Genomic DNA, 114,757 nt, shown 5'->3' on the forward strand with positions numbered 1-114,757 from the left:
ACTGGTCGCGCCTGCTGCCGGACGGTGACGGCCCGGCGCTGCTCGGACGCCGCTCGGAAGCGGTGGTCACCGTGGTCGGCCTGGACCACGTGGGCCTGCGGATCGCGTCGCACCTGGCGGAGGCCGGCATCGGCACGGTGCTGCTGGAGGACGACGGGCCGGTCGACCCGTTCGACGTCGGTCCCTACCATCCCGCCGATGTCGGCGACCGGCGAAGGGTCCGGGCCGAGGCGAGGCTGCGGTCGACGTTCGACCGGCTGAGGACCGAGGCCCCGCCGGGACGGCGGCCGGACATGGTGGTGGTGGTCTGCTCCCGGGTCGCCGATCCGGTGCTGCTGCTGCCGCTCGTGCGGGACGACGTGGCGCACGTTCCCGTGGTGGTCGGCGAGGTCGACGTCGTGGTGGGCCCGCTCATCATCCCGGGCGACGGGCCGTGCACGCGCTGCATGGACCTGCACCGGACCGATGCCGACCCGGCCTGGCCGGCCGTCGCCACCCAGCTGCGGTGCTCACCGGCGGCGGTCGCGACCAGCCAGCTGGGCCAGATGGGCGCGGCGTTGACGGCGCACCAGGTGCTCGCCGCGATCGACGGGCGAGAGCTCGTGGCGGACCGTGCCAGCCTCGAGGTGAGCGCTCTCAGCCCGTTGCCGGTGCTGCGACCGTGGGCCGTGCACCCCGACTGCGGGTGCGCAGGAGTGTCCCTGGATGAACCGACGCCGGAGAAGCCGGTGGCCGGGCGGGCACAAGAACCCGCCTGACCACCGGCCGCTGCCGACGTTCTCCGCGTCCGCTGATTCGCCGCCGCACCCGACGGCGTATCAGGCCGCCTCGTCCTTGCGCGGGCGGCCACGTCCACGCTTGCGCGGGACGACGACGCCGTTGGCGAAGACCTCGCCGCCCCAGACTCCCCACGGTTCCCCGCGCTCGAGCGCGCCTGCCAGGCAGGCCTCACGCACGGGGCACTCGCGGCACAACGCCTTCGCCAGCTCGACGTCGGCGGTACGCTCCGCGAACCACAGGTCGCTGTTCTCGGCGGACTGGCACGGGATCGCCGCGCCGCCGGCCGAGGACGCGGGCAGGACTCCCCAGCCGGCCTCGCCGTCGCGGTTCGTCGCGGGCGGGGTCGCGGGCCAGGAGACGGATGATCCCTGGCTGATCTGGTCGAGTAGAGCCGTGAGCTGCACTGCTGCTCCTTGGTCGTTCTCAGTGTCAGTGTCCTGGTCGTGGGGACTCCGGACGCCTCTGACAACGACGGCCGCGGTCCCGGTGGGATCGCGGCCGGAGCAAACAGCTCGATGAGCTAGGTCCGGACAGCGATCCCCTTCTCGCCAATGCGGTTGCGCACGACGGCGCCATCCGTGGCGAGGGCGTACTTGCCCCCGGGGGTGGCGAAAACCGGCGCGATCAGATCGACGCGAATGTGGCAAAGCTTCATCGTTTTCGACACCTCCCTCGGGATCGGGAACCCTCTGTGCTGGCTAGGCAGGGTCCGGCGGACTCAAGACACGTTGAGCCTAGACCCGCCGTTCCATGGAGGGCAATGTCTTTTTCTCGGAACTTTTTCCTCGGTGCGTTCCGCCCTCCTACGGCTCCTCGCGCGCCGTCGACCTGGCTCATCGCGTCAACCACGCGTCCACGTCCACGGCGTCGCCCCGGACGACCGCGAGCACCTGACCGCCGTACGCGTCGAGCTTGGTCGCGCCGATCCCCCGCAGGACCGCAAGCTGGCGCAGATCCTTGGGCTTCGCCGTCGCGATGGCCTGGAGCGTCGTGTCGTGCAACACCGTGTACGCCGGTTTGCTGATGGCCTTGGCGACCTCACCTCGCCAGCTGCGCAATCGTTCGTAGAGCTCGACGTCGGCCGGATTCTCCTCCAGGAACGTCTCCGCGCGCTGCCGAGCTGCCCCGCGACGGGACATGCCGCCGCGCCGACCGGCAGCACCGTCGTCGGGCCAGATGCCGTCGAGGAACCGGGACCGCTTCCGGGAGGCTCGGCCGCCGACCGTGCGGGCGCGCGCGTAGGAGAGCTGGAGGTGTTCGCGGGCGCGGGTGATCCCGACGTAGAGCAGCCGCCGTTCCTCGGCGATCGCCTGGTCGCCGTCGGCCAAGGAGATCGGGAGCAGCCCCTCGGAGACCCCGACGAGGAAGACCGCATCCCACTCCAGGCCCTTCGCGGCGTGGAGGGTCGCCAGCGTCACGCCGTCGACCGTGGGGGCGTGCTGAGCGGTCGCGCGCTCATTCAGCTCCGCGACGAGCTCGGCCATGCCGGCGTCCCTGGTGACGTGGAGGTCGTCGGCGAGGTTGACCAGCGAGTTCAGCGACTCCCAGCGTTCGCGCGCCGCCCCCCGCGCCGCAGGCGGGGTCACCGACCACCCGACCGAGGCAAGCACGTCGCGCACCGCCTCGGTCACCGGCTGCCCGGCGCTGGAGCGCACGGCGGCCCGCAGCATGGCGATCGCCTCCTTGACCTCCCGTCGGGAGAAGAACCGTTCGCCACCGCGGACGAGGTAGCCGACACCGGCGTCCGCCAGGGCCTGCTCGAGGGCCTCCGACTGCCCGTTCGTGCGGTAGAGGACGGCGATCTCGCTCAGCGGGACGCCGTCCTTCTCCAGGGCCGCGATGCGTTCTGCGACGCCGCGCGCCTCGGCCAGGTCGTCGTCGTAGGTCTCGTACCGGACCGCGGCCGACGACGGACGCTGCGCCACCAGCTCGACCGCGCCGGAGTCGCGGAACCGTCCCGCCCGGGTCAGGACGTTGTTCGCGAGGTCGACCACCTGGGGGGTCGACCGGTAGTCGCGTACGAGCCGCACCACGGGCGCGTCGTTGTACCGGCGCGGGAAGTCGGTGAGGAATCGCGGTGTGGCGCCGGTGAACGAGTAGATCGTCTGGGACACGTCGCCGACCACGCACAGCTCGCGGCGGTCGCCGAGCCACAGCTCGAGGAGCCGCTGCTGGAGCGGCGACACGTCCTGGTACTCGTCGACGACGAAGTGCCGGTACTGGCCACGGACCTGGGCAGCGACGTCGTCGCGCTCGAGCAGGATGCCGATGAGGAGCAGCAGCACGTCCTCGAAGTCGATCACTCCGCGCTCGTTCTTCACGTCCTCGTAGACGCTCAGCAGGCGCGCGATGGTCGCGTGGTCGTGACCGCCGACCGCCTCGCGTCCCGCGCGGGCGGCCCTGGAGACGTAGTCCTCGGCGGTGATCAGGGACACCTTTGCCCACTCGACCTCGCTGGAGAGGTCGCGGATGGCGGTCCGGTCCGCGCCCAGGCCGAGGCGACCCGACGCCTCGCCGACGAGGGAGGCCTTGTGCTCAGCGATGCGCGGGACGCCGCCGCCGATGACCGAGGGCCAGAAGTAGGAGAGCTGGCGCAGCGCCGCGGCGTGGAACGTGCGTGCCTGGACGCCGCCGACACCGAGATCACGCAGGCGCGAACGCATCTCGCCGGCGGCCCGCGCGGTGAACGTCACGGCGAGGACGGTCTGGGGGTTGTAGGTTCCGGAACGCACTCCGTTGGCGATGCGGTAGGTGATCGCTCGAGTCTTGCCGGTACCGGCGCCGGCCAGCACGCACAGCGGTCCGGTCAGCCGCTCGGCGACCGCGCGCTGGTCCTCGTCGAGGGCGTCCAGGAGCTCGTCGGTGCTCGTCGCGAGCTGGTCCATGCTCATCCCGCCCAGTGTCTCAGGACGCACCGACATGGTCGGTACGCGCCGTGGGCCCTGTGGACGTCGGCGGGCCAGAAGGTGATGGTCCCACAGGGAAGAATGTGGCGGTCGGCGGCGTTGGCGCCGACGACGGAAGGAGACTCCATGACCACAGAGGTCCCCGAGAACGACACGATCACGATGTACTCCACCAGCTGGTGCGGCTACTGCCGCCAGCTGAAGTCGCAGCTCGATCGCGAGGGCATCGCCTACAACGAGGTGAACATCGAGGAGAGTGCGGAGTCGGCGTCGTACGTCGAGTCGGTCAACGGCGGGAACCAGACGGTCCCGACCGTCGTCTTCCCGGACGGCAGTGCGGCGACGAACCCGTCGTTGAAGGAGGTCGTGCAGCGTCTCGGCGCCTGAAGGCGTCAGGTCCCGGAGATCTCGAGCGGTCCGCCGTACCACTCCTCGATGAGCGAGCGGGCGATCGACGAGCGCATCGGTAGCAGCACCTCGCCCGCCCGGACGGCGTGTGCCAGCTCCGCGCGGGTGAAGAACCTTGCATCGGTGATCTCGACGCCGTCGACGCGTACGTCGTCGCTCGCTCCCTCGGCGAGGGCGGCGCGGAAGCCGAGCATGAGCGAGGCGGGGAACGGCCACGGCTGGGAGGCGACGTACTCCACGTCCCCGACCTCGAGGCCGACCTCCTCCATGACCTCGCGAGCCACCGCCACCTCGATGGACTCGCCCGGCTCGACATAGCCGGCCAGCGTCGAGAACCGCCGTTCCGGCCAATGGGCGGCATGCCCGAGCAGGATGCGGTCGCCGTGGTCGGTCACGGCCATGATGACGGCGGGATCCGTGCGCGGGTAGTGCAGGGAGCCGTCAGTGTTGCAGCGTCTCACCCAGCCGGCGTCGATCACCTCCGTGGGCTCGCCGCACCTCGGGCACCGCGGGTGCCGCTCGTGCCAGGCGCTGACGGCCACGGCCGTGGTGGCGAGGCCGGCGTCGCGGTCGTCGAGCACGTCGCCGACATCACGCAGGTGGGTCAGACGCAGCCCCGACACGAGATCGGCGAGGCGTGCGTCCTCGACGGCCGGCCCGCCGTCGGGATCGCGCTGCGCGCCCAGCTGCGCGGGCAGCGTCACCGCGAGGTACGCATGGTCGGCGTCGCGGCCGAGGTAGACGACCTCGCCGGTCCACGCGTCGCCCGGCACATCGGCGGGCTCGCGCAGGTCGAGCGCGTCACCGTCGCAGGCGACGAGGCCCCGCTGGAGCAGCAGCACCCGCGTCGTGGGGTCGGCGACCAGCCGGCGCACCAGCGTGTCGTCGGTGCGGGAGACGGCGTCGGGGTCGACCGCGGTCCGTGCGAGCGGAAGAAGATCGTGCACGCTGGCAACCGTAGGCCCACGGGACCGAGGGCGCAGGCGGCGCTCAGCCGGCGGCACCGGCCGACGTGCGCGACCGGGGGCGAAAAGACCCGCGGGCACGCCGCGTGGGGTGACCGGGTGCCGATCTCAGCAGCCGTCGCGACCTCAGGCGTGCACGGGAGCACCGCGGCGGGCCGATGTGATCGTCGACTGTCCCAGCACCCGGGGGCCGGCGTAGACGACGAGCGACTGGCCCGGTGCGATCCCGCGCAGGGGCGTCACCAGCCGTGCCAAGACACTGCCGGCGTCCCGTTCGTCCCGGCGCACGCGCGCCGGCACGGGCTCGCCGTGGGCGCGGATCTGCACCTCGGCGTCGGTCCATTCGCCCGCGGGCACGTCCTCGGCGAGCCACACGGTCTGGTCCGCTCGTAGCTCGTCGACGCTGAGCAGCTCGTTCGGTCCGACCACGACCTGGTTCCTCTCCGGCCGCACCTCGAGGACGTAGCGCGGGTCGCCGTCGGGCGCGGGCCGAGTCAGGCCGAGGCCCTTGCGCTGCCCGACCGTGAACGCGTAGGCGCCGTCGTGCTCGCCGAGGACCTCCCCGTCGACGTCGACCACCTCGCCGGGCCGGCTCCCCAGGCGGGACTGGAGGAACCCGCGAGTGTCGCCGTCGGCGACGAAGCAGATGTCGTAGGAGTCGGGCTTGGCGGACACGCTGAGTCCCCGGGCGGCGGCCTCGGCGCGGACGTCCTCCTTGGACACCACGTCCCCGAGCGGGAACAGCGAGCGCTCCAGGCGCTCCTGCCCCATGACTGCGAGCACGTAGGACTGGTCCTTGGCCGAGTCGGCGGCGCGGTGCAGCTCGCGCCGAGCGGTGCCACCACCGTCGTCGGGCACGTCCACGATGCGGGCGTAGTGCCCGGTCGCCACCGCGTCGAACCCGAGCGCGACGCCGCGGTCGAGCAGGGCCGAGAACTTGATGTGCTCGTTGCAGCGCACGCACGGGTTCGGGGTGCGGCCTGCCTCGTACTCAGAGAGGAAGTCGGCGACGACGGTCTCCTCGAACTCCTCGGACAGGTCCCACACGTAGAACGGGATGCCCAGGACGTCCGCGGCCCGTCGGGCGTCGGAGGAGTCCTCGATGGAGCAGCAGCCGCGTGAGCCGTTGCGGTGCTGGGCACGTGAGCGCGACAGAGCCATGTGCACACCGACGACGTCGTGCCCGGCGTCGACGGCTCGTGCCGCGGCGACCGCGGAGTCGACGCCGCCGGAAAGAGCGGCCAGCACGCGCATCAGGCCACGCTCCCCGAGGTCGCGGCGGGTCGTGGCCGCCGGGTGGCGTACGCCTTCCGGGCATTCTCGATGACGGAGGGAAGGGCGGCCAGGACGGCGTCGACGTCGTCCCGGGTCGACGTCCGGCCCAGCGAGAACCGCAGCGCGGACCGGGCCTCCTGCGGGTCGCGGCCCATCGCGACGAGGACGTGCGAGGCCTGCTGGACGCCCGCCTGGCAGGCGGACCCGGACGACGCCGCGACACCGGCCATGTCGAGGCCGAGCAGCATCGCGTCGACGTCAGCGTCGGCCACGGTCAGGTGCGCGTGGCCGGGCAGCCTCGTCTCGGCATCGGCCGGTCCGGTGAGCCGCAGCCCGTCGACGGCGGAGACCGCCCCGGCGACCAGCCGGTCCCGCAGCCCGCGCAGGCGGTCGGCCTCGGCCTCCTGGTCGGCGACGGCCAGCTCGACGGCGAGCGCCAGCGCACGTGCGCCTGCGACCGCGAGGGTCCCGGAGCGCACCCCGCGCTCCTGTCCGCCGCCGTGCTCGACCGGGGTCAGGGTGAGATCGCGCCTCGCCACCAGGGCGCCGGTGCCGACGGGTGCGCCGAGCTTGTGGCCGGTCAGGGTCATGGCGTCGAGCCCGGAGCGCGCGAAGTGCACGGGGACCTTGCCGACCGCCTGGACGGCGTCGGAGTGGACGGGCACGCCGGCGGCGTGGGCTCGGGCGGCGACCTCGGGAACGGGCAGCAGCACGCCGGTCTCGTTGTTGGCCCACATCGTCGAGACGACGGCGACCGTCCCGGGGGCGAGCACCTCGTCGAGGTGGTCGAGGTCGAGCGTGCCGTCGGAGTCGACCCGGAGCTGGGTGACGTCGGCGCCCTCGTGCTCGCCGAGCCACTCGGCGGCCTCCAGCACGGCGTGGTGCTCGACGGCGGAGATGGCCACGGCGCGCAGCGCCGGGTCGGTGGCTCGGCGGCCCCAGTAGGCGCCCTTGACCGCGAGGTTGTCGGCCTCGGTGCCGCCGGAGGTCAAGACGACCTCGGCCGGCTCGGCGCCGATCGCTGCGGCGAGCTGCTCGCGTGCCTCCTCGAGGCGGCGCCGTGCTTCCCGGCCGGCGCCGTGCAGGGAGGACGGGTTGCCGAGGCGGCCGAGCTCCTCGGTGTAGGCAGCGGCCACCTCGGGGCGCACCGGCGTGGTGGCGGCGTGGTCGAGGTACGTGGTCACCGAGCCAGTGTAGGGACGCGCGACGAGTCGGGCGGGGCCGCCGGTCACCTCGGGGCGGCCGCCAGCCGGCGACCGTGTGTCGGCCCGCGTGGGCCTACTGCTGCGCCTTGCGGCGGCGGAGCTCTGTGAGGGCCTGCGGGATGATGTCGTTCAGGTCCCCGACGACGCCGAGGTCGGCCATCTCGAAGATCGGGGCGTCGGTGTCGTTGTTCACCGCGACGATCGTCTGGGCGCTCTGCATGCCGGCGGTGTGGTGGATGGCGCCGGAGACGCCGACGCCGATGTACAGCCGCGGGGAGATCGTCACGCCGGTCTGACCCACCTGGGCGGCGTGGTCGATCCAGCCCTCGTCGGTGGCGACGCGCGTGGCGCCCACGGTCGCGCCGATCTCGTCGGCGAGCTCGGTGACCAGCGAGAAGTCGCCCTCGACGCCCCGCCCGCCCACGACGACGGTCCGCGCCTCCGTCAACGGTGCGCGCCCGCGCGGGTGCTCCGTGCGGGAGAGGACCTGGACGGCCCGTGCGGTGGCGGAGAAGGTGACGGGCACGTCGACGACTTCCGGCACGTCCGCCGTCTCGTCCTGCTCGGCGGGCTCGGCGTCGACGACCGTGGGCTTGACGGCGATGACCGGGACGCCGCTGGTGACCCGGCACGTCGTGGACCAGGTGCCCTGCAGGACGACCTTGGAGGCGACGAGGCCATCGTCCGACGCCTCGACGCCGGTGGCGTCGACGATGGCGCCGGAGCCCAGCGACACGGCAAGGCGGGCCGCCAGCTCCTTCCCGGCGAAGGTGGAGACGAGCAGCACGGCGGCCGGCTCGACGCCGTGCACGGCCGCGAGGACCGCCTCCGCGGCGACGGCGGAGACCGACGGCGCCAGGCCGTCGAGCTGCGGGACGTGCACCGCGCGGGCGCCGTACCTGCCCAGCGCGGCCAGGTCCGGCGTCGTGAGCGCCACGGCGTCGACCGGGCCGGTGGTCAGCGTGCGCGCCAGGGTGAGGACCTCGGCGGACGGTGTCGTGAGGGCGCCGTCGACGTGATCGACGACGACGAGGACCGGATCAGTGCGCATGTCTTCCCGTCAGACCAGCTTGTTCTCGACCAGGTACGTGGCCAGCTTCGTGCCGGCGTCCCCGGTGTCGGTGATGATGCGGCCCGCCTCGCGCGGCGGCAAGGGTTCGGCGGTCACGACGGTCGTCGCGGCCAGTGCGCCGTCGCCGCCGGGTTCCGCGTCTCCGGCCAGCTCCGCGCCGCCCGCGAGGTCGTCGAGGGACCAGGTCGCGACCGGCTTCTTCCGCGCGGACATCAGGGACTTCGCTCCCGGCAGCCGCGGCTCGTTCAGCTGGTCGGTCACCGACAGGACCACGGGCAGCTCCGCGGCCTGCTCCTCGTCCGCCTCGCCGATGCTCCGCGTCATGGTCAGGGTCCTGCCCTCGAGCGACACGCGACTGGCCAGCGTCAGCGCCGGGCGGTCGAGCTCCGCGGCGAGCGCGGCGGGGACCATCGAGGACAGTCCGTCCATGGTCGCCATGCCGGTGACGACCACGTCCACCGGACCGTCCTGCTCGATGGTGCGGACGGCGGCAGCGAGCACCCGCGCCGTACCCATGACGTCGGCGCCGGCGACCCGGTCGTCGAGGACGTGCACGCCTGAGGCGGCGCCCATCTGCAGGGCTCTGCGCACGGCGTCCACGGCGTCGTCGGGGCCGACCGCGAGGGCGACGACCTCGGCGGCCGTGTCCTCGCCGGCGGCCTCGGCGAGGCCGAGGGCGGCCTCGACGGCGTTCTCGTCCAGCTCGTTGATGCCGTCGTCGAGGCCTCGCACGAGGTGCCCGTCGGCGTCGAGCGACCGCTCCGCCTGCAGGTCCGGGACGTACTTCACGCACACGACGATCCGCATGGCACCAGGGTGCCACCTGGGCGCCGTCGGCGCGGAATCGGGAGACGGACGTCCGAGGCGCGGCCATCCACGCGAGGTGAGATGTCGCGCAACGTGTCCAAGACGGCCCGGCTGCGCAGCGTCGTGGAGTTGAATGGGCAAAATGACCTACACCGCCGTCGAAGGCAGGACGTACGCCGACGTCCCCGCCGAGCCCGCCCGGTCACCCGCCGCGAACCCGCGGCGTCTCGGTGCGCACCTGGTGGGTGACGGCATCGACGTGGCCGTGCATGCCTCGCAGGCCGAGCGGGTGGACCTGTGCCTCCTCGACGAAGGCGGCGACGGGACCCCCACGGAGCGGCGGTTCTCCCTCTGCGGTCCGGTCGACGGGATCTGGCACGGGCACGTCCCGGGAGTCGGCGCGGGCCAGCGCTACGGGTTCCGCGTGCACGGGCGGTGGGACCCGGACGCCGGGCTGCTGCACAACCCGGCCAAGCTGCTCCTCGACCCGTACGCCCGCGCCCTGGCCGGCGCCGTGGAGCCGGCACCGGCGATCTACTCGCACGTGGTCGGCGACGACCTCGCGCCCCTGGACGGCCCCTGGCAGGCCGACGGCCGGGACTCGGCTCCGCACGTCCCTCACGGCGTCGTCGTCGACGACCGTTTCGACGCCGCCGTGCCCGGCCCGGGCACCCCGTGGGCGGACACGGTCCTCTACGAGGCCCACGTGCGCGGCCTGACGATGCGGCTGCCGGAGGTGCCGCCCGAGCTGCGCGGCACCTACGCCGGGCTCGCCCACCCGGCGACGGTGGCGCACCTGAAGGAGCTCGGCGTGACCGCCGTCGAGCTCCTCCCCGTCCACGCGAAGTTCCCGGAGCCGTTCCTCACCCAGAAGGGCCTGACGAACTACTGGGGCTACAACACGCTCGGCTACTTCGCGCCGGAGCCCAGCTACGCGACCAAGGCCGCGCAGCAGGCCGGGCCCGAGGCGGTGCTCGCCGAGGTCAAGGGCATGGTCGCGCTGCTGCACGCGGCCGGCCTCGAGGTGATCCTGGACGTCGTCTACAACCACACCTGCGAGGGCGGTGGTGACGGACCCACCCTCAGCTTCCGCGGCCTCGACAACACCGGCTATTACCTGCACGACGGCGCCGCCCCCGCCCGGCTCGTCGACGTCACCGGGTGCGGCAACTCGCTCGACTTCCGCCGCACCCGGGTGGTCCAGCTCACCCTGGACTCGCTGCGCTACTGGGCGAGCGAGGTCGGTGTGGACGGGTTCCGTTTCGACCTCGCCGTCACCCTCGGCCGCGACGCCGCCGACTTCAGCCCTCGCCACCCGTTCCTGGTGGCCATGGCCACCGACCCCGTGGTCGGCGCGACGAAGCTCATCACGGAGCCGTGGGACCTGGGACCCGCCGGTTGGCGCACCGGCCAGTTCCCCGCCCCGGCCGCCGACTGGAACGACAGATTCCGCAACACCGTCCGCCGCTACTGGCTCGCCGACCCGGCCACGGCGGCCAAGGGCGGCACCGGCAAGGACCTGCGCGAGCTCGCCACCCGGCTCGCCGGCAGTGCGGACCTGTTCTCGCACGGCGAGGTGCCCGGCGGTCGCGGTCCGCTGGCGTCGGTCAACTTCGTCACCGCGCACGACGGCTTCACGCTGGCCGACCTCGTCACGTACGACCACAAGCACAACGCCGCGAACCTCGAGGACAACCACGACGGCACGGACGACAACCGGTCCTGGAACCACGGCGTCGAAGGATCCGTCCCGCGTGACTCCCCCGCCGCGGAGATCGTGCCCGTGCGGCGCCGATCGATGCGCAACATGCTCGGCACGATGCTGGTCGCGGCCGGCACACCGATGCTCACCGCCGGCGACGAGATGGGGCGCACTCAGGGCGGCAACAACAACGCGTACTGCCAGGACAACGACATCTCCTGGCTGGACTGGAACCGGGACGGCTGGCACGCGGACCTGCTCGCCACCTCGACGTGCCTGCTGCGGCTGCGGCGCGAGCACCCGGTGCTGCGGCCCGAGGGGTTCTGCACCGGGCGTCCGGCCGGCGACGACACCGTCCCGGACCTGTCCTGGTACGACGAGACCGGCACGCCGATGACCCCGGAGGCATGGGCCGACCCGCACCGCCGGGTCCTGCAGATGCACCGTTCGGGCCGTCCGCTGGGCGACGTCGACGCCCTCGTGGTGCTCAACGGCTCGCTCGACGAGCAGACCGTGGTGCCGCCCATCGGTCGCGGCACGGGCTACGACCTCGTCTGGGACTCGGCCTGGGAGACGCCCGGCGACGGCCACGGCGCGAGCCTCGAGAACCCCGACGACTGGCCCGAGCAGTCCGACGGTGAGGACGGGAACGGCCAGCACGTCCCGCCGGAGCCGGGCTACGCCGTCGAGATGGAGTCCCTCAGCATGCGGATCTACCTGGCGCGGCCCTCCCGTTAGAGTTGTCCCCATGCAGCGCCCCCGCGTTCCCCGGTCCCGGCGGTGGCCGTCCTGACGACGGCCACACCGAGCGACCCGACGCCCCGGCCGTCCTTGCGCGGCGGCCGTCCGCCCGCGGGACGGCCCCGACCACCGAGGACCACATGACCGAGCAGCAGAACGCCGTGACCGACCTCGCGGAGTCCACCTCCGATGCCTCCCTCGAGCGCACCCGACGCCGGAGCGAGGAGATCGAGGACCAGATCGCCACGGACCCGGGCCGCTTCCGCGTCCTCACCGGCGACCGTCCCACCGGGAGCCTCCACGTCGGGCACTACTTCGGGTCGCTGCGCAACCGGGTGCGGCTCCAGCGCGCGGGCGTGGAGACGTTCGTGCTCGTCGCCGACTACCAGGTCATCACCGACCGGGACGGCGTCGGACCGATCCGCGAACGCGTGCTGTCCCTCATCGCCGACTACCTCGCCGTCGGTATCGACGCGGAGAGCGCCGGCACGATCTTCACCCACTCCGCCGTACCGGCGCTGAACCAGCTGATGCTGCCGTTCCTGTCGCTGGTCACCGACGCCGAGCTGCGCCGCAATCCCACCGTCAAGGCCGAGCTCGAGGCCACCGGCGACCGTCCGATGTCCGCGCTGCTCCTCACGTACCCCGTGCACCAGGCCGCGGACATCCTGTTCTGCAAGGCCAACCTCGTCCCGGTGGGCAAGGACCAGCTGCCGCACCTGGAGCAGTCCCGCGTGGTCGCCCGGCGGTTCGACGAGCGTTACGGCCGCGCCGGCGACGGATCGGTGCCGGTCTTCCCGCGACCGGACGCGCTGCTCTCGGAGGCGGCCAGCGTGCTCGGCACCGACGGGCAGAAGATGAGCAAGTCCCGCGGCAACACCATCGACATCGGCATGGACGCCGACACGACGGCGAAGCTGCTCAAGCGGGCCGTCACCGACAACGACCGGCACATCACCTACGACCCGGTGAACCGGCCCGAGGTCTCCAACCTCGTCCTGCTCGCCGCCCTGGCGAGCGACCGCCGGCCCGAGGACGTCGCCGCGGAGATCGGCGACGGCGGGGGCGGCACGCTCAAGAAGGTCGCCACCGAGGCCGTCAACGAGATGTTCGCGCCCATCCGTGCGCGGCGCGCCGAGCTGGCCGCCGACCCGGGCTACCTGCTCCAGGTGCTCCGGACCGGCAACGAGCGCGCCAACGCGATCGCGGAGTCCACGCTCGCCGAGGTTCGCGAGGCCATGCAGATGGTGTACTGAGCGCTCTCGACCGAACATCTGCCGGGACGACGTCGGGCGGCGCCAGGCGTCCACTCCGCCGCCGAGCGAGCGGCATGTCACTGGTTCCGTGAGATGTCACCCGCGCGGCCAGACGTCACCCGCTCGGCCAGATGTCACCTTCGGCGGGGCTACGAGGTGGAGGTGGCCAGGCCCAGCTCGGCGGGGGCCGCCAGCAGGGGGTGGCTCGGCACGACGCGGACCGTGTAGCCGAACGGGCCGGTGCCCTCGAGCACGCGGGACACGGAGAACGCGTACCGGCCGCCCTCGTAGGACTCCTTCAGGCGCAGCGGGAAGACGCGCACCTCGGTGAGGTTGTCCTGATCGTCGACACGGCCGCCGACGACCTGGACCTCGACGTCGTCGGGACACAGGTCGTGCAGCGAGACGTACGCCGTCACCTCCACCTGGTCCCCGACGTTGACGACGTCTCCGATGCCCTCGGACTCTACGTGGTCGACGTGCACGGACGGCCAGGCGGCGCGCACCCTGGCCTTCCACGTGGCCAGCTCCTGCGCGGCACCGTGGCTCGTGCCGTCGAGAGCGCGCGAGCTCGCCGCGACCGGGGTGTACAGCTCGGTGACGTACTCCTTGACCATGCGGGTCGCCTGCACCTTGGGGCCGAGGGTGCCCAGGGTGTGCCGGACCATCTCCATCCAGTGCCGCGGGACGCCGGCCTCGTCGCGCTCGTAGAAGCGCGGGACCACGGTGTTCTCGAGCAGGTCGTACAGCGCTGCCGCCTCGAGCCGGTCACGCTCGGTCTGGTCGTGGACGCCGTCGGCGGTGGGGATGGCCCAGCCGTTGCGCCCGTCGTACCACTCGTCCCACCAGCCGTCGAGGATCGAGAGGTTGAGGCCGCCGTTGAGCGCACACTTCATCCCCGACGTCCCCGACGCCTCCAGCGGACGCAACGGGTTGTTGAGCCAGACGTCACAGCCCGGCATGAGGCTCTGCGCCATCGCGATGTCGTAGTTCGGCAGGAAGACGATCCGGTCGCGCACGCGAGCGTCGTCGGCGAACTGCACGAGCCGCTGGATGAGCCCCGTGCCCTGCTCGTCGTCGGGGTGGGACTTGCCCGCGACCACGATCTGGATGGGCCGTTCCGGGTCCGTGAGGAGCCTCGTGAGCCGCTCGGGCTCGGAGAGCATGAGGGTCAGCCGCTTGTATGTCGGGACGCGGCGGGCGAAGCCGATGGTCAGGGCGTCCGGGTCGAGGACGTCGTCGGTCCAGCCGACCTCGGCCGGCGAGGCACCTCGGTCCAGCCAGGACCTGCGCACCCGGGCTCGGGCCTCGACGACGAGCTTCTCCCGGAGCCTGGCGCGCATGGCCCACAGCTCCTCGTCGGAGATCCCACCCTCCTCCGGCTGCAGCAGGAAGCCCTCGCCGGAGGTGATCTGCTCGGGACTCAGGCGCTCGCTGACCAGATCCGAGAACGACGGGTCGGTCCAGGTGGCGCCGTGGACACCGTTGGTGATCGAGGTGATCGGCACCTCGCTGACGTCGAAACCGGGCCAGAGCTGGTGGAACATCCCGCGGGAGACCTTGCCGTGCAGCTGTGCCACGCCGTTGGCCCGGCGGGCGGCCCGCAGGCCCATGATCGCCATGTTGAACACGGCCGGGTTGCCGCCCTCGAACTCCTCGGAGCCGAGCGCCAGCACCCGCTCCAGCGGAACGCCGTCGATCTCGGCGCCGCCGCCGAAGTACTCGGAGACCAGGTCGGTGCCGTAGCGACTGATGCCCGCGGGCACCGGCGTGTGCGTGGTGAAGACCGTGCCGGCCTTGACCGCCTCGAGCGCGGCCTCGAACGTCAGGCCCGCGTCCTGGACGAGCTCGCGGATCCGTTCGACCGACAGGAACCCCGCGTGCCCCTCGTTGCAGTGGTAGACCTGCGGCGCCGGGGTGGCGGTGATGCGGCAGTACTCCCGCACTGCCTTGACGCCGCCCATGCCGAGGAGGAGCTCCTGCCGGAGCCGGTGGTCGGCGCTGCCGCCGTAGAGCCGGTCGGTGACCCGCCGTGAGACGTCGTCGTTCTCGGCGATGTTGGAGTCCAGGAGCAGCAGCGGCACGCGGCCGACCTGCGCCACCCAGATCTGGGCGTGCAGCGTGCGCCCGGCGGGCAGCGCGAGGGAGACCCGTGCCGGGGTGGCGTCCTGTTCCCGCAGCAGGGTCAGCGGCAGGTTGTCGGGGTCGAGCAGCGGGTAGGTCTCGTGCTGCCAACCGTCCCGGGTCAGCGACTGCTTGAAGTAGCCGGCGCCGTACAGCAGCCCGACGCCGACGATGGGGACCCCGAGGTCGGAGGCCGACTTGAGGTGGTCGCCGGCGAGGATGCCGAGGCCGCCGGAGTACTGGGGCAGGACCGCGGTGACGCCGTACTCGGCCGAGAAGTAGGCGATGGTGTCCGGCTTGTCGGCGTGCTGCCCGTCCCCGTCCAGCTGCTGGTACCAGCGCGGCTCCGTCAGGTAGGTCCGCAGGTCGGCGTCGAGGCGCTCGACCTCACCCACCAGGCCCGGGTCCTGCGCCAGCTGCTCGAGCCGCTGCGGGCTCAGCGAACCGAGCAGCTCGACCGGGTCGCCGTGCACCCGCTCCCACAGCTCGGGGTCGAGCGAGGCGAACAGGTCCCGCGTCGGGGTGTGCCACGACCAGCGCAGGTTCAGCGCCAGCGTGTCGAGCGGGGCCAGCCTCTCGGGCAGAACGTTGCGGACGGTGAATCGGCGGATGGCTCTCACTCGAGCGAGTCTAGAGGCGCGCCCGGCGTGCCTCTTCCTCGTCCACGGATGCCTGGCGAGCCGGTCCCGCGACCCTCGAGAGACTGCAGCTCCCGCCCCGACCTGGTTAGGTTCTTCGTGTGACCTTCAGACGCGACCCCGCCCCCGCGCACGAGACCGTGTCACCGACACCGCGCCCGGCGCCGTTCGCACCCGTCGGACGGATCCCCGTGGTCGAGGTGTCACCCGTCGTCGAGGACGGCCGCTGGCCGGCCAAGGGAACCGTCGGCGAGGCGTTCCCCGTCCGCGCCACGGTCTTCCGGGAGGGGCACGACGCCGTCGCCGCCACCGCCGTCCTCGTGGCCCCGGACGGCACCGACCACTCCTCGGCCCCGATGGCGGACATCGCCCCGGGGCTGGACCGGTACGAGGCCTGGCTGTGCCCGGACGCGCCCGGCGCGTGGGCGTTCCGCGTGGAGGGCTGGTCCGACCCTTACGGCACCTGGTCCCACGACGCGGCCATCAAGGTGGCCGCCGAGGTGGACACCGAGCTCATGCTCGCCGAGGGCGCGATCGTCATCGAACGAGCGCTGCGCGGGCCGTCCGCTCCCCCCATGCCCGAGGAGGCGGCACAGATCCTGGCCGACGCCGTGCAGGCGCTGCGGGACACCAACCGGCCCGCACCGGCCCGGCTCGCCGCGGCCACCAGCACCGAGGTCCGCGGCGTGCTCGCCGCCCACCCGTTGCGTGAGCACGTCTCGCCGTCGGCCACCTACCCGCTCGCGGTGGACCGCGAACGCGCGCTGTACGGCTCCTGGTACGAGATCTTCCCGCGCTCCGAGGGCGCCCACCGCGACCCGGAGACGGGCGAGTGGAGCACCGGGACGCTGCGCACGGCCGCCGAGCGGCTCCCGGCCATCGCGGACATGGGCTTCGACGTCGTCTACCTCACGCCGGTCCACCCGATCGGTACGACGAACCGTAAGGGCCGCAACAACACGCTCGAGGCGGGCCCGGACGACCCGGGCTCGCCGTACGGCATCGGCGGGCCCGAGGGCGGGCACGACGCCATCCATCCCGAGCTGGGTACGTTCGAGGACTTCGACGCGTTCGTGGCCAGGGCTCGCGAGCTGGGGATGGAGGTGGCCCTGGACGTCGCGCTGCAGACCTCCCCCGACCACCCGTGGGTGAGCGAGCACCCGGAGTGGTTCACCACCCGGGCGGACGGTTCGATCGCGTACGCCGAGAACCCGCCGAAGAAGTACCAGGACATCTACCCGTTGAACTTCGACAACGACCCGGAGGGCATCTACGTCGCCGTCCGCGACGTCCTCCAGGTGTGGGTCGACCACGGCGTGACGGCCTTCCGCGTCGACAACCCGCACACCAAGCCCCTGAACTTCTGGCAGCGCCTGCTCACCGATTTCCGCGAGCGCCACCCGGACGTGCTCTTCCTCTCCGAGGCCTTCACCCGGCCGGCGATGATGCGCACCCTGGGCGCGATCGGCTTCCACCAGTCGTACACGTACTTCACGTGGCGCACGACCAAGGAGGAGGTCGGCGAGTACCTCACCGAGCTCGCCACCGAGACCGACGCGCACCTGCGCCCGAGCTTCTGGCCGACGACGCACGACATCCTGACGCCCTACATGCAGCAGGGCGGCCGGGCGGCCTTCGCGATCCGCGCCGTCCTGGCCGCCACCGGCTCACCCTCCTGGGGCGTCTACGCCGGGTACGAGCTCGTCGAGAACGTCGCCCGCCCCGGTGCCGAGGAGCAGATCGACAACGAGAAGTACGAGTACAAGGAGCGCGACTGGTCGCGTGCGGCTCAGCTCGGCATCGCGGACCTGCTGCGCACCCTCAACCGGGTGCGCCGCGAGCACCCGGCGCTGCAACGGCTGCGGAACGTCCACGTCCACCCGACCACCGACGACGCCATCCTCTGCTTCTCGAAACGCGTCCTGCCCGAGCACTGCCCGAACGGCGTCGAGGACACAGTCATCGTCGTGGTCAACCTCGACCCGTACACCACCCGGGACGGGCTGGTGCACCTCGACCTGAGCGCGCTCGGCCTGACGGAGGGCGGCGCGGACGTGCCGGTCATGGAGGTCCACGACGAACTGAGCGGCGAGACGTACTACTGGGGTGGCCATCCCTACGTCCGGCTCGACCCGCACGGCGTCTGTGCGCACGTGCTGTCCGTGAGGGCCCTGTGAGTACCGTGCACCCGCCGTCGGGGGCGGCACCGGAGCCACCGGCGGGCGCCCTGCCGCCGCGCGTCGAGCCGGTCAGACACCTCGGCGCGGACCACCCGGGCATCGGTGAGGACCCCGACTGGTACCGCACCGCGGTGTTCTACGAGGTGCTGCTGCGCGCCTTCCACGACTCCGACGGCTCCGGCATCGGCGACCTGCGCGGGCTGATCGACCGGCTCGACTACCTGCAGTGGCTGGGCATCGACTGCCTCTGGGTGCCGCCCTTCTACCCCTCCCCGCTCCGCGACGGCGGCTACGACGTCTCCGACTACACCTCGGTGGACGAGAAGTACGGCACGCTCGAGGACTTCACCGAGCTGATGGAGGAGGCGCACGCCCGGGGCATCCGGATCATCGTCGATCTGGTGATGAACCACACCTCGGACCAGCACCCCTGGTTCCAGGCGTCCCGGTTCAACCCGGACGGCCCGTACGGCGACTTCTACGTCTGGTCCGACACCACGGAGCTCTACCAGGACGCCCGCATCATCTTCGTCGACACCGAGACGTCCAACTGGGCCTTCGACCCGGTGCGGCGGCAGTACTACTGGCACCGGTTCTTCTCGCACCAGCCCGACCTGAACTTCGAGAACCCAGACGTGCGCGAGGCGATGTATGAGGTCGTCCGGTTCTGGTGCCGCGCGGGGGTGGACGGCTTCCGGCTCGACGCCGTGCCGTACCTCTTCGAGGAGGAGGGCACCAACTGCGAGAACCTGCCGCGCACCCACGCCTTCCTCGCGGACCTCCGCGCGATGATGGAGCGGGAGTTCCCCGGCACGATCATGCTGGCCGAGGCCAACCAGTGGCCCGAGGAGGTCGTGGAGTACTACGGCACCGAGGACCGTCCCGAGTGCCACATGTGCTTCCACTTCCCCGTCATGCCGCGGCTCTACTACGCGTTGCGCGAGCAGCGGGCCAGCGCCGTGCGCGAGATCCTCGCCGACACTCCCGACATCCCGGCCGGGGCGCAGTGGGGCACGTTCCTGCGCAACCACGACGAGCTGACGCTGGAGATGGTCTCCACCGAGGAGCGCGCCGCCATGTACGGCTGGTACGCCGAGGACCCGCGCATGCGCGCCAACGTCGGCATCCGCCGTCGTCTCGCGCCGCTGCTGGGCAACTCGCGGGCGGAGATCGAGCTCGCCCACGCCATGCTGCTGTCCCTGCCGGGCACGCCGACCCTGTACTACGGGGACGAGATCGGCATGGGCGACAACATCTGGCTGCCCGACCGCGACGCCGTGCGTACGCCCATGCAGTGGACGCCGGACCGCAACTCCGGCTTCTCCACCTCCGACCCGGGGAAGCTGTACCTGCCCGTCGTGCAGTCGCTGGTCAACCACTACGCGGCGATCAACGTCGAGGCCCAGCTGGCCCAGCCGACGTCGCTGCTGCACTGGGTGCGCGGCATCCTCGACGTCCGGCGCCGTCACCCGGTCTTCGGCGACGGCGACTTCGTGCCCGTGGAGGCCGACAACGACGCCGTGCTCGCCTTCACCCGCAGCAACGACACCGAGACGATGCTGTGCCTGATGAACCTGGCGAACACCCCACGTGCGGCAACGATCCGGATACCGCGGCACGCCCGCCGCAACCTCACCGACGTCTTCGGCGGCGCCCGCTTCCCCTCGGTCGGCCGTGACGGCACGGTGTCGGTCACGCTGGGCTCGCGCGACTTCTTCTGGTTGCTCGTCTCCAGCCCCGAGGGGACCGAGGAGGCACCGCTGAGCGGCATCCCGGCGGAGGTGCTGCCCGAGGAGGAGCCGGAGGCGGCGCCGACGGGCGAGGTGCACGCGGTGAGCCCGGCACACCCGGCGCCGGACAGCCACGCCCGGCCGAGCACCTACGTCGTCCCGACGTCGTCCTCGGCGCCACGCGCACCCTCGTTCCCGACGACGTACGCCGACCCGGCCCCCGAGGTGCCGGCCGCGCCGTGGGGCCCGGACGCCGACCGGTCCGGGCCCACCCCGGAGGAGACGGAGGACTGATGGCGGCACTCGACCCACCGTTGGCGGAGCTCCTCCCCCGTTGGCTGGCGCGGCAGCGCTGGTACACCGGCAAGGGCAGCGAGCCCCGGCTGCGACAGGTCGGCGTGCTCCGGGTGCCCGGCCCCTCGGAGGGCGACCTCCCTGTCGACGGTGCTGTCGACCCCGCCGTCGACAGCGCTGCGGGCGGCCTCGTCGGCATCGAGGACCTCCTCGTCCTCGACGAGTCGCCGCGCACGCCGGTGCTGTACCAGGTGCCGCTGGCCTACCGCGACGCGCCGCTCGAGGGCGCCGCTCCGGAAGCGCTGGTGGCCACGGCCGAGCACAGCGACCTCGGCACGCTCTGGATCTACGACGCATGCCACGACCCGGCGGGCGCCGCGGCGCTGCTGCGCGCCCTCACCGAGGAGCTCGAGCTGACCGGCGAAGGCCTGCACGACGGCGGCCCGCAAGACAGCAGCCGGGCCCACGGTCACCGCACCGGCCTGCTGCCGGCCCTGCGGGTGCTCCGTGCCCGCGTGCTCGGCGGCGAGCAGTCCAACACCTCCGTCGTCATCGACACGGTCGACGCGACCACGACGGCCGAGGGCGCCGTCCGCCCCGTCATCCTCAAGGTCTTCCGCGTCCTGCACGCCGGAGACAACCCAGACGTCGAGGTCCAGCAGGCCCTGGCGCTCGCCGGGGCGGACCGTGTGCCCCAGCCGGTCGGCGACCTCCTGGGCCAGTGGCCCGGCCCCGACGGACAGCAGGTCAACGGTCACCTCGCGCTCGCCCAGGAGTTCCTGCCCGGCTCCCCGGACGCCTGGCGCGTCACCCGCGGGGCGCTGGAGCGTGGGGAGGATCCGGCGGACAGGGCACGCGCCCTCGGTGAGGCGACGGCGGAGGTCCACACCACCCTGGCCGTCGTCCTGCCGACGGCGGAACCCGACGTCGACGCCCGCGGACGGCTCATGACGTCCTGGGGCGCCCGGCAGGCCGAGGCCCTCCTCCGCGTCCCCGCCCTGCGGCAGCGTGACGACGAGATCAGGGCGGTCTTCACGGCCGCCGTGGACGCCGACTGGCCCCGGCTGCAGCGCATCCACGGCGACTACCACCTCGGCCAGGTCCTGGACGTCCCGGGCCGCGGCTGGGTGCTGCTGGATTTCGAGGGCGAGCCGCTGCGCCCGCTCGCCGAGCGGATCCTGCCGGACCTGCCCGAGCGCGACGTCGCCGGGATGCTGCGGTCCTACGACTACGCCGCCGCGTCGGTGGCCCTTGCCGGCGGCCTCGACGCCGAGACCGCGAACGCCTGGGCCACCCGTGCCCGTGAGGCGTTCCTCGACGGGTACACCCACCTGGCGCGCAGCGACCCGCGCGAGCAGCCCGCCCTGCTGCGCGCCCTCGAGCTCGACAAGGCCCTGTACGAGGTGGCCTACGAGGCGAGCAACCGGCCCGACTGGCTGCCGGTGCCGCTGCGCGGCATCGAACGGATCCTCGCGTGAGACCCGCCGCTCCTTCGGACGGGCACGCCGCCTCGCGGTCGGACATCCTCTCCACGTGCGTCGACGGCCCGCGTGGGGCAAGGATGGGAGAGTGAGCAGCATGGACGAAACTCCGGCCCCGGTCGACCCTGGCCTGCTGCACGAGGTCGCCCTCGGCCGCCACCACGACCCGCACGCCGTGCTCGGCGCGCATCCCGGCCCGGCCGGCGTCACGATCCGGACGGCACGGCACCTGGCCGACGCGGTCACCGTCGTCACGGCGGACGGCACCCACGACGCGGTGCACGAGCAGGACGGCGTATGGGTCGCCGTCGTGCCGGGTACCGAGGTGCCCGACTACCGGCTGCGCGTGACCTACGGCGAGCGCACCGTCGACACCGACGACCCGTACCGGTTCCTGCCGACCGTGGGCGAGATGGACCAGTACCTCATCGGCGAGGGCCGCCACGAGGAGCTGTGGAAGGCGCTCGGCGCCCACGTGCACCGCTACCCCAGCGCCCTCGGTGAGGTCGAGGGCGTCGGCTTCGCCGTGTGGGCGCCCGACGCACGGGCCGTTCGGGTCGTCGGCGACTTCAACTCCTGGGACGGCAGCGGCACGTCGATGCGGGTGCTGGGGTCCACCGGCGTGTGGGAGCTCTTCGTCCCTGGCATCGGCGCCGGCGAGCGCTACAAGTTCGAGATCGGGTACCGCGACGGCAGCTGGCACCAGAAGGCCGACCCGATGGCCCGGCGCACCGAGGTGCCGCCGTCGACCGCCTCCGTGGTGGACGAGTCCACGTACACGTGGGGTGACGACGCGTGGCTGTCACAGCGCGCCGCCAACGACCCGCACACCGGCCCGATGAGCCTCTACGAGGTGCACCTCGGCTCCTGGCGGCCAGGGCTGAGCTACCTCGAGCTCGCCGACGAGCTCATCGAGCACGTCCGCTCGCACAACTTCACCCACGTCGAGCTCATGCCGGTGGCCGAGCACCCGTTCGGCGGGTCCTGGGGCTACCAGGTCACCTCGTACTACGCGCCGACGAGCCGCTTCGGCACCCCCGACGAGTTCCGCCACCTGGTCGACCGGCTGCACCAGGAAGGCATCGGGGTGCTCGTCGACTGGGTGCCCGCCCACTTCCCGAAGGACGCCTGGGCGCTGGCCCGGTTCGACGGCACCGCCCTGTACGAGGACCCCGACCCGCTGCGCGGTGAGCACGAGGAGTGGGGCACGTACGTCTTCAACTTCGGTCGGCACGAGGTCCGCAACTTCCTCGTCGCCAACGCCCTGTACTGGCTCGAGGAGTTCCACATCGACGGGCTGCGCGTGGACGCGGTCGCCTCGATGCTCTATCTGGACTACTCGCGCAAGGCCGGCGAGTGGCGGCCCAACGCCCGCGGCGGCCGGGAGAACCTCGAGGCCATCAGCCTCCTGCAGGAGACCAACGCGACGGCGTACCGCAAGGTGCCGGGCATCGTCATGGTCGCCGAGGAGTCGACGGCGTTCCCGGGGGTGACGGCCCCGACGTCGGTGGGCGGCCTGGGCTTCGGCCTGAAGTGGAACATGGGGTGGATGAACGACACCCTCCGCTACCTCGCGGAGGAGCCGATCAACCGCCGCTACCACCATGGCGAGCTGACGTTCTCGCTGGTGTACGCGTTCTCGGAGCAGTTCGTGCTGCCGTTGAGCCACGACGAGGTGGTGCACGGCAAGGGTTCGCTGCTGCGGAAGCTGCCGGGCGACCGGTGGCAGCAGCTGGCCGGCGTGCGGGCGCTCCTGGCGTACCAGTGGTCGCACCCGGGCAAGCAGCTGCTGTTCATGGGTCAGGAGTTCGCTCAGGAGGCCGAGTGGAGCGAGGCCCGCGGGCTGGACTGGTGGCACCTGGACGACGCCGGGCACGCGGGCGTCTCCCGGCTCGTGGCGCGGCTCAACGAGATCTACCGCGCCCGGCCGGCGCTCTGGTCCGACGACTTCTCGCACGACGGGTTCGCCTGGATCGAGGCGGGCGACGGCGACCACAACATGCTCAGCTACCTGAGGCGGCAGAAGCCCGTCGACGACGGAGGTAGCGGCAGTGGCAGCGCGCCGGACGTGGTCGCCTGCGCCGTCAACTTCGCCGGCTCCCCGCACGAGGACTACCGGATCGGCCTGCCGCAGAGCGGGACCTGGCTGGAGGCCCTCAACACCGACGCCGAGGAGTACGGCGGTTCCGGCGTCGGGAATCTCGGCCGGGTCGTGGCCGAGGACTCACCGTGGCACGGTTATCCCGCGTCGGCGACCCTGCGGGTGCCGCCCATGGGGGCCGTCTGGCTGGTCCCCGAGCACCCGTAACCCGCCCGAGTACCCCGTAACCCGCCGAGGACATCGCCGGGACGGCTTGGTACAGCGCGCTGGTCAGTACAGCGCGCTGGCGAGCGCCCGGCGGGCCGGGCCGACCTCGGGATTCGTCGGTCCGGCGATCTCGAAGAGCTCGACCAGCCGCACGCGGGCCCTGTCCCGGTCCTCCCCGGCTGTGGCACCCACGACCGCGAGCAGCCGCTCGAAGGCCGCGCCGAACTGGCCGGTGGTCGCCTCGACGTCGGCGGCCGAGAGCTGGACCTCGAGGTCGCTCGGTGCCGCCTCGGCGGCGGAGGCCAGCACCTCGTCGGGGTCACGGGCCTCGACCCGGCGGATGAGCTGGACCTGCAGGAGCGCGGCGTGCGCCTCGCCGTCGGCGGGGTTCTGCTTGAGGGCCTTGGTGTAGGCCTCCTCGGCGGCGGCGAGGTCGCCGCTCTCGATGGCGGCCATCGCCTCGGCGTGCAGCGGCGGCAGCGGTGGCTCCTCGGGCTCCTGCTCGGCTCCCTCGGCAGGCTCGCCGGAGGGCTGCAGCACACCGGTCACGCCGGACTGCGCCGCGAGCTTCAGGACCTCGTCGAGGACCTGGCGGAGCTGGTCCTCGGGGTAGGCGCCCTGGAACAGCGGGACGGGACGGCCACCGACGACGGCGACCACGGTCGGCAGGGACTCCACCTGGAAGGCCCCGGCGACCTGTGCGTTGTTGTCCGCGTCGATGTTGGCGAGCTGGAACCTTCCGCCGTACTCGCGGGCCAGCTTCTCCAGCACGGGGGTGAGCTCGGCGGAGGCGGCCGAGCGCGCGGAGGTGAGATTGACCAGCACCGGCACCTGGGAGGAGCGCTGGACGAGGTCCCCGAACGTGGCCTCGGTGACGTCGATGACGAGCTCACCGGGCACGCTGGCGCCGGCGGGGGCCCCGGGCCCCGCGCCGGGCGCACCGCCGTTCCCGGCCTGGCCGGGGCGGCTCTGGGCGAGCGCCGAGAGGTCGACGGCGCCATGGAGGTTCATACCGGACGTGGGCTGGCTCATCCCTGGTGGTCCCTGATCTCGGTTTCGGTTGGTCGGTCCGGGGGAAACCCTACGCCGCTCGCGGCGCGAGGGGCGCGACGTAGGGGTGCCGGCGGTGCTCGGGAGCGGCCCCAGCCTCAGAGCTCTGCTACTCCGGCGCGGCCTCGTCGTCGCGGTTGACCTCTGTGAGGACGCTCGTCGCGCCGATGGGCCTGATCGTCTCGTCCTCGGCTCCGGCCGGCGGCACGTAGAACGCCACCGTGACGTCGGAGACGCCGGAGACCGTCCCGACCACCTCGTCGTCGTCCAGGAGCGCCGCGATGTTGCCACCTGCGGTGAGCTCGCTCTCCGGGACGGTGCGGCTCATCGTCAGCGTAGAGCGCAGCTCGCCGAGGACGATGGCGCCGCCGTCGGCCGTGGCGAGCGACAGCGGGCCGTCGTCGGCGACCTCGGCCTCGACCGACGCCGAGCCGGCGGCCTCGATGGCGTCGTCCAGCTCCTGGGTGGTCGATCGCGAGGTGTCCTTGTACGGGTCGTCCGCGAAGGCGTCGGCGTGCTCGCTGTCGTTGTCGTTCAGGGTCTGGGCGTACCGGGCGACGACCTCTTCCGGCGTGGCCACGAGTCCCTCCGCATCCGGCGGCACGGCGGCGGAGCCCGTCTCCGGCCGTGCCATGGGTGGCACCTCGATGCCCGGAAAGAGGGTGACCCAGCCCCAGAGCGAGTAGGGATCGCGCGGGTTCTGCTGAGTCAGACCGAGCAGCAGCGGCAGGTTCTCACCCTCCGGGATCTCGGTGACCACCATCGCCGGTCGTGGCCAGCCCTCGGCAGCGGCGACCGCAGCGACCTGCGGGGCCGTGACGATGGGCTGCGGGGAGAAGTCACCGTCGGTGGCCCGGGCGAGCCGGTACTCGGCGGCGCGCATGTCCTGCGCGGGGCTGATGATCCGGGGGCCGAGAAGCTCGGCGTCCCTGGCCTCGTCCGCCTCGGCCAGGGTGGCGTCGATCTCGGACAGGATGTCCTCGAGCCGCGCGCTGTCCAGGGCGGGCGGCGGGGTCTCGGGGGCCGCCTCGGGCTGCGGCTGCGGCAGCTCGGTGGTGCAGCCGGCGAGGAGCCCGGCGGAGATCGCGAGGGTCAGCCCGGCGAGGGCGCGGCGTGCACTCATCGCTGCTCCTTCCCTTCGTCGTCGGCCGGGCCTTCGTCGGTGCTCGTCTCGCTGGAGGTGCCGAAGCCCCACATGGCGCGCCAGCCGGAGGCCGGTGCCGTCGGCGTGGCGTCGTCGGCGCGGGCTCCTTCGTCGGCGCCCGCAGTGCCTTCGTGAGCGGCAGTGCCTTCATGGTCGGTACTACCTTGGTGATCGAGCTCGGCCTGGCATCGCGCGTCGTCGGAGGCATCGCCGTCCGACCGTTGGTCGGGGTCCCGTGCGGTCCGGAGCTCGGCGGCACGCGGAGACGCCGGCAGGATGCCGGCGCCTCGAGCGGTGCCGGCCTCGTCGACCGCCCGGGTCGTCGTGTCCGTCGTCGAGGTGTCGTCCAGCGCCGCGGCGGCCGTCGCCTCGGGTGAGGCGTCACGGCGGCTACGGCGGCTGCGGCGGCCGTGCTCGCGCCGGGTGTCTTCGGAGCCGACGGCGGTGATCACGGCGGTCTCGTCGGCGCGGGCGTCCACGGTCGCGGCCCTGCGGCTGACCCGTCGGTCGGCGCGGATCTGGAGGATGAGCAGCCCGATGCCCAAGAGCATCAGTACAGCACCCGCGATGATGCCCGGCACGAGCCACGGCGTGCGTACCTCGACCGGCCAGGTGAGGGAGACCTCGGGGGCGGGGCCCGCGCCGTCGGTTGCGGCGAGCAGGCTCCAACGGCCCTCCTGGTCGGTCCACTGCATCTCGGCGGATCCCGTGCCGGTCTGCTCGGCGACCCAGAGGTCGGAGCCGGCGGGGTTCGGGACGGTCGTCTCCCCTTCGGAAGACTCCCCTTCGCCGTCGTTCCCGGTTGACTCCTCGGTGGACCCCTCCGTCGGCGAGGTTGCCTCCGTAGCCTGTTCGGTGCCCTCGCCGGTCGGGCTGGCCTCGTCCGTGGCTTCGGGGCTCTCGGCGCCCGAAGTGCCCACCTCGAGCTGTTCCCAAGAGGCCAGGCCGGTGATGCGCTGGTGCGCGGCCTCGCCGACCCAGGCGTCGACGTCGGCGCTCCGGCCGATGGCCAGGGTCACGGGCTGGTCGTCACCCGCCGTCGCGCGGATGGTGACCTCGGGCGCCACGGCGTCGAGCACGCCCGGGTCGGAGACGACCACGGGAGCGTCCGGACGGGAGGGCAGCGAGAGCGTTGCAGTGTCCGTCGGGCGCCAGATGGTCGCGGAGGCGATCGCCGCCAGGACGGCGACGAGCCCCAGGACGATCAGCGCGACGGAGATGATCCGTCGTGTCACGTGAGTGGGTGTCCTCCCGTCGGGATGCCCGAAACGGCATCGTCAGCACGTCACAATACGTATCTCGATCAAGCGGTGTGCCCCGTCGTGCGCCATTTCACTCCGGTGCTGGGGCGCCTCACAAGGGTAGCCGGACCAGCGTCGACGCTGTCTGGACGGCACCTGGACGCCGTCTGGGACGTGTCACCGTTTCTGCTGGCACCGCGGGCCGACTACGGTTTGTCGAGGTAACACGAGCGTCAGGAGCCCCGGAGATGAACCAGCCCGCCGACCACGACGACCGCCCGGCCTTCCCGGTGGTCATCCGCGGGTACGACCGCGCCCAGGTGGACCAGCGACTGCACGCCCTCGAGACAGCCCTTGCGGACGCCCGGAACAAGGTGGGTGCGCTCGACGCGCGCCTCCTGAAGGTCTCGGGCGAGCTCTCGGAGGCGCAGCTGCACCTGAAGGAGAACGAGCGGCCCAGCTACGCGGGTCTCGGTTCGCGCGTCGAGCGGTTGCTGCGCTCGGCCGAGGAGCAGGCCTTCGACGTCGTCTCGCGTGCGAACGCCGACGCCGAGCGGATCGTGACACGAGCGGAGCAGGCCGCCCGTTCGCTGACGCAGCAGGCGGAGCAGGAGGCCGGGACGCTGCTCGCCGACGCGCGCCGCGAGGCCGAGCAGGTCACCCGGACCGCCAACGAGACAGCACAGACCAGCGAGGACAACGCACGGCGCCGCGCGGAGGAACTTGTCGGTTCGGCGGAGCGAGAGGCCGAGCGCCTGCGCATCGGGATCGAGACCGAGGTGTCGGAGAAGCGGGCCGGGGTCGAGCGGGAGGTCGGGCTCGCCCGGGCGCTGGCCGAGAAGGAGGTCGCCGAGCTGCGGCTGCGCACGGAGAACGAGGTCGTCCAGCTGCGCGCCGAGGCGGAGCAGGCGGCCAAGGAGGCTCACGACGAGGCGGTCGCGAAGACGGCCGCGGTCGTCCAGGACACCGAGCGTCGGGCCGGGGAGGCCGAACGGCGCCTCGCCGAGGCCGTCGAGCGCACCGAGAAGATGGTGCTCGAGGCGGACCGGGCGGCCCGGACCCGGCGCGAGGAGGCGGAGTCCGAGGCCGCGCGCACCCTCAATGACGCCCGCGGCGAGGCCGCACGTCTGCGGACCGAGGCCGAGTCGGCCGCCGACTCGGCCCGGGCCACCGCGGCCCGGCAGGTGGAGGAGCTGACCAAGCAGCGCGAGTCGATCTCGTCCTACCTGGACGACATGCGGACCCTGCTCGCGAACCGGGAGGGCGAGACGCCGCCGCCCGCGCCACCGGCCGATGACCTTCCGGTCTCGTCCGGGGCCGGGGTGGACGGGCCGGTCAACACTGCGACCGCTGCGGAGGACGAGTCGACCGCACCCGGCCCGGTCTCAGCCGAGGTGGCCTCGGCCGAACCGACCTCACCAGCGCCGAAGGGTCAGGCGACCCCCGCGGAGCCCGAGCGCGCAGGCTCCGCCGAGCCGACGTCGAAGCCTGCGGGCGACGACGGCGAGCACCAGAGGTCCGACGCCGGCGAGGGCACCGCACCCACGGACGAGGCCCCGCGACCCAAGCGCTGAGGCCGAGCCGTCACCGGAGCATGCGGACCTCGGTGAGGTGACCGTCGACGGCCGGGCGCCGGGCGCCATCGAGCTCGAATCCGTGCTGCCGATAGAAGCCGATCGCTTCCTCGCTGTCCTCGACCACCCACAGCAGGCAGGGCGCGTCCCCGACTGCGAGCTCGAGCAGGTGGGTGCCTGTACGCCTGCCGTGCTCGGCGGCGAGCACGAAGAGGTACTTCAGCTCGAGCGAGCGGATCTTGCCGGCGCCGGTAGCCACCGCCTGGGCGACCCCCACCGCCTCGCCGTCACGCTCGGCGAGCCACGTGGCGGGGCCGTCCGGGTCGGCCAGCGTGGCCTCCCACTCCCCCGGCCAACGCACCGCCCGATCCGTGTAGACCTCCTCCGGAACACGGTCACCGAAGGTCTCGCGCCAGGCCTGGAGGTGCACCGCGGCCACCGCGGCGGTGTCGAGCACGGTGGCAGGGCGGATCGGGGCGTTCCTGGTCGGCATACGCCCAGCCTAGATCGGCCATCACGGGGCACTCGACCGTGGTGGGCTGCCTGACCGGCTGCCACGTTTCCCGACGCAGCGGTTCAGGGTCGGCCGGACGGCCGTAGGCTGGCAGCGTGAACGGTACGCAGTCCTGGGCGGAGCGGCGCCGGGAGGACGCCGCGGCAAAGGCCGAGCTGCTGGATCGCCGGCGCCGGGCCGAGAACGAGCGTGCGCGCGCCATGCTGACCGCCTTCGTCGCCGCCGCGGAACGGTCCGGGCCCGAACCGGAACCCCTGCGGCTGCAGGACTACAACGGTCGTGGCACGGCCCGGACCGACGTCAGCGGCTGGTACCTGCGCCGCGACCGCACCGTGGCGGTCGGTACCGACGGTCAGTTCTACATCCTCACCGGCAAGCTGAGCCTGGCGGACCGGCTCCGCGGCGCCGAGGTCGCACCGTCGGATCCCCCGCTGGTGATCGGTGCCTCCGGCAAGGACGGCGACTCGATCGCGCTCGACGTCGCGCTCGATCGGGTGCAGCCGGCCTGGCGCAGCTCCACGGGCTGAGGGCCCGCAGTACGCAGGCGCGCTGCCCGAGATCCGCACGTCCACGAATCCAAAGACCGCACGCCCACCTACCTCCGGACGGAACCGGTCGCGGCTGTGGACGGCTCAGCTCTGTCGGTGTAGGAAGGACAGGTCGAGCAAGGGCCCCGGCCGGATGCTCGACGGCCGCTCGTCCGTCAGCTGACGAACACGAACGGCCCTATCCCGAGGAGGTGGCGAGCTCGATGTTCGCACTGAACGCGACCGAGGTCATGGTGGTCGTCCTCTGGATTCTCGGAGTCGCCGCCGCTCTTGCTGCGTGGCCCATGACGTCGAACCTTCTGCAGCGCATCGCCCTGATATTCGTGGCGATCGCCGTGCCCGTCGTCGGGTCCGCCGCGGTGATGGCCATCGTCCTCGTCATGGGCCTGCGCGGTCGTGGGCGGCGCCATCCTGCCGGTCCGCGAACGTCGGTGTCGCCCTGAGTCTCAGCCGTTCAGCGGCAGCGCATGTACAGCGACCGCAGCGCCGTCGCCACCTCGCGGGGCTCCTCCACCGCGCTGAGATGACCGGCGCGCGGGACGACGACGAGCTCGCCGTCGTGCAGGGCGTGCTCCATCGCCTCGGCGTCGTCCATGCTGCTGCTGGCATCGTCGGTTCCGCGTAGCACCAGGCCGGGCACCTCGAGACGCTCGAGAACCGCCAGCCGATCGGGTCGGGCCGCCATGGCCCGCTGCGCCCACGAGACGCCGTTCGGAGGGGCCGTGGCCAACCAGTCCCTGACCGTCGCGACGACGTCCGGACGCTCGCGGTGCGTTCTCGGGCTGAGCACCGCGTCGACCATGGGTGCCACGGCGCGAGAACCCATCGCTCCCACGGCCTGATCGGCGACGCGGATGCGGTTCGCCCGCGCCTCCGGCCCGTCCGTACCCGCCTTGGTGTCGAGTAGCCCGATCCCGGCGAGCAGGCCGGGGTGGCGTTCCGCCACCTCGAGGGCGGCGTACCCGCCCATGGACAGGCCGGCCACCACGGCGCGGTCGACGCCGGCGTCGGTGAGCGTCAGGGCGATCGCCTCGGCGTAGGTCTTCAGCGACGGCGCCACGGGACAGCCCAGCTCGTCGGCGAGCTCGCGGGGCGACGGCGAGTCACCGAAGCCGGGCGCGTCGAGCGTCACGACGCGGATGTCGTCGAGCTCGCTGATGACGTCCTGCCACATGCGGGAGTCGAGCGGGAAGGCGTGCAGCAGGACCAGTGGAAGCCCGTCGGAGGGTCCAAATGTCTCCAGCGACAACCGCACACTCATGCGACGAGGATGGCACGGCCTGCAGCAGTATGCACGGGGCTGCGGCGTGCTCAGGGCGAGACCGCGAGGATCTCGCCACCCGGCGACTCGAGGCGGAACGGGCCGGTGCCGGCACGTTCGGCGGGCAGGACCACCCGGTCGCCGTGGAGCAGGCGACGCCGACCCTCCATGTCGCCCAGGACGGTGCCCGCGGCCGCGAGCGCCACCAGGTCGTCGCCGATGCGCACGAGGGCCGGCGCGTCCGGGCTCGGGAGCCTGGTGATGGCCGTGCGGCCGGCGTGCAGCCCGTCGAGGAGCGCGTCCGGGCTGCGGTCCTCCGCCGCGACCCAGGTGACGGGCGTCCCCGGCAGGTACCCGTGCCGCGGGTGATGGTAGTCGCTGCCCCCGAGCAGGATCGCGTCGTCCCGCCAGCGCGAGAGGAGGGTCCACGGCGCGGTCGCGGTGGACTCGCGTAGCCAGGTCACGTGCCACAGCTCGATCGCCCGGGGAAGCGTTGCGAGGGGGTGCTGCCACGCCCACTCCTCCTGGAGGGGATGGCAGACGCTCAGCACGCCGCCGCGGTCCGCCACCTCCGAGACGAAGCGGTCGGGATGCTCACGGAAGTCGATCCAGCCGATGTCGCCGAACGCGTTCGCGTGCCCCCGCGACGTCGTGACCTCCTGCCCGGGCAGGAGGGTGATGTCGTGCGCTGCCCCGACGTCGGCGAGCAGCGGGTGGTGGGAGACGGTGTTGTGTTCGGTGACGGCGAGGAAATCGAGGCCGTTGCGGACTGCGAGCGCGGCGAGCTCGCCGAGCGACTGCTCGCCGTCGGAGTGGGTCGAGTGGGCGTGGAAGTCGCCCGCGAACCAGGTGAGCCCGTCGGGCGCAGGCAGGGCCCGTGCACTCGCTCGTGGAGTGGCCGGCTGGCGCCGGCCGGCCGGCTCGGGCGGCACCTGTGAGGTCGCCGGCGTCTCGATCGTGACCCGCACCTCGATCGGCTCGACCGGCAGCCGGTACAGCCCGAGCTGGACGTGCCACTCCCCCGGCTCGAGCGGCCCGGGCACGTATCCCGGGGTGGCGGCGGCGGGGCGGATGACGAAGCCCTCGCGGGCCCCGCCGGACCAGCCGCGCCAGCCGTCCGGGCCGGCGCAACCGAGGTCGACGACGGCGCGCTCGCGGTCGTACTCCAGCGTCACCTCGACGCTCTGCTCGCCGTCGACCTCGAACGGCACCGTGCGCAGGTCCTCGGCGAGGAGATCGTCGAGGCCGAACCGCAGGGCGCGGACCAGCCGGGTCACGACCACCACCCACCCACGAGCTCGATGCCGGAGCGGTCCAGGGTCTCGCGCCACACGGGGTCACGCAGCAGTCGCGCTTCCCAGGCGCGTAGCCGGTCAGGCGTGCCTTCGTCGCGACCGTCGGCGGCCGTGCGGCGGTCGTCGGCAGGGTGCAGGAACAGCTCGCTGACTCCTTCCGGGAGGGTCTCGAGGCGGGCGAGCAGGTCGGTGCAGAGGGTCTCGTAGGAACCCAGGTCCTGCGCCGCGCGCCGGTTCGTGAGGATGACGTCGGGAAGGCGCACGCCGAGGTCGTCAGCGAGGGCCACGGCCGCGGCATGCCGCTCGGCGAGCTCGGGCGGAAGGCGGCCCATGTAGGGCTCGGCATCGCGGGGCAGCCGGAACGCGAGCTGGTTCCGTGCACACCAGGCGAGGGTCTCGGCCAGCCAAGAGCCGTCGGAGCGTCCGTGCAACCCGTAGAGGGTGCCGGCGTGCGAGTCCGCGGCGGCCGGCCGAAGGTCGTGCGCGTGCATCCAGCCCAGTTGCGCCTCCAGCTCGGCGACGACGTCGGCCGTCTGCGCCCGCTCGGCGAGGACGTGCGGGTCGTCGGTGAGGGCGCCGTCCGGGCCCGTGAGGCTCGAGACGCCGCTGAGCGCTCGCCAGGGCGGGCGCCCGCGCTCGCTCGTCAGGGTCAGGTGCAGCCGCGGCTGGACGTCCAGCTCCCGTGCGCGACGTGCCGCGACGCCCGCGTGCGGCGAGACGGGGATGAGTGTGGTCGCCGTGACGCTGGAGTCGCCGAGGAGGTCGAGGACGACGACGTCGCTAGCCGGGTCCCGCGCGAGGTCGTCGGCCGTGATGACCAGCTGGCGCGTCATCGACCCGTCTTCTCGACGGCGGCCGCCGCGGTGCCGCCCAAGGCTTGGTCCGCCGTCGGCTCGGGTACGGAGACGAGCCGGGAGGCGACGGCACCGATCGTGGTGAGGACGAACGGATAGACGCACAGGTACATGCGGAACGCGAGACCTGGGTCCTGGCCGGGGTCGTCGCCCGAGTTGTAGCCGAAGAAGACTCCGAGCGAGGTCAGGGCCAGGCCGGTGATGACGCCGTTCAGACGTCCGAAGAAGCCGAACGCCGAGAGGAACAGCCCCTCGCGGTGCTCACCGTGCGTCGAGGCATCGGCGTCGAGAACACGCGCGACGATGAGGTCGTTGGTGGCCAGCATTCCTGACCAACCGATGCCGACGAGAGCGCCGGCCAGCATCGCGGGGACCAGTCCGGTGGCGAGGAAGAGCCCGGCGAAGCTGACGGCGAGGATCGCGTACGCCACGCGCCAGGTCCACAGCGCGCCGCGCCGAGCGACGATGCGGGTCCACACGGCGAGCCCGCCGGCCGCGACGAGGATGACGACGGCCTGCAGGAACAGTGCGTCGGCGACCGGCAGGCCGAGCGAGTAGCGCACGTACAGCTGGACGCCGGACAGGACCAGGGCCATCGCGACGCCGTAGCAGGCCCCGACCAGGCCGACCTTCCAGAACAGCGGGTTGCGCACGATGGCTGCGACGCCGGACAGGAGCGCAGGACGACGGTCGGCCGCATAGCGCGGGTTCTCGCGGACACCGACCGCCATGTAGACGATGACGATGCAGGCCACGGCGGCGTAGAGGATTGCCGTCGTCGCGAAGCCGCCCGTCGTCTCCTCGGTGCCGAACACCTGGGTGGTGAGCAGCGGGGTCACGGCCAGAGAGATGACGAGCGCGACCAGCTGGAAGCCCTGCCGCAGGCCGTTGGCGACGGCACGCTGCCGCTCGCGCGGGAACAGCTCGGGCAGCAGGGCGCCGTAGTTCGCGTTGAGGACGGAGTCGAACGCCTCGGTCAGAATCGCGAACACGGCGAACCAGAGCACGAGCGCGACGCCGTCCAGGCCGGCGGGCGCGGAGAAGAGCGCGATCATGCTCGCCGCGAGCAGGGGTGCACCGACGACGAGCCACGGCCGGCGCCGGCCGAACCGGGTCCGGGTGCGGTCGGAGAGATAGCCGAGGATCGGGTTGTCGATCGCGTCGATGATCGCGTAGATCGTCATGACGACGCCGTACGCGCGCACGTCGAGGCCGAGGATGTCGACGTAGTAGAGAATCACCGATCCCTTGACCATGTTGATCGGGATCGAGGTGCCGAACATGCCGATCGCGTACCGCCACGGTGGCGTGCGGGCGGCGGTGCCGTCGGAAGCGTGACCGGGACCATCGTCGGAAGCAGCTGTGGGTGCGGCGTGGCTGCTCACCGTCCGCTCCTCTCCGACGATCGCCGCGCGCACGTCGGACTGCGTCCGCGGGACGCGGCCGACCGCGCCGACCGCCCGACGACCGCCGTGGCCGTCACGCTCACACTAGGCGGGAACCGCCTGTTACGGAGCGGGAATCGCCTGTTACGCAGCGGGACCCGCGGTTGGATCGGGCGCGGTCGGCCACAGGTGCCGACACCTGGCGGTGGCCCTGCCTCAACGCGTGGGGCGACGCTTCGCCGTCCAGCAGGAGCTGTGCCAGTGCCGGCGCTCGTCCAGGCCGGCCTGGGCGCCAAGGATGTGCTCGGTGGACCAGGCGACCACATGCGCGACGCCGGGTGGGATCAGCTGGTCGCATCCCGGGCAGCGGTAGGACTTGTCTGACCCGGAGACCCGCCGAACGGCGTACTCCTCGCCGCCCGGACCGTGCTCCGTGCGCGTCATCCCCCGCAGCCGGCCCTCGTCCAGCGGCACGTGGCCCTGGCCGTAGGGCCGGCGGCTCGAGCGGCGGGACGAGGGCATCAGACGCCCTCCGTGGCTCCCACGTTCGCGGTGGCGGGAACGTTCACGATGCCGGTGCGGATGACGTCGGCGTACCAGCGTGCCGAGTCCTTGGGGGTGCGGACCTGGGTGTCGTAGTCGACGCGGACGATGCCGAAGCGACGGGTGTAGCCCCAGGCCCACTCGAAGTTGTCCAGCAACGACCACACGAAGTACCCACGCACGTCGGCGCCGTCCTCGATGGCCTGCGCGACGGCGTCCAGGTGTCGCGCGACGTAGTTGATGCGGTTCGTGTCGTGGATCTTCCCGTCGTCGGAGACCTCGTCGTCGAACGCTGCCCCGTTCTCGGTGACCATGAGCGGAAGGCCGTCGTAGGCGTTGTCCAGGGCGGTGAGCAACTCGTACAGGCCGTCGGGCTCGATGTTCCAGCCCATCGCGGTCAGGGGGCCCGTCGGGGCGAGGAACTCGACGTCGTCGAGCGACACCCACGGGCTGCCGGCCCCGGACCCGTGCCCGCCGGAGCCGCCGCCCGGTGCCTCACCGGGGGCGAGCTGGCGTACGTAGTTGGTCGAGTAGTAGTTCACGCCCAGCACGTCGACCCGCTGGCGGATCAGGTTCAGGTCCCCCTCGCGGACGAACGACCAGTCGGTGACGTGTCTCGTCAGCTCGGTCAGCTCCATCGGGTAGGAGCCGTCCAGGATCGGGCCGAGGAAGATGTGGTTGCCGACGAGGTCGACGCGGTGGGCGGCGTCCAGGTCTGCTGCGCTCTCCGGGTCGGCCGGCCGGGTGACGTGCAGGTTGAGCGTGATGGACACCTGCGCGTCCTGCCCGAGAACCTCGCGGACCGCGGTGGTGGCCAGGCCGTGGGCGAGGTTGAGGTGATGCGCTGCCGTGAGAGCCTCGGCAGGATCGGTGTGGCCCGGGGCGTGCACGCCGGACGCGTAGCCGAGGTAGGCCGTGCACCATGGCTCGTTCAGGGTGGTCCAGACCTTCACCCGGTCCCCCAGCTCGCGGGCCATCGCCCGGGCGTACTCGGCGAACGCGTACGCGGTCTCCCGGTTCGCCCACCCGCCGGCGTCCTGCAGCTCCTGCGGCAGGTCCCAGTGGTACAGCGTCACGACGGGGTCGATCCCTGCCTCGATCAGCCCGTCCAGGAGGTCGCGGTAGAACGTGACGCCCTCCGCGTTGAGCACGCCGGTGCCGCCCGGCTGGACCCGAGGCCACGCGATCGAGAGCCGGTAGGACTGCAGCCCCAGCTCCTGCATCAGGGAGATGTCCTCGCGCCACCGGTGGTAGTGGTCGTCCGCCACGTCGCCGGTGTCGCCGTTCAGCGTCTTGCCGGGTGTGTGGGAGAACGTGTCCCAGATCGACCGTCCACGGCCGCCCTCGTTCGCCGCGCCCTCGATCTGGTACGACGCGGTCGCCGAACCCCAGACGAAGGAGTCGGGGAACCGACGCTCGATGATGGGCTGAGTCATGTGATCTCCCTGCCTTGACGGATGACGCGAACGGGATGGAGCCCGTCGTCGGTGATGACGACGTCGGCACGGCGGCCGGCCTCGAGCGCTCCGATGCCGGGGTCACCGAGGACGGCGGCCGGGCCGGTCGAGGCCATGTAGACGGCGTCGACGAGCGGCACGCCGGCGTCGACGGACGTGCGGACGATGTCGAGCAGATGGGCGGTGCCGCCGGCGATGCTGCCGCCCGGGTTCAGCCGGGCGACGCCGTCGGCGACGGTGACCGTCCTGCTGCCCAGCTCGTAGTCGCCGTCGGCCATACCTGTCGCGGCCATGGCGTCGGTGACCAGGACAGCGCTGTCGCGGCCCACCATCCCGTGGACCTCACGGACGATCGCCGGGTGCAGGTGCGTGCCGTCGCCGATCAGTTCGACGACAACCTGGCCACGGGCAGCGGCCGCGAGAAGCTCACCGATCGGGCCCGGGTCCCTGTGGTGCAGGGGCCGCATGCCGTTGAAGAGGTGGGTGACGGTCGCGCGCGCGGACCGTCCCGTCCCTGCGGCGAGATTGTCGGCCGAGGCAGCGACCGCGCTGCGGGTCGAGTCGGGATCGGAGTCGGTGTGCCCCCATGACGGGAGGGCGCCGCCCGCAACGAGGGCCGCGGCGACGTCCTGGACGCCGTCACCCTCGGGAGCGAGCGTCATGGTCACGACGTGTCCGCGGCCGAGCCGCAGGAGCTCCTCGGTGAGGCGGGCGTCGGGCGCGATGATCAGCTCCGGGTTCTGAGCGCCGCAGCGGGCCGCTGACAGGAAAGGCCCCTCGATGTGAATGCCGGCAATCTCGCCGGAGTCCGCGATGTCGGCGAGCAACGTGACACGGTCACGCAGGTCGTCGGGTGCCGCCGTGACGAGCGAGACGACGACGGAGGTTGTGCCGTGGCGGCGATGCTCTGCGACGCCCCGGAGGACGTCCTCCGGGGTCGTCGCGTCAGGGAACGACGTTCCCCCGCCACCATGGTTGTGCAGGTCAACCAGCCCCGGCAGCACGTAGCCGTCATGAGTCGGCATCTCGCTGAGCGCACCACCCCAGCCGGCCGCGGCGGCGTGGGAGGCGGGGCCCACCCAGGCGAGCTTCTCCCCGTCCACGACGACAACGCCGTCGTCGATCACCGAGTCCTTGGTGACCACTCGCCCACGCACGACAGTCTCATTCATGGGGACCATCCAACACCCCTGGGCGGTGCTGGCCCGAATCCGTCCGTCCAGCGTCGTGAGGCGCCTGCTCGACGCGGCGCTCGCTGGGTCTTCTCCTCGCCTGTGCCGCGGAGGGCGACACCTGCCCCCGTTGTCCACGACCACGACTTGGCTGGCGCCCGATGCGGGTGGGCTCGTCTCGCGTTGCATTCATGGTCGAACCGGTGGAGTCGGGGCGAGGGCCCGGAGCAGCCTGGGCTAGAGCTCAGAACAGCCGCGAATCCACATCATCGATGCCCCGCATCGCGTCGTAGTCGAGCACCACGCAACGGATGCCCCGGTCGCCGGCCAGCACGCGAGCCTGCGGCTTGATCTCCTGAGCCGCGAACACTCCCCGCACCGGCGCGAGCAGCGGGTCCCGGTTGAGCAGCTCGAGATAACGCGTGAGCTGCTCGACGCCGTCGATCTCGCCACGGCGCTTGATCTCGACGGCGACGGCGGTGCCGTCCTCGTCCCTGGCCAAGATGTCGACGGGGCCGATCGCCGTCGGGTACTCGCGCCGCATCAGCTGGTGTCCCGGGCCGAGGATGTCGATCTGCTCGGCGAGAAGCTTCTGCAGGTGCGCCTCGACCCCGTCCTTGACGAGGCCTGGATCGACGCCAAGGTCCACGCTGTGGTCAGCGAGGACCTCGTGGATGCGGACGACAAGCCTGTCGTCGTTCTTGGTGTGCTGCACGGTCCACACCGCGTCCACCCCGGTGGCCGCCTCTTCCTCGGAGGGCTCGGCGACGTCCAGCCGGCACGGCGGACTCATCCAGTTGAGCGGTTTGTAGGAACCGCCGTCCGAGTGGACGAGTACCGACCCGTCCGCCTTGACCATGAGCAGCCTCGTGGCGAGCGGCAGATGGGCGTTCAATCTGCCCGAGTAGTCCACCGAGCAGCTCGCGATCACCACGCGCACCTAGAGACCTCCTGGACGAGCAGCGGACTACAGACGGGACGAGCACTTGCGGGTGGTCGAGGGCGTAGACGCAGCAGCGGGCTGGACGGCTGTGCCTCTGGTGTGAGTACTAGACGAGCGGCTCCCCACGCGGCGGCGCTGCTTCCAGCCAGCTCACCAGCCCGGCGAGGCACTCCCGGCGCATCGCGAGGCTCACCTCTTCGCCGTCGTAACGACAGCGCACCTCGACGAACTCGTCGGGCGCTCCACCACGCCGCTCGACGAGGTCGAGGCTCTCACGGGTGAATGTCCTCGTCGGCAGCAGGGAGAGTGAGACGAGCCGGTACCACTGCACCCGACCGACCCCGTAAACGGCGATACCGCCACGCCAGTCACGCCCACCGGAACGTACGGCGCACTCGAAGGAACCGACCCTGCGATCCAGGCGTCGCACACGCACGGCGAAGACGACGAGACCGGTGAGGATGACGACGGCGACCGCGGCCACTACGGCCCATGCGATCCCCGCCGACGTCAATGAGGCCTACTTCGCGTCCGCGGGCGTGCCGCTCTCGACCACGACGGTGACCGCGTTGTTGTCCACCGACACGAAGCCCTCGCTCACCTCTACCTCGACCTGGCTCCCGGACGTAGGTGTGATCCGCACGGTGCCGGGCTGCAGCAGGGACAGCACCGGCTCGTGGCCGGTGAGGATACCCATGGAGCCGTTCGCGGCAGGCACCACCACGCTGGACGCCTCACCGGTCCACAGCGCGGCCGTCGTCGAGACGACGTCGACATTCATCGCCACGGTGGCGACCTCCTCGCGTTAGTTCTGGATCCTCAGCGCATCTCGGACTGGAGCTTCGACCACGCCTGCTCGAGGTCCTCGAGGCCGCCGATGTTGTAGAAGGCCTGCTCCGGTACGTGGTCGTACTCGCCGTCGGCGATCTTCTTGAACGCCTCGACGGTCTCCGACAGCGGCACGGTGGAGCCCGACACGCCGGTGAACTTCTCGGCCATGTAGGTGTTCTGCGAGAGGAACTGCTCGATCCGGCGCGCACGGGCGACCGTGACCTTGTCCTCCTCCGAGAGCTCGTCGACACCGAGGATGGCGATGATGTCCTGCAGCTCCTTGTTCTTCTGCAAGATCGACTTCACCCGGTTCGCGACGTCGTAGTGCTCCCGGCCCACGTACTGCGGGTCCAGGATGCGTGACGTCGACGTCAGCGGGTCCACGGCCGGGTACAGACCACGCGAGGCGATCTCGCGGGAAAGCTCCGTCGTGGCGTCCAGGTGCGCGAACGTCGTGGCGGGCGCCGGGTCGGTGTAGTCATCCGCCGGCACGTAGATCGCCTGGAGCGAGGTGATCGAGTGACCACGCACCGAGGTGATGCGCTCCTGCAGCTGGCCCATCTCGTCCGCCAGGTTCGGCTGGTAGCCCACCGCGGACGGCATGCGGCCCAGCAGCGTGGAGACCTCCATACCGGCCTGGGTGAAACGGAAGATGTTGTCGATGAAGAGCAGCACGTCCTGCTTCTCGACGTCGCGGAAGTACTCCGCCATCGTCAGCGCGGACAGTGCGACGCGCAGACGCACGCCGGGCGGCTCGTCCATCTGGCCGAAGACGAGCGCGGTCTTGTCGAAGACGCCCGCCTCCTCCATCTCCACGATGAGGTCGTTGCCCTCACGCGTGCGCTCGCCGACGCCGGCGAACACCGACACGCCGCCGTGGTTCTGGGCCACGCGCTGGATCATCTCCTGGATGAGGACCGTCTTGCCGACGCCCGCACCACCGAAGAGGCCGATCTTTCCGCCCTGCACGTACGGGGTCAGCAGGTCGATGACCTTGATGCCCGTCTCGAACATCTGGGTCTTCGACTCCAGCTGATCGAACTCCGGGGGCTCACGGTGGATGGGCCAGCGCTCGGTGATGTCGAGCTGCTCGCCCTCCTGGAGGTTGAGGACCTCGCCGGTGACGTTGAAGACGTGACCCTTGGTGACCTCGCCGACGGGGACGGTGATCGGCGACCCGGTGTCCGTGACCTCGGACCCGCGCACAAGGCCGTCGCTCGGCTTCAGGGCGATGGCACGCACGATGTTGTCACCGAGGTGCTGAGCGACCTCGAGCGTCATCGTGGTGGTCTCGTCCCCGAGGGTCACCTCAGTGGTGAGGGCGTGGTACATCTCCGGGATGGCGTCCGGCGGGAACTCGACGTCCACGACGGGGCCCGTGACGCGGGCGATACGCCCCACGCCGGGCGCACCGGTCTGCTGCGTCGAGTCGGTGGCAGTGGCGGTCATTGGTCCTGTCCTTCTTCTCGCTTCATCGGCTGGACGCGCTGAGCGCGTCGGCACCGGAGACGATCTCGGTGATCTCGGTGGTGATGTCGGCCTGTCGTGCGGTGTTCGCGAGTCGCGTGTACTCGTTGATGAGGTCCTCGGCGTTGTCCGTGGCGGTCCGCATCGCCTGTTGGCGAGCAGCCAGCTCGGACGCGGCCGCCATGAGGAGCTGGGCGTGGATCCGGCGCCGCACATACATGGGCAGCAGCGCGTCGAGAACCTCCTCGGCGCTCGGCTCGAACTCGTACAGCGGCATCGGCTCCGCGCCGGGCTCCGCGACGCCCTCCACGATCTCCAGCGGCAGCATGCGCCGAACCTCCGGCACCTGACTGACCATGGAGACGAACCGTGTGTAGACCACGTGCACGCCGCTGACGCCGCCCTCCTCGACCGGGGCGAGGAAGGCACCCAGCAGGGCCTCGGCGATCTCGTGCGCGCGCTCGACGGTCGGTGCGTCGGAGCCGCCGGTCCAGGACTGGGCGATCTCACGACCGCGGAACCGGAAGTAGCTCTCGCCGCGCCGACCGCTGACGAAGAGCACGGGCTCCTTGCCGTCCTCCACCAGCTCGGCGAGGAGGCGCTCCGTGGCGCGCAGCACCGTCGCGGAGTACGCACCGGCCTGGCCACGGTCCGCCGTCACCACGAGCACCGCGACCCGCTTGGTGTCGTTGCGGCCCTCGATGAGCGGGTGAGCCAGATCCGCGTGCGCGGAGACCGCCGACACCGCTCGGATGAGCGCCTGCGTGTACGGGTCGGCGGCCTTGGCCGCGTCGCGTGCCTTACCGATGCGCGAGGCCGCGATGAGCTCCATGGCCCGGAACATCTTCTTCAGGGTCTGCGTCGTCCTGATCTTCTGCTTGTAGACCCTCTGCTCACCGGCCATGGCTCAGCTCCGCTTCGCGCTGACGATCTGCTCCTGCTCGCGCTCCGCCTCGACCTCGTCCGCACCCGGCTCGGCATTCAGCGCCTGGCCCGAGGAGTCGAGGAAGCCCTTGCGGAACTCCTCGACACCGGCGCGCAGCGCGTCCTCGGTCTCGCCACCGAGCTTGCCCGTCTCGAGGATCTCGGGCAGCACGTTGGTGTGCCGCTTGAGGTGGTCGAGCATCTCCGACTCGAAACGCGCGACGTCACTGACCTCGACGTCATCCAGGAAGCCGTTGGTGCCGGCCCAGATCGAGGCGACCTGCTCCTCGACGGGGTACGGGGTGTACTGCGGCTGCTTGAGCAGCTCCATGAGCCGCTCACCACGAGTCAGCTGCTGGCGCGTCGTCGGGTCCAGGTCGGACGCGAACATCGCGAAGGCAGCCATGGCGCGGTACTGCGCCAGGGTGATCTTCAGCGTGCCGGAAACCGACTTCATCGCCTTGACCTGAGCGTCACCGCCCACACGCGAGACGGAGATACCGACGTCGATCGCGGGGCGCTGGTTGGCGTTGAACAGGTCCGACTGCAGGAAGATCTGGCCGTCGGTGATGGAGATGACGTTCGTCGGGATGTACGCCGAGACGTCGTTCGCCTTGGTCTCGACGATCGGCAGACCGGTGATCGAACCGGCGCCCAGCTCGTCCGAGAGCTTCGCGCACCGCTCGAGCAGACGGGAGTGCAGGTAGAACACGTCGCCCGGGTAGGCCTCACGGCCCGGCGGACGCCGCAGGAGGAGCGAGACCGCGCGGTAGGCCTCGGCCTGCTTCGAAAGGTCGTCGAAGATGATCAGCACGTGCTTGCCGGAGTACATCCAGTGCTGCGCGATGGCGGAGCCGGTGTACGGAGACAAGTACTTGAAGCCGGCCGGGTCGGACGCGGGGGCGGCCACGATCGTCGTGTACTCGAGCGCTCCGGCCTCCTCGAGGGCGGCACGCACACCGGCGATGGTCGAGCCCTTCTGGCCGACCGCCACGTAGATGCAGCGGACCTGCTTGGCCGGGTCGCCAGACTCCCAGTTCGCCTTCTGATTCAGGATCGTGTCGAGCCCGACGGCGGTCTTGCCGGTCTGTCGGTCGCCGATGATGAGCTGGCGCTGTCCGCGACCGATCGGGGTCATCGAGTCGATGGCCTTCAGGCCGGTCTGCAGCGGCTCGTGCACGGACTTGCGGTCCATGACGCCGGGTGCGCGCAGCTCCAGCGCACGCCGGCCCTCGATGCCGGTGATCTCACCGAGACCGTCCAGCGGCTCACCCAGCGGGTCGACGACCCGGCCCAGGTAGCCCTCGCCGACGGGCACCGAGAGCACCTCACCGGTCCGGCGGACCTCCTGGCCCTCCTCGATGCCGGTGAAGTCACCGAGGACGACGATGCCGATCTCGCGCTCCTCGAGGTTCATCGCCAGTCCCAGCGTGCCGTCCTCGAACCGCAGCAGCTCGTTCGTCATGGCACCGGGAAGCCCCGAGACGCGTGCGACGCCGTCGGCCGCGAGCGTGACGTGCCCGACCTCTTCGCTCGCTGCCTTGGTGGGTTCGTAGGAACTCACGAAGCTGTCCAGCGCAGCCCGGATCTCCTCCGGCCGGATCGTCAGCTCAGCCATTGATCTTCCTTCGTTCTGTTGCTCCCCGCCTGGTGCGGCGGTCGGTCAGGTCTGTGTAGTTCGATGAGGATCAGCCGGCCAGCCTGCGCCTTGCGTCGGCGATCCGCGAGGCGAGGGTAGCGTCGACAACATTGTCGCCGACCTGCACGCGCAGGCCGCCGACGACCTCTGGGTCGATGCCGACGTGGATCTGGACCTCGCTGCCGTGCTGACGCTGCAGGATGTCGGTCAGCCGGTCGATCTGCGCGTCGGTCAGCGGGACCGCCGACGTCACGGAGGCGACCAGTCGTTGACGGCGCGCGGCGGCCTGCTCAGCGATACCGCGCAAGAGGCTGTGCACGCTCCTGCCACGGGGCGCGGAGGCGGCCCGCACAGCGAGCAGCTCGCTCTCCGGAGTGACCTTCCCGCCCAGGACCGACGACATCAGGCGGCCGCGGTCCTCGTCCGAGCGTTCGTGCGCCGACAGCGCCCGACGCAGCTCGCGCTGGTCGATGAGGATCCGGTCCAGCCGGTAGACCTCGTCCTCGACCTCTTCCAGCCGGCCGGCCTGCTGGGCCGACGCCAAGACCGACGAGGCCGCGAGGGCCTCGACGGCGTCGGTCAGATCGGCAGCCTCGGACCAGCGCTCACGGACCAGCCCGGCCACCAGGTCGAGCACCTCCGGCTCGACCTTGCCGCCGAGCACCGCCTGGGCGAGCTTGGCCCGGTCCGCCCCGTCCCGGGACGGATCGGTGAGGGCTCGTCGCAGGGCGACGGCGGAGTCGAGCAGGTCGACGACGCCGAACAGCTGCTCGCCGTAGCCTCGTGCGGACTCGCCCGAATCGCGCAGGACCGGCTCCCACCGCTCCTCCGCCCGGGCAAGCGCGGACGTGCTGGTCGCTCGCATCACGCCTCCTGGCCAGCGCGTGTCTGGCTCCCGGTGGCACCGACGCTCTCGGTGTTGTCGAGCTCGTCGAGGAACCGGTCGATGACGCGCGACTGCAGCGCCTGGTCGTTCACGGACTCACCGACGATCCGGGACGCGAGCTCGGAAGCGAGCATCCCGACGTCGGCCCGCAGAGAGATCTGCGCGGCCTGGCGGTCCGCCTCGATCTGGCGCGTGGCATTCTCGGTCACCCGGTCGGCCTCGGCCTGTGCCTTGTCCCGCGCCTCGGCGACGATCTGCTTGCCCTCTTCCTGGGCCCGCTCGCGAACCTCGGCGGCCTCGCGGCGCGCCTCGTTCAGCTCGGCGGCGATGCGCTTCTCCGCCTCGGCGGCAGCCTTCTCCGCGCGATCGGCCTGGGTCAGGCCGTGCTCGATCTTCTCAGCACGCTCGTCGAGGACCTGCGTCAGTCGCGGCACCGCGTACTTGACCATGAAGAACGCGATGATGGCGACGGCGACCAGGGACCAGATGATGTCGTAGTCGGCCGGGAGCAGCGGATTCTGCTCCGTCTCCGCCAGCAGCACGGAAGTCATCACGGGAACACGAAGCCAGCCGCGAGGCCCAGCAGACCGAGCGCCTCGACCAGGGCGATACCGATGAACATGTTGGTGCGCAGCGGGCCGGCCAGCTCGGGCTGACGGGCGATCGACTCCTGGGTCTTACCGATGAGGACACCGACACCGATACCGGGGCCGATGGTGGCGAGACCGTAGCCGACGGCATTGAGGTTGCCGGCGAGTTCGAGCGTTCCCTCCATGGGGAGTACTTCCTTCCTGTGTGGCGTGATCGTGCGATCACGTCGGTGGGTCGAGCCGCAGCGAGAGCCACGGAGTCTCTGGGTCGTTGTTGCGGTCAGTGAGCCTCGACGGACAGCTGGATGTACACGGCCGTGAGCAGCGCGAAGATGTACGCCTGCAGCGTCGCGATGAAGATCTCGAGGAGGGTGAACGCCAGGCCGCCGATCCCGGTCACCACACCGAACAGCGCCAGCGGGCCACCGGCCTCGAAGAACAGGTAGTGCGTCGCCGAGAAGCAGAGCACCAGGAGCAGGTGGCCCGCGATCATGTTGGCGAGGAGTCGGACCGTCAGGGTGACCGGCCGCAGGATGAACGTCGAGAAGAACTCCAGCGGGGTCAGCAGGATGTAGATCACCTTCGGGACACCGGGCGGGAAGAGCTGGTCCCTGAAGAAGTGCCCGGTGCCGCGCTCCTTGATGCCGGCGCGGATGAAGGCCACGTAGGCGATGGCCGCGAAGACGATCGGCACGCCGACCACGGAGGATCCCGCCAGGTTGAGGAACGGGACGACGCCGGTGATGTTCATTGCCAGTACACCGAAGAAGATGACGGCCAGCAGCGGCGTGTACCGGCGGCCGCGCTCCCTGCCGAGCGTCTCTTCCGCGATGCCCGTGCGGACGAAGTCGACGGCCATCTCGCCGAGCGACTGGACCCTCGACGGGACGAGCCGGGCCCGGCGGGCGGCGAGCCAGAAGAAGAGAACCAGCCCGGCGACCGCGATGAGGCGGACGAGCATGACCCGGTTGAACTCGAAAAGCGTGCCCTCGGCAAAGAGTGCAGGGGGGAAAAAGTCCGCGAGGCTCGGCGCGTGGAACCCGCCGCCCTCCTCGGCGGCGGTCACGTAGCTATGGAGCGTCAAAGACGATGCGGCAGACAGGGCGTCCCCCTGGGTGGGCTCGAGTCGGTCACAGTCGGGGTCCGGGCACGTCCGACGACGGACGAATCCCCGGGAACATAGAGAGCCTAACGCATGTGCCGGCCTGCTCCGAACCGCGGCGGCCCACCGGAGACGCACCGTGCACCGGTTACCAGAACGCCGCGTCGGTCGCCATAGCGAGCTGCGCCGGTCGCGAGCGATCCGTCGAGTGACGGGCGGTTCATCCTCGTCGTCACCGGCGCTCGTCCGGTTCCGTATCGGTCGCCTGGTCGGGACCGCCGCCGCGTGGGCCGTCGTCTCCGGTGGACGTCGCCGGTGAGGCCGTGGTGGAGGTCGAGGCGGAGGCTGCCGACGGCGCCGACGATGAGGGCTCGACGGTCGGGACCCGGGAACGCAGCACACCGAGCGACTCGATGAGCAGCGAGCCGAGGACCGCGACGACGAGGACGGCGAAGAAGACCCCCGGCGAGTAGAAGTCCCTCCCGCTGACGAGGAGGAGCACCACGAACACCAGTGCCATCTTGACGATCCAGCCACCCACCGCGGCGCCGGTGACGACGGTGAGCGATTTCTCCGCGGTGACAAGCATGGTCACGACGGTGGCGAGCATGAACAGCGCCGCGATGCCTGCGCCGAGCAGCGCACCCCACATGCCGGGGCTCCCGGCGACCAGGTGGCCGACGACGCCGCCGCCGACCGCGAGGACCGCGACGAGGACGCCCATGCGGCGCAGCATGGTGGTGTACATCTGCCGCAGTGCGGTCGAGGTGCCGTTGGATCGGCTCGGGGTGGTCATCTCGGGTGCTCTTTCTCATGGTCGGTCACACGGTCGGTCCGGGATGCTGCTGCCTCGTGCCGGCGACGCGCCGGGATCCTATTCCGCCCCCTGCAGGTCGCCCGCCCCACGCCGGCCCGACAGCTGCGACCACGTGATGATGATGGCGACGACGACGGCGACTCCCCCGCCGATCGCCACCTGGGTCGGGGTGAAGAGGGCGAGGGCCACGGCGCTGAAGGACACCACCGCGGTCCACAGATACAGGATCAGGGTCGCACGGCGCTGGCTGTGCCCCAGGTCGAGGAGCCGGTGGTGCAGATGTAGCCGGTCGGGGTGGAACGGTGACTTCCCCGCACGCACCCGCCGCATGACGGCGAGCGTCATGTCGAGCAGCGGGAGCAGGAGCACGGCGACCGGCAGGAGGATCGGCACGTACGCCGGCAGGACCTGCGAGGTGCTCACCCGGCCGGGGTCGATCTGCCCGGTGACCACGATCGCCGCGGCCGCGACCGTCAGGCCGAGCAGGTAGGCGCCGGAGTCCCCCATGAATATTCGCGCGGGATGGAAGTTGTGGGGCAGGAAGCCCAGACACGCACCGACCAGTGCCGCGATGACCGCGGTGGCGATGTTCGAGTAGTCGCCCGGTGAGGCGGCACGGGTCAGGAGATAGGAGTACACGAAGAACGCCGCGCCCCCGATCGCGATCATGCCGGCTGCCAGGCCGTCGAGGCCGTCGACGAAGTTCACGGCGTTGATGGCGACGACGACCACGAGGATCGTCGCGACCAGCGATAGCCGCGAGGACCCGATGGTGAGGCCGAAGACGGGGAAGGTGATGAGCTGGACGCCGTACAAGGCCATGAAGCCGGCAGCGAGGACCTGGCCGACGAGCTTGGTCATCCAGTCGAGGTCCCAGATGTCGTCGGCGACCCCGAGCAGGCAGATGATGGCCGCGCCGGCGAGGATCGCCCACACCGTCGAGGTCTCGGAGAAGGCGCCCTCGAGGAACGGGACGCGTGAGCCCACCAGCAGCGAGACAGCCAGTCCGGCGAGCATCGCGACTCCTCCAAGACGCGGGATCGGAGTGACGTGCACGTCGCGGTCGCGCACCGCCGTGATGGCGCCGGTGGCGAGAGCGATTCGACGCACGACCGGCGTCGACAGGAAGGTGACCGCCGCGGCCGTCAGCATGACAAGCAGGTAGACCCTCACGCCGGGCCCGAACCCTCGTCTCGCGGCTGCTCCGTGTCGGTTCGCTTGCTCTGCGCGGCCTGCTCGTCCCGCGCGGTCTGCTCGTCCTGCTCGGGCACGTCAGGAAGCAGCTCGGGCGCGATCTCTGCCAGCTCCTCCACCGCCAGGGCACCCCGGCGCAGCACGACGAGCCGCTCCGCCGTCGCATCCACGATGGTGGAGGCGACGGCACCACCGGACTCGCCGGCGTCGAGATAGACCGGCACGGTGTCGTCGAAGTAGCCGACCGCCTCGGCGGCCGTGGTCGCCGCCGGCTGACCCGAGCGGTTGGCGCTCGAGACGGCGAGCGGCCCGGTGCGGCGCAGCAGCTCGAGCGCGGTCTCGTCGTCGGGCATGCGCAACGCGACGCTGCCGTCGGTCTCTCCCAGATCCCAGGCGAGCGACGGCTGGGCGAGGCAGACGATCGTCAGCGGTCCGGGCCAGAACCGTGCGACGAGGTCGCGGACGACCTTCGGCACCTCGGTGGCGAGCCCGTCGAGCGCCGTCGCGGCGCCGACGAGCACCGGCGGCGGCATCTGCCTGCCGCGGCCCTTCGCGGCCAGGAGGGCGGCGACGGCCGCCGGGTCGAATGCGTCCGAGGCGATGCCGTAGACGGTGTCCGTGGGGATGACGGCTAGCCCGCCGCGACCGAGGACGTCGACGGCCTCGTCGAGTCCGGCGCGACGCTGCTCGGGGTCCTGACAGTCGTACACGCTCACGCGGGTGAGTCTGTCATGGGCCGGGGCGCCGCCGTGACATCCTGGCCGTGACATGAGCCCTATCCCCCGGCGCCGACTCGCCCGGTCCGCCGTGGTGGCGGTCTCCCTGGTGGTTCAGCTGCTCGTGCTCTACATGCCCGACGCGCCGGACGCACCGGGCGGCGTCGAGATCCCAGGCGCCGACAAGGCGGCCCACCTCCTCGTGTTCGCCGCCGTGAGCTACGCCGCTCTGCGGGCCGGCGTACCGCGGACCCTCGTGGTGGGCTACGGCCTCGGTCAGGCCCTTCTCAGCGAGCTCGTCCAGCACCTGTGGCTGCCGCTGCGCACCGGTGACCCGCTCGATCTCCTTGCCGACCTCGCCGGCGTGGCGCTCGCGCTCACCCTCACCCGCGCGCTCGCGCGCCGGTATCCGCGCACCGGCCGCAGGGCCGGGGCCGGAACAGCGAGCTCGCTCACCGGACGGCGGTCACGTACCGGTCGCGACCCGTCAGATCCGAACCGGTGACCACCCGCGAGAACCCCGCCGCGGTCACCATCTCGCGCACGGCGGCGGCCTGGACCTCCGCGTGCTCCATGACGAACCGGGCTCCCGGGCGCAGCAGCCGCGCTGCGGACGCGACGACGGCGCGGGGCACGTCGAGCCCGTCCGTCCCGCCCCCGTAGAGGGCAGCGTCCGGGTCGTGCTCGCGCACCTCGATCTCCAGCGGCACCTGGTCCGGCGGGATGTACGGCGGGTTTCCCACGACGACGTCCACCTCGCCGTCCAGCGCGGGCAGCGCCGTCGCCGCGTCACCGGCGACGAGGTCGACCTGCGGTGCCAGGGCATCGATGTTCCGGCTTGCGATGGCGAGCGCCTCGGCGGACAGCTCGACGGCGTGGACCTCGGCGCCGGCCACCTCCGTGGCGACGGCGAGCGCGATGGCGCCCGAGCCCGTGCACAGGTCGACCACGACGGGTGTGCGCCCGGCGGCGAGAACGTCCTTCGCAGCGTCGATCGCGACGCCGGCGACGACCTCCGTCTCCGGCCGCACGACGAACGCACCCGGACCCGCGACGAGCGTGAGATACCGGAACGCCATTGTGCCGGTGAGGTGCTGGAGCGGCTCGCGGCGGCGGCGCCGCTCCACGAGCGTGGCGTAGCGAGCGAGGGCGTCGGCCTCGGCCATGGGGGGCGCGAGCACGAGCGAGGTGCCGAGCAGATGTTCGGCGAGCAGCCGGGCGTCGACCTCCGGGGACGGGACGCCGGCCTCGGCGAGCACCTGGGCGGCACCACGGATCGCCTCGCGCCACGTCGGCACGGTGGTCTCGGACTCGCCGGCCGGTCGCTCGGGCGCCGGGCCAGGCACGTCGGTACCCGTCTCAGTACCCGTCGGCGAGCCGGGCCGCCTCGTCCATCTCCACGGCGGAGGCGATGACCGGCCCGAGGTCGCCGTCGAGGACCTGGTCGAGGTTGTAGGACTTGTAGCCGGTCCGGTGGTCGGCGATCCGGTTCTCCGGGAAGTTGTAGGTCCGGATGCGCTCGGACCGGTCGACCGTGCGGACCTGGGACCGTCGCTGCTCGGAGGCGGCGGCGTCGGCCTCCTCCTGCTGGGCGGCGAGCAGCCGGGCACGCAGCACACGCATGGCCTGCTCGCGGTTCTGCAGCTGCGACTTCTCGTTCTGCATCGACACGACGATGCCGGTGGGCACGTGCGTGATGCGGACGGCGGAGTCCGTGGTGTTCACCGACTGCCCGCCCGGCCCGGAGGACCGGTAGACGTCGATCCGCAGGTCGTTGTCATGGATCTCGACCTCGCCCGGGTCGTCGACCTCCGGGAACACGAGCACCCCGGCGGCTGACGTGTGCACCCGGCCCTGGGACTCGGTGACGGGCACCCGCTGGACGCGGTGCACGCCGCCCTCGTACTTCAGGCGTGCCCACACGCCTTCGGAAGGCTCAGTGGGGGCGGTCCGGGTCTTGATCGCGACGGAGACGTCCTTGTAGCCGCCCAGGTCGGACTCGGTGGCGCCGAGGATCTGCGCCGACCAGCCCATGCGTTCGGCGTAGCGCAGGTACATGCGCAGCAGGTCGCCGGCAAAGAGCGCCGACTCCTCTCCTCCCTCGCCGGCCTTGACCTCGAGGATGACGTCGCGACCGTCGTCGGGGTCGGTCGGCAGCAGCACCCGGCGCAGCTCCTCCGCGGCCTCGGCCGCGGCGGCCTCCAGCGCCGGCAGCTCCTCGGCGAAGGCGGGGTCGCTCTCGGCGAGGTCCCGGCCTGCGGCCAGGTCCCCGGCGGCGGCGCGCTCGGCGCGGTAGGCGCGCACCACGCGGCCGAGCTCGGCGTAGCGGCGGCCGAGCGAGCGCGCGCGACCGGGGTCGGCGTGCACGGCCGGATCGGCCATGGCCTCCTCGATCTGGGCGTGCTCGTCGAGCATCGCCTCGACGACGCGATCGGAGGACTCGGACGCCGTCTCGGTCTTGTTCATCGGCTCACAGGGGCTCGGGAGATGTACGGGCTGGAAGCGTGCAGATACAACAGCGCCGGCGGGAGCCGCGGACAAGTCCGCGGCGTCACCGCCGGCGCTGGTGGGTCGCTACTTCTTCTTGCCGTAGCGGGCCTCGAAGCGGGCCACGCGGCCACCGGTGTCGAGGATCTTCTGCTTACCGGTGTAGAAGGGGTGGCAGGCGCTGCACACGTCGGCGCGGATCTCGCCGGACGTCGCGGTGCTGCGGGTCGTGAACGTGTTGCCGCACGTGCACGTCACCGTGGTGGTGGTGTACTCGGGGTGGATGCCCTGCTTCATGCTGTCTCCTAGATCGTGTGTGCCACCGGGTCGCACGCGGATGCGCACGTGAACCGGAGGCCGACTGGACATTTTGCCAGAGTCTGACCCTGGCCGGTAGTTCGGACGTCACCGCCCCGGCTGGAGGAACGTCACACCCGGGTCGGATGTTCCCCCGGGCGCGGCGTGTCCTCGGCCCCGCGGCGATCAGCGGATCGCCAGCTCCGGCTCGCCCGACGGCGCGGGCGTGTTCTTCTGCACCGTCATGAGGAACTCGGCGTTCGAGCTCGTCTCGCGAAGCTTGCCCAGCAGGAGGTCGCTGGCCTGCTGCTGGTCCAGCGCGCCCATGACGCGGCGGAGCTTCCAGACGACCTTGATCTCCTCGGCGCCCATGAGCAGCTCCTCGCGGCGGGTGCCGGAGGCGTTGACGTCCACGGCCGGGAAGATCCGCTTGTCGGCGAGCTGGCGCGACAGGCGCAGCTCCATGTTGCCGGTGCCCTTGAACTCCTCGAAGATCACCTCGTCCATCTTCGAGCCGGTCTCGACCAGCGCGGTGGCGAGGATGGTCAGCGACCCGCCGTTCTCGATGTTGCGGGCGGCGCCGAAGAACTTCTTCGGCGGGTAGAGCGCCGAGGCGTCCACACCACCGGAGAGGATCCGGCCCGACGCCGGAGCGGACAGGTTGTAGGCGCGGCCCAGTCGGGTGATGCCGTCCAGCAGCACCACCACGTCCTGCCCGAGCTCGACGAGCCGCTTGGCCCGCTCGATCGCCAGCTCGGAGACCGTCGTGTGGTCCGACGCCGGCCGGTCGAAGGTGGAGGAGATCACCTCGCCCTTGACCATCCGTTCGAAGTCGGTGACCTCCTCAGGACGCTCGTCGACGAGCACCACCATGAGGTGGACCTGCGGGTTGTTCACGGTGATCGCGTTGGCGATCTGTTGCATGATGATCGTCTTGCCCGCCTTGGGCGGGGAGACGATGAGCCCGCGCTGGCCCTTGCCGATCGGCGCGACCAGGTCGATGACCCGCGGCGTGATCGCCTTCGACGACGTCTCCAGCCGCAGCTGCTCCTCCGGGTACAGCGGGGTGAGCTTGGTGAAGTCCGGGCGCTTGCGCGACTGCTCGACGCTCATGCCGTTGATCGTGTCGAGACGCACGAGGGCGTTGTACTTCTGGCGGTTGCCCTGCTGCTGATCGCCGTCGTGGGGCTGGCGGACCGCACCGGTGATCGCGTCACCGCGGCGCAGGCCATTCTTCTTGACCTGACCCATCGTCACGTAGACGTCGTTCGCCCCGGCGAGGTAGCCGGAGGTGCGCACGAAGCCGTAGTTGTCGAGGATGTCGAGGATGCCGGCGACGGGCAGCAGGACGTCGTCCTCGCTGACCTCCGCGGGTTCCTCGACGGCGAAGTCGTTGCCTCCACGGCCACGGCGCTTGCGGTCCCTGTTGCGGTCCCGGTTCCGACGGCGGGAGCGGCCGGGTCCGCCGGGGCCGCCACGGTCGTCGTCGTCGCGACGGTTCCGGCCGTTGCCCTGGTTGTTCTGGCCGGCGTCGCCGTCACCGTCCTGGCGGCTGCGGCGGCGGGCCGCCGCTTCGCCGAGGGCGTCCAGGGACAGGGGCGAGTCGTCGGCGGAGCCGGCGTCACCCTCGCCCACGGAACGGTCGGCGAGCTCACGCTTGAGCGCTTCCTTCGAGTCGGCGGCGCCGGCCTCGCTCGCGTCGCGGTCCTGGCCGGCGGCGAACTCGTTCCGGCCGCCGCGGCGCCGGTTCGCGCCCGCCTTCTGGTTCGCTGGCGCCTGCTGGCTCTCGGGCGCCTGCTGGTTCGCGGCCTCCGGGGCGTTCGCCGGCGCCTGCTCGTTCTCGGCAGTCTGCTGGTTCTGGCCGTTCACGGGTTCCTGCTGGTTCACGGTCGCCTGCCCGTTCGCGGGCGCGACCGGTTCCGGCTGTGTCGGCGTCGCTGCGGGCGCCGTCGCTGCCGGCGCGGTGGCTGCCGGCGCGGTGGCTGCCGGCGCGGTGGCTGCCGGCGCGGTGGCTCGGCGGGAACGACGGCGCTGGGGCGGGCCGGCGGGCGCTTCGGTGCGCTGCTCGCTCTCGGCCGGCTGACTCGCGGGCTCGGACGCGCCGTCCCGGCTGCCGGCCGGTGCGGTCGGGGCATCCTGACCCGGCGACTGCGCGTCGCGGATCGCAGCGATGAGGTCACTCTTGCGCATGCGCTTCGTGCCCTTCAGGCCCAGCCGTCCGGCCAGCTCCTGCAGCTCGGGAAGACGCATGGTGGTCAACGAGCCCCCGTTGCCTGCGGACGTGCCGGACTGGGGGGCGTCGACGGTTTCTGTCACGAGGTTCCTTCCCTCGGTGTACGTCCCTTGCTTGAGATGTGGGACGCGGGGTTCGGGTCGCCCGACCCGGAGGCTGGGCGGTGGTGACGGCCCCGGGCACGCAACGTACAGCGTGACTGGCGGGGCAGATCTGCACAGTCTGTCCGGAGTGGTCGTCGCAAGACTGGGACGACGGCCGGAGGGATTCGGTGCGCTTCCGATGGTAGCAGTCCCGATGCAGCACGTATGCCGTTCTGCGGACGGTGTTGCCCCCGTCACGGTGAGACGTTGCCCATCATGGTGAGACGAGGTGTGCACCCTCCGCGGCCACTCCGGGATCGAGGACGCGCCATCCGTGCCTGGACAGCGTCTCGGCGGTGGGGCGGTCGAGCCTCTCGAGGACGAGGACGCTCGGTCCGGCGCCGGAGACGACCGCCGGCCAGCCGGCCTCCCGCAGCGCCCTGACCGCCTCCGCCGTCGGCCGCATGACGTCGGAACGATAGCCCTGGTGGAGCCGGTCCTCGGTGCCGGCGAGCAGCAGGTCCATGCGCCCCCCGAGGGCGAGGACCAGCAGCGCCGCACGGGCCACGTTGTGGGCCGCGTCGGCGTGCGGGACCTGCGCCGGCAGCACCCGGCGGGCGGATGACGTGGTGAGCCTGGCGTCGGGGACCAGGACCGTGGGCCGCAGACCCGGCGCCAGCGGAACCTCGACAGCGTGCGGGCCCTCGTCGTCCACCCACGCCGTCGTCGCTCCGCCGAGGAGCGCCGGCGCAGCATTGTCGGGATGGCCCTCGAGCTCGGTGGCCAGCGCGAGCACGGTCGCGTCGTCGAGCGCCGCCGGGTCCGAGATCAGGCCGCGCGCGGCGATCAGGCCGGCGACGACGGCGGCCGCCGACGACCCCATGCCTCGCCCGTGCGGAATCGCGTTGCGGCAGAGGAGCTCGAGGCCCGCCTGCGGAGCTCCGGCCATCTCCAGCCCGCTGCGGACGGCCTTGACGACGAGGTGGCCCTCGCCGTCGGGCAGGTTGCCGTTGCCCTCGCCCTCGACGACCACCCGGGTCGGTCCCGCCACGGCACGGACGGTGAGGTCGTCCCACACGCCAAGCGCCAGGCCGAACGCGTCGAAGCCGGGGCCGAGGTTCGCCGACGTCGCCGGGACCCGGACCCGGACGTGCTCGTGCGCGATCTGCATACGGTTACAGGCCGAGCGTCTCGACGACGGCGGCCAGGGTGGGCGCGACGACGGTCGGCGCCACCTCGGCACGGCCGAGGGCGGTCGCGGTGTCCTTGAGCCCGTTGCCCGTCACCGTGCACACGATGCGCGCGTCCTTGGGCACCTCGCCGAGCTCGGCGAGGGCGAGGAGGCCGGCCACGGATGCGGCGGAGGCCGGTTCGACGAAGACGCCCACCTCGGAGGCGATGAGAGACTGCGCGTCGAGGATCTGCGCGTCCCCGACGGCGTCGATGCGCCCCTCCGAGTCGTCCCGGGCGGCCTGGGCCAAGGACCAGGATGCCGGGTTGCCGATGCGGATCGCGGTGGCGACGGTCTCGGGGTGCTCGACCGCCGCACCCTTGACGAAGGGGGCCGCACCTTCGGCCTGCACTCCCCACATGCGCGGGACGCGCGTCGCCACGGGCTCCAACCGGGTGGCCACGTCGTCTACCGAGGCGGCCGTGGTGCGGCCCGCGTACTCGTTGTAACCGAGCCAGTAGGCCGAGATGTTCCCCGCGTTGCCCACCGGCAGGACATGGATGTCCGGCGCGTCACCGAGGGCGTCGACGACCTCGAAGGCGGCGGTCTTCTGCCCCTGCAGGCGATACGGGTTGACGGAGTTCACCAGCTCGACGGGATACTCCTCGGCGAGGCCGCGCGCGATGTTCAGGCAGTCGTCGAAGTTGCCGTCGACGGCGACGAGGGTCGAGCCGTGCACGATCGCCTGGGCGAGCTTGCCGGCGGCGATCTTCCCGTCCGGCAGGATGACCACGCAGCCCAGCCCGGCGCGGACCGCGTAGGCCGCCGCCGAGGCCGAGGTGTTGCCGGTGGAGGCGCACACCACCATGCGGGCGTCGCCGGCGGCCACCTTGGACATCGCCATCGTCATCCCGCGGTCCTTGAAGGATCCGGTGGGGTTGGCGCCCTCGACCTTGAGCCACACCCGCGCGCCGACACGCTCCGTGAGCGCGGGTGCCTCGACCAGCGGCGTGCCCCCCTCGCCGAGGGTGACCACCGGGTCGTCGGGCCCGATCGGGAGCCGGTCCCGGTACTCCTCGACGACGCCTCGCCACTGCCGTGCCATCAGCTCACTCCCCCTCGACCCTGCTCACCGAGACCACGTCCTCCACGCTCCGTTCGGCGACGAGTCGAGCGACGGTGCGCTCCAGCGCCGCCTCGGTGGCGACGTGGCTGGTGATGGTGATGCGCGCGACTCCCTCGTCGGACCGCTGCTGGTGGACGCTCTCGATGGAGACGTTCTCCTCGCCGTAGATCCCGGCGACCGCCGCGAGCGTGCCCGGCTGGTCGGCGAGGCTGATCTGGACCCGGGTGCGCGCCGGCGTCGCCTCCGGACCGAGCAGCGGCAGCTGCGCGTAGGTGGACTCCCGGGGCGCGTGCCCGCCACGGATGGCGTGACCGGCGGCGGCGACGATGTCGCTGAGCACCGCCGACGCGGTCGGGACTCCGCCGGCGCCCTGCCCGTAGAACATCAGCCGGCCCGCGGACTCCGCCTCGACGACGACCGCGTTGAACGGCCCGTGGACGGCCGCGAGGGGATGGGTCTCGGGCACGAGCGCGGGATGGACCCGCACCGCGATGCCGGCCGGACGGCCTCGCCGGGGGGTTCGCCGCGCCACTGCGAGCAGCTTCATGACGTAGCCGTTCTCGCGCGCCTGGGTGACGTCCTCGACCGTGACGTCGCGGATCCCGGTGACCGGGACGTCGTCGATGCCCACGCGGGTGTGGAACGCGAGCGAGGCGAGGATCGCGGCCTTCGCCGCGGCATCGTGGCCGTCGATGTCGGAGCTCGGGTCGGCCTCGGCGTACCCGAGCTGCTGGGCCTGGGCGAGCGCGTCGTCGAACGAGAGGCCCCGCATCGTCATCTCGTCGAGGATGTAGTTGGTGGTGCCGTTCACGATACCGGCGACCGTGACGACGTTGTCGCCGGCGAGGGACTCGCGCAACCCGTAGACCACCGGTATCGCGCCCGCGACGGCGGCCTCGTAGTACAGGTCGGCGTCGCCCGACTCGACCGCGGCGTGCACCTCGGGCCCGTGCGCGGCGAGCAGCGCCTTGTTGCCGGTCACCACGGTCCGTCCGCCCCGCAACGCCTCGAGCACGAGGGTACGGGCGGGCTCGATGCCGCCGATGAGCTCGACGACGACGTCGGTCCGCTCGATCAGTCCGGACACGTCCTCGGTCAGCAGCTCGCGCGGGACCCACGGGTCGCGTTCCGCTGCGGCGTCCCGTACCGCGATACCCACGAGCTCGAGCTGCGCGCCGGAGCGTGCGGCCCAGTCCTCGCCGTGCTCGGTCAGCAGTCGCACCACCTGGCTGCCCACCGTCCCGCAGCCGATCAGCGCGATCCTCACGACGCCGTCCGCACGGGCTGTGTCACTGGTGCTCACGCGCGTCCTCTCGATGGTGTGTCGGTGCTGGTACCGGGGCGCCCGGAGCATGGAGGGCTCGGGCGCCCCAAGGATAAGGGCCCAGCCGCCGAGCAGGGGCAGGTGTCCGGCCAGCGATCCCGACCGCCGCCCGGGAGTCGTAGGACGGTTCGGTCACGCCAGCCCGTGTCACCGCCGAAGCTTCCGTTGATGGCCCTGCCGAAGGTCCCGCTGAAGGTCCCGTCGAACAAGCCCGAAGTGCCCGTCTCGGCGTGGGGAAAGGCAGTTAGCGCTTGTTCGGCGGCCGGCGGCGGCGCCCCGCGAGGATGGCTCGGCAGACCCGGGTGAGCGGGCGCCGTCGGGTCGGCGGGTACTCAGCCGACGTCGAGGCCGAGCACGTCCTCGAGCGTCTCGCGGCGCACGATCACCCTGACGGAGCCGTCGGAGGCGGCGAGCACCGGCGGACGCGGTACGAGGTTGTAGGTGCTGGCCATCGAGCGGCCGTAGGCGCCGGTGGCGGGCACGGCGAGCAGGTCGCCGGCGTGGACGTCGCCGGGGAGCGCGACGTCGTGGACGACGATGTCGCCGGACTCGCAGTGCTTGCCCACCACGCGCGCCGTGACGTCCGGCGCCGCGGAACGACGGTTCGCCAGGGCAGCGGTGTAGGCGGCGCCGTAGAGGGCTGGGCGGATGTTGTCGCTCATGCCGCCGTCGACGCTGACGTAGGCCCGGGTGGCGCCGCCGTCGAGGGCGACGTCCTTGACCGTGCCGACCGTGTACAGGGTCAGGCCCGCCGGTCCGACGACGGAGCGTCCGGGCTCGATGCTGATGCGCGGCGGCCGCGGGCCCAGCTCGGCGCAGGCGGCCCTGACCACGGTCGCCAGCCGCTCCGCGATCTGGTCCGGCGTCGGGGGCAGCGCGTCCTCGTCGGTGTAGCGGATGCCGTACCCGCCGCCGAGGTCCACCTCGGGCATGAGGTGCCCGGTGGCGTCCGCGATCTCGGCGCGCAGACGCAGCACCGCGCGGGCGGCGGCCTCGAAACCGGCAAGGTCGAGGATCTGGCTGCCGATGTGCGAGTGCAGACCGACCAGCTCCAGGCTGTCGGCCGCGAGGATCTCGTCGACGGCCTTCCGTGCGGTGCCGGCAGCGAGCGACAGGCCGAACTTCTGGTCCTCGTGGGCCGTGGCGATGAACTCGTGGCCGCCGGCGTGCACGCCGGTGGTCACGCGGACCATGACCTGCGCCACCGACCCTGCCTCGGCCGCGATGGCGGCCACCCGCTCGACCTCGGGCAGCGAGTCCACCACGATCCGCCCGACGCCGTGGTCGACGGCGGTGCGTAGCTCGTCGTCGGACTTGTTGTTGCCGTGCAGGCCGATCGCCTCTCCCGGCACTCCCGCCCGCAGTGCGACGGCAAGCTCACCGGCGGTCGAGGCGTCGATGCCCAGCCCCTCCTCGTGCACCCAGCGCGCGACCGCGACGGAGAGGAACGCCTTGCCGGCGTAGTACACGTCCGCCCCGGCCAGGCCCGCCTCGGTCGTGAAGGCCTCGCCGAACGCCGTGGCGAACGCTCGTGAGCGGGCACGCACGTCCTGCTCGTCGACGACGTAGGCGGGCGTGCCGTGCTCGGCCGCCACGGCGCGCAGGTCCGCCCCTGCCACGGCGAGTGCGCCGTCGTCCGTGCGGGTGGCACCGGTGGACCACACCCCGGTGAAGGCGCCGTCCGGCTCGGGGGCGCGAGCGGCGGCTCGCCCGGAGGTGCTGGGCGCCTCCCCCGTGCTTCCGGCCGCCGTCGGGGCGTTGTCGCTACTCACATGCGCTCCGGTGCGGAGACGCCGAGCAGGTCCAGGCCGTTGGCGATCACCTGGGTGGTCGCGTCGTTGAGCCACAGGCGCGAGTGGTGGACGGCCTCGATCGGGTCGTCGCCGCGCGGGGTGACCCGGCACTGCTGGTACCAGGTGTGGTACGCCGCGGCGAGGGACTCGAGGTAGCGGGCGACGCGGTGCGGCTCGCGCAGCCGGGCGGCGTGCGCGACGACGCCGGGGAACTGCCCGAGCGCCGCCGACAGGGTGGCCTCGGCCTCGTGGTCGAGCATCGAGGGGTCGAACTCGTCCCGCGTGACGCCGTGCTGGGCGGCGTTGCGGGCGACGTTGCGGGTTCGGGCGTGCGCGTACTGCACGTAGTAGACCGGGTTGTCGAGGTTCTGCTCCCGCAGCTTCTCGCCCTCCAGGGACAGCGGGGAGTCCGCCGGGTAGCGGGCGAGGGAGTAGCGGATCGCGTCGGTGCCGAGCCAGTCGATCAGCTCGTCCATGTCGATCGCGTTCCCGCGGCGCTTGCCCATGCGCTCGCCGGCGATGTTGACGAGCTGTCCGATGAGCACCTCGATGCTGACCGACGGGTCGTCGCCGGCGCAGGCCGCGATGGCCTTGAGCCGGCCGACGTAGCCGTGGTGATCGGCACCGAGCAGGTAGATCTTCTCGGGAAAGCCGCGGTCCTTCTTCGACAGGTAGTAGGCGGCGTCGGCGGCGAAGTAGGTGGGCTCGCCGTTCGCGCGGATGAGGACGCGGTCCTTGTCGTCACCGAAGTCGGTGGTGCGCAGCCAGACGGCGCCGTTGTCGTCGAAGACGTGACCCTGCTCGCGCAGGCGCGCGACGGCCTGGTCGACCGCGCCGCCGTCGTGCAGGCTCTTCTCGGAGAACCAGACGTCGAAGTGGACGCCGAAGTGGTCCAGGGTCCGGCGGATCGCCGCCAGCTGGGCCCGGTATCCGAGGTCACGTGCGACGGCGAGCGCCTCGTCGTCGGGCAGCTCGAGCAAGTCCGGCCGCTGCTCGAGGACCTCGCCGGCACGCTCGGCGACATACTCGCCGGGGTAGCCGCCTTCCGGGACGTCCTCGCCCTTGGCGCGCGCGAGGACCGAGGCCCCGAACTTGTCCATCTGGCTGCCGGCGTCGTTGATGTAGTACTCGGTCGAGATGTCGGCGCCGGACGCCCGCAGCAGGCGGGCGAGCGCGTCACCGAGCGCCGCCCACCGGGTGTGCCCGATGTGCAGCGGACCGGTCGGGTTTCCCGAGATGAACTCGAGGTTGACGGTGTGTCCCGCCTCGGAGGTGTTTTGCCCGTACGCGGGTCCCGCCTCGACGACGGTGCGGGCGATCTCGGCGGCGGTGGAGGCGGCGAGGCGGATGTTGAGGAACCCCGGGCCGGCGATCTCGGCGGTGACGCCCTCGGCGGCGTCGAGACGGGCGGCGAGCAGATCGGCGAGCACGCGCGGGTTCGTCCCGGCCTTCTTCGCCAGCTGCATCGCGATGTTGGTCGACCAGTCGCCGTGCTCGCGCTGACGCGGCCGCTCGACCCTGGGCAGCGGGACGTCGTCGGCGGCGAGGTCGACCTCGCCCGCAGCGACGGCGTCGAGCAGGACGGAGCGGATCAGGGTGGCGAGCTCGGCAGGTGTCACCGGAACAGAGTAGTAGCCGAGAGGCACCGCCTCGACGGGTCCCGGGACGTGATGCGGGCCGCACCCCGAGGCGTACGGCCCTCCCGGCGCGCCGCGGTCCGTCAGATCGACATGGCCGAGTAGACGGTGTTGACCTCTCCGGCCGGGCCGGACAGCGTGAGGACGATGCCGGTGCCGGTGCGCCACACGACGGCGCGGGTCCCGTCCCCGTTGTCGAACGCCCAGAAGTGGCCGGTGTCGTCCTCGTAGTGGGTGCCTTCCCCGATGAGCTCCGCACCGCTCGACTCGTACTCGGCGACGAGCTCTTCGGCGTAGGCCTCGTGCTCCGACATGCTGTCGAACGCGGCGGCGGTGATCGGTAGCTCGTTCGTGCCGTCGGTGTAGACGCCCTCGATGGCCTGCCTCGCACCGGCCTCCATCCCGGCCGAGTTCTCGCTCCAGCCGGCGTCCGTGAGGGCATAACCCGTGCCAGCCACCTCGTCGTCGACGTGGCCCCGGAGCTCGCCCGCGAAGACGTCGCCGCCGGACTCGCCGGTCGGCTCCTCCGCCGTCGGCTCCTCGGTGGTCGGCTCCTCGGCCGTGGGCTCCTCGGCCGTCGGCTCCTCGGTGGTCGGCTCCTCGGTGGTGGATGCCGCCGTCGGGTCGTCGTCCTGCTGATTCGTCACGTAGAACACCGCGGCCACCGCGAGGACGATGATGACGACGACCCCGATGATCGTCCGGACGAGCCAGTTCTTCTCGGGCTGCGGGTCCTGGCCGTTCGGCCCTCCGCCGTACGGCGTCCGGTCCCCGTTCTGCTGGTCCCCGTTCTGCGGCCGGCCGGGGTGCGGCTGACCGGGCGGATTCTCTGGCGGGGTAGACATAACCCTGTTCCTCCCTGCCGCCCGGGGGTGCCGGAGCGCTGGATGGTGTCGGTGGTGCGGACAGGTTAGGCGAAAGGCCGAGCGACATGGCGCCCCGCGGACGAGTCCCGCCATGGCGAGATCCGTTCCGCCCATGCCGTCCAGCGGCATCACCGCGGCACGTGGTCGGCGTCTCGAAGCGCACGCCGCCGAGCCGCCGACATGTGAACCGAGCCCCGCCCGGCTGGTAGCATCACGTGGCGCTGTCCAAGCTGCCGCGCCCCTTTAGCTCAGTGGATAGAGCGTCTGCCTCCGGAGCAGAAGGTCGTGGGTTCGAATCCCGCAGGGGGCACCGTGTGATGTCTCAGGACATCGGAAATGGCCCGGACCCACGTTCTGTGGGGCCGGGCCGTTGTCACGTCCGCAGCGTGGTTCTCGTGAGGGATGAATCACTCGATCGTCAGTGCCACGGCCCGCGCGACGACAGCACGTCGCGCAGCACGCTCGGCCGGTCGGTGACGAGCCCGTCGACGCCGAGGTCGAGCAGCCGCGTCATCTCCTCCGGTTCGTCGATCGTCCACACGTGCACGGCGAGCTCCCGACGATGAGCCGTCTCGACGAACCGCCGGGTCACCACCGGCACGTTCCGGTGCTGGGTCGGAACCTGGACGCACACCGCACCCTGTGCGGGATCCGGCAGGCCACGCAGCGCCCCGGGCTGCACGGCCGCGGGCAGCCGTGAGGCGACCACGAGCCGCCGGATGCCGTTGCTCCCGAGGCTCGTCGCCACGGCCGGGCCGAGAGCGGCTCGCAAGACGCGCAGCCGGGCGTCGGAGAACGACGCGACGCACACGCGATCGAGCGCGCCGGCCTGGTGGAGAGCCTTGACGAGCGGGGCGACGGCAGCGTCGTCCTTCGCGTCGATGTTGACGCGCAGCTCCGGGTAGTCGGCAAGGAGCTCGTCCAGGCGCAGGGGCGGCTCGCCGGAGGAGTCGCGGAGGCGGGCGACCTGGTCCCACGTGAGATCCGCCACACGGCCGATGCCGTTGGTGACGCGGTCGAGCGTCGGGTCGTGGACGAGGACCGGTACGCCATCACTGGTGGACCGGACGTCGGTCTCGAAGTACTGCAGGCCCAGGCCGATGGTGTGCTCGACGGCCGCGCGGGAGTTCTCCGGAGCCTCGAGGCTGCCGCCGCGGTGGGCGATCGCGACCGGACCGGGTCCGGCGAGGTAGGAGGTCACGGGTTCATCCTGCCCGGTCCTGACCGCCCAGGAGCGGTGCGCCAGCCCGGAAGCGGTACCTCAGCAGAGCTCCGTCACATCGACGGCGCCGTGCTCCTCCAACCACGCCAGCGGCTCGGTGGTGGTGCCCTCGGCGTCGGTGTGGATCTCGAAGTGCAGGTGGGGTCCCGTCGAGTTGCCGTTGTTGCCCACCTCGGCGATGACGTCACCGACGGAGACCTGCTGACCCTCCGTGACGAAGATGCCGTACGAGTACATGTGGACGTACCAGCTGTAGTACGTCTCGCCGTCGATCTCGTGCCGCAGGATCACCAGCATGCTGGAGCGGCCGTCCTTGCCGTAGCCCACATAGTCCACGGTGCCGTCGGCGACCGCGTGGATGGGCGTGCCCGACGGCGCAGCGAAGTCGGTCCCGGTGTGGAAACCGTAGCCACCGAACGGGTGGTAGCGGTCGCCATAGCCGGAGGAGTGACGGTACGTGCCCGCGGCGACCGGCTGGACCACGTCTTGCTCGGGCTGCTCGGTGACCGCCGCCCGGGTGCCGGACGCGCCCTCGACGGGACGGCAGGTGACGTTCTCGCGCGCAGCCGCCCGAGAGCTCTGCAGGAGCGTGGCTCGCGTGGAGGCCGCCGGGTCGGCCAGCAGGCTCGCTGGGACCGTCGAGGTCATCGGGGTGGCGCCGTCGAGCACCTCGAGCACGGTGACGTCGCTGGTGCGGACCGCCGCGCTCTCGGCGGCGGCGACGTGCGCCGCCGCGGCCTCGACGCTGGCCACCTGACCGTCGGCCGCGGCGAAGCCGGTCAGCGGCGCGACGATGGTCAGCGATCCCAGGGCGCCGAGGAGCGCGACCCGCGGGGCCCAGCTGTGGGTACGCGTCGGTCGCTCGCCGTTCCTGCGCTGCGCGCGGAGCGAGCGACGGCTGGGGAACGACTCCCGCGCTGTGAGCACCTCGGTGGCGATCTTGTCCCGCTGCTGCGCCCGGACCGCCCTTCTCGTGACGGACGGCCGGTCGGACTCGGCAGCGACCGCCGCGTCGATCGTGGCGACCGCATCGGCGGTGGCGCGGTACTGCTGCGTCACGGGCCGGCGGTTCTCCGTCGTCAGCCGGCTCTCGGTGGTCTGCCGCGGCTCTTCGGCACCCCGGGCCTCGGTAGCCTTCTCGGCCTCGGCGGCCTTCCGAGCCTCGGCGGCCTTCCGAGCCTCCGCGGCCTCCCGTGCACGCTCGGCTTCCCGGATCTGCCGTCGCGTCAATGCCGGCTTGTCGGGCACAGCACGATCCGACATTGGCGGGCGAACCTCCGGAGGGTGGAGCTGCGGCGACTCGTCCCCGAGCGCCGCGGGATTGATCCCGGTCAACGATGTGTCACGGAACCATAACGACGTTGTGGTGCGTGCGTCCAATATCGTCCGATCCGGAGTGTGGACGAGTGGTGTCCGGGAGCCGGTCCGTGGATACCGGTACGGGGCCCGCGGAACAAGCCCTTCGGCGTCGCGCGTCACGCCCGCCGTGCCCGCTGCATCGAGTCACGAACCTCACCGACGAGCTCCTCGAGGATGTCCTCCAGGAAGACCACACCGATCGGCGTCCGCTCACCGGGCGGGACCACGAGCGCGAGGTGCGCGCCCGTGCTCTGCATCACGGCCAGCACGTCCTCGACCTCGTCCTCGGGGGCCACCGAGGCCAGAGCACGCATTCGCCAGCTAGGCACGGGGCGTCCGCGGTCCTCGGCCTTGGCGTAGAGGACGTCCTTGAGGTGGAGATAGCCCACGAGTGCGCCGTGCTCGGCGTGCAACGGCAGCCGGGAGAAACCGGTCCGCGCCACCTCTCGCTCGACGTCGTCCGGGGTGCACGCCACCGAGAGCGTCACCAGTCGCTCCGGCGGCACCATGACCTCCTGCGCCGTCTCCTCGGAGAACTCGATGGCGCCCGTGAGCAGCCCGAGCTCGTCCCGCAGGACGCCTTCGGCCTGTGACCGCTCGACGATCGCGGCCACCTCTTGGGCGGTAAACGCCGAGGTCACCTCGTCCTTCGGGTCCACGCGCATCGCACGCAGGACGCTGTTCGCGACCCAGTTCAGCACGGCGATCACCGGGTGCAGCAGCTTCGACAGGGCGACGAGCGGCGGGGCGAAGAAGCGGGCAGCCCGCTCCGGCGACGTCACCGCCAGGTTCTTCGGCACCATCTCGCCGAGCACGACGTGCAGGTAGACCACCAGCGCGATCGCGACGATGAAGCCGACGACGTGGCTCGCCTCTTCGGGTAGCCCGAACGCCACCATGGGCCCCTCCACGGCGTGCGCGATAGCCGGTTCGGCGACCACACCGAGGCCGGTCGAGCAGATGGTCACGCCGAGCTGGGCGCAGGCCAGCATCAGCGAGACGTTCTCCATCGCGTAGAGCACGGTCTTCGCCGACCGGGAACCGGCATCGGCCAGCGGCTCCACACGGGAGCGTCGCGCGGACATGACCGCGAACTCGGCGCCGACGAAGAACGCGTTCAGGGCCAGCAGCACGATCGCGACAAGGAGGGCGGCGCCGGTGCTCATCACTCCTCCTCCGTCGCGTCGGGGTCCCGCCAGACCCGCAGGCGGTCCACCCGGCGGCCGTCCATCTGCTCCACGTGGAGGACGACGTCGGCGGCCACCACCTCGTCGCCGACCGTGGGGACACGGCCGAGGCGGTCCATGACGAGTCCGCCGAGGGTCTCGTACGGGCCGTCGTCCGGGACCACCAGAGCGGCCCGGTCGGCGAGCTCGTCCGGTCGCATGACGCCCGGCACCACCCAGCTGCCGCCCGGACCGGCGTGCGCGCCCGAACGGCGGCGGTCGTGCTCGTCGGCCACGTCTCCGACGAGCTCCTCGACCACGTCTTCGAGGGTCACCACCCCGGACGTCCCGCCGTACTCGTCCACGACGACTGCCATCTGGAGGCCCTCGTCCCGCAGCTGCACGAGCAGCGGCGCCAGGGCGAGGGTCTCCGGGACGCGGGGCGCGTCGACCATCAACGACCCGGACGCCACGGGGACCTCGGACCGGCGCTCGTAAGGCACGGCGATCGCGCGGCGCAGGTGGACGAGGCCGACGATGTCGTCGCTGTCGTCACCGATGACGGGGAAGCGTGAGTGTCCCGTCGCGCGGGCGAGCTCGACCACGTCCGCCGCCGACTGGTCACGCGTGAGCGTGTGGAGACGCCCGCGGTCCGTCATGACGTCGACCGCGGTCAGCGCCCCGAGCCCGATCGAGCGGGTCAGCAGCGTGGCCGTGGACACGTCGAGCGTGCCGTGCTCGGCCGAGCGGCGAACCAGGGCGGCCAGCTCGGACGCCGAGCGTCCGCCCGAGAGCTCGTCCGCGACCTCGACGCCGAACCTGCCGAGAAGCCAGTTCGCGGACTCGTTGAGGGCGGCGATAACCGGCCGGAGCACCCGCGTGAAGCCGGCCTGGACCGGCGAGACGTACCCGGCGGTGCTCAACGGCTCGGCCAGCGCCAGGTTCTTCGGCACCAGCTCGCCGAAGACCATCGAGAAGACGTTCACGAGCACGAGCGAGAGCACGACGGCGGTCGCCGTCGCCGCGGCGTCGGCGAGACCGGCCGACCCGAGCGGGCCAGAGAGCAGGCTCGCGATCGCCGGTTGCGCGGTATAACCCAGCAGGACCGTCGTCGCGGTGATGCCGACCTGGGCGCCGGAGAGCTCGAGGGAAAGGTTCCGCAGTGCCCGCTGGACCCCGGAGGCGCGCTTGTCACCGGCGGCGACGCGACGGTCGACCGTGCCCGGGTCGAGGGCGACGAGCGAGAACTCCGCGGCGACGAAGACAGCCGTACCTGCGGTGAGAACGATCCCGAGGAGGATCATCAACCAGTCGATCAGCACTCTTCGTCCAGCGAGGCTGGGTCGGGCTCGTCAGGATGGGGCTCGTCAAGGTCGGTATGTCGACCGCGGCGGGAACGTCGCATGGTGGGTAGATCGTAGCCGCGGCTCAGCGGCGTGCCTAGCCGGTCGCTGACGCCGCCTTGACCCGTTGTTGATCCCACCGGCGAGGGGCCCGCCCGAGGGTGTTATTCCGGACTCACTTTGGCGAGCCAGGGCGGCGGCGGACCCGGGCAACACATAGGGTTGAAGGGATCTACGTCACACCCCGGAAGAGGGCGATCTCCGAGTGTCCACGCAGGAACACCACGATCCGATGGCCGCCTTCGGCGCCAACGAATGGCTCATCGAGGAGCTGTACGAGAAGTACCAGCAGGACAAGAACTCAGTAGACCCGGCCTGGTGGGACTTCTTCGAGGGTTACGACAGCAACGGACGCAACGGACGCGACACCGGCGGCGGCGAGAACGCAGAGACAGAGCGGCAGAGCGAGCCGCAGTCGAAGCAGCGGACCGAGACGCAGGCGCGGCCGCGCGCCGAGCGCTCGGCCCCGGTCGAGCGCCCCGACGCGGCCGTCACACGCGAGCGCGAGCAGCCGCAGGAGTCCGGCAAGCCCGTGGACCGCAAGGAGCGCACGCACCGCAAGGAGGCCGGCAAGTCGCCGGTCACCCGTGTCGACCCACGCTCCGAGCAGCCCGCCACCGAGAGCCTGCGTGGGGACCTGCCTCCCGCTCCTCCGGTGGCCGCCCAGCCGGCGGTGCAGTCCTACGACGAGCCGGCTGCGAAGCTCAGTGACGGCACGCCGGCCGGTGAGGACGAGACCGTCAAGCTGCGCGGGGTGGCCGCCCGGACCGTGACCAACATGGAGGCCTCGATCGAGGTCCCGGTCGCGACGAGCGTGCGCGCCGTGCCGGCGAAGGTGATGGTCGACAACAGGATCGTCATCAACAACCACCTCACACGGGCCCGCGGCGGGAAGATCTCCTTCACCCACCTCATCGGTTTCGCGATGGTCGAGGCGCTCACGGACACGCCGGACATGAACAACGGGTACACCCAGACGGAGGACGGCAAGCCGGCCGTGTTCAAGCCGGCCAACGTGAACTTCGGCCTCGCCATCGACCTGCCCAAGCCGGACGGCACCCGCACGCTCGTGGTGCCCTCGGTGAAGAAGGCCGAGGAGATGGACTTCGCGCAGTTCTGGGCCGCGTACGAGGACCTCGTGCGCAAGGCCCGCAACAACAAGCTGACCCTCGAGGACTACGCGGGCACCACCATCACGCTGACCAACCCGGGCGGCCTCGGCACCGTGCACTCGATCCCGCGCCTGATGAAGGGCCAGGGCACGATCGTCGGCGTCGGGGCGATGGACTACCCCGCCGAGTTCGCCGGCTCCTCCGTGGAGACGCTCGCCCGGTTGGGCGTCTCGAAGGTCCTCACCCTGACCTCGACCTACGACCACCGGATCATCCAGGGTGCCGCGTCCGGCGAGTTCCTGCGCAGCATCCATCGAAAGCTGCTCGGTGAGGACGGCTTCTACGACCGCGTCTTCGCGGCCCTGCGCGTGCCGTACGAGCCGGTGCGCTGGTTGCAGGACGTCGAGTACGACACGGCGATCGAGATGGGCAAGCCGGCCCGCATCGCCGAGCTGATCCATGCCTACCGGTCGCGCGGCCACCTCATGGCCGACACCGACCCGCTCGCCTACCGACAGCGCCGCCACCCGGACCTCGACGTCGCCAGCTACGGGCTGACCCTGTGGGACCTCGACCGCACGTTCCCGACCGGCGGGTTCGGCGGGGCCCCGCGGCTGAAGCTGCGCGACATCCTCGGTCAGCTGCGCGACGCGTACTGCCGCACGGTCGGCGTCGAGTACATGCACATCGCCGACCGGGCGCAGCGCAACTGGTTCCAGGAGCAGCTCGAGCAGCCGTACGCCAAGCCGACGACCGAGCAGCAGCGGCGCATCCTCAGCCGGCTCAACGCGGCCGAGGCGTTCGAGACCTTCCTGCAGACCAAGTACGTCGGGCAGAAGCGGTTCTCCCTCGAGGGCGGCGAGTCGCTCATCCCGCTGCTCGACACGCTGCTGACCGACGCCGCCCAGGAGGGCCTGGACGAGGTCGGCATCGCGATGGCGCACCGTGGGCGCCTCAACGTGCTGGCGAACATCGCCGGCAAGTCCTACCGACAGATCTTCTCCGAGTTCGAGGGCAACCAGGACCCGCGGACGGTGCAGGGCACCGGTGACGTGAAGTACCACCTGGGCACCGTCGGTGAGTACAACGCGCCGGACGGCTCGAGCACCCGCGTCTACATGTCCGCGAACCCGTCCCACCTCGAGGCCGGGGACGGAGCCCTCGAAGGCGTCGTGCGCGCCAAGCAAGACCGCATCGATCTCGGTGCGGAGGGCTTCTCGGTGCTGCCGGTGCTCATCCACGGTGACGCCGCGTTCGCCGGCCAGGGTGTCGTCGTCGAGACGCTCAACCTGTCCCAGCTGCGCGGGTACCGCACCGGCGGCACGGTGCACATCATCGTGAACAACCAGATCGGGTTCACCACCGGGCCGTCGAGCGCACGCTCGTCCTACTACGCCACCGACGTCGCCAAGGGCCTGCAGATCCCGGTCCTGCACGTCAACGCCGACGACCCCGAGGCGGTCGCCCGGGTGTCCGAGCTGGCGTTCGCCTACCGGCAGGAGTTCCACAAGGACGTCATCATCGACATGGTGTGCTACCGCCGTCGGGGGCACAACGAGGGCGACGACCCGTCGATGACGCAGCCGGTCATGTACTCCCTCATCGAGAACAAGCGCTCGGTGCGCAAGCTGTACACCGAGTCGCTGATCGGGCGCGGGGACCTTACGGAGGAGGAGGCGGAGCAGGCGCTCAAGGAGTTCCAGCGCGAGCTCGAGCGCGCCTTCACCGAGACCCGTGAGGGTGGTTGGCGGCCGGAGCGTGACCAAGTCGCCGGTCTCGAGCTGCCCGAGTCCCAGCAGGAGGACGCCGGCACGGTCGTGGGCTGGCAGACCGCCGTCAGCCCCGAGGTGCTCGAGCGGGTCGGCCAGGCCCACGTCCGCCCGCCCGAAGGCTTCGAGGTCCACCCCAAGCTGTCGCAGCTGCTGCAGAAGCGCGAGGCCATGTCCCGCGAGGGCGGCATCGACTGGGCGTACGGCGAGCTCCTGGCCTTCGGCTCCCTCCTCATGGAAGGAACCCCGGTGCGCCTCGCCGGGCAGGACTCTCGCCGCGGCACGTTCGTCCAGCGCCACTCGGTCCTGCACGACAACAGCACCGGCGCCGAGTGGACGCCCCTGCTGTACCTCACCCCCGACCAGGCCAAGTTCTGGGCCTACGACTCCTCGCTGAGCGAGTTCGCCGCCATGGCGTTCGAGTACGGCTACTCGGTGGAGCGCCCCGACGCCCTCGTGCTGTGGGAGGCCCAGTTCGGCGACTTCGCGAACGGCGCACAGGTCGTCATCGACGAGTTCATCTCCTCGTCCGAGCAGAAGTGGGGCCAGACGTCCTCGCTCGTGCTGCTGCTGCCGCACGGCTACGAGGGCCAGGGCCCGGACCACTCCTCCTCCCGCATCGAGCGGTTCCTGCAGCTGTGCGCCGAGGACAACATGGTCGTGGCACAGCCGTCGACGGCGGCGAGCCACTTCCACATGCTGCGCCGGCAGGCGTACTCACGCCCGCGCAAGCCGCTGATCGTGATCTCCCCGAAGCAGCTGCTCAGGCTCAAGGCCGCCGCGTCCGAGGTCGAGGACTTCACCTCGGGCACCTTCCGACCGGTCCTCGGAGAGGTCGACGCCGATGTGCGCAACGCCGCCGGCGACGTCGATCGGGTGCTGCTCTGCTCCGGTCGGGTGTACTACGACCTCGCCGCCCGGCGCGCCAAGTCCGAGGACAGCAAGACAGCGATCGTGCGGCTCGAGCAGCTGTACCCGCTGGCGATCGAGGACCTCAAGGCCGAGCTGGACGTCTTCTCCGGCGCCGAGCTGGTCTGGGTCCAGGACGAGCCGGAGAACCAGGGCCCGTGGACGTTCATGTCCGACCACCTGGGCGAGGCCCTCGGCGGTCGCGACCTGCGGGTCGTGTCGCGTCCGGCGGCCGCATCGCCGTCGACGGGGTCGATGAAGCGGCACAAGGAGGAGAACGCGGACCTGATGGACCGCGCCTTCGACCGTTGAGGAACGGCCGGCAGCCGTTGCCGCTCACGCGCGAGCGGCAACGGCAGCGCTCAGGCGTGCCCGGGCCGCCACCTGAGCGTGACAGTCTCGCCGCCACCCCGGGAGATGTGATCCGGACGACGAGGGTGCGCCCGAGCTCGCGGGCGCGCATCCCAGCATCGTGGCCGTCGCCGTGCAGGATGGTAGGAAGACCTCTCACGTTGCGAAGGAGACAGTAGGTGCGCGAGGGCATGCGGGTGTGCGTGGTCGGCGACGAGCTCGTCGCGGGACTGGGCGACGCCCGGGGGCTCGGCTGGATCGGCCGGGTGATGGCGCGGACCACCACCGAGGACCCCATCTTCGTCGCCGAGCTGGCGGTGCCCGGGGAGTCGACGTCGGGACTCTCCGCCCGTTGGGAGACGGAGGCCCAGCGGCGCTTCGGCCCGCACGGCGACAATCGCCTCGTCGTCGGGCTCGGCGCCCAGGACCTCGTCGAAGGGCTCTCCCTGGCGCGCTCCCGGCTCAATCTCGCGAACGTCCTCGACATCGCCTCGGCCTCCCGGGTGAGCTGCTTCGTCGTCGGACCGCCTCCCCGCCCGGACGTGGACTCCGCCGACGCAGCCGCGCTTCCCGCACTATCGCGCGCATTCTCGGACGTGTGCCGACGACGGCACATCCCGTACGTGGAGACGCACGAACCGCTGCGCACGCACGACCAGTGGCACGCCGACGTCGCCGCCGGCGACGGCCGGCACCCCGGCCAGGCGGGGTACGGGCTGCTCGCCTGGCTGGTGCTGCACAACGGCTGGCACACCTGGCTCGGGCTTCCCTCGGACGACGGCTGAGCCGCAGGCCCGTCCGAGGATCCCCGTCGGCCGCCAGCGGCGGCAGCGGAGCCGTGCCCGTGGTTACAGTGGTCAGGTGCCGACCGTCGAACTCGGGCTCCCGCGGCCGCGTAGCGCGCCGCACGAGGCGTCCTCGAACGCGTCGGCCGCGCCGCGCCCCGTGACGACGGAGCTGATCGACTCCTACGGGCGCGTCGCCCGCGACCTGCGGGTCTCCCTCACCGACCGGTGCAACCTGCGGTGCGAGTACTGCATGCCGGCGGAGGGGTTCGACTGGCTGCCGAGCCCGGAGGTGCTCTCGGACGCAGAGGTCACCCGGCTCATCACGGTCGCGGTCGAGCACCTCGGCATCCGTGAGGTCCGGTTCACCGGTGGTGAGCCGCTGCTGCGCAAGGGCCTGGAGTCCATCATCGCGGCGACCACGGCCCTGCGGACCGACACCGGTGAGGTACCGGAGATCTCGCTGACGAGCAACGCGCTCGGGCTGGAGCACCGCGCCGAAGGACTGGCCGCCGCGGGACTGAAGCGGATCAACGTCTCGATGGACTCCCTCGATCGCGCCACCTTCGCCGAGCTGACCCGCCGGGACCGGCTGCCCGACGTGCTCGCAGGGGTCGACGCGGCCGACGCGGCCGGGCTGAGCCCGATCAAGATCAACGCCGTGCTCATGCGCGGCCTGAACGACGACGAGGCGCCGGAGCTGCTCGCCTGGGCGCTGCGTCGCGGTTTCGAGCTGCGGTTCATCGAGCAGATGCCGCTGGGGCCGCCCGAGGCGTGGAAGCGTGGCGCGATGGTCACCGCTGAGGAGATCCTGGCTTCCCTGCACTCGCGGTTTCGGCTCACCCCGCACGACCCGCGCGAGCGTGGAGCCGCCCCGGCGGAGCGTTGGACCGTCGAGCCGGCAGACGGTCTCCCGGGCGGCACGGTCGGCGTGATCGCGTCCGTCTCGGAGCCGTTCTGCGGCGCCTGCGACCGCACCCGGCTGACCGCCGACGGGCAGGTCCGCGCGTGCCTGTTCGCCCGTTCCGAGACGGACCTGCGGGCGTTGCTGCGCGACGGCGCCTCCGACGAGGACATCGCCGAGCTCTGGCGCTTCGCCATGTGGGGCAAGAAGGCCGGGCACGGCATCGACGACCCTGGCTTCCTGCAGCCGGCACGACCCATGAGCGCCATCGGAGGGTGAGATGACCGCACGCGCCGAGGACACCATGGACGCCGGGAACACCACGACGGCCGACGGCGACTCCACGGCAGGTGGCGCCGCCGTCGTGCGGTTGCGCTACTTCGCCGCCGCGGCCGAGGCGGCGGGGTCGCCCGGCGAGGACCTTACGCTCCCGGCGGGCAGCACGGTCGCCGACCTCATCACGGCCCTCACCGACGCCCACGGCCCGAAGCTGGGGCGCGTGCTCACCATCTCGAGCCTGCTGGTCGACGGCGTCACGACGGTCGTCGCCGAGAACGGCGACGCCACCCTCACCTCAGGCTCCGAGGTGCAGGTGGACGTGCTGCCGCCCTTCGCCGGCGGCTGACCGCTCTGCTGACCGCGAGGGCTACTCCTAGCGCCGGGGGCGCCTGTGGCAACAGTGGCCCTCGCAGTTGGCGGCAGCCCTCGCGAGCACGGCCCCGGAGCGCGCACGCGGCTACTCCCGCGGAAGGCGGTGCGAGGTAGTCCCCCGGGACGACGACGACCCCGACGGCGGCGGCCTAGTCTCAGGACATGCGAACCGACCGCGGATGGCGCCGCTTCTACGCGTTGGGTTGGCTGGCGTCCGCCATGGCGGCGACCGTGGCGTTCGTCCAGTGGCAGGGCTACGTCCGGGAGGTCGAGGCACGTGCCGGGGAAGCGGAGCGCACCCGCGAGGAGGCCGCGCGGCGGCGCGCCGTCGAGGAGCGTCTGCGCATCGCCCGCGAGCTGCACGACTCCCTGACCCACAGCATCTCGGTCATCAAGGTCCAGGCCGGTGTCGCGTCGCACCTGGCCACCAAGCGCGGTGAGGAGGTCTCCCCGGCGCTCCACGCGATCCAGGAGGCCAGCGCGGAGGCGTCCCGCGAGCTGCGAGACACCCTCAGTGCCCTGCGCGAGGACGACAGGCCGAGCGGCGGTCTGGACCGGCTGCCGCACCTGGTGGAACGGGCCCGCGACGCCGGGCTCGCCGTCGACCTGACGGTCGCGGGCACACCGGTGCCGCTGCCCGCGGAAGTGGATGCCGCCGCGTTCCGGATCGTGCAGGAGTCGCTGACGAACGTGCGACGCCACGCGGGCCCTGTTCCGGTGACCGTGCACGTGGACCACCGCCCGGGCGGTCTGGTCGTCCAGGTGGACAATGACGGTCCGCTGCTGCGCGGGGCACCCGTGCCCGGGCTCGGCCTCATCGGGATGCGCGAGCGGGTGACGGCGCTCGGCGGGCGGCTGCGTGCCGAGCCGCGAGCCACCGGTGGGTTCGGTGTGCGGGCCGAGCTGCCCGGCGGCGCCTCGTGATCCGTGTGGTCCTGGTCGACGACCAGGCGCTGATCCGCTCGGGCATCCGGGCGCTCCTCGAGGCCGAGGATGTCGAGGTCGTCGCGGAGGGCGCCGACGGGCAGGAGGGCGTGCGCCTCGCCGTCGAGCACCGGCCTGACATCGTGCTGATGGACGTCCAGATGCCGATCATGGACGGCATCGAGGCCACGCGGCAGATCGCCACGGACGACCGCCTCGAGACCGTGCAGGTCGTCGTGCTGACGAACTACGGTCTCGACGAGTACGTGTTCAACGCGCTGCGCGCGGGAGCCGCGGGTTTCCTGCTCAAGGACACCGAGCCGGCCGACCTGGTGCAGGCGCTCCGGGTGGCGGTGCGCGGGGATGCCCTGCTGTCCCCCGCTGTCACGCGTCGCCTGATCAGCGAGTTCGTCGCCCGCCCGCCCGATCTCACGGGCAGTGCCGGCCTGGACGCCCTGACCCCGCGCGAGCTCGAGACCACGGCTCTCGTGGCGCACGGGCTCAGCAACGACGAGATCGCCGAGCGGATGGTGGTCAGCCCGACGACCGCCAAGACCCACGTCAGCCGGGCGATGACCAAGCTCGGGGCACGCGACCGCGCACAGCTCGTGGTGATCGCGTACCAGACAGGGCTGGTCTCCGGACGCACCTGATCCGCTACGGCATACGGGTCGCCCTCATGCCTGTGACGGCTACTCCTCGCGCCGAGGGCTACAGGCACAACTGTGGCCCTCGGTCCCAGCAGTAGCCATCGCTGCTCCGACCGCCCCTTGCCAACATGTCGCGTAAGCGCTAACTTACCGTAAGTGGACACTAACGCTGTGGATCCCTGGACCGCCCTCGGCGACCCGAGCCGACGGCGGATCTTCCAGCGCCTGACCGAGCGGCCGAGCTCGGTCTCCGAGCTGGCGGCAGAGCTGCCGATCAGCCGGCCGGCCGTCTCGCAGCACCTTCGGGTGCTCCGCCAGGCCGCGCTGGTCGAGGCCCGGACGGCGGGCACCCGCCACATCTACGAGGTGGACGCCGCCGGTCTGCGAGCGCTGCAGGCAGACCTCGACCGGTTCTGGGGCCAGGCGCTCAGCAACCTCAAGGCTCTCGCGGAGCAGCAGCCCGCGACGAACCACCACCCGCCCGCGAACCACCACGAGAAGGAGCAGACACGATGAGTACCACGCCCACCAGCAGGTCCGTCCGGCACGAGATCGTGGTCGACGTCCCGGTCGAGACGGCGTTCCGGGTCTTCACCGAGCAGTTCGACAAGATCAAGCCGCGCGAGCACAACCTGCTCGCCAGCCCGATCGTCGAGACGGTCTTCGAGACGTTCGTCGGCGGGTCCGTCTACGACCGGGCCGAGGACGGCTCCGTGTGCCGCTGGGGACGGGTCCTGGTGCTCGACCCCCCGCACCGGCTCGTCTTCAGCTGGGACATCACCCCGGAGTGGCAGGTCGAGACCGACCCGGAGAGGACCAGCGAGGTCGAGCTGCAGTTCCTCCCGGACGGCGACGCACGCACGCTCGTGGCGCTCGAGCACCGCCACCTGGACCGTCACGGACCGGGCTGGGAGTCCGAGCGCTCGAACGTGGACGCCGACGGCGGGTGGCCGCTCTACCTGCAGCGGTTCGCGGCCGCCGCCGGGGCCTGAGCCGCCTGAGCGGGGAGCGCAGTCAGCTGCTGCCGCTCCACTCGTGCGATCCGTCGGGGAAGACCTGGCGTTTCCACACCGGCAGGCGGCGCTTGACCTCCTCGACCAGCTCCGCCGTCGCCTCGAACGCCTCGGCGCGGTGCGCGGCCGAGACCGCGGCCGCGAGCGCGACCTCACCCACCTTCAGCGTGCCCACCCGGTGCAGGACGGCGATCGCGTCGATCGGGAACTGCACGGCGACGTCCGACGCCACCTGCCGCACGACCGCGTCCGCCGCCGGGTGGGCCACGTACTCGATCCCGGTGACGCCGCGTCCGGCGTCGTGGTTGCGCACCACGCCCCCGAACGTGACGACAGCACCAGCAGCCTCGTCGGCGACGGCCTCCGCGCACTCGAGGACGTCGATGTCCTTGTCGCGGACCGCGGCGAGAGCGATGCGCCGGGCCGGCGCACCGAGCCGCTCGCTCGGCTCGTTCACGACCGGCCCTCCCGGCGAGCCACGAGACGGGCGACCGCCTCGGCGCGGTCGGTGACGGCATCGCTCCCGCCGCCGGCCGAGCCGGCTGCCAGCCCGACAAGGAAGGCGGTCAGCGGGGCGCCCGGCCGGCTGGGCCCGTGGGCCACCTGGCCGACCAGCCGCAGCAGGTCCGGGGTGGACGCCGTCATGATGTCCCGGTCGACGCCCAGCTCGGCGCAAACCTCGTCGAGCCAGGTGTTCATCGCCGCCATCTTGCGGGTCTCGTCGCCTCGGTCACGGTCTTCGGCCACGGCTCGTTCTCGCCCCTCCGCCTCGGGTTCGCGGACCTCACGGTGGTAGTCCGTCCCACTCTCCACCGACAGCACCGCCAGCACCAGCCGGCCGACGGTGCGCAGGACCGTCGCGCTCGCCTCGTTGGCCAGCAGGCGCCCGACCCCGGGCAGCACCGGGACCAGGCGCTCGGTGAGGTGCTCCCGTTCGCGAGCACGCAGGGACCGGGCGCCGGGGGCGTCACCGGTCGCCCATGCCTCCGCCTCCTGACGGCACAGGTCCGCGACGTCGCGCGCGGGCGTCACCAGGTCGCCTGCGGGTGCGACGAGCTGGAGGTGGTCGGCGCGCAGGGCGTCGAGGTCGTCCTCGGCGCGGCGGCGGCGGGCGGCACGCGCGTAGACGTCGAGGCTCATCAGGTCGGTGGTGAACAGCTCCGCGTCGGCCTCGAGCCACCGGGCCGCCAGGCGCCATGCCGTGGCGGTCGCGCCGCTACGCAGTCGTTCGGTCGTCGACTCGTCCGGCGGGGACAGGACATCGGCGACCGCGTCCCAGCTGCCGGCCCGATCGCGCGCCGCCTGAACCAGCTGCGCCTGGAATCCGGCCGCGGTGTCCTCCCCGGCGCCCTCCACGGGCGCCAGGCGTCCGTGGTCGCTCATCGGACCCTCATGTGCCGGGCAGGGCGGTCGGCGTGCGAGTGACATCAAGGCTGCCGGAGACGGAGCGCGAGGTGAGAAAGCAGATGCCGCCGTCCGTGCGGTCCTCGAGGGTTGTCGCACCGAAGCCGGAGGCCTTGCGGTCCGCGCCGTCGAGGCGGACCGCGCCGGTCAGGCTGCGGGCGGTGAGCGAGACGCCGGTCCCCGCCGGGAGGGCCACGAGCATGTCGCCGGAGACCGTGCCGACGCCGACCTTCGACGTCTGCGCGGTGCTGCGGACCTCGACGAAGCCCGACACGGAGTTCACGTCGGCGCGTGGCAGATCACCACCCAGGCTGACGCGGCCCGCAGCAGTTGTCGCCGTGACCGGTCCGTCGTGCCCGGAGACCGTGATGTCGCTGGAGGCGGAGCGGAGGGAGGCTGCTCCGCGGGAGCCGGTGACGACAAGAGCACCGGTGGCCGTGTTGAGGTGGATGTCCTCGGCGAGGTCCGCCACGTAGGCGTCCGCGCTCGCCGTCGCGGCCGTCACAGCGGTGCCCCTCGGCACGCGTACGGTCAGCCGGGCGGAGTCCGAGGAGCTGTAGGAGCGCAGGCGCTTGACCCAGCCGTCCCAGCCGATCGAGGGGTAGCCGACGGTGAGGCGCCCGTTCTCGACGGTGAGTTCCAGCGGGTTACCGCGCAGGTCGGTGACGTCGACCCACACGTGCGGGTCGTCGTGGGTCCGCACGTCGACCGAGCCGGCGACGAGCTGGACCCGCAGCCGGGTGACACCGTCGAGCTGGTGCTGGGACGGTCCGGAAACGATCCAGGATCGGGTGGCCATGGCACCGAACCCTACGCGTCCAGGGGTGTCCCTACTCGGTGACGGCCACGGTCCGACGCGACCGACCCTCGACGCTCAGCCCGCGTTGGGGCGCTTGCCGTGGTTCTGTGGTCTGCCCTTGCGGGCACGACGCTTGCGTCCGCGCTTGCTCATCTTTGTCTCCACGCTTCTCGCCGCTGGTGCGGCGACGGGGACATGGTCCCACACGTGCCACAGCCTTGACATCCCGCACGTGCCGCACATGCCACAGTCTTGACCACTGCTTGGCCGCCTCTTCATCCGGTACGCGATACACCTCACACTCCGTCCGGAACCCCGTGTCGAGCTGGCGCAGCGACACGGTTGTGCGTCTACTGTTTCGTCACGTGCGTGCCCTGCAGCGAGCGGTCTCCCTGCCCTCGCTCGTCGTGGCGTTCGTGGTGCTGACCCTGCTGTCGCTGCGTCCACTGCGTCCCCTCGAGGCGGATCTGCACGGGTTCTGGGTGCGCACGTACCCGGACTGGGTCGAGTGGATCCTCCAGCAGGTCCTCGACCGCCTCACCGGCCAGGCCGTATGCCTGCCCGTGCTGGTGATCGTCGCCGTCGTGCTGGCGCGCCGCTACCGGACGTGGCGGCCGATCCTGGTCGCGGCGGCCACCGAGGTGGCCTTCCTGGGCGGCGTCGGGCCGTTGAAGCTGCTGTTCGCACGCCCCTCCCCCGAGCTCGGCAACGCGCAGTTCTTCCACTGGCACTGGGGGCTCCTCGACGGCGGCTGGCGGACGAGCTACCCGTCCGGCCACTCCGCGGAGGCCATCCTGTTCTACGGGGCCGCGGCGTACCTGATCATCCGGTACTGCCGACCGAGTCCTCGGGCGACCCGGTGGATCCGGGCCGGCGTCGGCCTGATCACTGTGCAGTCCGTGGTGGTCGCGTATCTGCTCGGCTGGCACTGGACCACCGACCTGCCCGCGGGCGTGCTCGTCGGCGGCATCCTGCTGCACCTGGTGCTGCGCGCGGACCGGCGCCTCATCCCGTCGCTGCTCCGGCGGTGGGACCCGTCGTCAGTCGACCTGGACCCGGGTGACCTTGAGGACCGACAGCTGAGATCGCACCCGTAGCTTCAGCGAGCTCGGCGCCACCTCGAGGCAGGAGCGACGAACCAGCTCACGAATGTGCTGCTCGGCGTCCGTGGCCTCTGTGCACGTCGGGCACTCGGCGGCGTGGCGCCGCAGCCGGGCCTCCTGGCCCTCGTCCAGCTCGGCGTCGAGGAACTCGAAGAGGTGCTCGAGGAGCTCGTCGCAGCTGCAGGGGCCCTGCTGGCCGGCGCGCTCGCGCACGGCACGCTCCGCCCGCTCGGCGAGGTGGTCCTCGGCCTGCTCGGCGTTCACGCCTTGCTCCTCTCGCACGAGCCCTGCGGTGCCTCGCTCCGGCACACCTCGTCCCTCGGCGTCCCTCCGCGGGGGCTCCTCGCGCTCATGCTTTGGCCTCCGTCCGGATGCCGAACTCTCGCGCGTGGTCCACGAGGAGCTCACGCAGCTGTCGACGCCCGCGGTGCAGCCGGGACATCACCGTCCCGATCGGGGTACCCATGATATCCGCGATCTCCTTGTAGGCGAAGCCCTCCACGTCCGCGAGGTACACGGCGATCCGGAAGTCCTCGGGCAGCTCGCCCAGGGCGTCCCGGATGTCCGAGTCGGGCAGCAGGTCCATCGCCTCGGCCTCCGCCGAGCGCAGGCCCGTCGAGGTGTGGGACGCCGCCCGGTGGATCTGCCAGTCCTCCACCTGCTCGGCGTCGGACTGCTGGGGCTCGCGCTGCTTCTTGCGGTAGGAGTTGATGAAGGTGTTGGTCAGGATCCGGTAGAGCCAGGCCTTGAGGTTCGTGCCCGGCCTGTACTGATGGAAGGACGCGTAGGCCTTGGCGAACGTCTCCTGGACGAGGTCCTCGGCGTCGGTGGGGTTGCGCGTCATGCGCATGGCCGCCCCGTAGAGCTGGTCCAGGTACGGCAGCGCCTCGCGCTCGAATCGTTCTGCCCGTGCGGCGTCGCTCTCACCGCCCGGGGCGCGGTCGAGGTCACCCTCGTGGCTGTCCGTCATCATCCACGAGCCTAGCGCCGGCGTCTCCGGGACGCGTGCGGAGGCCACAGTCGGGGTCGTCGGTCGAAGAACAGCAGTCATCACGTCCGTCACAACCACCCACGCGGCCCGGGCATTCCGGACCCGATGTGTGCGAGGGGTCGCAGGCGACGCCGTTGTGCGGTAGCAATGAGCCATGAAGATCCTCCGTCTGCTCGCGCGCCCGATGATCGCCGCCCCGTTCGTCGCAGACGGCGTCGATGCCGTTCTGCACCCGGAGGGCCACGTGGAGAAGGTCCGCAACGTCCAGCCTGCCCTGGAGCGGGCCGGCGTACCGCGCAGCTTCCTCACGGACCCGACCCTGCTCGTCCGCGCGTCCGGCGCCGTCACCGCGGTCTCCGGCCTGCTGCTGGCCACCAGCCGGAGCCCGCGGTCGGCGGCCCTGACCCTGGTCGTGGTCGGCCTGCCGGCCACGGTGGCGAAGAACCCCGTCTGGCAGGCCGGCAGCGACGACGAGCGCTCGGGGTACGTGTCCGGCCTGCTCAAGGGTGTCGGGCTGTGCGGCGGTGCGCTCCTCGCGGCCGGTGACCTGGCCGGGCTGCCGTCCTGGTCGTGGCGGATGAAGAACGCACGCCAGCACCGTGCGAAGATCCGTGAGGTCAAGAACCGGGCCAAGAGCCGGTACAAGGACTGACAGAAGGACCGGTACCCGAACTGAACGCCTCGCTCGGCACGACGTCACCCGCCACGCCCGCCACGCCTTGGCCGGCGCCCGCCGCAGCGGGCCCCCTCGACGCCCTCGTCGACGTACCGGGATCGAAGTCCCTGACCAACCGGCACCTGCTGCTCGCCGCGATCGCGGACGGGCCCACGGAGCTCGTCCGGCCGCTGCGCTCACGAGACAGCGAGCTCATGGTCGCCGCCCTCCGCGCCCTCGGCGCCGGCGTGGAGCCCACCGGTGACGGCGCAGACCTGCGCATCATTCCGGGCCCGCTGCGCGGCGGCGTCACGGTCGACGCCGGCCTCGCCGGTACCGTCATGCGGTTCGTCCCCGCGCTGGCGGCCCTGGCCGACGGCGAGGTCCACATCGACGGAGACGAGCGTGCCCGCGAACGCCCCATTGCCCCCGTCGTGGACGCGCTGCGCACCCTCGGTGTCCGGGTGGAGACCGGCACCTCCCCCGCCGGGGCGGCGGTCCTGCCGCTCACGGTGCACGGCACCGGCTCCCTGGCCGGCGGTCCGGTCGACGTCGACGCCTCCGCCTCCAGTCAGTTCGTCTCCGCACTGCTGCTCGCCGCCCCCGCGTACGGCGACGGCATCGAGGTGCGGCACGTCGGCGCGACCCTGCCGTCGCTGCCGCACATCACCATGACGGTCGACGTGCTGCGCGAACGCGGCATCGAGGTCGAGGCCGACCCGGACGCCGGACGTTGGCGCGTCCAGCCGGGCCCGGTCTTGGGTGGCCGGATCGTCGTCGAGCCGGACCTGTCCAACGCCGGGCCGTTCCTCGCCGCGGCCGTGGCCGCCGGCGGCACCGTGCGGGTCCCGCGCTGGCCCACCTCCACCACGCAGGCCGGCGACCGGATGCGCGACCTGCTCCCCCGGCTCGGCGCCGCCGTCGAGCTGAGCGACGGCGTCCTGTCGGTCACCGGGCCGGCCGACGGCCGCATCAGCGGCCTCGATGCCGACCTGCACGACGCCGGCGAGCTGGCACCCACGATCGCCGCCCTGTGCGCGCTCGCCGAGAGCCCGTCGCGCCTGCGCGGAATCGCTCACCTGCGGGGCCACGAGACCGACCGGCTCGCGGCGATGGTGACCGAGATCAACCGGCTCGGGGGTCGCGCCCGCGAGACCGACGACGGCATCGCGATCGAGCCGGCGCCGCTGCACGCCGGCGTCGTCGAGAGCTACGCGGACCACCGCATGGCCACGTTCGCCGCGATCCTCGGGCTGCGAGTTCCCGGCGTGGAGGTGGTCGACATCGCCACCACGGCCAAGACGATGCCGGACTTTCCCGGGATGTGGGCCGAGATGCTCTCGGACGGGCCGCGTGCGTGACGACACGGGCACGGACGACGCCCGGGTCCGGGTGCGTCCGAACCCCCGGGGCAGCCGGCCGCGTACCAAGCACCGCCCCGAGCACGCCGACGCGGTGCGGGCGATGGTGCTCGGCGTCGACCGCGGCCGGTACCACCTGATCACCGACGACGGGACTCCCGTGGTCGCCATCAAGGCCCGCGAGCTGGGCGGCGGGGAACGTGGCGCCGTCGTCGTCGGCGACCGGGTCGGCGTCGTCGGGGACGTGTCCGGGCAGGAGGACACCATGGCCCGCATCGTCAAGGTCGCCGCGCGTACCTCGGTGCTGCGCCGCTCGTCCGAGGACAGCGACGCCGCGGGCACCGAGAAGGTGATCGTCGCAAACGCCGACCAGCTGCTGATCGTCACCTCGGTCGCCGACCCGGAACCTCGCCCGCGCATGGTGGACCGCTGCCTCGTGGCCGCCTACGACGCCGGGATGGAACCCGTCCTGTGCCTGACCAAGGCGGACCTCGACGACCCCGGACCGTTCCTCGAGCGCTACGCGGCGCTCGAGGTCCCGGCCGTGGTGACCTCCGTCGTCGACGGGCGGGTGCAGGGCCTCGATGCGGTGCGCGACCGGCTGACGGGGCGGACGTCGGTGCTGGTAGGGCACTCCGGCGTCGGCAAGTCGACGCTGGTCAACGCGCTCGTGCCGGACGCGGGTCGGGCGACCGGCGAGGTCAACGCCGTCACCGGCCGTGGCCGGCACACCTCCTCGAGCGCCGTCGCCCTGGCCCTGCCGGACGGCGGCTGGGCGATCGACACGCCTGGAGTGCGTTCGTTCGGGCTCCAGCACGTGGGGGTGGCGGACCTGCTTGCGGCCTTCGACGACCTCGCCGCCGTGGCAGAGGAGTGCCCGCGCGGGTGTACGCACACCGAGGACGCGCCGGACTGCGCCCTCGACGAGTGGGTCACCGCAGGCGGCGCCGGAGCAGCAGGCGAGGCCAGGCTCGCGTCGTTCCGGCGGCTCCTGGCGTCCCGTTCGACCGAACCGTCCTGACGCACCGGCCGGCGAGGACCGGTCAGGCGATGCCGACGACGCCGGTGTCGGCCTCCGGCACGGGTTCCGCCGGACCGCCCTCCTCCGGCCGCACCCGCAGCACGGGCTTGATCGCCTCACCGCGGTGGCTGGACTCGAGGGCCCTCTCGACGTCGTCGAAGTCGAAGTAGGAGATGAGCCGGTCGAACGGGAAGCGGCCCTGGCGGTAGAGCGCGAACAGGGTCGGGACGAGGCGGTCGCTGCGGCCGCCGCCACCGAGCACACCGACGATCCGCTTGCCCCACATCGTGGTGAGGTGGTCCACCTCGAAGCTGGCGCCGGCCGGTGCGCCACCGACGAGGAGGCAGGTCCCGAGCATGCCGACGGTGGCGACCGCCTGCTCGACGACGGCGATCACGCCGGTGCACTCGAGCGCGAAGTCCGCGGGCCCGCCGCACAGGTCACGCACCGTCTCGACGACGTCGGGCTCCACGGCCGCGTCGACGACGTGCGTGGCGCCGAGCTCGCGGGCGAGCTGCAGGCGGGAGGGGTGCTTGTCCACGGCCACGATCGTCGTCGCCGGCGTGTTGGTGGCCGCCATGACGGCCGCGAGTCCGACGGCGCCCGCGCCGTAGACCACGACGCTGTCGCCGCACCCCGGTCGAGCGGTGTTGAGGACGGCTCCCGCGCCGGTCGAGATGCCGCAGGCGAGCGGCCCGGCGATGTCGAGGGGGATGTCGTCGGGGACGGAGACGGCAGAGCTCGCGAGCGCGAGCGAGTAGGTGGCGAAGGAGGACTGTCCGAAGAAGTGTCCGTGCAGCGGTGACCCGTCGGCCGTGCGGTAGGCGCTCTGCCCAGCCCGTGGGCCGAGGAGCCGGAATCCGCCGGCCACCGCCTCGCCGAGCCTCGCGCAGTACCGGTGCTCGCCGTCCTTGCAGTGCTCGCACTGTCCGCAGAACGGCCAACCGAGGACCACGCGGTCCCCGACGGCAGGGCTCGTGACGTCGTCGCCAACCGCTTCGACGACGCCGGCGCCCTCGTGCCCGAGGACGGCCGGGACGGGCATCGGCATGTCGCCGTGCCGGGTGATCTCGTCGGTGTGGCACACCCCGGTGGCGACGACCCGCACGAGGATCTCGCCCGGTCCGGGCTCGTCGATCTCGATGTCCCGGTAGCTGAACGCCGCGTCCCGCTCCTCGACGACGGCGGCCCTGCTCTTCGTCACTGGTCTGCCTCCTCGGTGAGGGATGTCCGACTTCCGGCACGCTATCAACGTCCACGGACCGGGACCGGAGTCTCGCGGTGCGGCACCACCGGGGTCCGGCGGGGCCGCGATAGGTTGCCGAACATGACTGTGCAAGGTGCGAGCCGCTACACCGACGACCTGCGACTCGCCCACGTGATCGCCGACCAGGTCGACGGCCAGACCATGAGCCGGTTCGGGGCTCAGGACCTCCACGTCGAGACCAAGCCGGATCTCAGTCCGGTCTCCGACGCCGACCGCAGCGCGGAGGAGATCGTGCGCAGCCAGCTCTCCCGCACGCGGCCGCGCGACTCGGTGCTCGGCGAGGAGTTCGGCAGCACGGGCCACTCTCCCCGGCAATGGGTGATCGACCCGATCGACGGGACGAAGAACTTCGTCCGCGGCGTGCCGGTGTGGGCCACGCTGGTCGGGCTCGTCGAGGACGGTGAGGTGGTCCTCGGCGTCGTCTCGGCGCCGGCGCTGAACCGGCGGTGGTGGGCGGCCCAGGGCTCGGGGGCCTGGACCGGACGCTCGCTCTCGGCGGCGCGTCAGCTCAGCGTATCCGGGGTCTCGGACCTCGACGACGCCTCCCTGAGCTACTCCAGCCTCGGTGGCTGGGCCGAGCGCGGATCGCTGCGCTCCTTCCTCGACCTGGCGCAGCGCGTGTGGCGCACCCGGGCGTACGGAGACTTCTGGTCCTACATGCTGGTGGCGGAGGGGGCGGTGGACGTCGCCTGCGAGCCGGAGCTCGAGGTCTACGACATGGCGGCGCTCGTCCCGATCGTCACCGAGGCCGGTGGGCGCTTCACCGGCCTCGACGGCGTGCACGGGCCGTGGGGCGGCACCGCCGTGGCGACCAACGGGCTGCTGCACGACGAAGTGCTCGAGACGCTCGCCGCCCAGCAGGACTGAGCGCGGCCGCGCACGCGGCCGGCAGCCCGGTGCGGGCGCCCGCAGGCTACTGGCAGACTTGCTGGCGTGACCGAGCGCAAGCCACCGGGCGTCCCCGTCGGCAACTGGGTCGACGAGCTCATCCGCGCCGCCACCGAGCGCGGCGAGTTCGACAACCTGCCCGGCGCCGGGAAGCCGCTGCCGGACACCGACACCAACGACGAGAACTGGTGGATCCGGCAGAAGATCCGCGACGAGGACCTGCCGGCCGACGTCCTGCTGCCGCCGGCGCTGCAGCTGCGCAAGGAGGTCGCCGACCTTCCCGAGACCGTCCGCGACCTGCCCACCGAGGAGGCCGTCCGCGACGCCGTCCGGGAGGTCAACCGGCGGGTGGCGGACTGGATCCGCACGCCGAGCGGGCCGGTCGTCCCGGTCGCGCCCGCCGATCCGGACATGATCGTGGCCGCCTGGCGGGACGGGCGCCGGAGCTGATCCCCGGACGCCCCGGCGGGGGTCCGCACGCGTGTCACAACCCGCGGATACCGTCCGAGGCATGCGCATCCTCCATACCTCGGACTGGCACCTTGGCCGGACCCTGCACGGTGTGGACCTGACCGATCATCACGGCGCCTACCTGGACCACCTGCTCGAGGTCGTGCGGTCCGAGCGGATCGACGCTGTGGTCGTGGCGGGCGACGTCTACGACCGAGCGATCCCGCCCGCGGACTCCGTAACGCTGCTCTCCGAGGCCCTAGCCCGGCTGACCGAGCACACCAGGGTGGTCCTCACCCCCGGCAACCACGACTCGGCGACCCGCCTGGGGTTCGCGTCCGGGCTGTTCCGCGACCGGCTCGTCGTGCGGACCCGGGTGCGCGGTATCGCGGAGCCGGTCGAGCTCCCCGACGCCGACGGCGGTCTCGGGGCCCGCGTCTACGCCCTGCCCTACCTCGATCCCGACATGGCGCGCACCGAGCTGGCCGAGCCGGGTGATGACGGTGAGGCAGGGACCGTAGTGCCGGCCCGGTCGCACCAGGCCGTCACCGCGGCGGCACTACGTCGGGTCCGGGCCGATCTGGCGCGCAGGAACGCCGCGGGCGCTCGGGTGCCGGCCGTCCTGCTCGCGCACACCTTCGTCACCGGCGGCGCCGCCAGCGAGTCCGAGCGCGACATCCGCGTCGGCGGGGTCGACCAGGTGCCGTCGGGCGTGTTCGCCGACGCGGGGCTGGACTACGTCGCTCTGGGCCACCTGCACGGCCCGCAGCGGGTCGGCCGCGAAGGGATCGACCCGGTCATGCGGTACGCGGGCAGCCCGCTGGCCTTCTCCTTCTCCGAGGCCCGTCATCGCAAGTCCACGGCGCTGGTCGATCTCGGCCCCGACGGCGTGGCTCACGTCCGGCTCCTCGAGGCGCCCGTCCCGCGCCCGCTCGCGGACGCCACGGCCCCGCTGGCCGATCTGCTCGGACGCCGGTTCGACCACCTGACCGACCACTGGCTCCGGGTCACCGTGACCGACCCCGTCCGTCCCGAGCAGCTGTGGGCGCAGATCTCGCGCCGGTTCCCGCACGCCCTCGTGCTGCGGCACGCCCCCGCAGAGGTTCCCGGAGCACCGGCCGGCAGCACCGCCGGACCGTCCGGGACGCAGGATCCGCTGGAAGTGGCTGCTGCGTTCCTGCGGGCGGTCGGCGGCCGGCCTGCGGACGACGCCGAGGTCGCCGTCCTCAGGGAGGCGTACGAGTCCGTCCTGGCCGCGGAGCGGAGCGCCTGATGCGCATCCACCGGCTCACGCTGGAGGCCATCGGCCCCTTCCCGGGCCGGCACACGATCGACTTCGACGAGCTCTCCGCCGGCGGGCTCTTCCTGCTCGAGGGCCCCACCGGTGCGGGGAAGACCACCCTGATCGACGCGGTGGTGTTCGCCCTCTACGGCACGATGTCGGGCGACTCCTCGGACGACCGCCTGCACTCCGACCACGCCGAGCCGCGTGTGGAGCCGTTCGTCGAGCTTGTCTTCTCCACCGGCGCGGGGACGTTCCGGGTGTGGCGCTCCCCGAAGTTCACGCGCCCGAAGCGCCGCGGCGACGGCGTCACCGTGCAGAACGCGCGCGCCAAGCTGTGGCGGCTCGTCGACGCGCACGACGACGGGGTCGCGGTCTCCGCCCACGTCCAGGAGGTCGGTGACGAGCTGGGGCGCATCGTGGTGCTCGACCGCGCCCAGTTCACCCAGACGGTGGTGCTGCCGCAGGGACAGTTCGCCTCCTTCCTGCACGCCCGGCCCGAGGACCGGCGTGCCGTGCTGCAGGAGGTGTTCGGCACCGAGATCTACGACCGGCTGCAGCAGCGGCTGGCCGAGATGGCCCGTGAGGTCCGCTCCGGCGTCGACGGCGCGGCCCGGGACGTCGGGTCCGCCGCCGAGGCGGTGGTGGCCGCCGCCTCGACGGGCGCCACGGACCAGGTGGACGCTTCCCCGGGACCGGGCCGGCGCACCGACGATCAGGGCACCGACGACCCGGCCGCGGAGCTGCGCGCAGCGGCCGCCGAGCTGGACGCCCCGCGCCTGCGCGCGCTGTGCGACGCCGCCCGGGAACGGTGGGAGGCCAGGGACGCCGACGCCGCCCGGACACGCGCCGGCGCGGAGGCCGACGAGGCCGCAGCCCGCGAACGGATGGATGCAGCGCGGGACCTCGCTGCGCGGCTGACCCGACGGGGCGCGCTGCTCGAGGCGGAGCGTGCCCTCTACGCGGACGCCGAGGCCGTGCGGGCCGCCGCCGGCCGGCTCGACCTCGCGCGCCGTGCGGCGCCGGTCGCCCCGCTGCTCGCGGCGCACCAGCGTGCGGCAGATCGTCGCTCGCACGCCGCGGCGGCCCGCGAGCAGGCCGTCGTCGCGGCCGCCGCGCACGACCTCGAGGGCGTGGACGGACCCGAGGCGCTGCGCCGAGCCCACGACGAAGCGACGACGACGCTCGGCGGGCTCGACCCGCTCGTCACCGTCGAGGACGAGCTGCCCGCCCGCTCACGCGCCCTCGCCCGCGCCGAGGCGCAGGCCCGGGAGGCGACGGCGCGGACCGCCGAGCTGGCCGCGACCGTCGACGCACGACCCGCGCGGCGCGAGGCCATCGAGGAAGAGATCGGCCACTACCGCGACGCGGGGACCGCTCGTGAGCGCGCCCTGGCCGAGCGGCGGGGAGCCCAGGAGATCCTGCACGCGGCCCGCAACGCCGACGACGCGCAGACGCCGGTGGAGATCGCTCGCGCCGACCTGACGCGGGCCGCCGACGACGCCCGCACCGCGCTCGACGCCGAGCACGACGTCCGACGCCGCTGGGTCGCAGGCATGGCGGGCGTCCTCGCCGAACGGCTCAGCCCCGGTCGACCGTGCGCGGTCTGCGGCGGGACCGACCATCCCGCTCCGGCCCGACCGACGGACGAGCACGCGACCGACGAGGATGTGGCAGGTGCCACCGCGGCCCGTGAGGCGGCCGACGCCCGTCTCGCGCAGGCGCAGGCACGGTTGACGGGCCTGACCGAACGGCTCGCCGCGCTCCGGGACACGGCCGGCGGCCTCACCGTCGAGCGGGCCCAGGAACGCGTGGCCGCCGCCGAGAAACAGCTCGAGGCCGCAGAAGCCGCCGTCGTCCGGCATGCCGAGCTGGCGCAGTCGCTCACCGACCACGACGCGGAGACCACTCGTCTGGCCGCGCAGCTGGCCGACGCCCGCACCACGGACGCGACCCGGGCCGAACGGATCGCTGAGCAGTCCCGTCGCCTGGCCGAGGACGAGAAGCGCTGCGCCGCGGCGCGGGGACCGGCTGCCTCGGTGACGGAACGCGCGACGCAGGTACGTGCCCGTGCGCGCGCCGCCCGCACGCTGCTGGAGGCGACGACGGAGGCGCACGACGCCGCACTCGCAATGCAGGACGCCGACGAGCGCCTCACCGCCGCCCTGGCCGAAGCAGAGCTCGAGGACGCCTCGGTCCTCCGTGCGGCCCTGCTCGACGAGACCGAGGCGCGTGCGCTGGCCGAGCGGGTCGAGGCACATCGCGCCGAGGTTGCGCGGGTGGCGGCAGGCCTGCGCGAGCCGGGCATCGTCGAGCTCACCGGGGCCGAGGAGCCGGCCGCCGCAGCCGCCCGGGAGAGGCACGAGGCGGCCCGTGCCGCACTCACCCGGGCGGCCGGCGCCGCCAGCGAGACGGCCCTGCGGTGCCGCCAGGTCCGCGCGGCCACCGACCGGCTGCTCGCGGCCGTCGACGCCCACGCCCGCTCGCACCGCCGGGCGGCTCCCGTGCTCCGCACGGCCGCGCTCGCCACGGCCGGCGAGGGCAACACTCTCGACACCACGCTCGCGACCTACGTGCTGCTGCGCCGGTTCGAGGACGTGGTCGCCGCGGCCAACGACCGGCTCACCGCGATGTCGGACGGCCGGTACGCGCTCGAACGCATCGACGAGCGCGAGGGCGGGCAGCGCTCGCGCAAGGCCGGACTCGGGCTACGGGTCCGCGACCACGTCACCGAGACGCCCCGCGACCCCCACACGCTCTCGGGCGGGGAGACCTTCTACGTCTCGCTGTGCCTGGCGCTCGGCCTCGCGGACGTCGTCCGGTCCGAGGCCGGCGGCATCGAGCTCGGCACGCTGTTCGTCGACGAGGGCTTCGGCTCCCTGGACCCCGAGACGCTCGACGCGGTCATGAAGGAGCTCGGCCGCCTGCGGGAGGGCGGCCGCGCCGTCGGGGTCGTCTCGCACGTCTCCGAGATGAAGGACCGCATCCCCGAGCGGGTCTCGGTCCGGCGACATCCGTCGGGCGCCTCCACGCTGGCTCTCCGCCACTGAGCGCAGCGAGGTGCTGCTCGAGGCGATCAGCCATCTCCAGGCGGAGGTCCGCCCGCTCCCCGGCGTCGTACCACAGCAGGTCGCGCTCGGCGCTGCGGTCCAGGGCGGCGTCGTCCCCGGCGGCCGCCGCTCGCACGTCTTCCTCGGCCGCGGGCTCGTCGACGAGCAGGGCCACCACATCGCTCCAGGCCACCGGGCCGAGCACCTGCACGGCGCTCGGCAGACGTTCGCCGCCGGTCTCCGGCGCGGGCGGCACCTCGACCCCGGCGTCCGCCACGTCCGCAGCGACGACGACGCGGCGCGGCACCGAGTTGTCATCGGCGAGCAGACGGACCGAGTCGTCGGCGGCGGCCATCGTGGCGACCATCTCGAGGCCCTCGTCGTCCTCCTCCGGCAAGGCGGCACGCAGGGCCGCGGTGACGGCGTGCGCCCATCGCGGCGACAGCCCGCCGTCGTCGGCGAGGTCCGTCGGGGCGGCCGGCAGGTAGATGCGCATGGCCCGAGTCTGCCAGCGCACCGACATGCTGGGCGGAGGTCGATCAGAATGTCGGCCCCTCGCAGGGGACCGGTCTAGACCCTTGCCGCTCGGGGCTTCCCCGGCCGGCCGAGCCGGCCGCGCCGCCGTCGGGTTCGTGAGCGTTCCCCGGCCAGCCACCGTGCGAGCTGCTCGATCTCGGCCCGAGCGGGGGAGGCAGGAGCCACCTGCGGGAGCGAACGACCCTGCACGACTGCCTTGTCGAGGGCGAGCCGGTCCTCCGGCACGATAACCGCGTCGCCCACGCCGGCGAACCGCACGAGTGCCTCGTGCACGGCCTCGGTCGGCGAGGACCCGGCGGCCGACGGCCGGACATGGTTGACCACCACGACGCGGCGGGCCGTCGAGGAGAGCTCCGCGTCACCGAGATCGCCCAGTGCCATGACCAGGCGGCGCATCCCGACCGGATCACCGGCTCCGACGACCACCAGGACGTCCGCGGCGGCCAGCGCCGAGGCGGTCGCCTCGTAGCGGCGGGCACCGAACCCGTCGTGGTCGCTCTCGAGGGTGCTGCCGGTGTCCACGACGGTCCACGGCACCGTCGCCCTGGCGACGTCCCAGATCACCTCCAGCGCCGCGGCCGGCACCTCGCGCCACCGGTCGGCCCTGGTCAGGCCGGTCATCACGTGCAGCGACCCGTCGACGATCGGGCAGGCGCGCAGCAGGGACCCGGGGCCGAGCCGCCCCGCCAGAGCCTGGCGCGCCGCCGAGGCCACGGCGGAGGCGTCGTCCAGGATGCCGAGCACCTGAGTCACGGACGGTGCTTCCGTGTCGGCGTCGACGAGCAGCGCACGCTCGGAGAGCGTGGCGAGCTCGGCGGCCAGGGTGACGGCGAGGGTCGTGCGTCCGGGCGCGCCTGGCGGCCCCCAGACCACGACCAGCTTCCCGGGCGCCCCGGGCTCCTCCGTCGCGCCGGGCTCGGCGGCGCCGTGGGGGTCGGGCGCCGCCCCCCGCCCGACGTCGTCGTGCGGTTCCGTCTGGAACCCGCCTGCCCCCGGCGGAGGCGCGCCGGCACCCGCCGCGACGGCGTCCTCCCGGTCCGGGAGCCGGCCGGGTCCGGTGCCCGGCCGTTGCGGGCCCGGTGCGTCGTCGGGCCGACGGCTCATGGCGAGCACCGCCTCGGCGAGGGCCGTGGCGACGCCGACCGGCTCGACGGCGTCCGCGCCCAGCGCGGCGCACCGCGGCAGATCACCGGGCTCCGCGACCAGGACCGTCCGAGTGCCCGCCGCGCGCAGGCGGGTGATGACGGACCGGTCCACCCCGTGCAGGTCCGCGCCGACGACGGCGAGGCTGCCGAGCCCGGCCCCCGCCGCGGCGAGGACCTCGGGTACGTCGGCGCAGCGCCGTACCACCCGCACGCCCGAGCGGGGCGCGTCCAGCAGTCGCACGAGCTCGCTCTCGACCGGCCCGCTGAGCGCCAGCAGGACGCCGACGTTCACGTCTCGTCCGGCTCTGGTACGTCCGCGCCGCCGGCGTCGATGGTCGGCACCGCCACGAGCTGACCCTCGCTCGAGAGCGCGGCGAGCACGGCGGACACCTCGTCGCGGGGTACCAGCAGCTCTACGGACGTGCCCTGCGTGCCCGCCAGCACCGAGTCGTCCTCCATCACCTCGGCGACGACCAGCGTGGGCGCCAACAGCTCGGGCTCGCGCGTTGATTCGGTCGACGCCGCACCGGTGGTCGCCTGCGCCGGCGCGAGCCACAGGTCGACGACCGTGCCGGGACCGAGATCCGTGGGGACCGCCAGCCCGAGCGAGACGACGATCGGCTGGACGCTGACGGCTTCGGAGCCGCCGACGGCGGTGCGTGGCACGAGCTCGCCGGCACCGATCGTGCGGATGGCGACCGCGTCCTCCGGCAGCGGGTCGGCGGCGAGGTGGTAGAGGTCCTCGTCGTCACCGAGGCGGACCTCACGCACGGTCAGCTCCTCTACCGTGACGGCGTCACCGGGCGTGAGGGCGTCGCCGGCGGCGTAGACCTCGACCGTGGCCGCGGCGTCACGAACGGCCCAGGCGCCGAGGGCGACCGAGCCGGCCACCAGCACGATGCCCACGCCGAGGCGCGGATCTCGCCAGGTGGGTCGGCGCATGCGCCGGGCCTGCGGAAGATCGTCAGTGGTCATCATTGCCCCCTGTCTGCCTTGGCGCCCATCGTGCCGCGCGAGGCCCCAGGACCCAAATCTCCGTCCACAGTCCCGTGCCGGCGCAAGCCCGCCGGCCACGGCGGTGCGATGATGTGAGCATGCCGCAGCGATTTCTGACACTGGCCGACGTGGCAGAGGCGCTCGCCGTCTCCGTCACACAGGTCCGTGCCCTCGTCCGCTCCGGCGAGCTCCGCGCCATCCAGGTCGGCGGCCGCCACCAGTGGCGGGTCGAGGACAAGGCGCTCGAGGAGTACATCGCCGAGCAGTACGAGCGCACCCGGGCCCGTATCGAGGCGGAGCGCTGACGACTCGCTGACTGCCACCACACCGCCCCATCGCAGCGAGCGCACGGCGAGCAGGGCGCCGTCTCGGCGTGCTACGTTTGGGCGAGCGCCCAAGGCAATCGTCCAAGAGCATGGTGGTGATCATGGCGACGCCAGATCGAGTACGTGAGGTACGCCGGCGACTGCTCGACGCCGCGGTCGAGCTGATCAGCGAACGCGGCTGGACGGCAGTGAGCACCCGGATCGTGGCCGAGCGCGCCGGGGTCGCGCCCGGGCTGGTGCACTACCACTTCGCGTCGGTGCAGGCGTTGCTCTCGCAGGCAGCGACGGCAGCGATGCGGGAGACGACACGCTCGCTCGGGCCGACGCTCGCGCGAGCGCGCACCCCGCAGGAGGCGGTGAACCTGCTCGCGAGGTCGTTCGGATCGTCCACCGGCACCGACCCGATGTCGGTCCTGTTCGTCGAGACCTACCTCGCCGCGACGCGCGATCCCGAGCTGGCAACGGCCGTGGCCGAGACGATCGCCGCCTTCCGGTCGCAGCTCGCCGCCTGGCTCGCCGAACAGGGCGTGCCGGACCCCGCCGCCACAGCCGCTGTGCTGGGAGCCGCAATCGACGGCCTGGTGCTGCAACGCGGGATGGACCCGGAGCTCGACGCGGCGGCCGCCGCACCGGTCCTGACCCGGTTGGTCCCGCACGCGGGCGAATCGCTGGAGGACGCGTCATGAACGTGGTGATCTGCGGCGCCGGCATCGCCGGCCTGACGCTCGCGCATCGCATGTCGAACCAGGGATGGGGCGTCACCGTGCTGGAGAAGGCGTCCGGGCCGCGGACGCAGGGCTACATGATCGACTTCTTCGGACCGGGGTACGACGCGGCCGAGGCGATGGGGCTGCTGCCGCGGCTGCACGAGCTCGGCTACCGGGTCGACGAGGCACGGTTCGTGGACGCTCGCGGCCGCCCACGCGCACGGCTGAAGTTTCGGCAGTTCGCCCAGTCCCAGGACGGCCGGCTGCTGTCGATCATGCGGCCCGACCTGGAGCTGGTGCTGCGCGAGAGCCTGCCCGAAGCGGTGGACCTGCGCTTCGGGACGAGCCCCACCACGGTCGAGACCGACCCGGACGGCGTCCGTGTGACGCTCAGCGACGGCCAGCGGATCGGCGCCGACCTCCTCGTCGGTGCCGACGGGATCCACTCGACCGTCCGCTCGTCGGTGTTCGCCAGAGACCGGGACGTCGTGCGCTACCTCGGCTTCCACACGGCCGCCTTCACGTTCTCCGACCCGGCTGTCCGGGCGCGGGTCGGCGACCGGTTCCACCTCACCGACTCCGTCGATCGACAGATGGGCCTGTACGGGCTGCGCGACGGCCGCGTGGCGACCTATCTCGTGCATCGCGCGGCCGACCCCACCCTGCCCGACGACCGGCGCGCGACCCTGCGCGCGACGTACGGCTCGCTCGGGTGGGTCGTCCCGGACGCTCTGTCCCGCTGCCCGCGGGACGAGGAGATCTACTACGACCAGATCGCCCAGGTCGAGATGCCTCACTGGCACTACGAGCGCGTCGTGCTGGTCGGGGACGCCTGCTACGCGGTCTCGCTCATCGCCGGCCAGGGCGCCTCGCTCGGCGTCGCCGGGGCGTTCGTCCTCGCCGAGCAGCTCGGGCACGGCCCGTCCGTCGAGGAAGGGCTGGCCCGGTACGAGGAGCTCTGGCGGCCCGTGGTCGAGGAGAAGCAGCAGGTCGCACGTCAGAGCGTCCGGTGGTTCCTTCCCCGATCGCGCGTGCAGGTGTGGCTCCGAAGGGTCATGCTGGCCCTGGCCCGACTGCCCGGCTTCGACCGGTTGGTGGTGGGCGCGATCGGCGGCAAGCACACCACGATCGTCCGTGAGCTCGCGCACCAGAGCGGCAGGCTGCGGGACACCTCCACGCGCCGCTGACCGTCGCGCGGTCAAACCGGCCGACCGGTGTGGGGCCTTCGTGGTCGTCCTCTCGGTCGGGCCACTGACCTCGACGACCGTCAGACCGTGGAGAACGAGACGACGGCGGCCAGGGCGATGGTCAGCGGGCCCGCCTGCCCCGTGGCCGGCCTGAGGTCCACATGGTCGGCACCGACCCGAGTCAGCCAGCCCGTGTAGGCACCGCCGTCGCACGAGACCCGCACGCGGGCCCCCTCCCGCGCCAGGACTCTCAGCACATGAGCCATACCTAACCTGCGCTCCACCACTCCCGCCTCGGGCGCGACGGGACCGAGCGGCCACGCGGCCTGGACGGCGGCAAGCGGCGCGAGGGTCCGGCGATCACGGTCGCCCACGAGAACCCACTGCGGCGCGGCGTCGAGCACGAGACCGACGACGTCCTCACCGGTGCGCAGCCGCAGCCGCACGTGCTCACCCTGACGGGCCCGGATCCGGTCCGCCAGCGATGTCCGGCCGGCCTCGGCCTCGGTCAGCTCGGCGACAAGAGTCTCGTCGTCGGCCCGCTCGGCCGCGTCCAGCTGACCAGCAAGGTCTTCGAAGAGCGCCTCCCATCTCATAGTCGAACGGTACTGACGTTGCCGACGCAGCACCGTCCACACGACGCGGTTCCGTACCTTGCGCGTCGCGCAGGCATTGAGGTACAAATCGGCTTCACAAACATCAAACAGCATCAAACGATACGATTAGACAGAGTCCGAGGAGGCGCACCGTTGCGTTCCGACCACCCGCACCCCGTTCGAGCGGCGCCCCTCCTGCTCCTGGTGTCAGCGGTGCCGGGCGTCTGGCTGGGCCGGTCGGCGCTCAGGCTGACGGCCTCTCTCACGGCGCCGTCGGGCGTCCACGACCTCGCGGACGCTGTCTCCGCGCTCTGCCTGTGGGGCGGTTGCCTCGTCGCCGCGTGGTACGCGCTGACCTGTGCGTGCTCGCTGGTCGTCCAGTCGGCACGTGCCACGGGCCGCCGGACACTGACGCTGGAGCGGACCGTACGGCGGTGGGGCTTCCCGGTGCTGCGGCGCGCTCTCCTGACCACCGCGGCCGCGGGGACCGGCGCGACAATCGCTCTCAGCTCCGCGACAGCGACCCAGGAGCCGGCCGATCCAGCGCTCCCGTTCGACCTCGGCTGGAGTGCCCACACCGCCCAGCCGGCAGAGCGCGGCACACACCCAGAGCCAACGCATCCGGGCGGCCGCGAGCCGGTGCGAGCCGATGATCCGGAGCGGGACCAGCCGGACCAGACGTCGCCGCAGACATCCGCTCCGGCAGGGAGGGCCGACCAGCAGCCGGGATCGCCCGATGCGGACGTCACGCCGGTCGCCGACGGCGCCGACGCGGACGTCGACACCTACCTCGTGCGTGCGGGCGACACGCTCTGGTCGATCGCGGCAGCGCACCTCGGGCCGGGTGCCAGCGACTCCGACGTCGCCGCCGCCTGGCCGGCCTGGTACGAGGCCAACAGCTCGAGGGTCGGGGCAGACCCCGATCTCATCCATCCCGACCTGCTGCTGCGGGTCCCGACCGAGGAGCCATGATGACTGCGACCTTGACCCGCCCGGCGCGTCCGGGCCACGCGCGGACCGGCGTCAGCCAGCCCGCCGACGACCCGGCGGGGACGCCGCGCACCTCGACGGAGCAGCCGTGGGACCGCGTGCGTTTCAGCGGTCCGCAGACCGAGAGGCCGTCGACCACCGATCTCCGTGATGCCGTCCCGGTCGATGAGCGAGAGCTCCCCGATCCGCAGCAGTGGGCCGGAGCGCTCGTACGCTCCACCGTCGAGGTGCTCTGCGGGTCCAGACCGGTAGCCCAGCTCGGACGGTGGCTGTGCCCGGAGCTGTACGAGTCCGTCTCGCGCCGCGTCGGCCTGGCCAACCGGATCCAGGGCCGGCCGCGGGTCGCTCGACGGGCGATGACCCGGCGAGTGCACGTCTGCCGCGTCGGGCCGGGCGTGGTCGAGGCGTCCGTGGTGGTCCACGACGGCGCGCACCTGCGCGCCGCCGCGGTCCGGCTGGAGGCGTACCGCGGCCGGTGGCGCGCCACCGCGCTCGAGATCGGCTGAGCTCGGGCAGGTCCGGCGGCCTACCGGCCCCTGAACATTTCCTCGAACGTCGGCACGCCCTCGTAGTCGTCGGCGGCCCCCGCGGGCTCCCGGGCGGCGACCTTCTCGGCCAGCTCGGTGCCGGCGCGGCGGATACGGGCGGGCAGCGGGTTGACGGTGTCGGCCTCGCCTGACCAGTCGTCGGTGGCCGCGAAGACCGACGTGGTGACGACGTCGGCACGCAGGTAGGTCAGCAGCGGGCGCATCGAGTACTCCAGGGCGAGCGAGTGGCGCGACGTGCCGCCCGTCGCCCCGAGCAGCACCGGCCTTCCGGTGAGCGAGTCCTTGTCCAGGATGTCGATGAACGACTTGAACAGCCCGGAGTAGGTGGTGGTGAACAGCGGAGTCACCAGGACGAGGCCGTCCGCGGCGCTGACCTTCTCGAGCACCTCACGCAGGGAGCCTGCGGGGAAACCGGTAACCATCGCGTTGACGATCTCGTGGGCGATGCCGCGCAGCTCGGTGGTCTCCACGGTGGCCGTGGCGCCGCGCGCCGTCAGCCCCTCGAGGGTGGCGTCGGTGAGCCGGTCCGCCAGCAGCCGGGTGGACGACGGCTGGCCGAGGCCGGCCGAGATGGCGATGATCGTGCGCTCGCTCATGCTTCTCCTGTCTTCCTCGTTCGCTGCGGCATGCTCAGCCGCCGGAGGCCGCACCGTCAGGGGTAACGGCGCTGTCCACGGCGGTCTTCCCCGTCCAGTGGTCCTCCCCGACGACGTGCCCGGCATGCTCACGGCCATCCGTGCGGGCCCTGGCGACTCGCTCGGCGTGGCTGGGCGGGTTCGCCGGGACGTGCTCAGTACGCTCGGGCTCGAGCTCGCGGCGCAGCGCCGGGACGATCTCCTCGGCCAGGATGTCGATCTGCTCGAGCACGGTCTTGAGCGGCAGGCCGGCGTGGTCGATCAGGAAGAGCTGTCGCTGGTAGTCACCGACGTGCTCACGCATCGCCGCGTAACGATCGATGACCTCCTGCGGGCTGCCGACCGTCAGCGGTGTCTCGGTGGTGAACTCCTCCATCGACGGGCCGTGGCCGTAGACCGGTGCGTTGTCGAAGTAGGGACGGAACTCTCGCTTGGCGTCCTGGGAGTTCTTGCGGGCGAAGAACTGACCACCGAGGCCCACGATCGCCTGGTCGGCGCGTCCGTGACCGTAGTGCTCGAAGCGCTGCCGGTAGTAGCCGACCATCCGTTTGGTGTGGGTGATCGGCCAGAAGATGTTGTTGTGGAAGAAGCCGTCCCCGTAGTAGGCCGCCTGCTCGGCGATCTCGGGGCTGCGGATGGAGCCGTGCCAGACGAAGGGGGGCACGCCGTCGAGCGGGCGGGGCGTGGCGGTGAAGCCCTGCAGCGGGGTGCGGAACTGCCCCTCCCAGCTCACGACGTCCTCGTCCCAGAGGCGGCGCAGCAGGGCGTAGTTCTCGATCGCCAGGTTGAGGCCCTGGCGGATGTCCTTGCCGAACCACGGGTACACCGGACCGGTGTTGCCGCGGCCCATCATGAGGTCCATCCGGCCGTCCGAGATCACCTGCAGCATCGCGTAGTCCTCGGCGATCTTCACCGGGTCGTTCGTGGTGATCAGCGTGGTCGCCGTGGAGAGCAGGATGTTCTCGGTGGTGCCGGCCAGGTAGCCCAGCATCGTCGTCGGGGACGAGGCCACGAAGGGCGGGTTGTGGTGCTCACCGGTGGCGAAGACGTCCAGACCCGCCTGGTCGGCGTGCTGGGCGATGGTCGTCATCGCCCGCAACCGTTGGGTGTCATCCGGCGTCCGACCCGTGGTGGGGTCGGTGGTGACGTCGCTGACGCTGAAGATCCCGAACTGCATGGCGCCCGTCTCTCGTTCGATGCATTCGCATGTATCTGTACAACAGGCGCCAACAGCGTCCGGTCGACAGGTATTCCACCGCCACGTGGGTCGACGCTTCCGCGGAAGCGTCGACCGGCGGTTCGAAGATCTTCGGACGCGACGTCATCACGCGCGGGGCCTGCACAGCGACCACGAGCCGAGGAGGCGCTTCAGTGACGCTCCGCGGCCGCTCCCGACAGCCGGCTACCGCTTCTTCTTGGCCGCCTTCGCCGCCTTGCGGCGCTGCTCACGGTTCTGAGCGCCGCCGCTTCCGCCGGAGCTCGCCTGGACGGGTCCTGCCTGGGCGGGCGCCGACGTCGGCGGACCCGTCTGGGCGGCAGAAGCCGGTCCGGACGTCGGGTTGCCGTCCATCGCGGATGCCGAGTAGCTGAGCTTCGTCGGGCGCGAGGGCGCCTCGAGCCCGAGCGCGTCGGACTCCGGTGCCGCGGCCTTGCCGGCCGGCACATTCTTGCCCTCCTCGCCATCGCCTGCCGCGCTCGTCGGCGCGGCCGCGGCCGTGGCGGCGGCCGATGCCGCCGTGACCGCCGGGGCGGACTCGTCCTGCTGCTGCTCGCCTGGGCGCTTCACCTCCAGGTTGAACAGGTACTGGATCGACTCCTCCTTGATGGCCTCGTTCATCGCCTGGAAGAGCTCGTAGCCCTCACGCTGGTACTCCACGAGCGGGTCACGCTGGGCCATCGCCCGCAGCCCGATGCCGTTCTTGAGGTAGTCCATCTCGTACAGGTGCTCGCGCCACTTGCGGTCGAGCACCGACAGCACGACGCGGCGCTCGAGCTGGCGCATGACCTCGTCGCCCAGCTCCTCCTCGCGGGCCTCGTACGCGATCCGGATGTCGGACTTCAGCTCTTCGAGGAGCATCTCCTGGCTGACCCGCGTGGGGTTGCCGGCCTCTTCGATGATGTCCTCCGGGGTGATCCCGACGGGGTAGGTGTTGCGCAGCTCGCTCCACAGCGCGTCGAGGTCCCACGTCTCGGGAGCGCCCTGGCCCGTGTACCCGGTGACGAGGCCGGCGACGACGTCGTCGAGGAAGCCCTTGACCTGACCCTCGAGGTCCTCGCCGCTGAGGACGCGCCGGCGCTCGTCGTAGACGACGTTGCGCTGCTTGGACAGGACGTCGTCGTACTTGAGGACGTTCTTCCTGGTCTCGAAGTTGCGAGCCTCGATCTGGGCCTGCGCGCTCGCGATGCCCTTGGAGACGAAGTTGTGCTCGAGCGGCATGTCGTCCGGGTAGGAGGAGGACTCCATGACGCGCATGGCCATGCCCGAGTTGAACAGGCGCATGAGGTCGTCCTCGAGGCTCAGGTAGAACCGCGACTCGCCCGGGTCCCCCTGACGCCCGGAGCGACCGCGCAGCTGGTTGTCGATGCGTCGTGACTCGTGCCGCTCCGTGCCGAGCACGTACAGACCACCGAGCTCGACGACCTCGTCGTGCTCCTCGGCGACCGCTTTCTGCGCCTCCTCGAGCGCCGCGGGCCAGGCCTCCTCGTACTCCTCCGGGCTCTCCGAGGGGTCCAGGCCGCGCTCCTTCAGAGTCGCGACGGCGATGTGCTCGGCGTTGCCGCCGAGCATGATGTCGGTGCCGCGCCCGGCCATGTTCGTCGCGACGGTGACGGCGCCCTTGCGGCCGGCCATCGCGACCACGGCGGCCTCGCGCTCGTGCTGCTTCGCGTTCAGGACCTCGTGGCGGATGCCCTTCTTCTTCAGCATCGCCGAGATGACCTCGGACTTCTCGACGCTGGTGGTGCCGACGAGCACGGGTTGGCCGGTCTCGTACCGCTCGGCGATGTCCTCGACGATGGCCTTGTACTTCTGCTCGACGGCCTTGTAGACGAAGTCGGACTGGTCCTTGCGCACCATCGGCTTGTTGGTCGGAATCGGCACCACGCCGATCTTGTAGGTGCCCTGGAACTCGGCCGCCTCGGTCTCGGCCGTACCGGTCATACCGGCGAGCTTGTCGTAGAGCCGGAAGTAGTTCTGCAGCGTGATCGTGGCGAGCGTCTGGTTCTCCGCCTTGATCTGCACGCCCTCCTTGGCCTCGATGGCCTGATGGAGCCCCTCGCTGTAGCGGCGGCCGGCGAGCACGCGACCGGTGTGCTCGTCGACGATGAGGACCTCACCGTTCTTGACGATGTAGTCCTTGTCCCGCTTGAACAGCTCCTTCACCTTGACGGCGTTGTTGAGGAAGCCGATCAGCGGGGTGTTGAGGGACTCGTAGAGGTTGTCGATGCCGAGGTAGTCCTCGACCTTCTCGATGCCGGGCTCGAGCACGCCGACGGTGCGCTTCTTCTCGTCGACGTCGTAGTCCTCGCCGGCCGTCATGCGGGTGGCGAGGCGGGCGAACTCGACGTACCACTTGTTGACGTCGCCCGAGGCGGGGCCGGAGATGATCAGCGGGGTGCGGGACTCGTCGATGAGGATGGAGTCCACCTCGTCGACGATCGCGAAGTGATGCTCGCGCTGGACCAGCTCGTCGACCGACCACGCCATGTTGTCGCGCAGGTAGTCGAAGCCGAACTCGTTGTTGGTGCCGTACGTGATGTCGGCCTCGTACTGCTTGCGGCGCTCGTCGGGCTTCTGGCCCGCGATGACGGTGCCGGTCGTCATGCCGAGGAACCGGAACACGCGCCCCATGAGCTCGCTCTGGTACGACGCCAGATAGTCGTTGACCGTGACGATGTGCACGCCCTTGCCAGTCAGCGCGTTGAGGTAGGCCGGTAGCGTCGCGGCGAGGGTCTTGCCCTCACCGGTCTTCATCTCGGCGATGTTGCCGAGGTGCAGAGCGGCGCCGCCCTGCACCTGCACGTTGTAGTGGCGCTGGCCGAGCGTGCGGCCCGCGGCCTCGCGCACCGCGGCGAAGGCCTCCGGCAGCAAGCTGTCGAGGCTCTCGCCGTCGGCGTACCGGGCCTTGAACTTGTCGGTCTCCTCCCGCAGCTCCGCGTCGGAGAGGTGGGAGACCGATTCCTCAAGAGCATCCACCTCCGCGGCCATCGCGTTGAGCTTCTTCAGGATCCGTCCTTCGCCCATCCGGAGGATCTTGTCGAGGATCGAAGGCACGCAGCACTCCAGGTCGTCGTTCGTGGCGGTCGGCCCCGCGGCACGGGCGCCCTCGGTCGGGCGCACCGGTCCATGGTAGGCGTTGCCCCCGAACGGGCGTGCACGTGTGGCAGGTATCGCGCAGAGCGGACATGCATCCCGACCGGCGGCACGACACTCCGACGCCGCGGCGCCCGCGGTGTGGCGTCACCTGCGGGCGACCGCGCGTGCCACATCGGCGGCAAGGTCTCCTCCGGCGTCGAGATCGACGGCGACGCCGTCCATGCCCAGCCAGGTCGCCATCTCCCCCAGCTCGGCGACCAGCTCGGCGACGACGGCGTCACGAGCCGGCCACGCGCCGGAGCCGGCCCGGGCCAGACCCGGGACGTGGTCGGGCGTCTCGGCGAATGCCGATCGCACCCGCAGCAGCATGGCCTGGCGGTCCGCCTTCAGGTCCACCCGGGCCACCAGGTGCTCACCCAGCAGGAACGGCAGGACGTAGTACCCGTGGGTGCGCCGGGCCGGGGGCGTGTAGATCCCGATGCGGTAGTGCATGCCCCACAGGGCGAGCAGCCGGTCTCGTTCGAAGACGAGCGGGTCGAACGGGGCGAGCAGCGCCCGGGCGCCGGTCCGGCGCGGTACCCGAGCTCCGGTGTCGAGGTAGGCGGGTCTGCCCCAGCCAGGAACGTGGACCGGCTCGAGCGCGCCTTCCTCGACGAGCTCGAGCACGGCTCGGGTGGTGTCGTCGGTACGGGTCCGGAAGTAGTCGGCCAGGCACCGCACGGTGCCGATGCCGTGCGCCCGTGCGGCGATGCGCACCAGCTCGCGGATGGCGTCCGCCTTCGCCGGCGCCGGCTCCGCGAGGGCCGCCGGCGGCAGCACGCGCTCGGTCACGTCGTACGCCCGCTCGAACTGGGAGGTACGGCGGGCGACGGCGACCTCACCGACGTCCCACAGGTGCTCGAGGGCATGTTTGGCCGGCGTCCAGTTCCAGCCCCAGTGCTCCTTCGCGCCACGCTCGTGCCCGAGGACGGTGTGCAGCTCGCCGGCGGTGACGGGCCCGTGCTCAGCGACGAGGTCGCGCACCGCCTCCAACAGTCCCGGGTAACGCTCCTGGTAGTGGTCCTCCTTCTTGCGGTAGGCCGCTCGGCGCCACCACAGGAGCCGATACGTCCGTGGTGGGACGTAGGAGGCGACGTGTGCCCACGACTCGACGATCCAGCGAGGCGATCTGCCGCTCGCCCGGTCCATCAGGGCGACGTCGTAGGGCCCCAGCCGCGAGAACACGGGCAGCAGGTGGGCCCGGGCGAGAACATTGACGGAATCGATCTGCAGCAGCCCGATGCGCTCGACCAGGCGCCGCAGGTGTCCCATGGTCACCGAGCCCGGCGCGGGGCGCGCCCGATCGAGGCCTTGCGCGGCGATCGCCACCCGCCTGGCCTGCCCCGGCGTCAGGGCCCGCGTCGGCGCGCCCGTGGGTGCCGCCGTCGTCCTTCGGGATATCGCCGTCGTGGTCACCCCACCATCCTGCCCGGCGCCGCCCACACGGTGGCGAGCCGGCGGGCCGCGCCGGCGGGCCGGACGGCTGGACGGGACTCGCGGACGAGTCGGCTGGGCAGGTTCAGAGGGCCGCTCGCAGGTCCTCGACGAACGACCCGAACGCCTCGTCCCACTCGGGCTTGCCGCGCAGCCGCACGACGGCGGAGGGATGGGTCGTCACCAGCACCCGGCCCGCGGCGTCGCCGGCGTCGTCGCCCTCGAGGACCTGGCCCCGGACGTCGCCGATCCGGACGTCGTGGCCGATCACGGCGCGCGCCGCCGTCGCTCCGAGGCAGACGACGACGTCCGGGTGCACGGCGGCCAGCTCCGCCAGCAGCCACGGCCGGCAGGCCGCGATGTGCGGGACGGCGGGCTTCTTGTGCAGGCGCCGTTTGCCGCGCTCGACGAAGCGGAAGTGCTTGACCGCGTTGGTCGTGTACACGTTCGCGGGGTCGATGCCTGCGGCCTCCACCGCCTCGTCCAGGACGCGGCCGGCGGGTCCGACGAACGGCTCGCCCGTGCGGTCCTCGCGGTCACCCGGCTGCTCGCCGACCATCAGCATGCGGGCCCCGGGCGGACCTGAGGAGAACACCACCTGGGTGGCGTCCGCCCACAGCTCGCACCCGCGGCAGCCGGGTGCGGCCTGCCGCAGGGCGTCCACGTCGCCCTCGGGCGGCACCCACTCCTGGGCGCCGGGCCGTTCGGGAGCCGATCCTCTGGTCATCGTGTCTCCACGCGCGCGGGCAGCAGGTCCGCCAGCCGCCGGGCGAGCGCGATGGCGTCGACGGGTGCGCGCACCTTGGTGTCGTTGTCGAAGTAGACGTAGACGTCGCGCCCGGTGTCGTGCCAGGCACGGATCCGGGCCGCCCAGGTGTCCAGCGCCGGGTCGTCGTAGCCGCTGACGTACAGCTCGGAGTCGCCGTGCAGGCGCGTATAGACGAAGTCCGCGGTGACCTCCTCCAGGAAGGGCCACTTCCCCGCGGTGTCGGCCACGACGACGGCCACGCCGTGCGCCCGCATCAGCTCGGCGAATGCCGGGTCCCGGAAGGTCTCGTGCCGGACCTCGACAGCGTGGCGCAGCGGCCGCTCCGGTCCCCCGTCGGTCCACGCCTCCTTGAGCCGGTGGTCGTGGCCCGCGGCCAGGGCGGCGGCCGCCGTCGTGGTCCGCGGGAGACGGCCGAGGAAGTCGTCCATGCGGCTGGCGTCGAAACCGAGGTTGGGCGGCAGCTGCCACAGGAACGGGCCGAGCTTGTCGCTCAGAGCCAGCACGCCGGAGGCGAAGAAGTTCGCGAGCGCGACGTCGACGCCGGCGAGCTTCTTCATGTGCGTGATGAATCGCCCGCCCTTGACGGCGAACAGGAAGCCGGGCGGTGTCTGCTCGTACCACGCCCGGTAGCTCGTCGGGCTCTGCAGCGAGTAGAACGAGCCGTTGATCTCGACGGTGCCGAGGCGGTCCGCGACGTACGCCAGCTCGCTGCGTTGTGGCAGGCCGCGCGGGTAGAAGACGCCCCGCCACGGCCCGTACCGCCATCCGGAGATACCGATACGGACCGTCATCTGGCGGAGTCTATGAACGTCCCGGTCTCTGCGCACCGCGAGGCGCTCCGGGATTCGGAGCGGGATCAGGTGACGGCCGCGCGCTCCCGGGTCTCGACGTGGTTGGTGGAGGCCTCGCCGCCGCCGTCCGACATCTCGGTGTTCAGCCGGATGACGCCGTAGGTCCAGCCGTGCCGGTGGTAGACCACGCACGGCTGCCCGGTCTCGGAGTCGATGAAGAGGAAGAAGGGGTGGCCGACGAGCTCCATCTCGTAGAGGGCACGGTCGACCGTCATGGGCTCGGCGTCGTGCAGCTTCTGGCGCACGATCACCGGGGAGTCTCCGAGCTGGGCCTCCACGGACTCACCCGGCGCGGTCGGCGCGACGGGGTGGTCGGGGAGGCCTTCCGCGTCCGCGTCTGCGTCCGCGGACTCCGGGAGCGTGGCATCGACCGGTTGTGGGACGGCATAGCGGTGGTGGTTCTTGCGACGGTCGCGCGAACGGCGCAACCTCTCGAGCAGCTTGCCCGAGGCGAGGTCGAGGGCTCCGTAACGGTCGGAGCCCTTGGCCTCCGCCCGAATCACCGGTCCGCGGTCACGCACCGTGATCTCGACACGCTCGCAGACGTCCGCCTGGCGAGGGTTGGGCTCGTGCGTGAGCTCGACCTCGACGCGCTGCACCCGCGGCGCGAGCTGCTCGATCTTTGCGAGCTTGCCCTCCACGTGCGAACGGAACCGGCCGGCGATCTCGGTGTTTCGGCCCTTGACGACAATCTCCATGGTGTCCTCCTCGATCCGGGGGCGCGCGGCAGGAGCAGCTCCTGCCGTGGTGACGTACTACTGGCTCGCACGTCATGGGCGAACCTGCGCGGTGACCACCTCCCCTCGGCCGGACTCCGCTCGCGCTCCCTTGCGCCTCGCCTCGGGTCCGGCAGCGGCCTTCATAGGGTCACGCTAGTACCGATCGGGCGCCGGGGGGATCCCTCGGCGACCCCGAAATTCACCTCAGGGTCGCCGCCGCGTCACCAGCGCGCCACCGGTGGCGGATCTAGCTCGCGAGACGGCCCGCCGCACCGGTCGGCCCCGCCGTCGAGGCGAGCGTGAATGCGGCAACGGTCCGGCCGCCCGCTGCCTCCGCGGCGTCGGCGCTGGCGGCCAGGCTGGCGCCGGTGGTGACCACGTCGTCGACGAGGACGACGGCGGTGCCTGTGGGCAGGCGCGCCCGCGCCCGCACGGTCCCACGCCGGTTGGCGATCCGTGCCCGGGCCCCGATGCCCGCCTGGTGAGCGCTGCCGCCGCGACGCCTGAGGACGTCCGCCACCAGGACCTCTCCCTCGTGCCGGCCGGCGGCGAGGCCACGCGCGACAGCGTCGGCGAGGTCGGCGACGACGAGGCGGCGGGCCACGCGCCTACGCCACCCCGAGGGCACGGGGACGACGAGGACGCTGTCGTGGTCGGTGAGCAGGGACCTCAGGTCGGGGTCGTGGGCCCACGTGGTGGCGGCCTGCTCGGCGGCGGTGAGGACCTCGGGGGCGATGTCCTGCCGGCGACCGGTCTTCCACGCGAGCACGATGGCGCGCAGCGACCCGCGGTACTGCCCGACGGACCAGGTGGGCAGCGGCGAGGTGCCGGCTCCGCCGAGCAGGGGTGCCCGCTGCTCGCACCGCACCGGCGGCCGGCTGAGCAACCGGACGCACCGCGCACAGAGCACGAGGTCCCAGCGGCCGCACCCGGCGCACTCGACCGGCAGGACGAGCCTGCCGGCGTCGGTCAACGCTTGGCGGACATCCACTCCCGCATCCTGACGGCTGACGTGGCCACCCCGGTGTCCCCGGGGGCACGGCTGTGGACAGGAAGTCGTGGCCGCTGCCGCCGGGGACCTACGGGCTCACCCGGGAAAGGCCGGGTCGGACAGTCCGCTGAGCGTCGCCCGCCACGCCGAGCCGTTGCGCTCGAACAAGCGTCCGGCGTCCGTGGTGACCACCAGGGACCGTGCCCCACGGCCCGCGGTGACGTCCGTGGCGCCCTCCACCGGGGGCAGGTACGTGGTGGGGCCCCCGATCGGGACAAGGTGCACCGTCGGGTCCGGGGCGACCGAGGAGGTACCGAGCACCGCCAGGGTTCCCTCCTCGACCCATGCCATGTCGGTGGCGTCGGTGAGGACGTCACCGATCCGCCTGGGCTCGCCGAGCTCGCGCGGAGTCCCGTCGGCGGCGCGGACGATCGCGGCGACGTCGAGCACGGTGCTCCCGGCCGATTCCCAGATCACCGCGATGCGAGCTCCGTCCCGCGAGACCCTGAGGGCACGGATCTTGCCGTCGGCGAGCCACGACGCGCCGACCTCGACGAGCTGCCCGTTGGAACGCACCGCACGCAACGTCCCGTCGGAAGCGGCCGGTGTCGTCCACACCCAGCCCTGCCGGTCGACCGACGGCGGCACGAGCTGTGTCCCTTCGGTGAGCAGGATGGGCGGCGCGTTGTTGCCGGAGGCGCTGACCAGGCGGTCGGTGCCGTCGAGGAACACCGTCGTCGCGACCGGGCTCTCATAACCGACCGCCGGGTCGCGGACGTCCATCCCGGCGAGCAGCTCGCTGCGGACACGGGGGCTCGCCTCGCCGTCGGCGACCTGGACCAGCTCGCCGTCGCTGACAGCTGTCAGCGGTGTGCTCGTGTAGGGATAGGCGGGCAGGCGCGGCGGCGGCGCGTTGAGCTCGAACGGTGTCCCGGCCGCGGTGATCTCCACCTCCTGGACGTTCGGCACACCGGACAGCGTCGCCTGGATCTGGGTGTAGAGCAGCGCCCGCTCCATGCCCTCGGCGGCGAGGGAGTCGACCGAGAGATCCACGTGCGCGACGCCCTCGGTGAGCAGCACCGACTCGACGACCAGGCGCGTACCGACCGGGACCATCGTCGTCACACCCGGCGCCAACCATGGCGAGGGACCCTCGAGGAGCGCGCTCACGAGCGACGTGGCCACGTTCTGCTGGGGGAACCACCGCACCTCCGGCACGAGAGCCTCGTGATCGGGCGTGAGGAAGTACAGGACGCTCTGGGTGTAGACCGACTGGAAGTTGGCCACCGGCAGCAGCACACCGTCCTCGAGCTCGACGATCCGCCACTCGCCCTGGGTGTTGCGGGCGAGGGTGAAACCGGTTTCGATCATGGCCCCCTCGGCGGCCTCGGTGTACCGGCCGGCGCCGTCCAGCGAGGCCTCGGCCATGACGGAGACCTGCACGCCGCCGTCGTCGGTGCGTTCGATCTGCGGGGCGGGGGCGTCGGCGTAGATGCGGACCTGCTCCAGCGGCTGCCAGGTCTCGGCGGCCGGGCCGGCGAGGAACTCGCGGGCGACGAGGAACTCGTCGTTGATGCCGGCCACGGAGGCGGAGAGGAAGCCGTCGACGATCTCCTCGGGCGTCGACCCCGCCTGCGGGCCGCTCGCGAGGAACCCGATGCCCTGCGGCGCGGGGACGTTCGGATCCGAGGCGGTGACCGGACCGGAGCGCGGCAGGTTGGCACAGCCAGCCAGTGCCAGCAGCATCGCGGCGAGTGTCGTCGCGACGGCGGCACGCCGCCGGCGGGTCCTCGTCCCGTGTCCCGCGATCATCGGGCCTCCTCCGCCGTCCCGGCGACCGACGCCGGGTCCTGGCGGGACGCCCCGGCCTCGCCGGGCCCGAGCGGCGCGCGGGCGGTACCGGACTCGAGCACCCGGGTCGACCCGGGTGCCAGCGGCAGCGGCGACATCGTGATGACGGTACCGGCCCGCCGCGGCAGGGTGAGCAGGAAGGCGGCGCCGACGCCCGGACGCCCCCACGCCTCGAGGGTGCCGTTGTGCAGGTGGGTGTCCTCCATGGATATGGCGAGGCCGAGGCCGGTGCCGCCCGTCGTGCGCGCCCGTGCCCGGTCGGCACGCCAGAACCGGTCGAAGACGTGCTTGGCCGCCTCCGCGTCCATCCCGACGCCGTGGTCGAGCACCCGCACGGCCACGGCCGCGTCGTTGACCCCGACCGTGACGTCGATGGGCCTTCCCTCACCGTGCTCGATGGCGTTGGAGAGCAGGTTACGAATGATGCGCTCGACCCGTCGGGGGTCGATGTCCGCGGTGCACGGCTGGTCGGAGAGATGGATGCGCAGCTCGGTTCCCTTGGCGTCGGCCAGGATGCCGGTCATCTCCACGACGTGCTGGACGACGTTGCGCAGGTCCCGCTGCTCGGCCTCGAGCACGGCCGCGCCGGCGTCGAAGCGCGAGATCTCGAGGAGGTCCGAGAGCATCGACTCGAAGCGGTCGAGCTGCGCATGCAGCAGCTCCGCCGAGCGGCGGACGGCGGGGTCGAAGTCGTCCTTCGCGTCGTGGATGAGCTCGCCGGCGATCCGGATCGTCGTCAGCGGCGTGCGCAGCTCGTGGGAGACGTCCGAGACGAAGCGCTGCTGCAGCCGCGAGAGCTCCTCCATCTGCTGGATCTGTCGCTGGAGCGAGGACGCCATCTCGTTGAAGGACTGGCCGAGCAGCGCCAGCTCGTCCCGACCGCGCACATCCATGCGTTCGTCCAGCATGCCGTCCGCCAGCCGCTCCGCGGCGAGGACGGCGTCGGTGACCGGCTGCAGCACCCACCGGGTGATCGCCCACGTCATGACCCCGAGGAGGATGACGATCGCGACGGCGCCGACGGCCAGCACCTGCATCACCAGCGCGATCGTCGCCTCCTCGGGCGCCAGGCTGTAGAAGAGGTAGAGCTCGTACGTGCCCGCGACGGGCAGGGTGACCGGCTCCCCGACGACGATGCCCGGGGCGTTGCCGGCCTGGGTGGGCAGCGCCACCGGCTGCCAGTGCTGGCCACCTTCGCTCGCGATCGCCTCGCGCATCTGCGGGCTGACGAGGCTGCGCAGGTCGATCGGCGAGTTCGTCACCGGCTCCACGATGGTCACCGTCGAGCTGGACTGCGGCGAGCGCCGGAGCACGGCTCCTTCGGCGTCGGAGCGGGAGGGCAGGCCGAAGACCCAGTCGTTGGCCACCTCCTGGGCCTGCTGGCCCGTGGTCGCCGTCGCGTCGTCGAACACCTGTTGCGCGTTCTGTGTCTGCAGCGCCGCGTCCTCGAGCATCTGCGTCACCCGCTCGTCGTAGAGACCGTCGCGGATTTGTGCCGACAGGACGCCGCCGATGACGCCGAGGGCGACCAGCCCGCCGAGCACGGTGCTGGCCACCACACGGACCGTCAGGGAGGAGCGCCAGCTGCGGATCAGCCGCAGGACCTTCCGGCGCATCCGACGGCGCAGGCTCGCCCGGGCACGGGGCGGGCGATACGTCGTGGCCGGGCCGGCGGGATGGGGAACCGAGCCGGCCCTGGGTCCGGCGGGCTGGGGCCCGCCGAGGTCTTCGGTCACTCGTGTGGTGCCCCCGCCCGATATCCGACGCCACGGACGGTCACGACGACCTCGGGGTGCTCCGGGTCCTTCTCCACCTTCGCGCGCAGCCGCTGGACGTGGACGTTCACCAGGCGGGTGTCGGCGGCGTGCCGGTATCCCCAGACCTGCTCCAGCAGCACCTCACGGCTGAAGACCTGCCAGGGTTTGCGCGCGAGCGCCACGATCAGGTCGAACTCCAGGGGGGTCAGCGAGATCGGCTCACCGTCGCGGGTCACCTCGTGGCCGGCGACGTCGATCTCGAGGTCGCCGATGCGCAGTCGCTCCGGCTCCGGGTTCTCCTGGCGACGCAGGCGCGCGCGCACCCGCGCGACCAGCTCCTTGGGCTTGAACGGCTTGGCGATGTAGTCGTCCGCGCCGGCCTCCAGCCCGGCGACCACATCGAGCGTGTCCGACTTCGCCGTGAGCATGACCACCGGCACGTCGGAGTCCGCGCGGATGATGCGGCAGATCTCGATCCCGTCCAGTCCCGGCAGCATGAGGTCGAGCAGGACGAGGTCGGGCTGCTCTCGGCGAAACATCTCCGGGGCCTGGGTACCGTCTGCGCAGAAGACGGCGTCGTAGCCCTCGGCGTCGAGCACGATTCCGATCATTTCTGCCAGCGCGGTGTCGTCGTCGATCACAAGCAGCTTGGGACTCATGGGGCAATGTTCCCATTCCGGACGCTGCGCGGTGTGGACCGCCGTTCCGGCACCCGCTGTGGCGTGCAACGATGGGTCTCGCCACCACGACGCAGCCGGGGGGAGGTAGGGCGATGAGCAGCCGGCCTGAGGACGACGGCACGCCGGAGCACGACGCCGGACGGTACGGCCCGTACAGCGGACCGCCGGACGGCGAGCAGCCGCGCTACGCGCCGCCCACGCAGCACGGGCAGCCCACCCAGCCCTCACCCTGGGGCCCGGACCCCGCTCCGCAGCCCGGCCAGTACACCCAGTACACGCAGCCCACCCAGCCCTCGCCGTGGGGCGGGGAACCCGGTCAGCGGCCCGGGCAACCGTGGGGCCAACCGCCGGTGCCCCCATCGTGGGGTGGGGACCCGAGCCAGCAGCCCGGCCAGTACGGCCAGTACGGGGACGCAGCGCAGCAGCAGGTGCCCCGCGGCTTCACCGGCGCCGATCGGCCCGGCATCATCCCGCTGCGGCCGATGAACATCGGCGAGATCCTGGACGGCGCCTTCCGTGCCATCCGGGCCAACCCGCGGGCCACGTTCGGGCTCTCGTTGCTCGTCATGGGTGTCACCGCGGTCATCGAGGCGCTCGTCCTCTCCTTCACCGTCGGCAGCACACTGCTCCCCCTCATGGGGCAGACCACGCCCACCCTCGGGATGGAGGAGCTGGGTACCGGCGCGATCACGTCACTCGTCGGCCTCCTCGCGGTGTCCGTCGCCGTCTACATCGCCTCGATCGTGCTCACCGCCTTGCTCATCGTCTCGGTGAGCCAGTCCGTCGTCGGACGTGTCGCCACGATCCGGCAGGTCTGGCACTCCGCGCGCGGGCAGCTGTGGAGGCTCATCGGCCTGACCCTGCTGCTGGCACTGGGCTGGACCGTGGTGCTGGTCGTGGTGATCACCGCACTCGTGCTGCTCGGCGTGGCTCTCGTCGAGGGCGGTGGCAACAACCCGTTCATCACGGGCCTGCTGATCTTCCTCCTCTTCCTCGGGGCCTGTGTCGTCATGGGCTACTTCGTGGTGCGGCTGACCCTGTCGGCACCGGCGCTCATGCTCGAGCGGATCGGGCCGTTCTCCGCGATCCGGCGGTCGTGGGCGCTGAGCAGGCGCCAGTTCTGGCGGCTGTTCGGCGTCCTGGCGCTGGCAGCGATCATCGTGGCGATCCTCACGTACGCGATGATGATCCCGCTGACCATGGCGTCATCTCTCTTCTCGGGCTCGCAGGAGGCCCTGGTCATCACCTCGATCGTCATGGGTGTGCTGTCCGTGCTCGTCTCCGCGCTGACCACGCCGTTCCTCGCCGCCGTCGTCGCACTGGCCTACATCGACATCCGTATGCGAAAGGAAGGCCTCGACGTCACCCTCGCCCAGTCCGCCCGGCCCGCGGAGGCTGGCTGACGTGACCGGTGTACGCGCCGGCGTGCCCGTCGAGCCCGATGCCGCCGAGGCACAGCGGTGGGCCGAGGAAGAGCTCGCCAAGGCGGTCTACGACAACCAGCCAGGACTGATCGAGCGGATCCTCGAATGGCTCGGCAGGCTGCTGAGCGACATCGGATCCATGGGGATGGAGGCGCCACCGGCATTCGTGCCGCTTGTCGTGGTGCTGGCCTTCGTCGTCGTGGTGGTCGTCTCGCTGCTGCTCGGCGGACGGGTCCGCGCACGGCGGACGGCGCAGCGGCAGGATTCGCACCAGCTCTTCGACGACGTCCGCGACAGCGCCGCGCTCCTCGCGGCCGCGGACGACGCCGCCCGGCGCGGCGACTGGGTGACCGCCACTCTCGAGCGGTTCCGCGCGCTCGTCCGTTCGCTGGACGAGCGCGCGGTCCTGGAGGACCGCGCCGGTCTGACGGCGTACGAGGCCGCCACGCTTGCGGCCGCGGCACTGCCGGACCACACCGACGGGCTGCGCTGGGCGGGCCGGCTCTTCGACGACGTCTGCTACGGCCACCTTGCCCCCGGACAGGCCGAGGACCGGCAGCTGCGTGAGCTGGCCTCCGCCGTCTCGAGGGCGCGGCCCGCCCGGCACGACGATCACCGACCCGTCGGCGCCGGCTGGGCGGAAGTGCGATGACGACCACCACCTCGACATCCCCCAGCGTGGCGTCGCCGGAAGGAGCCGGCCCCCGGTCTCCCGATGACGCCGCACCCGGCACGCGGCGACGCCGCCGTCGCCGCCGCGTCGTCACCGCCGCCGTCGTGGTGGTCTTCCTCGCCCTCGCGATCCTGGCCACGCTGCTCCAGCAGCGCACGTCCGGGCGGGCGCTCGCACCCGACAACCCCGCACCGCAGGGCACCATGGCGGTCGCCGAGATCCTCCGCGGCCAAGGGGTCGCCGTCGAGGAGGCGGACAGCTTCGCCGAGCTGACCCACGTGGCCGGCCCGAGGACGACGGTGTTCGTCACCGACGTCTCCGACCTGCGGCCCGGCCAGTACACCGAGCTGTTGGGCACCGGCGCCGACCTGGCGATCGGCGGGAACCTGTTCGTCGACCCGGAGGTGGTCGCGGACATGCCGATCACCCTCGCCGGCCCGAGCGTCGAGGAGGTGGTCCAGGCGCAGTGCGCGGCCCCCGACGCACAGGCGGCCTCTCGCATCGCGATCGGTGGCGGCTCGGTCACCGCCACCGGCTCCGACGTCGAGTTGTGCTTCCCCGCCTCCGAGGGCGCGGGCGGCGCGTACGCCGTCTGGGAAGACGAAGGCTCCACCGTCCGCTACCTCGCGGACGTGGGACCCGTGACCAACGCGGCCCTCGAGGACCACGGCCACGCCGCTCTCGCCCTGCGCATGCTGGGCCATCACGGGAACGTCGTCTGGTACCTGCCACAAGCTGGGTCGACCGGCGGTGCCGAGGACCGCGGCGCGCCGCTGATGCCGCCCGCGGGCACCTGGGTGCTGTGGGCGCTGCTCGCCGCGGCGGTGGTTCTGGCCGTCGGCAAGGCCCGCGGCCTGGGACCTGTCGTCATCGAGGTCATGCCGGTGGTCGTCCGGGCGGCGGAGACCACCCGGGGGCGCGGCCGTCTGTATCGTCGCGGCGGTGCCCGCGACCACGCCGCCGCCGCCCTGCGGGCCGGCGCGGCGGTGCGCATGTCGCGGGCCCTCGGCTTACCCAGGTCAGCGGACCGGCCGAGCCTCGTCGACGCCGTCGCCCGCGCGA

Annotated in this window: 102 protein-coding genes, 1 tRNA gene and 2 pseudogenes (2 of these 105 only partly in view); 37 read left to right on the forward strand and 68 right to left on the reverse strand. The window is 72.0% G+C overall.

Translation table 11 applies throughout. The features are described from left to right. Positions 1-758 carry the 3' portion of a ubiquitin-activating E1 family protein gene (locus tag ABD907_RS01905; RefSeq protein ID WP_345214802.1) on the forward strand. 298 nt of this gene lie to the left of the window's left edge, so the window shows 758 of its 1,056 coding nt (coding positions 299-1,056); its start codon lies off the left edge, out of view; the stop codon is at positions 756-758. 60 nt (positions 759-818) lie between these two features. On the opposite strand, the gene ABD907_RS01910 is transcribed toward ABD907_RS01905, so the two are convergent. Next, positions 819-1,079, reverse strand: coding sequence for a WhiB family transcriptional regulator (locus ABD907_RS01910; RefSeq protein ID WP_425555693.1), 261 nt, complete (start codon positions 1,077-1,079; stop codon positions 819-821). A 534-nt stretch (positions 1,080-1,613) separates the two neighbouring features. Then, a complete protein-coding gene (locus ABD907_RS01915; RefSeq protein WP_345214804.1) occupies positions 1,614-3,671 on the reverse strand; it encodes an ATP-dependent DNA helicase UvrD2 in 2,058 nt (685 codons plus the stop codon). A gap of 141 nt (positions 3,672-3,812) precedes the next feature. Here ABD907_RS01915 and ABD907_RS01920 point away from each other — a divergent pair, with 141 nt between their 5' ends. Then, positions 3,813-4,073: a mycoredoxin gene (locus ABD907_RS01920; RefSeq protein ID WP_345214805.1), complete on the forward strand. Its 261-nt coding sequence runs from the start codon at positions 3,813-3,815 to the stop codon at positions 4,071-4,073. A 5-nt stretch (positions 4,074-4,078) separates the two neighbouring features. On the opposite strand, the gene nudC is transcribed toward ABD907_RS01920, so the two are convergent. The 5 genes from nudC to ABD907_RS01945 form a co-directional block, all read right to left on the reverse strand. After that, positions 4,079-5,041, reverse strand: coding sequence for an NAD(+) diphosphatase (nudC, locus tag ABD907_RS01925; protein WP_345214806.1), 963 nt, complete (start codon positions 5,039-5,041; stop codon positions 4,079-4,081). Between the two features lie 144 nt (positions 5,042-5,185). Next, positions 5,186-6,313 carry a tRNA 2-thiouridine(34) synthase MnmA gene (mnmA, locus tag ABD907_RS01930; RefSeq protein ID WP_345214807.1) on the reverse strand — a complete coding sequence of 376 codons (1,128 nt, stop codon included), beginning with the start codon at positions 6,311-6,313 and terminating at the stop codon, positions 5,186-5,188. Further along, a complete protein-coding gene (locus ABD907_RS01935) occupies positions 6,313-7,518 on the reverse strand; it encodes a cysteine desulfurase family protein (protein ID WP_345214808.1) in 1,206 nt (401 codons plus the stop codon). Before ABD907_RS01935 ends, mnmA begins: the two co-directional genes overlap by 1 nt. A 94-nt stretch (positions 7,519-7,612) precedes the next feature. Beyond that, positions 7,613-8,590 (reverse strand): electron transfer flavoprotein subunit alpha/FixB family protein, encoded by a 978-nt coding sequence (locus ABD907_RS01940; protein WP_345214809.1) that lies wholly within the window; start codon positions 8,588-8,590, stop codon positions 7,613-7,615. A gap of 9 nt (positions 8,591-8,599) precedes the next feature. Then, complete coding sequence (locus tag ABD907_RS01945; protein WP_345214810.1) at positions 8,600-9,418, reverse strand: electron transfer flavoprotein subunit beta/FixA family protein; 819 nt, start codon at positions 9,416-9,418, stop codon at positions 8,600-8,602. A gap of 133 nt (positions 9,419-9,551) precedes the next feature. Between ABD907_RS01945 and glgX the strand changes: the two genes are divergently transcribed. Both glgX and trpS read left to right on the forward strand, forming a co-directional pair. Continuing rightward, a complete protein-coding gene (gene glgX / locus ABD907_RS01950) occupies positions 9,552-11,858 on the forward strand; it encodes a glycogen debranching protein GlgX (protein WP_345214811.1) in 2,307 nt (768 codons plus the stop codon). A 143-nt stretch (positions 11,859-12,001) separates the two neighbouring features. Then, entirely contained in the window at positions 12,002-13,117 is a 1,116-nt protein-coding gene (gene trpS, locus ABD907_RS01955) for a tryptophan--tRNA ligase (RefSeq protein ID WP_345214812.1), read from the forward strand. Positions 13,118-13,266: 149 nt separating this feature from the next. Here trpS and glgP read toward each other — a convergent pair whose 3' ends face one another. After that, on the reverse strand, positions 13,267-15,861 hold the full coding sequence (gene glgP / locus ABD907_RS01960; protein WP_345214813.1) for an alpha-glucan family phosphorylase: 2,595 nt from the start codon (positions 15,859-15,861) through the stop codon (positions 13,267-13,269). A 119-nt stretch (positions 15,862-15,980) separates the two neighbouring features. Here glgP and ABD907_RS01965 point away from each other — a divergent pair, with 119 nt between their 5' ends. The 4 genes from ABD907_RS01965 to glgB all read left to right on the forward strand — a co-directional run bounded on the left by ABD907_RS01965 (position 15,981) and on the right by glgB (position 23,872). After that, complete coding sequence (locus ABD907_RS01965) at positions 15,981-18,056, forward strand: alpha-1,4-glucan--maltose-1-phosphate maltosyltransferase (protein ID WP_425555654.1); 2,076 nt, start codon at positions 15,981-15,983, stop codon at positions 18,054-18,056. Continuing rightward, the gene (treS, locus tag ABD907_RS01970) at positions 18,053-20,083 is read left to right on the forward strand and encodes a maltose alpha-D-glucosyltransferase (protein WP_425555655.1); all 2,031 of its coding nucleotides are present in this window, start codon (positions 18,053-18,055) and stop codon (positions 20,081-20,083) included. The genes ABD907_RS01965 and treS overlap by 4 nt, the downstream gene beginning before the upstream one ends. Next, positions 20,083-21,561: a maltokinase N-terminal cap-like domain-containing protein gene (locus ABD907_RS01975; RefSeq protein WP_345214814.1), complete on the forward strand. Its 1,479-nt coding sequence runs from the start codon at positions 20,083-20,085 to the stop codon at positions 21,559-21,561. Before treS ends, ABD907_RS01975 begins: the two co-directional genes overlap by 1 nt. A gap of 100 nt (positions 21,562-21,661) precedes the next feature. Beyond that, positions 21,662-23,872: a 1,4-alpha-glucan branching protein GlgB gene (gene glgB / locus ABD907_RS01980; RefSeq protein WP_345214815.1), complete on the forward strand. Its 2,211-nt coding sequence runs from the start codon at positions 21,662-21,664 to the stop codon at positions 23,870-23,872. A 63-nt stretch (positions 23,873-23,935) separates the two neighbouring features. Here the strand turns inward: glgB and ABD907_RS01985 are convergent, their stop codons facing one another. The 3 genes from ABD907_RS01985 to ABD907_RS01995 form a co-directional block, all read right to left on the reverse strand. Next, complete coding sequence (locus tag ABD907_RS01985; protein WP_345214816.1) at positions 23,936-24,904, reverse strand: tetratricopeptide repeat protein; 969 nt, start codon at positions 24,902-24,904, stop codon at positions 23,936-23,938. 127 nt (positions 24,905-25,031) lie between these two features. Then, complete coding sequence (locus ABD907_RS01990) at positions 25,032-26,045, reverse strand: DUF8094 domain-containing protein (protein WP_345214817.1); 1,014 nt, start codon at positions 26,043-26,045, stop codon at positions 25,032-25,034. Then, positions 26,042-27,301, reverse strand: a complete 1,260-nt coding sequence (locus ABD907_RS01995) for a hypothetical protein (RefSeq protein WP_345214818.1) — start codon at positions 27,299-27,301, stop codon at positions 26,042-26,044. Before ABD907_RS01995 ends, ABD907_RS01990 begins: the two co-directional genes overlap by 4 nt. A 254-nt stretch (positions 27,302-27,555) precedes the next feature. On the opposite strand from ABD907_RS01995, the gene ABD907_RS02000 reads away from it, so the two are divergent. After that, positions 27,556-28,881 (forward strand): coiled-coil domain-containing protein, encoded by a 1,326-nt coding sequence (locus ABD907_RS02000; protein ID WP_345214819.1) that lies wholly within the window; start codon positions 27,556-27,558, stop codon positions 28,879-28,881. A 10-nt stretch (positions 28,882-28,891) separates the two neighbouring features. Here the strand turns inward: ABD907_RS02000 and ABD907_RS02005 are convergent, their stop codons facing one another. Further along, positions 28,892-29,374 carry a GNAT family N-acetyltransferase gene (locus ABD907_RS02005; RefSeq protein WP_345214820.1) on the reverse strand — a complete coding sequence of 161 codons (483 nt, stop codon included), beginning with the start codon at positions 29,372-29,374 and terminating at the stop codon, positions 28,892-28,894. Between the two features lie 116 nt (positions 29,375-29,490). Here ABD907_RS02005 and ABD907_RS02010 point away from each other — a divergent pair, with 116 nt between their 5' ends. Together ABD907_RS02010 and ABD907_RS02015 are read left to right on the forward strand one after the other, a co-directional pair. Then, positions 29,491-29,922, forward strand: coding sequence for a hypothetical protein (locus ABD907_RS02010; protein ID WP_345214821.1), 432 nt, complete (start codon positions 29,491-29,493; stop codon positions 29,920-29,922). A 224-nt stretch (positions 29,923-30,146) separates the two neighbouring features. Further along, positions 30,147-30,386, forward strand: coding sequence for a hypothetical protein (locus ABD907_RS02015; RefSeq protein WP_345214822.1), 240 nt, complete (start codon positions 30,147-30,149; stop codon positions 30,384-30,386). A gap of 11 nt (positions 30,387-30,397) precedes the next feature. Here ABD907_RS02015 and ABD907_RS02020 read toward each other — a convergent pair whose 3' ends face one another. The 20 genes from ABD907_RS02020 to ABD907_RS02115 all read right to left on the reverse strand — a co-directional run bounded on the left by ABD907_RS02020 (position 30,398) and on the right by ABD907_RS02115 (position 49,019). Next, positions 30,398-31,204 (reverse strand): alpha/beta fold hydrolase, encoded by an 807-nt coding sequence (locus ABD907_RS02020; RefSeq protein WP_345214823.1) that lies wholly within the window; start codon positions 31,202-31,204, stop codon positions 30,398-30,400. A 50-nt stretch (positions 31,205-31,254) separates the two neighbouring features. Then, positions 31,255-32,481 carry a CehA/McbA family metallohydrolase gene (locus ABD907_RS02025; RefSeq protein ID WP_345214824.1) on the reverse strand — a complete coding sequence of 409 codons (1,227 nt, stop codon included), beginning with the start codon at positions 32,479-32,481 and terminating at the stop codon, positions 31,255-31,257. Then, on the reverse strand, positions 32,478-33,332 hold the full coding sequence (locus tag ABD907_RS02030) for a ChbG/HpnK family deacetylase (protein WP_345214825.1): 855 nt from the start codon (positions 33,330-33,332) through the stop codon (positions 32,478-32,480). The genes ABD907_RS02025 and ABD907_RS02030 overlap by 4 nt, the downstream gene beginning before the upstream one ends. Beyond that, positions 33,329-34,738: an MFS transporter gene (locus ABD907_RS02035; RefSeq protein ID WP_345214826.1), complete on the reverse strand. Its 1,410-nt coding sequence runs from the start codon at positions 34,736-34,738 to the stop codon at positions 33,329-33,331. Before ABD907_RS02035 ends, ABD907_RS02030 begins: the two co-directional genes overlap by 4 nt. Before the next feature lie 216 nt (positions 34,739-34,954). Then, positions 34,955-35,260 carry a hypothetical protein gene (locus tag ABD907_RS02040; protein ID WP_345214827.1) on the reverse strand — a complete coding sequence of 102 codons (306 nt, stop codon included), beginning with the start codon at positions 35,258-35,260 and terminating at the stop codon, positions 34,955-34,957. Beyond that, a complete protein-coding gene (locus ABD907_RS02045) occupies positions 35,260-36,717 on the reverse strand; it encodes a glycoside hydrolase family 1 protein (protein WP_345214828.1) in 1,458 nt (485 codons plus the stop codon). Before ABD907_RS02045 ends, ABD907_RS02040 begins: the two co-directional genes overlap by 1 nt. Then, positions 36,714-37,910 (reverse strand): N-acetylglucosamine-6-phosphate deacetylase, encoded by a 1,197-nt coding sequence (locus ABD907_RS02050; RefSeq protein WP_345214829.1) that lies wholly within the window; start codon positions 37,908-37,910, stop codon positions 36,714-36,716. The genes ABD907_RS02045 and ABD907_RS02050 overlap by 4 nt, the downstream gene beginning before the upstream one ends. Positions 37,911-38,154: 244 nt before the next feature. Then, positions 38,155-38,850, reverse strand: coding sequence for an endonuclease NucS (nucS, locus tag ABD907_RS02055; RefSeq protein ID WP_345214830.1), 696 nt, complete (start codon positions 38,848-38,850; stop codon positions 38,155-38,157). Between the two features lie 109 nt (positions 38,851-38,959). Further along, complete coding sequence (locus tag ABD907_RS02060) at positions 38,960-39,337, reverse strand: DUF2550 family protein (protein WP_345214831.1); 378 nt, start codon at positions 39,335-39,337, stop codon at positions 38,960-38,962. Between the two features lie 36 nt (positions 39,338-39,373). After that, complete coding sequence (locus tag ABD907_RS02065) at positions 39,374-39,634, reverse strand: F0F1 ATP synthase subunit epsilon (RefSeq protein WP_345215404.1); 261 nt, start codon at positions 39,632-39,634, stop codon at positions 39,374-39,376. A gap of 38 nt (positions 39,635-39,672) precedes the next feature. Continuing rightward, entirely contained in the window at positions 39,673-41,133 is a 1,461-nt protein-coding gene (atpD, locus tag ABD907_RS02070) for a F0F1 ATP synthase subunit beta (RefSeq protein WP_345214832.1), read from the reverse strand. A gap of 22 nt (positions 41,134-41,155) precedes the next feature. Further along, entirely contained in the window at positions 41,156-42,055 is a 900-nt protein-coding gene (locus tag ABD907_RS02075) for a F0F1 ATP synthase subunit gamma (protein ID WP_345214833.1), read from the reverse strand. 3 nt (positions 42,056-42,058) lie between these two features. After that, positions 42,059-43,693 carry a F0F1 ATP synthase subunit alpha gene (gene atpA, locus ABD907_RS02080; protein ID WP_345214834.1) on the reverse strand — a complete coding sequence of 545 codons (1,635 nt, stop codon included), beginning with the start codon at positions 43,691-43,693 and terminating at the stop codon, positions 42,059-42,061. A 70-nt stretch (positions 43,694-43,763) separates the two neighbouring features. Then, on the reverse strand, positions 43,764-44,579 hold the full coding sequence (locus tag ABD907_RS02085) for a F0F1 ATP synthase subunit delta (RefSeq protein WP_345214835.1): 816 nt from the start codon (positions 44,577-44,579) through the stop codon (positions 43,764-43,766). Next, complete coding sequence (locus ABD907_RS02090; protein ID WP_345214836.1) at positions 44,579-45,151, reverse strand: F0F1 ATP synthase subunit B; 573 nt, start codon at positions 45,149-45,151, stop codon at positions 44,579-44,581. Before ABD907_RS02090 ends, ABD907_RS02085 begins: the two co-directional genes overlap by 1 nt. Next, positions 45,151-45,375: an ATP synthase F0 subunit C gene (gene atpE, locus ABD907_RS02095; RefSeq protein ID WP_345214837.1), complete on the reverse strand. Its 225-nt coding sequence runs from the start codon at positions 45,373-45,375 to the stop codon at positions 45,151-45,153. Before atpE ends, ABD907_RS02090 begins: the two co-directional genes overlap by 1 nt. Positions 45,376-45,470: 95 nt before the next feature. Then, on the reverse strand, positions 45,471-46,256 hold the full coding sequence (gene atpB, locus ABD907_RS02100; protein ID WP_345214838.1) for a F0F1 ATP synthase subunit A: 786 nt from the start codon (positions 46,254-46,256) through the stop codon (positions 45,471-45,473). Between the two features lie 268 nt (positions 46,257-46,524). After that, entirely contained in the window at positions 46,525-47,088 is a 564-nt protein-coding gene (locus ABD907_RS02105) for a Cg1360 family ATP-synthase-associated protein (protein ID WP_345214839.1), read from the reverse strand. A 78-nt stretch (positions 47,089-47,166) separates the two neighbouring features. Continuing rightward, the gene (locus ABD907_RS02110; protein ID WP_345214840.1) at positions 47,167-48,282 is read right to left on the reverse strand and encodes an MraY family glycosyltransferase; all 1,116 of its coding nucleotides are present in this window, start codon (positions 48,280-48,282) and stop codon (positions 47,167-47,169) included. Next, the gene (locus ABD907_RS02115) at positions 48,279-49,019 is read right to left on the reverse strand and encodes an L-threonylcarbamoyladenylate synthase (protein WP_345214841.1); all 741 of its coding nucleotides are present in this window, start codon (positions 49,017-49,019) and stop codon (positions 48,279-48,281) included. The genes ABD907_RS02110 and ABD907_RS02115 overlap by 4 nt, the downstream gene beginning before the upstream one ends. 52 nt (positions 49,020-49,071) lie before the next feature. On the opposite strand from ABD907_RS02115, the gene ABD907_RS02120 reads away from it, so the two are divergent. Beyond that, complete coding sequence (locus tag ABD907_RS02120) at positions 49,072-49,524, forward strand: VanZ family protein (RefSeq protein WP_345214842.1); 453 nt, start codon at positions 49,072-49,074, stop codon at positions 49,522-49,524. On the opposite strand, the gene prmC is transcribed toward ABD907_RS02120, so the two are convergent. The 10 genes from prmC to ABD907_RS02170 form a co-directional block, all read right to left on the reverse strand. Then, the gene (prmC, locus tag ABD907_RS02125) at positions 49,472-50,365 is read right to left on the reverse strand and encodes a peptide chain release factor N(5)-glutamine methyltransferase (protein ID WP_345214843.1); all 894 of its coding nucleotides are present in this window, start codon (positions 50,363-50,365) and stop codon (positions 49,472-49,474) included. The two genes, ABD907_RS02120 and prmC, sit on opposite strands and share 53 nt — an antisense overlap. A 13-nt stretch (positions 50,366-50,378) precedes the next feature. Continuing rightward, on the reverse strand, positions 50,379-51,485 hold the full coding sequence (gene prfA, locus ABD907_RS02130) for a peptide chain release factor 1 (protein ID WP_345214844.1): 1,107 nt from the start codon (positions 51,483-51,485) through the stop codon (positions 50,379-50,381). A gap of 108 nt (positions 51,486-51,593) precedes the next feature. Further along, positions 51,594-51,803, reverse strand: coding sequence for a 50S ribosomal protein L31 (rpmE, locus tag ABD907_RS02135; protein WP_345214845.1), 210 nt, complete (start codon positions 51,801-51,803; stop codon positions 51,594-51,596). 186 nt (positions 51,804-51,989) lie between these two features. Then, entirely contained in the window at positions 51,990-54,119 is a 2,130-nt protein-coding gene (rho, locus tag ABD907_RS02140; RefSeq protein ID WP_425555657.1) for a transcription termination factor Rho, read from the reverse strand. A 274-nt stretch (positions 54,120-54,393) separates the two neighbouring features. Beyond that, positions 54,394-55,290, reverse strand: coding sequence for a homoserine kinase (thrB, locus tag ABD907_RS02145; protein WP_345214846.1), 897 nt, complete (start codon positions 55,288-55,290; stop codon positions 54,394-54,396). A gap of 4 nt (positions 55,291-55,294) precedes the next feature. Next, positions 55,295-56,395 carry a threonine synthase gene (gene thrC / locus ABD907_RS02150; RefSeq protein ID WP_345214847.1) on the reverse strand — a complete coding sequence of 367 codons (1,101 nt, stop codon included), beginning with the start codon at positions 56,393-56,395 and terminating at the stop codon, positions 55,295-55,297. 4 nt (positions 56,396-56,399) lie between these two features. Beyond that, the gene (locus ABD907_RS02155; RefSeq protein WP_345214848.1) at positions 56,400-57,719 is read right to left on the reverse strand and encodes a homoserine dehydrogenase; all 1,320 of its coding nucleotides are present in this window, start codon (positions 57,717-57,719) and stop codon (positions 56,400-56,402) included. A gap of 353 nt (positions 57,720-58,072) precedes the next feature. Further along, positions 58,073-59,512 carry a diaminopimelate decarboxylase gene (lysA, locus tag ABD907_RS02160; RefSeq protein ID WP_425555658.1) on the reverse strand — a complete coding sequence of 480 codons (1,440 nt, stop codon included), beginning with the start codon at positions 59,510-59,512 and terminating at the stop codon, positions 58,073-58,075. Continuing rightward, positions 59,509-61,152 (reverse strand): arginine--tRNA ligase, encoded by a 1,644-nt coding sequence (gene argS / locus ABD907_RS02165; protein WP_345214849.1) that lies wholly within the window; start codon positions 61,150-61,152, stop codon positions 59,509-59,511. Before argS ends, lysA begins: the two co-directional genes overlap by 4 nt. A 101-nt stretch (positions 61,153-61,253) precedes the next feature. Further along, on the reverse strand, positions 61,254-62,015 hold the full coding sequence (locus ABD907_RS02170; protein ID WP_345214850.1) for a hypothetical protein: 762 nt from the start codon (positions 62,013-62,015) through the stop codon (positions 61,254-61,256). A 258-nt stretch (positions 62,016-62,273) separates the two neighbouring features. Between ABD907_RS02170 and ABD907_RS02175 the strand changes: the two genes are divergently transcribed. Then, positions 62,274-62,346, forward strand: a tRNA-Arg gene (locus tag ABD907_RS02175). Between the two features lie 108 nt (positions 62,347-62,454). Here ABD907_RS02175 and ABD907_RS02180 read toward each other — a convergent pair. The 4 genes from ABD907_RS02180 to ABD907_RS02195 form a co-directional block, all read right to left on the reverse strand. After that, on the reverse strand, positions 62,455-63,237 hold the full coding sequence (locus ABD907_RS02180) for a glycerophosphodiester phosphodiesterase family protein (protein ID WP_345214851.1): 783 nt from the start codon (positions 63,235-63,237) through the stop codon (positions 62,455-62,457). A 60-nt stretch (positions 63,238-63,297) separates the two neighbouring features. Then, positions 63,298-64,521 (reverse strand): M23 family metallopeptidase, encoded by a 1,224-nt coding sequence (locus ABD907_RS02185; protein WP_345214852.1) that lies wholly within the window; start codon positions 64,519-64,521, stop codon positions 63,298-63,300. A gap of 212 nt (positions 64,522-64,733) precedes the next feature. Beyond that, a complete protein-coding gene (locus tag ABD907_RS02190; protein WP_345214853.1) occupies positions 64,734-65,783 on the reverse strand; it encodes a hemolysin family protein in 1,050 nt (349 codons plus the stop codon). Beyond that, the gene (locus ABD907_RS02195; RefSeq protein WP_486334052.1) at positions 65,783-67,102 is read right to left on the reverse strand and encodes a hemolysin family protein; all 1,320 of its coding nucleotides are present in this window, start codon (positions 67,100-67,102) and stop codon (positions 65,783-65,785) included. The genes ABD907_RS02190 and ABD907_RS02195 overlap by 1 nt, the downstream gene beginning before the upstream one ends. A gap of 316 nt (positions 67,103-67,418) precedes the next feature. Here ABD907_RS02195 and ABD907_RS02200 point away from each other — a divergent pair, with 316 nt between their 5' ends. The 8 genes and pseudogenes from ABD907_RS02200 (at position 67,419) to ABD907_RS02235 (ending at position 76,233) form a co-directional block, all read left to right on the forward strand. Further along, positions 67,419-71,288, forward strand: a complete 3,870-nt coding sequence (locus ABD907_RS02200; RefSeq protein WP_425555694.1) for a multifunctional oxoglutarate decarboxylase/oxoglutarate dehydrogenase thiamine pyrophosphate-binding subunit/dihydrolipoyllysine-residue succinyltransferase subunit — start codon at positions 67,419-67,421, stop codon at positions 71,286-71,288. A gap of 218 nt (positions 71,289-71,506) precedes the next feature. Continuing rightward, on the forward strand, positions 71,507-72,112 hold the full coding sequence (locus ABD907_RS02205; RefSeq protein ID WP_486334041.1) for a GDSL-type esterase/lipase family protein: 606 nt from the start codon (positions 71,507-71,509) through the stop codon (positions 72,110-72,112). A 76-nt stretch (positions 72,113-72,188) separates the two neighbouring features. Continuing rightward, entirely contained in the window at positions 72,189-73,295 is a 1,107-nt protein-coding gene (gene moaA / locus ABD907_RS02210) for a GTP 3',8-cyclase MoaA (protein ID WP_425555659.1), read from the forward strand. Between the two features lies 1 nt (position 73,296). Further along, positions 73,297-73,641: a MoaD/ThiS family protein gene (locus tag ABD907_RS02215; RefSeq protein WP_345214856.1), complete on the forward strand. Its 345-nt coding sequence runs from the start codon at positions 73,297-73,299 to the stop codon at positions 73,639-73,641. A 224-nt stretch (positions 73,642-73,865) separates the two neighbouring features. Continuing rightward, positions 73,866-74,591, forward strand: a pseudogene (locus ABD907_RS02220) (sensor histidine kinase); the annotation flags it as partial. After that, on the forward strand, positions 74,588-75,244 hold the full coding sequence (locus tag ABD907_RS02225; protein ID WP_345214858.1) for a response regulator: 657 nt from the start codon (positions 74,588-74,590) through the stop codon (positions 75,242-75,244). The pseudogene ABD907_RS02220 and the gene ABD907_RS02225, both read left to right, overlap by 4 nt. A gap of 168 nt (positions 75,245-75,412) precedes the next feature. After that, positions 75,413-75,757 carry an ArsR/SmtB family transcription factor gene (locus tag ABD907_RS02230; protein WP_345214859.1) on the forward strand — a complete coding sequence of 115 codons (345 nt, stop codon included), beginning with the start codon at positions 75,413-75,415 and terminating at the stop codon, positions 75,755-75,757. Then, the gene (locus ABD907_RS02235) at positions 75,754-76,233 is read left to right on the forward strand and encodes an SRPBCC family protein (protein ID WP_345214860.1); all 480 of its coding nucleotides are present in this window, start codon (positions 75,754-75,756) and stop codon (positions 76,231-76,233) included. Before ABD907_RS02230 ends, ABD907_RS02235 begins: the two co-directional genes overlap by 4 nt. Positions 76,234-76,255: 22 nt before the next feature. Here the strand turns inward: ABD907_RS02235 and ABD907_RS02240 are convergent, their stop codons facing one another. From ABD907_RS02240 to ABD907_RS21060, 4 genes are all read right to left on the reverse strand, one after another. Then, the gene (locus ABD907_RS02240) at positions 76,256-76,711 is read right to left on the reverse strand and encodes a molybdenum cofactor biosynthesis protein MoaE (RefSeq protein WP_345214861.1); all 456 of its coding nucleotides are present in this window, start codon (positions 76,709-76,711) and stop codon (positions 76,256-76,258) included. Continuing rightward, on the reverse strand, positions 76,708-77,637 hold the full coding sequence (locus ABD907_RS02245; protein WP_345214862.1) for a DUF6457 domain-containing protein: 930 nt from the start codon (positions 77,635-77,637) through the stop codon (positions 76,708-76,710). Before ABD907_RS02245 ends, ABD907_RS02240 begins: the two co-directional genes overlap by 4 nt. A 7-nt stretch (positions 77,638-77,644) precedes the next feature. Then, positions 77,645-78,457, reverse strand: coding sequence for a DUF4097 family beta strand repeat-containing protein (locus ABD907_RS02250; protein WP_345214863.1), 813 nt, complete (start codon positions 78,455-78,457; stop codon positions 77,645-77,647). Between the two features lie 75 nt (positions 78,458-78,532). Beyond that, positions 78,533-78,610, reverse strand: a complete 78-nt coding sequence (locus ABD907_RS21060; protein WP_425555695.1) for a 50S ribosomal protein bL37 — start codon at positions 78,608-78,610, stop codon at positions 78,533-78,535. 212 nt (positions 78,611-78,822) lie between these two features. On the opposite strand from ABD907_RS21060, the gene ABD907_RS02255 reads away from it, so the two are divergent. Beyond that, complete coding sequence (locus ABD907_RS02255) at positions 78,823-79,554, forward strand: phosphatase PAP2 family protein (protein WP_345214864.1); 732 nt, start codon at positions 78,823-78,825, stop codon at positions 79,552-79,554. Here the strand turns inward: ABD907_RS02255 and rsrA are convergent. Both rsrA and ABD907_RS02265 read right to left on the reverse strand, forming a co-directional pair. Further along, positions 79,498-79,824 (reverse strand): mycothiol system anti-sigma-R factor, encoded by a 327-nt coding sequence (gene rsrA / locus ABD907_RS02260; RefSeq protein WP_345214865.1) that lies wholly within the window; start codon positions 79,822-79,824, stop codon positions 79,498-79,500. The two genes, ABD907_RS02255 and rsrA, sit on opposite strands and share 57 nt — an antisense overlap. 85 nt (positions 79,825-79,909) lie before the next feature. Then, a complete protein-coding gene (locus ABD907_RS02265; RefSeq protein ID WP_486334042.1) occupies positions 79,910-80,533 on the reverse strand; it encodes a sigma-70 family RNA polymerase sigma factor in 624 nt (207 codons plus the stop codon). A 172-nt stretch (positions 80,534-80,705) separates the two neighbouring features. On the opposite strand from ABD907_RS02265, the gene ABD907_RS02270 reads away from it, so the two are divergent. Genes ABD907_RS02270 through rsgA form a run of 3 tightly spaced genes read left to right on the forward strand, consistent with a single transcriptional unit; the run spans position 80,706 to position 83,588 of the window. Then, the gene (locus ABD907_RS02270) at positions 80,706-81,203 is read left to right on the forward strand and encodes a DoxX family protein (protein ID WP_345214867.1); all 498 of its coding nucleotides are present in this window, start codon (positions 80,706-80,708) and stop codon (positions 81,201-81,203) included. Positions 81,204-81,223: 20 nt separating this feature from the next. Further along, positions 81,224-82,567, forward strand: coding sequence for a 3-phosphoshikimate 1-carboxyvinyltransferase (gene aroA / locus ABD907_RS02275; protein WP_345215409.1), 1,344 nt, complete (start codon positions 81,224-81,226; stop codon positions 82,565-82,567). Continuing rightward, entirely contained in the window at positions 82,560-83,588 is a 1,029-nt protein-coding gene (gene rsgA / locus ABD907_RS02280; protein ID WP_345214868.1) for a ribosome small subunit-dependent GTPase A, read from the forward strand. The genes aroA and rsgA overlap by 8 nt, the downstream gene beginning before the upstream one ends. A gap of 22 nt (positions 83,589-83,610) precedes the next feature. On the opposite strand, the gene ABD907_RS02285 is transcribed toward rsgA, so the two are convergent. Then, positions 83,611-84,792, reverse strand: a complete 1,182-nt coding sequence (locus tag ABD907_RS02285; RefSeq protein WP_345214869.1) for an NAD(P)-dependent alcohol dehydrogenase — start codon at positions 84,790-84,792, stop codon at positions 83,611-83,613. Between the two features lie 123 nt (positions 84,793-84,915). Here ABD907_RS02285 and hisN point away from each other — a divergent pair, with 123 nt between their 5' ends. The 4 genes from hisN to ABD907_RS02305 all read left to right on the forward strand — a co-directional run bounded on the left by hisN (position 84,916) and on the right by ABD907_RS02305 (position 90,525). After that, positions 84,916-85,722, forward strand: coding sequence for a histidinol-phosphatase (gene hisN, locus ABD907_RS02290; RefSeq protein WP_345214870.1), 807 nt, complete (start codon positions 84,916-84,918; stop codon positions 85,720-85,722). 66 nt (positions 85,723-85,788) lie between these two features. After that, positions 85,789-86,193 carry a DnaJ family domain-containing protein gene (locus ABD907_RS02295; RefSeq protein WP_345214871.1) on the forward strand — a complete coding sequence of 135 codons (405 nt, stop codon included), beginning with the start codon at positions 85,789-85,791 and terminating at the stop codon, positions 86,191-86,193. Positions 86,194-86,254: 61 nt separating this feature from the next. Then, positions 86,255-87,466 carry an exonuclease SbcCD subunit D gene (locus ABD907_RS02300; protein ID WP_345214872.1) on the forward strand — a complete coding sequence of 404 codons (1,212 nt, stop codon included), beginning with the start codon at positions 86,255-86,257 and terminating at the stop codon, positions 87,464-87,466. Further along, positions 87,466-90,525, forward strand: coding sequence for an AAA family ATPase (locus ABD907_RS02305; RefSeq protein ID WP_345214873.1), 3,060 nt, complete (start codon positions 87,466-87,468; stop codon positions 90,523-90,525). The genes ABD907_RS02300 and ABD907_RS02305 overlap by 1 nt, the downstream gene beginning before the upstream one ends. A 55-nt stretch (positions 90,526-90,580) precedes the next feature. Here ABD907_RS02305 and ABD907_RS21065 read toward each other — a convergent pair. The 3 genes and pseudogenes from ABD907_RS21065 to ABD907_RS02315 all read right to left on the reverse strand — a co-directional run. Next, positions 90,581-91,048 (reverse strand): annotated as a pseudogene (locus ABD907_RS21065) (DUF6912 family protein); the annotation flags it as partial. A 47-nt stretch (positions 91,049-91,095) separates the two neighbouring features. Continuing rightward, the gene (locus tag ABD907_RS02310; protein WP_345214874.1) at positions 91,096-92,499 is read right to left on the reverse strand and encodes a CpaE/TadZ family protein; all 1,404 of its coding nucleotides are present in this window, start codon (positions 92,497-92,499) and stop codon (positions 91,096-91,098) included. Beyond that, positions 92,496-93,185 (reverse strand): hypothetical protein, encoded by a 690-nt coding sequence (locus ABD907_RS02315; RefSeq protein ID WP_345214875.1) that lies wholly within the window; start codon positions 93,183-93,185, stop codon positions 92,496-92,498. The genes ABD907_RS02310 and ABD907_RS02315 overlap by 4 nt, the downstream gene beginning before the upstream one ends. 110 nt (positions 93,186-93,295) lie before the next feature. Between ABD907_RS02315 and ABD907_RS02320 the strand changes: the two genes are divergently transcribed. From ABD907_RS02320 to ABD907_RS02330, 3 genes are all read left to right on the forward strand, one after another. Continuing rightward, positions 93,296-93,508: a helix-turn-helix domain-containing protein gene (locus ABD907_RS02320; RefSeq protein WP_345214876.1), complete on the forward strand. Its 213-nt coding sequence runs from the start codon at positions 93,296-93,298 to the stop codon at positions 93,506-93,508. A 122-nt stretch (positions 93,509-93,630) separates the two neighbouring features. Beyond that, positions 93,631-94,215: a TetR/AcrR family transcriptional regulator gene (locus ABD907_RS02325; protein ID WP_345214877.1), complete on the forward strand. Its 585-nt coding sequence runs from the start codon at positions 93,631-93,633 to the stop codon at positions 94,213-94,215. Further along, positions 94,212-95,423 carry an FAD-dependent oxidoreductase gene (locus ABD907_RS02330; protein WP_345214878.1) on the forward strand — a complete coding sequence of 404 codons (1,212 nt, stop codon included), beginning with the start codon at positions 94,212-94,214 and terminating at the stop codon, positions 95,421-95,423. Before ABD907_RS02325 ends, ABD907_RS02330 begins: the two co-directional genes overlap by 4 nt. Positions 95,424-95,503: 80 nt before the next feature. Here ABD907_RS02330 and ABD907_RS02335 read toward each other — a convergent pair whose 3' ends face one another. Then, positions 95,504-96,019: a hypothetical protein gene (locus ABD907_RS02335; protein ID WP_345214879.1), complete on the reverse strand. Its 516-nt coding sequence runs from the start codon at positions 96,017-96,019 to the stop codon at positions 95,504-95,506. 153 nt (positions 96,020-96,172) lie between these two features. Here ABD907_RS02335 and ABD907_RS02340 point away from each other — a divergent pair, with 153 nt between their 5' ends. Both ABD907_RS02340 and ABD907_RS02345 read left to right on the forward strand, forming a co-directional pair. Then, a complete protein-coding gene (locus ABD907_RS02340; RefSeq protein ID WP_345214880.1) occupies positions 96,173-96,991 on the forward strand; it encodes a LysM peptidoglycan-binding domain-containing protein in 819 nt (272 codons plus the stop codon). Continuing rightward, on the forward strand, positions 96,991-97,515 hold the full coding sequence (locus ABD907_RS02345; protein WP_345214881.1) for an Rv3235 family protein: 525 nt from the start codon (positions 96,991-96,993) through the stop codon (positions 97,513-97,515). Before ABD907_RS02340 ends, ABD907_RS02345 begins: the two co-directional genes overlap by 1 nt. A gap of 20 nt (positions 97,516-97,535) precedes the next feature. Here the strand turns inward: ABD907_RS02345 and ABD907_RS02350 are convergent, their stop codons facing one another. The 11 genes from ABD907_RS02350 to mtrA all read right to left on the reverse strand — a co-directional run bounded on the left by ABD907_RS02350 (position 97,536) and on the right by mtrA (position 111,577). Continuing rightward, a complete protein-coding gene (locus ABD907_RS02350; RefSeq protein WP_345214882.1) occupies positions 97,536-98,153 on the reverse strand; it encodes an FMN reductase in 618 nt (205 codons plus the stop codon). A gap of 34 nt (positions 98,154-98,187) precedes the next feature. Further along, complete coding sequence (locus ABD907_RS02355; RefSeq protein WP_345214883.1) at positions 98,188-99,369, reverse strand: LLM class flavin-dependent oxidoreductase; 1,182 nt, start codon at positions 99,367-99,369, stop codon at positions 98,188-98,190. A 225-nt stretch (positions 99,370-99,594) separates the two neighbouring features. Beyond that, positions 99,595-102,465 (reverse strand): preprotein translocase subunit SecA, encoded by a 2,871-nt coding sequence (gene secA / locus ABD907_RS02360; protein WP_345215410.1) that lies wholly within the window; start codon positions 102,463-102,465, stop codon positions 99,595-99,597. Positions 102,466-102,651: 186 nt separating this feature from the next. Continuing rightward, positions 102,652-103,962 (reverse strand): winged helix-turn-helix domain-containing protein, encoded by a 1,311-nt coding sequence (locus ABD907_RS02365; protein ID WP_345214884.1) that lies wholly within the window; start codon positions 103,960-103,962, stop codon positions 102,652-102,654. A 103-nt stretch (positions 103,963-104,065) separates the two neighbouring features. Then, complete coding sequence (locus ABD907_RS02370) at positions 104,066-104,707, reverse strand: UdgX family uracil-DNA binding protein (RefSeq protein ID WP_345214885.1); 642 nt, start codon at positions 104,705-104,707, stop codon at positions 104,066-104,068. Further along, positions 104,704-105,540 (reverse strand): DUF72 domain-containing protein, encoded by an 837-nt coding sequence (locus ABD907_RS02375; RefSeq protein ID WP_345214886.1) that lies wholly within the window; start codon positions 105,538-105,540, stop codon positions 104,704-104,706. The genes ABD907_RS02370 and ABD907_RS02375 overlap by 4 nt, the downstream gene beginning before the upstream one ends. 65 nt (positions 105,541-105,605) lie before the next feature. Then, positions 105,606-106,298, reverse strand: coding sequence for a ribosome hibernation-promoting factor, HPF/YfiA family (gene hpf / locus ABD907_RS02380; RefSeq protein ID WP_345214887.1), 693 nt, complete (start codon positions 106,296-106,298; stop codon positions 105,606-105,608). A 268-nt stretch (positions 106,299-106,566) separates the two neighbouring features. Continuing rightward, positions 106,567-107,310 carry a ComF family protein gene (locus ABD907_RS02385; protein WP_345214888.1) on the reverse strand — a complete coding sequence of 248 codons (744 nt, stop codon included), beginning with the start codon at positions 107,308-107,310 and terminating at the stop codon, positions 106,567-106,569. A gap of 96 nt (positions 107,311-107,406) precedes the next feature. Further along, a complete protein-coding gene (locus ABD907_RS02390; protein WP_345214889.1) occupies positions 107,407-109,122 on the reverse strand; it encodes an LpqB family beta-propeller domain-containing protein in 1,716 nt (571 codons plus the stop codon). Next, positions 109,119-110,777, reverse strand: a complete 1,659-nt coding sequence (gene mtrB / locus ABD907_RS02395) for an MtrAB system histidine kinase MtrB (protein WP_345214890.1) — start codon at positions 110,775-110,777, stop codon at positions 109,119-109,121. The genes ABD907_RS02390 and mtrB overlap by 4 nt, the downstream gene beginning before the upstream one ends. Before the next feature lie 116 nt (positions 110,778-110,893). Next, entirely contained in the window at positions 110,894-111,577 is a 684-nt protein-coding gene (gene mtrA / locus ABD907_RS02400) for an MtrAB system response regulator MtrA (RefSeq protein WP_345214891.1), read from the reverse strand. Between the two features lie 113 nt (positions 111,578-111,690). Between mtrA and ABD907_RS02405 the strand changes: the two genes are divergently transcribed. The 3 genes in view from ABD907_RS02405 to ABD907_RS02415 are tightly spaced (at most 1 nt apart) and all read left to right on the forward strand, a layout consistent with a single transcriptional unit that may run on beyond the window. After that, on the forward strand, positions 111,691-113,001 hold the full coding sequence (locus ABD907_RS02405; RefSeq protein WP_345214892.1) for a glycerophosphoryl diester phosphodiesterase membrane domain-containing protein: 1,311 nt from the start codon (positions 111,691-111,693) through the stop codon (positions 112,999-113,001). A 1-nt stretch (position 113,002) separates the two neighbouring features. Continuing rightward, positions 113,003-113,674, forward strand: a complete 672-nt coding sequence (locus ABD907_RS02410) for a DUF4129 domain-containing protein (protein WP_345214893.1) — start codon at positions 113,003-113,005, stop codon at positions 113,672-113,674. After that, positions 113,671-114,757, forward strand: the 5' portion of a protein-coding gene (locus tag ABD907_RS02415; protein WP_345214894.1) for a DUF4350 domain-containing protein. The gene runs 122 nt beyond the window's last position; 1,087 of the gene's 1,209 nt are visible here — the first part of the coding sequence; its start codon is at positions 113,671-113,673; the stop codon falls past the right edge of the window. Before ABD907_RS02410 ends, ABD907_RS02415 begins: the two co-directional genes overlap by 4 nt.

It is taken from the genome of Georgenia halophila, from assembly GCF_039541595.1.

What these genes read in the sequence shown, in the direction of transcription:
- ABD907_RS01945 (WP_345214810.1), bottom strand. Translation starts at nt 9,418, where the DNA reads ATGCGGATCGTCGTGTGCGTGAAGTACGTCCCGGACCTGCAGGCGGAG.
- hpf (WP_345214887.1), bottom strand. Translation starts at nt 106,298, where the DNA reads ATGGAGATTGTCGTCAAGGGCCGAAACACCGAGATCGCCGGCCGGTTC.
- ABD907_RS02045 (WP_345214828.1), bottom strand. Translation starts at nt 36,717, where the DNA reads ATGACTCAGCCCATCATCGAGCGTCGGTTCCCCGACTCCTTCGTCTGG.
- ABD907_RS02325 (WP_345214877.1), top strand. Translation starts at nt 93,631, where the DNA reads ATGGCGACGCCAGATCGAGTACGTGAGGTACGCCGGCGACTGCTCGAC.
- ABD907_RS02015 (WP_345214822.1), top strand. Translation starts at nt 30,147, where the DNA reads ATGTTCGCACTGAACGCGACCGAGGTCATGGTGGTCGTCCTCTGGATT.
- hisN (WP_345214870.1), top strand. Translation starts at nt 84,916, where the DNA reads ATGACTGTGCAAGGTGCGAGCCGCTACACCGACGACCTGCGACTCGCC.
- ABD907_RS02185 (WP_345214852.1), bottom strand. Translation starts at nt 64,521, where the DNA reads ATGTCGGATCGTGCTGTGCCCGACAAGCCGGCATTGACGCGACGGCAG.
- atpD (WP_345214832.1), bottom strand. Translation starts at nt 41,133, where the DNA reads ATGACCGCCACTGCCACCGACTCGACGCAGCAGACCGGTGCGCCCGGC.
- ABD907_RS02170 (WP_345214850.1), bottom strand. Translation starts at nt 62,015, where the DNA reads ATGTCTACCCCGCCAGAGAATCCGCCCGGTCAGCCGCACCCCGGCCGG.
- ABD907_RS02215 (WP_345214856.1), top strand. Translation starts at nt 73,297, where the DNA reads ATGACCGCACGCGCCGAGGACACCATGGACGCCGGGAACACCACGACG.
- ABD907_RS01920 (WP_345214805.1), top strand. Translation starts at nt 3,813, where the DNA reads ATGACCACAGAGGTCCCCGAGAACGACACGATCACGATGTACTCCACC.
- ABD907_RS02105 (WP_345214839.1), bottom strand. Translation starts at nt 47,088, where the DNA reads ATGACCACCCCGAGCCGATCCAACGGCACCTCGACCGCACTGCGGCAG.
- glgX (WP_345214811.1), top strand. Translation starts at nt 9,552, where the DNA reads ATGGGCAAAATGACCTACACCGCCGTCGAAGGCAGGACGTACGCCGAC.
- ABD907_RS02005 (WP_345214820.1), bottom strand. Translation starts at nt 29,374, where the DNA reads ATGCCGACCAGGAACGCCCCGATCCGCCCTGCCACCGTGCTCGACACC.
- ABD907_RS02120 (WP_345214842.1), top strand. Translation starts at nt 49,072, where the DNA reads ATGAGCCCTATCCCCCGGCGCCGACTCGCCCGGTCCGCCGTGGTGGCG.
- ABD907_RS02370 (WP_345214885.1), bottom strand. Translation starts at nt 104,707, where the DNA reads ATGACCAGAGGATCGGCTCCCGAACGGCCCGGCGCCCAGGAGTGGGTG.
- glgB (WP_345214815.1), top strand. Translation starts at nt 21,662, where the DNA reads ATGGACGAAACTCCGGCCCCGGTCGACCCTGGCCTGCTGCACGAGGTC.
- ABD907_RS02315 (WP_345214875.1), bottom strand. Translation starts at nt 93,185, where the DNA reads ATGATGACCACTGACGATCTTCCGCAGGCCCGGCGCATGCGCCGACCC.
- ABD907_RS02405 (WP_345214892.1), top strand. Translation starts at nt 111,691, where the DNA reads ATGAGCAGCCGGCCTGAGGACGACGGCACGCCGGAGCACGACGCCGGA.
- ABD907_RS02305 (WP_345214873.1), top strand. Translation starts at nt 87,466, where the DNA reads ATGCGCATCCACCGGCTCACGCTGGAGGCCATCGGCCCCTTCCCGGGC.
- ABD907_RS01985 (WP_345214816.1), bottom strand. Translation starts at nt 24,904, where the DNA reads ATGAGCCAGCCCACGTCCGGTATGAACCTCCATGGCGCCGTCGACCTC.
- thrB (WP_345214846.1), bottom strand. Translation starts at nt 55,290, where the DNA reads ATGCAGATCGCGCACGAGCACGTCCGGGTCCGGGTCCCGGCGACGTCG.
- mtrB (WP_345214890.1), bottom strand. Translation starts at nt 110,777, where the DNA reads ATGCGCCGGAAGGTCCTGCGGCTGATCCGCAGCTGGCGCTCCTCCCTG.
- ABD907_RS02250 (WP_345214863.1), bottom strand. Translation starts at nt 78,457, where the DNA reads ATGGCCACCCGATCCTGGATCGTTTCCGGACCGTCCCAGCACCAGCTC.
- ABD907_RS02085 (WP_345214835.1), bottom strand. Translation starts at nt 44,579, where the DNA reads ATGCGAGCGACCAGCACGTCCGCGCTTGCCCGGGCGGAGGAGCGGTGG.
- ABD907_RS02235 (WP_345214860.1), top strand. Translation starts at nt 75,754, where the DNA reads ATGAGTACCACGCCCACCAGCAGGTCCGTCCGGCACGAGATCGTGGTC.
- ABD907_RS02000 (WP_345214819.1), top strand. Translation starts at nt 27,556, where the DNA reads ATGAACCAGCCCGCCGACCACGACGACCGCCCGGCCTTCCCGGTGGTC.
- ABD907_RS02390 (WP_345214889.1), bottom strand. Translation starts at nt 109,122, where the DNA reads ATGATCGCGGGACACGGGACGAGGACCCGCCGGCGGCGTGCCGCCGTC.
- ABD907_RS02265 (WP_486334042.1), bottom strand. Translation starts at nt 80,533, where the DNA reads ATGATGACGGACAGCCACGAGGGTGACCTCGACCGCGCCCCGGGCGGT.
- ABD907_RS02350 (WP_345214882.1), bottom strand. Translation starts at nt 98,153, where the DNA reads ATGAGCGAGCGCACGATCATCGCCATCTCGGCCGGCCTCGGCCAGCCG.
- ABD907_RS02030 (WP_345214825.1), bottom strand. Translation starts at nt 33,332, where the DNA reads ATGACGCGCCAGCTGGTCATCACGGCCGACGACCTCGCGCGGGACCCG.
- ABD907_RS02065 (WP_345215404.1), bottom strand. Translation starts at nt 39,634, where the DNA reads ATGAATGTCGACGTCGTCTCGACGACGGCCGCGCTGTGGACCGGTGAG.
- thrC (WP_345214847.1), bottom strand. Translation starts at nt 56,395, where the DNA reads ATGGCACGGCAGTGGCGAGGCGTCGTCGAGGAGTACCGGGACCGGCTC.
- prfA (WP_345214844.1), bottom strand. Translation starts at nt 51,485, where the DNA reads ATGAACAAGACCGAGACGGCGTCCGAGTCCTCCGATCGCGTCGTCGAG.
- ABD907_RS02375 (WP_345214886.1), bottom strand. Translation starts at nt 105,540, where the DNA reads ATGACGGTCCGTATCGGTATCTCCGGATGGCGGTACGGGCCGTGGCGG.
- ABD907_RS02090 (WP_345214836.1), bottom strand. Translation starts at nt 45,151, where the DNA reads ATGACTTCCGTGCTGCTGGCGGAGACGGAGCAGAATCCGCTGCTCCCG.
- ABD907_RS02330 (WP_345214878.1), top strand. Translation starts at nt 94,212, where the DNA reads ATGAACGTGGTGATCTGCGGCGCCGGCATCGCCGGCCTGACGCTCGCG.
- ABD907_RS02270 (WP_345214867.1), top strand. Translation starts at nt 80,706, where the DNA reads ATGAAGATCCTCCGTCTGCTCGCGCGCCCGATGATCGCCGCCCCGTTC.
- ABD907_RS01990 (WP_345214817.1), bottom strand. Translation starts at nt 26,045, where the DNA reads ATGAGTGCACGCCGCGCCCTCGCCGGGCTGACCCTCGCGATCTCCGCC.
- atpA (WP_345214834.1), bottom strand. Translation starts at nt 43,693, where the DNA reads ATGGCTGAGCTGACGATCCGGCCGGAGGAGATCCGGGCTGCGCTGGAC.
- ABD907_RS02075 (WP_345214833.1), bottom strand. Translation starts at nt 42,055, where the DNA reads ATGGCCGGTGAGCAGAGGGTCTACAAGCAGAAGATCAGGACGACGCAG.
- ABD907_RS01915 (WP_345214804.1), bottom strand. Translation starts at nt 3,671, where the DNA reads ATGAGCATGGACCAGCTCGCGACGAGCACCGACGAGCTCCTGGACGCC.
- ABD907_RS02300 (WP_345214872.1), top strand. Translation starts at nt 86,255, where the DNA reads ATGCGCATCCTCCATACCTCGGACTGGCACCTTGGCCGGACCCTGCAC.
- atpE (WP_345214837.1), bottom strand. Translation starts at nt 45,375, where the DNA reads ATGGAGGGAACGCTCGAACTCGCCGGCAACCTCAATGCCGTCGGCTAC.
- ABD907_RS02050 (WP_345214829.1), bottom strand. Translation starts at nt 37,910, where the DNA reads ATGAATGAGACTGTCGTGCGTGGGCGAGTGGTCACCAAGGACTCGGTG.
- mtrA (WP_345214891.1), bottom strand. Translation starts at nt 111,577, where the DNA reads ATGAGTCCCAAGCTGCTTGTGATCGACGACGACACCGCGCTGGCAGAA.
- ABD907_RS02190 (WP_345214853.1), bottom strand. Translation starts at nt 65,783, where the DNA reads ATGAGCACCGGCGCCGCCCTCCTTGTCGCGATCGTGCTGCTGGCCCTG.
- ABD907_RS02200 (WP_425555694.1), top strand. Translation starts at nt 67,419, where the DNA reads ATGGCCGCCTTCGGCGCCAACGAATGGCTCATCGAGGAGCTGTACGAG.
- ABD907_RS02040 (WP_345214827.1), bottom strand. Translation starts at nt 35,260, where the DNA reads ATGCCCTCGTCCCGCCGCTCGAGCCGCCGGCCCTACGGCCAGGGCCAC.
- ABD907_RS21060 (WP_425555695.1), bottom strand. Translation starts at nt 78,610, where the DNA reads ATGAGCAAGCGCGGACGCAAGCGTCGTGCCCGCAAGGGCAGACCACAG.
- ABD907_RS02335 (WP_345214879.1), bottom strand. Translation starts at nt 96,019, where the DNA reads ATGAGATGGGAGGCGCTCTTCGAAGACCTTGCTGGTCAGCTGGACGCG.
- ABD907_RS01940 (WP_345214809.1), bottom strand. Translation starts at nt 8,590, where the DNA reads ATGCGCACTGATCCGGTCCTCGTCGTCGTCGATCACGTCGACGGCGCC.
- ABD907_RS02245 (WP_345214862.1), bottom strand. Translation starts at nt 77,637, where the DNA reads ATGAGCGACCACGGACGCCTGGCGCCCGTGGAGGGCGCCGGGGAGGAC.
- ABD907_RS01975 (WP_345214814.1), top strand. Translation starts at nt 20,083, where the DNA reads ATGGCGGCACTCGACCCACCGTTGGCGGAGCTCCTCCCCCGTTGGCTG.
- ABD907_RS02020 (WP_345214823.1), bottom strand. Translation starts at nt 31,204, where the DNA reads ATGAGTGTGCGGTTGTCGCTGGAGACATTTGGACCCTCCGACGGGCTT.
- mnmA (WP_345214807.1), bottom strand. Translation starts at nt 6,313, where the DNA reads ATGCGCGTGCTGGCCGCTCTTTCCGGCGGCGTCGACTCCGCGGTCGCC.
- rpmE (WP_345214845.1), bottom strand. Translation starts at nt 51,803, where the DNA reads ATGAAGCAGGGCATCCACCCCGAGTACACCACCACCACGGTGACGTGC.
- ABD907_RS02345 (WP_345214881.1), top strand. Translation starts at nt 96,991, where the DNA reads ATGACTGCGACCTTGACCCGCCCGGCGCGTCCGGGCCACGCGCGGACC.
- trpS (WP_345214812.1), top strand. Translation starts at nt 12,002, where the DNA reads ATGACCGAGCAGCAGAACGCCGTGACCGACCTCGCGGAGTCCACCTCC.
- ABD907_RS02355 (WP_345214883.1), bottom strand. Translation starts at nt 99,369, where the DNA reads ATGCAGTTCGGGATCTTCAGCGTCAGCGACGTCACCACCGACCCCACC.